Source organism: Streptomyces sp. NBC_01454 (assembly GCF_036227565.1).
Taxonomy (GTDB): Bacteria; Actinomycetota; Actinomycetes; order Streptomycetales; family Streptomycetaceae; genus Streptomyces.
Genome location: NZ_CP109460.1, coordinates 3984250 through 4099592, shown reverse-complemented (window position 1 = coordinate 4099592; position 115343 = coordinate 3984250). Strand labels below are relative to the sequence as shown.

Sequence of the window (115343 nt, the reverse complement as noted above, 5' to 3'; positions counted from 1 at the left end):
TGAACTCCGGGGTGCAGGTCGTCAGGGTGATGTAACGGCCGGGGCCGGTGAACCCCGAGCCGGGAGGTACGGGGCCGATCACGCTGGTGTTGCTCGGCGAGGTCTGCGGGAGGATGCTCTCCATCTCGTAGGTGTAGTACGAGCTCTGCGTCTCGACGACGATTTTGTCGCCCTTGGTCAGCTTGTTGATGTAGCGGAACGGCTCGCCGTGGGTGTTGCGGTGCGCGGCCACCGCGAAGTTGCCCTTCTTGTCCCAGGGCATCGCCGTCTTGGTCCCGCTGCTCTTGTCGTAGTGACCGACCATGCCGTGGTCGAGCACATTGTGCTTGTCGATGCCCTCGGCTATCGGGGCCTTCACATCGAGCTTGGGGATATACATGATCCCGAAGCGCTCGCCGTCCGCGAGGTTCTTCTTCTCGCCGCCGCCCTTGTCCCACTCGTGCTGAAGGTTGGTGGTGGCGCCGCCCGCCTCCTCCTCGGCGCGGACATTCGTCCACCAGAGCTGATAGGTGACGAAGAGCAGCATCAACACGCCGAGGGTGATGAACACTTCGCCCAGTGCGCGGCTGGCGATCAGGCTGGGGCTGTCCTTGGCGGCGCGAGCGGCCCGCCGGGCCTCCACCCGGGACGTGGGGGCAGCGGCGGCGGGGTCGGCGGCCGCCGTGGTGTCGGCCGGCCCGCCGTGACGCCCTCGTCGGCCGCCTCGCTTGGCGGCCTCCTGGGCGGCCTTGCGCCGGGCCGCTCTGCCGCCGGTGGCCGAAGACTCCGCCGCGGTTTCACGTGAAACCGCGGCACCCCCGACATCAGCAGCGTCGGTTTCACGTGAAACGGCGTCGCCGTCGGGCTTCTCGGCCTGCCGCAGCGCCATGGTCTCGTCGTCGTTCCGCCACGGCGTGGGGGCGGCCACTGCGGGGGGAGCGGGGGCGGGGGGTGGCGGCGTCTCCCGCGCGGCATAGGGCCGGGCTATCGGCTCGGCCGAGGCGGGGCGCGGGGCGGGGGCGGGGGCGGGGCCGGCGCCGTACCCCTGGCCGTGGCCGGCAGACTGTGGCGCGGGAGGCTGCCGGTCCGGCCGGGAGGTGTCCGGCTCCAGATGCGGGCGGAACCACGGCGAGCCCTGCCGCACGCCCTCCTGGGCCGGCTTGCCCCGGCGTCGTCCCCGGCCCGGCTGGCCGTACGAAGCGGCCGGGGGTGCCGGGGGTGCCTGGCCCGGCAGCGGATCGTTCAGGGGGTCGTTGAGCGCTTCCACCGCGGCCTCGAACGCGTCGGGCTGCCTGTGGGGCTCCTGCGGTCCGTACGGGTCTTGTGGCGCATACGACCGGTCCGGTTCGTAGGGCTCGTGGGAACTGCCTTCACGCTCGGGGCGCAAGGCGGTCACGCGCCGGCCTTGCCGACCACCGGGGCCAGCCCCGTCGAGCGCGCCACCGCCCCCTCATCGCCGCATTCGACGAGCCAGTTGGCCAGCATCCGGTGCCCCCACTCGGTCAGGACCGACTCGGGGTGGAACTGCACACCCTCCACCGGTAGTTCGCGGTGCCGCAGGCCCATGATGATCCGTCCGCCGGGGACGTCGTCGGCCTCCGTCCAGGAGGTGACGAGCAGGTCGTCGGGGACGGTGTCCGGCTCGACGGCCAGGGAGTGGTAGCGGGTGGCGGTGAACGGCGTGGGCAGCCCGGAGAAGACGCCGGCGCCCTCGTGGACGACCAGCGAGGTCTTGCCGTGGAGCAGCTCGGGCGCGCGGTCCACCACGCCGCCGTAGGCGACGGCCATCGACTGCATGCCCAGGCAGACGCCGAAGACCGGGACTCCGGTGTCCGCGCAGTGCCGGACCATGTCGACGCAGACTCCGGCCTGCTCGGGAGTACCGGGACCGGGCGACAGCAGCACCCCGTCGAAGCCGTCCTGGGCGTGCCGCGGGGCGACCTCGTCGTTGCGCAGCACCTCGCACTCGGCACCGAGTTGGTAGAGGTACTGGACGAGGTTGAAGACGAAGCTGTCGTAGTTGTCGACGACGAGAATCCGTGCGGTCATCGGACGGCTGCCATCCCTTGATCGACAGTGACGTCATTGAAGGGGAGCAGCGGCTCCGCCCACGGGAAGACGTACTGGAAGAGTATGAAGACGACCGCCAGGGCGAGCACCAGGGAAATCAGCGCCTTCACCCACGTGTTGCCCGGCAGATGCCGCCAGATCCAGCCGTACATGCTGTCGCTGTCCCCTTGCCGATGCCGATGACGATGTCCGTTGCGACACCAGAGTAAGGGGCGAGGGCGGGCGCAGGTGGGTCAGCCGGTCAAAGCCGATGGCCTTCCCCGTGCCGCGGGTTGGGTGGAATCCAGGTGTGCCCAGGCGATCAGCCGGTGGCTGTGGCCCCATTCCGGCTCGCAGGTCGTCAGCGTGAGATACCGCCCGGGGCCGTGGAAACCGGACTTCCGCGGCACGGGGTCGATCACGCCGATATCGCCGGGCAGCGTCGTGTAGGGCCGGTTGTCGATGCGGTAGGTGAACCAGGTCCGGCCGTCGGTGAGCACCACGGCGTCGCCGGGATGCAGCCGTGGGAAGTCCTTGAACGGGTCGCCGTAGGTGCGGCGGTGTCCGGCGACGGAGAAGTTGCCGAGCGCGCCGAGGTGCGCGGTGCGGTCGTAGTGGCCCAGGCCGCGCTTGAGGACGTCGGCCGCGGTGCCTTCCAGCACGGGCTTGGCCCAGTCGGCACCGAAGCGCGGGATGTACATCACGGCGAAGGAGGCACCCGATGGGTAGCCGTGGGGGCGCGCGGCCGGCGCGGTGCCGGCGCCGGCGCCGGGGGCCGGCGGGCGGGCGGGAGCGGTGACCGGGCCCGCGGACCAGCGGTCCTGGAGTCTGCCGATCTCGCCGTCCATGGCGCTGTCGGCCCGTACGCCGGTCCAGAAGAGGAGATAGACCACGAAGAGCACGATGAGCGCGCCCACGGTGACGCAGATTTCGCTGAGCGTCCGCACGATCCACCGCACCGTCGTCCCGCCCCGCAGCGTCATCCGGCCCCGCCCCTCCCCGCTGCCCCGGGGGACGCGGCTACGGCTTCACAGGCTGTGCGTAGTGGAGATCCACTGTGCCGGAGTAGCCGGGAAGAGTCATCGCCTCGTGCTGGTCGACTTTCCAGCCGAGGCCGTAGGCGTTCACGTACTGGAGGTAGTTCTGGATGGCGGGGGAGGCGGTCAGGGCGTTGGTGAGGGCCTCGCGGTCACCGACGGCGGTGATCTTGTACGGCGGGGAGTAGACCCGGCCCTGGAGGATCAGGGTGTTGCCGACGCAGCGCACCGCGCTGGTGGAGATCAGCCGCTGGTCCATGACCTTGATGCCCTTGGCGCCGCCGTGCCACAGGGCGTTCACGACGGCCTGCAGATCCTGCTGGTGGATGACCAGGTCGTTGGGCTGCGGCTCGGGGATGCCGGGGATCTTGGCGGTGGCGTTCGGCGGGGCATCGGTGAGCGTGACCGTCACGCCCTGGCCCTTGACCGGCTTGGTGCCGGCGTTCTTCTCCAGCGCCTTGAGCTTGGCCTCCTCGGCCTTGGAGCTGCCGTTGTCACGCTGGGCGAGGGAGTCGACCTCGGCGCGCAGCGCGGCATTGCTCTCGTCCTGGGTGCCGTTCTTGTGGCTGCGTTCCTGGATGAGGTCGGACAGCCGCAGCATCGAGTCGTCCGAGCGCAGATTCGTGCCGCGCGCGGTGTCGAAGCTGAGCCAGAACAGCAGCCCGGCGAGCGCGAAGACGACGAGAGTGAGGAGGCGCACGGGCCGCAGGCGTGACCGGGTGGGGCGGTCGGGGGAGTCAGCGGAATTGCTCAACGTACCCTTACTCCTTACGGCGCCGCGGAAGCACTACGCTAACGGACGCCCGGGAAACGAATCCGCTCCCCACCGCATCCGCGCCCCGGCGCACACTCCGTACCTCCCCGCGGATGGGGGCACCGCCCGCTCGAGCACGGACGAGAGCGGGGGAGCAGCGCATCGACAGGAGAGTTCCTCGTGCCGAAGTCACGGATCCGCAAGAAGGACGACTTCACGCCGCCGCCGGCGAAGACCACCAGCCTGAAGATGAACTCAGGCCGTGGCTGGGTGGCGCCGTTGATGCTGGCCATGTTCCTGATCGGGCTGGTGTGGATCGTGACGTTCTATGTGTCCGAAGGCGATCTGCCGATCGGGGCCATGGGCAACTGGAACATCGTCTGTGGCTTCGGCTTCATCGCGGTGGGCTTCGGCGTATCCACCCAGTGGAAGTAGGGCAAGCCCTGCCCAAGGCCATCCACACGGTTATCCACAGTCGGGGAAAACTTCAGAAGATCTGTGGATAACCCTCGGGAGGTTGACGCCGGTGTGATCGGCGGCACCCACCCCGGGCCGCCCTCTCCCCCTGCCCCGGCTGGGGAAACGCAGGTCAGGGCGGTGCGGAACGAGAGTTCCGCACCGCATGCACAAGATCGGCCACGCACTGTGGACAACGTGGCGGTACGGGCCCCTCAGCCGGTGAGCTGAAGGGTCCGTACCCCCACCACGGCGACGATCGCGAGCAGCATCACCGCGCAGGTCGCGAAATGCACCAGGGTCCGCCGGTCGCGCGGCGCATGCACCATCCCGAACGCCACCGCGGCGCCCACCACGAGGCCGCCCACATGCGCCTGCCAGGCGATATTCGGCCACAGGAACGTGAAGACGAGGTTCAGGCCGAGCAGGATCAGCACCGGCTTCATGTCGTACCGCAGCCGCCGCATCAGGACCGCGGTCGCGCCGAGCAGCCCGAAGATCGCGCCGGAGGCGCCCAGCGAGGGCTGGTTCTGCGCGGCGAGGAGATACGACAGCGCGCTGCCGCCCAGGCCGGCGAGCAGATAGAGCGCGAGGAACCGCGCCCGGCCGAGCGCCGCCTCCAGGGGCGGCCCCAGCCACCACAGCGAGAGCATGTTGAACGCGATGTGCGCGATCTGCTGGTGCAGGAACATCGCGGTCAGCAGGCGGTACCACTCGCCCTCGGCGACGCCGACGAGCTGGTAGCGGCCCGGTTCGGCGGCGAGACCGATCATGTCGAGGTGGTTGACCAGCGGGCTCAGCGCGCCGCCGGTCACCGACACGGCGATGAAGACCGCGACGTTGAGGCCCAGCAGAACCTTGGTGACCAGCCGGGGATCGGCCGTGATCGTGCCGCCCGCGATCGTGCGCGGCGCCGTCGCCTGCGGCGCGCGGCCGGTGCCGCTGCCGCCGCGTACGCAGTCCGGGCACTGGAAGCCGACCGAGGCGCTGATCATGCACTCGGGGCATATCGGCTTGTCACAGCGGGTGCAGCGGATGCCGGTCGGGCGGTCCGGGTGACGGAAACAGCCCGGCAGGCCGTCGTCGCCCCGCGCGTCCCGCGGCTCCTGTGGGCTGCCTGGCACCTGGTCCATCGGTCCCCTCGTCCTCTTCTCCGTCCGGGCGCCCGTCACTCGCCCTCCCGCCCGGCTCCGGACGAGCGTCGCGCCCCGCCTGATGTACGACCGGGCGGGGCGCAATGGTTCCCCGGCTCACGCCGGGGCACAAGACACGGCTCAGCGGGTCTCGATGACCACCGACTCGATGACGACGTCCTGGACCGGACGGTCCGTGCGCGGGTTCGTCTGGGTGCCGGCGATCGCGTCGACGACCTTCTTGCTGGCGTCGTTGCTGACCTCACCGAAGATGGTGTGCTTGCCGGTCAGCCAGGCGGTCGCGCCGACGGTCACGAAGAACTGCGAGCCGTTCGTGCCGGGGCCGGCGTTGGCCATGGCCAGCAGGTACGGCTTGTTGAAGGCCAGGTCGGGGTGGAACTCGTCCCCGAACTCGTAGCCGGGGCCGCCGGTGCCGTTGCCCAGCGGGTCGCCGCCCTGGATCATGAAGCCACTGATCACCCGGTGGAAGACGGTGCCGTCGTAGAGGCGGTCCGTGGACTTCTTGCCCGTCGCCGGGTGGGTCCACTCCCGCTCGCCGTTGGCGAGCTCGACGAAGTTCTTGACCGTCTTGGGTGCATGGTTCGGCAGAAGCCGAATCTCGATGTCGCCCTGGTTCGTCTTCAGGGTGGCGTAGAGCTGCTCAGCCACGATCTACCTTCCATAAGTCTGCACTGACGGTTCACGATCCTCGCATGGACCGGCCCGCCCGTCGCCCGACCTCACCCCTGTCGGGCCACGCGCCACTCTTTCCCGCTGCCGGGCTCTTGACGGACTTCGTGCCGATTTCATGCGCCGGGAGCGGCAAACCGTGGCATTGTCGTCAACAAGGCTCCGGAAGGTCCGCAATGACCCGGATGCCCGCTCGCACATGCCGTGTGACGTCCGAGCGGGCATGATCTCCAAACGGGTGGACAGGCGATACAGCAGACACGGGGGACCAGGCCCCCTAGCCCCGGACAACGCCACCGAGGAGGAGGATCCCGTGACCCGCAAGGACAGCGTGCGCGCCGCGACCGGTACGGCCAGGGACAGCGTGCGACACGCCGCGGAGGTGGTGGCTCCGTATGCCGGTACGGCCAAGGACGCCGCCGTGCACTTCGCTCACGAAGCGCGTACGCGAGCGGCTCCCAAGGTGGCCGAGGCCGCCCACCAGGCACGCACGCAGTACGACGCCCATCTGCAGCCGCGGTTCGAGCACGCCCGTGGCACGCTGCCGCCCAAGGTGGACGCCGCGGCGACCCGCGCGGCCCGCCGGACCCGCAAGGCCGCCCGTCAGGCTGCCGACTACACCGCACCGCGGCTGGAGAACGCCGTGACCAGCGCGCGGGCCGCGGCCGAGCCGGTGCGTGACGAAGCCGTCGCCCGCGGTGCCGCCGCGCTCGCCGCGCTCCGCGGCCAGGTGACGGCCAAGGAGATCGCCAAGCTTCAGAAGAAGCACAGCCGGCGGGCCAAGTGCGGCAAGCTCGCCAAGCGCCTCACCGTGCTGGGCATCCTGGCCGGCGGTGCGATCGCCGCCTGGAAGTGGTGGGACAAGCAGGCCAACCCGGACTGGCTGGTCGAGCCGCCGGCTCCCACCGAGGTCAGCGACCGCGGCCGGCTGAGCGCGGTCGACGGCAGCCAGGGCGCCTCGCTCGACCCCGAGGTCCAGGCCAAGCAGGCCGACGCCGAGGCCGATGAACGCGGCGGCGGCAACACCTGACCCGACCGCCACCGGCTCACCGGGCCGTGTCCGCCCTCCCGTCCCGGGGGCCGGCGGGCACGGCCCGCTCGCATGCGGCCGTGGGGGACGTCCTCAGCCGAGCGCGGCGCGCAGGCGGGCGAAGGCCGTCCGCAGGACCGCCGGGTGGCTTGCCGCGTTGATGCGGAAGCAGCGGTCGAACGCCGCGCCGCCGAAGCTCTCGCCGGCGAGGACGTGTATGCCGCTGCTCTCCAGCGCCCCGGCGAACCGGCGCGCGTCCTGCTCCCCCGCGGCCTCGGCCCACACCAGGTACGTGGCGTCGGGGGCACTCGCACCGACGCGCACCGGCAGGCTCGCCAGCTCGTCGAGGACGAGCCGTACCCGCTCGGCGAGCTCCTCGCGCAGGGTGTGCAGCCAGGCGATGCCCTCCGGCCCGTAGCAGGCGACGGTGGCGAGGGCGCCGAGGCTGCCCGGGCGTCCCAGGAGGCTCTGCGGCAGCTCCGTGAGGGCTTGTGCCGAGCGCTCGGAGCCGTAGACGCTGGCGCTCTTCAGCCCGGGGATGTTGAACGCCTTCGACGCGGAGGTGAGGCCGAAGGCCCGTATCCCGTGGACGGCGGGGTCCGCGAACGCCGAGGGCATCGCGCGGCCGGGCATCCCCAGCGGAATGTGCACCTCATTGGAGAGCAGCAGAAGGTCGTGCTCCCGGCACACCTCGATCGCCCGGGACATCTCCTGGAGGGTCCAGGCCCGTCCGACCGGGTTGTGCGGCTGGCACACGATCCAGCCCCGGGCGCCCTCCCGGGCCGCGGTGGCCAGGGCGGCCCAGTCGTGCTGCCAGTGCCCCCCGGTGCGGCTCAGCGGGACGGCCACCGGTGCGAGGCCCGCCTCGCGGACCACCGTGAACAGATCGCCGTACACGGGTGTCTCGACGATGACGGGGCTGCCCGGCGCCAGACCGGACCGCATCAGGGAGCGCAGCCCGGTCAGCACGTCCGTGGTGCAGCGCAGCCCGGCGACGTCGGCGTCATGGTGCTCGGCCAGATAGCGCCCGCACGCCGCCTCCTGCGCCTCGGGCAGGCCGTAACCGATCTCGCCGAGGCCGACGGCCTCGACCAGGGCGGAGCGCAGGAACTCCGGTGGGTACAGGTCCATTTCGGCGACGCCGAGGCAGATGCGGTCGGGGGTGTCCGGGCCGATCTGCCACTTCAGGGTGCGGCGGGCGCGCAGCGCGTCGAGGTCGGTCAGGAAGCGCGGCCGCTCCGGCAGCCGGCCCGGGGAGGCGGGACGAACGGGGCGGGCCGGCGGCTGGTGGGCCGTCGCCGCCCGGAGGTCATTCGGCATTCCGGTCCAGTTCGATGTAGAGCCGGGTGCCGCCCTTGCCCTTGGTGCGGCGGCGCACGGACACCGTGCCCTGGATCTCCTTCGGGTGGCGGACGTGCGTCCCGCCGCACGGGATCTCCAGGTCTCCCGAGCGCCACACGAAGACGTCCTGGGTGCCGGGCAGCGGGTCGACGGTCGCCTCCGGGGAGCCGGCCAGCAACTCCGTGACGCGCTCCTGGATGCCGGGGACGGCGTCCGTCGCGATCGCGCAGTTGAAGTCGAAGCGGGCGGAGCTGTCGCTGATGTGGCAGCCGCGTGTCGACCGCGTCAGCCCCTGGGACGCGAGGTATTCGCCGGTCGCATGGAAGAGGAAGTGCGCCAGGGTGTGCATCTGCATGTGGTGCAGCCGGCGTTCCCAGTCGATCTCCATCGTGACCTGCTCGCCCACGGTGAGGGCACAGGGCTCCTCGAACTCGTGGTAGAACACCGCCTCGATGGTGGCGACTTCACCGTTGGGCAGCTGGAACGGGCGGCCACCGGCCTTCTGGACGTCGATGACGCGCTGCCCGTTGACCGTTCCCTGGTCGGCGACCTGACCGCCGGACTCCGCGTAGAAAACGGACTGGTCGAAGATCGCGTAGCGGTCACTGACCTGCAGAACCGTCGCCGTGCCCGTGGTGGCGTAAGGGTCGTGGTGGAAAAGCTGCTTGGTGGGCGGGCAAGAGCTCCACAGGGCGGCTTCAATCACTGCTGTCTCCCCAGTTCAGTAGCGTGGTGCCATACAGTTCGCCGCGGTCGGCGAAGAAGGTGAGGATCTCACCGTCGGCGTCCGGCCCCAGGGCGGCGGCGAGCTGGCGCGCCCCCATGTAGCAGACGCCGGAGGAGCCGCCCACGCTGATCCCGTGGGCCGCCAACTCCTGGACTCCGGCACAGGCTTGGGCATCGGACACCTGGAACACCCCGGCCACGCGGTCCCGGGCGGAGTCGATGACGGCCGGGATCCGGTTCTGGTTGCCGGTGCCGCGCAGGATGCTGGGGGCGGGGTCGCCGCCGAAGGTGATGGAGCCGTGCCGGTCGCCGACATAGGAGCGGATGCCCTCGGCGTGCAGCATGGCGGACAGCGCGGAGAAGTGACCGCCGCTGCCCACGCAGAAGATGCCGGCGGTGATGCGGGCGAAGTCCAGCGTGCGTCTCAGGTGGGGGACCACCCAGCGGGTGTAGACCTCGGGGTTGAGCGGGCTGTCGTTCTGGTTGGTCCAGTAGTAGTCGGGGTGTTCCGCCCGCAGCTGCTGGAGCAGGTCGTCCCGGGCCTGCTGGAAACCGAGGACGGGGTGCGGCGCGGGGGCGAGGTGCAGCACGGCCCCCGCCAGCTCGATCTTGCGCCGGGTCACGGCCGGGATGCCGGGGTCGGACACCAGGTGGATCTCATGGCCGAGCAGGCGGCCCGCGGCCGCCAGGCCCAGGCCCAGCGACCCGGAGGTGGACTCGATCACCGGCTGGCCCTCGGCGAGCAGGCCGTGCTCCCTGGCCAGGAGCAGCAGTCCGAGGCCGAGGATGGACTTGAAGCTGGTCTCGGTGGCGGGGCTGCCGTGTATCGCGCGCAGGACGAGGCGGGTGTCGCCGACGCGGCCGGCGTGGAGGGTGGTCAGCCGGCTGAGCCCGTCGAGGACGGCGTAGGGATCGACGCGGTCCGGGGGCGCGGCGGTGACGGTCATGAACGGCCCTCCAGAAGGTTCTTGGCCCAGAAGATCGAGATGAGGAGGATGGCGATGCCCGCCAGCTGGATCAGGCTGAGTTCCTGGCCGAACAGGACGAAGCCGTACGCGGCCGCGGCGACCGGCTGGAGCAGCACGTAGACGGCGGCCAGCTGCAGCCGCAGGAACTTCACCGCGTGCGCCATGAGGGTCTGCCCGAGCACCTGGGAGGTCACGGCGAGCGCGATCAGCACCAGCCAGCCCTTGGCCGTCGTCGGCCACAGGCTCTCGCCGAGGACGGCGGCGACGACGAAGCAGGCCACGGCGCAGGCCAGGCTCAGGGTGGCCATGATGCGGGTCGCCTCGTAGCGCTCGCGCAGGCCCTTGGTCACGACGAGGAACAGGGCGTAGAACACGGCGGTCAGCAGGGCGAGTACGTCACCGCGCAGGTGCTGCGGGTCGAGGCCGGTGCCCAGGATGACGAGGATGTACAGGCCGCCGAGGGCCAGCAGCGCCGGGAAGAGGAGCTTCCACGGGATGCGGTCCCCGAAGAGGAAGAACAGCAGCGGGGCGATGAGGAACGGCACCAGGTTGGCCAGGAGGTTGGCCTCGGCCAGCGAGGTGTAGAGGAACGAGATGTTCCACAGGCACAGGTCGGCCGCGAGGAACAGCCCGCCGAGCACGATCAGGAAGCGGTCGCGCGGCGTCACCTTGGCCTGCTTGGCCGGGACTTCGCCCTCCCCCGGGGCCTGGCCGCCCTTGGCTGTCCTGCCCGCGCGCCGCGACAGGGCGACGGACATCCCGAGCAGCAGCGGGACGGCGAAGAGGGAACGGTAGGCGCCGGTGGCGACCGGGCCGATCTCGCTGATCCGTACGAACACCCCGCCCAGGGCCAGGCAGCACACGGCGAGCAGCACCATGCCCTGGTAGTGGGCCTGGGACCGGGTACGGGGCGGCGGGCTCGGGTCCGGCGCGGCCGGCTCGGGAGCGGCCCCCGGGTCGGGGGCCGTGCTGGTGGTGCTGGTCGTCAACGCTGGGCCTCTTTCAGGGTGAATGTCTCGCTGGTGTATCCGCAGGTCTCCAGCTGCGAGCGGCATTCCCGGACCCGCAGGTCGTGATCCGGCTGGTGGCGGGAGAAGATGAGCCCCGCGAGAGTGCCGCTGTGCGCGATGCAGACGCCCAGGGCGCCCAGGTCGTGCTGGATCCGCCGCAGGTCCTCCAGGGACTTCTTGGGCAGCCGGTCGTTGTGCAACTCGGCGCTCCGGGTGGCGACTTCGGCCGCGGCCGCGTAGTCGTCGGCCCGCAAGGCGGTGTCGAGCTGCGCGAAGAGCTGTTCGTAGACCCGCGCCTTGCCCAGGTCCTCGGGGCTCTCCTGATGGAACTCCTCGGTGCGCACCCAGCCGCCCTCGTCGATGCCGACGATGGTCCAGCGCAGGTCCGTGCGGTACGCGTGCAGGAGCCGGTGGGTGCGCTGTGCGCAGGCCGCGACTCCGGGGTGCAGGAGGTAGTCGCCGTACTCCAGCTTCCGGGCCACGGAGAGCGCCAGTGCGTGCACGACCGGCTCCGGGGTCTCCGGGTGCAGGCTGCGTATGCACAGCTGAGCGGTCGCCAGAATGTCCGCGGTGGAGCTGGCGTAGCCCTTCGCCACCGGGATGTTGGACTCGATCTCGATAGTGCAGTCGGGTGCGCCGTGTCCTAACTCGGCGCTCAGCAATTCAAAAGCAGAAAGGGCCTTGACCCGGTCACCAGGAGTGATGCCGAGTCGCTTCTTACCCGTGCCCTCATACGGGCACAACCGAGCCTGGCTTTTCAACTCCTCGATCGGGGCAGTGAAAAGAAAATGCTCGAACCCATGCGCACCAAAGGTATACCCCTGGAGAATTTCTCCGAAAGTGCCATGGATCGCTGTGACGATCTCGGCAGGCATGGGCGCAGTTCTATACGGCCATGATCGGAACCGCAATCCAAGTTGTCCTTTAGGTATCCATAAAAGTCATTTTGGAGACCGGAAAGGAGTGCCCACTTCACACCATTTAACCCTTTTGAGGCGGCAAGCGGACGGAATCTTCGCCCCATTTACCCCACTTACGACGGGCACAACTGGAATCCGGATTTCCGTACTCCATTTCTCGCACCCCCATCTCTTTACCTCTGCTTGGGGTTAACTTTGCTGTCGACGCTGCCCGGCAGGCGACTTCGACGACTTCCCCGTCTTTTCCATGTCTGCTCAATGGGGTTGAACGGAAACATGGCAATTCCGTATGCTCGCCGAGTGATCGAGCCCCGCCACCTTCGTGTACTGCATGCCGTGATGAAGGCCGGTTCATTCACCGCCGCCGCACGTGAGCTGAACTGCACGCAACCGGCAGTCAGTCAGCAGATAAAAGCTCTTGAGAAGTCTGTGGGAATGCCGATCCTGGCCCGCTCGGGGCGGGACGCACGTCTCACGGAAGCCGGCGAGATCCTCGCGCGGCACGCCACCTCCATCCTCGCCCGGCTGACCGCGGCCGAGGAGGAGATAGCCGCCATCGTGGGCCTGCACGCGGGCTGCGTGCGGCTGGTCTCCTTCCTCAGCGGCACCGCCACGGTGATCCCGCCCGCCCTGGCCACCATGCGCGCGGCGCAGCCGGACATCGAGGTCACGCTCAGCGAGGCCACGCCGCCGCGCGCCATCGCCATGCTGCGCGACGGCGACTGCGACATCGCACTGGCCTTCCGCTATCCGGAGCTCCCCGGCACGCCCCCGCGCGCAACTGCCGCATATCCGGACGAACTCGGCGCGAAGGAGACGGAAGACTCCGACTGGGACGGCCTGGTCGCGCATCCCCTGCTGACCGACCGCCTCATCGGCCTGCTCCCCGAGGGCCATCACCTCGCCGGCGCGGACACACTGGAACTCGCCGATCTGGCCGACGACACCTGGATCCTCGGCTGTGCGAGCTGCCGCCGCCATGTGGTGAAGGTCTGCGAGAGCAGCGGGTTCACCCCCCGGATGGACCTGACCACCGATGACTACCCCACGGTGATCGGCCTGGTCGGCGCGGGCATGGGGGTGGCCGTCCTGCCGGAGCTGGCGCTGAGTTCCGTGCCGTCCGAGGCGATCCGCCTGGTCCCCGTCGTCCCCACCATCCCGCGGGAGGTCGTCGCCCTGACCTTGCCCGCCCACGAATCCGTACCGGCGGTCCGGCTCATGCTCCAGCACCTGGGAAGCGCCGCCCGCCTTGCCGTGCAGGAGCCGTCGACGGCACCGGGCTGAGCGCGGCGCGACGGACGGGGCGTTCCTCGGCGCACCGGCCTCCGCCGCCGCGGCACCGGCCCGCGAAGCCGGCACAAAAAAGACCCCTCCGACCGCGTTTTCGCAGGTCGGAGGGGTCTTTATGGTGGAGCCTAGGGGAGTCGAACCCCTGACATCTGCCATGCAAAGACAGCGCTCTACCAACTGAGCTAAGGCCCCTTCGCGCACCAGGGTACCCGGTGTCCGGCCGCTTTCCCGACCGGGTATCGCCGCGCACCGTCGCTCTCCGTAGGATGCTTCGCGAGATTCGCGGCAGCGAAGCCACCGGGGAGACAGGGGAGACGGTATGGACGCAGCACAGCAGGAAGCCACCGCGCGGGCCCGGGAGCTGCAGCGCAGTTGGTACGGGGAGCCGCTGGGTGCGTTGTTCCGCCGTCTCATCGACGATCTCGGCCTCAACCAGGCCCGGCTCGCCTCCGTGCTCGGGCTGTCCGCCCCGATGCTGTCCCAGCTGATGAGCGGGCAGCGCGCAAAGATAGGCAACCCGGCCGTGGTGCAGCGCGTGCAGGCGCTGCAGGATCTGGCCGGCCAGGTCGCCGACGGCAGCGTCAGCGCCGCCGAGGCGACCGACCGCATGGAAGAGATCAAGAAGACGGCGGGGGGCTCGGTGCTCAACAACACCGCACAGCAGACATCTTCGACCGGAGCGACCACGGTGCGGCGCGTGGTGCGCGAGATCCAGTCGCTGCTGCGGTCCGTCTCCGACGCCGGGGACATCATCGATGCGGCGAACACCCTCGCCCCCGCTCACCCCGAACTGGCAGAGTTCCTCCGGGTTTACGGTGCCGGTCGCACCGCGGACGCGGTCGCCCACTACGAGGCGCACCAGAGTTAGCCACAGGGGACCTTGCGAGTTCAGACAGCGGACGGGGCGCCATGGGTGAGATCTTCGCCGGCCGGTACGAGCTGATCGACCCGATCGGGCGGGGCGGGGTGGGCGCGGTCTGGCGCGCCTGGGACGCCCGGCGCCGCCGCTACGTCGCGGCCAAGGTGCTGCAGCAGAGCGATGCGCACACGCTGCTGCGCTTCGTCCGCGAGCAGGCACTGCGGATCGACCACCCGCATGTGCTGGCCCCGGCGAGCTGGGCCGCGGATGACGACAAGGTGCTGTTCACCATGGATCTGGTGAACGGCGGCTCCCTGGCGCATCTGATCGGGGATTACGGCCCGCTGCCGCCGCGGTTCGTGTGCGTCCTGCTGGACCAGCTGCTGGCCGGGCTGACCGCGGTGCATGCGGAGGGCGTGGTGCACCGTGACATCAAGCCGGCGAACATCCTGCTGGAGGCCACCGGTACCGGCCGTCCGCATCTGCGGCTGTCGGACTTCGGCATCGCGATGCGCAAGGGGGAGCCACGACTCACCGAGGCCAACTATGTGGTGGGCACGCCCGGTTACTTCGCGCCGGAGCAGATGCTGGGCGCCGAACCGGACTTCCCCGCCGACCTGTTCGCGGTCGGCCTGGTCGCGCTCTATCTGATCACCGGGGTCAAGCCGGACGCCGAGGGCCTGACCGACCACTTCGAGCAGCGCGGCATCCCGGACGCGCCCGAGGGTGTGCCGGAGCCGCTGTGGCAGGTGCTGGCGTCCCTGGTGCACCCCGACCCGGACGCGCGCTTCAAGACGGCCACCGGGGCGCGCAAGGCCATCCTCTCGGCGGTCGAACTGCTGCCGGAGATGACGATCGAGGACGAGATAGTCGAGGTCTTCGACCACATAGGCCCGCTGCCGGCCGGCTTCGGGCCGGCCGGGCCGCTGAGAGCCGCCGGGGGCGCCACGGGGCCCGCGACCGCCGGCGCCACCGCGGGCACCGCCTCCACCGGGCACCTCTCCATGTCGGACACCGGCAGCTTCCAGCTGGCCCCACCGGAGCCGAGCACCTCGCCCACGCCCACTCCCGCGCCCGCGCGGACGCCCACGCCCAGGCCGGGAACGCTGCCACCGCCGGGCCCTGCGCCCACGGGCCATGGCGGTCCGCCGACGGGGTACGGCAGTGCGCCCATGGGTCGAATGGGCACGGCCACCGGCCAGGTGGGGACACCGACAGGCCAGGTGGGCACGCCGACGGGTCAGACAGGTCCGTCCACGGGCCAGGTGGGGCCGTCCACCGGCCATGGCGCCCCGGCCGCCCCGGTGGGCCCCGCCGGGCCGGGCACCTCGTCCGGCATGCCCCTGCCGACGTCCCCGCCCCCGCCCCCGGCACCCGCGTACGAGCCGACGGCCGCCGTCCACCCGGAGCACTCCGCGACCCGCCCCTACACGGCGGGCCCGCAGCCGCTGCCCGTCCGGCACCCGGCCGGTGCACCCGTCGCCGCGCCGGCCGCGCCGGCCGCGGCACCGCCCGCCCCGTACCGGAGACCGGGCCCCCCGGCGAAGGTCGCGATCCCGGTGCTGATCGTGGCCCTGCTGTGCATCGCGGTCGGCGTCTGGGCGCTGCTGACGGCCTGACACCACGCCACGGGCGCAGCGGCCGCCGACCCTGCTACCAGCCCCGTGGCGGCCCGAACTGTGCGTCCCGCTGCCCCTGTTGGGTGGTTTGGGTCGACTGCCCGGGCACGGCGGGCGGTGCGGCCGGCTCACCGGAGGCGTGCGCCGCGACGGCCAAAACCGGCGCCGAGCGCCGGGCCACCAGCGTCCACGTCCCGAGCCCCGCCAGCAGCACCACCCCGGTGCCGATACCGGCGTAGGCCACCGTCATCAGGACGCCGCTCTTCTCCGTCTCCCGCGCCTCCTGCGCGGTCTGCCCCTTGCGCGCCGTCTCCCGGTCCTCGGGCGTGACGGAGAAGATGCCGGCCGGCTGGGTGTAGCCGGGACCGGCCTTGGCGTGGAGCCGGACGTCCACCCGGAGCGTGAGGTCCGTGCCCTTGGGGAAGTACCGTGCGGCATCGGGGTGCAGGGAGACCGCGAGGTAGTACCAGCCCGCGAACCGCATCGCGCTGACCGCGTCGACGGGGTTGAAGCGGTTGCCGTAGTCGACCGGCGCGGTGAACTGCTTGGCGGCGGCGGGCTCGCCCCGGTACGGGACGAAGGTGGCACCGCCGACCGCGCCGCGGGCCGGGTTGTAGACGCCCAGCCCCAGGGCGCTGGCGATGAATCCGGAGGTTCTGCCGATGGCTTTGCCGGTGGTGGTGCCGGTGGTGCTGCCGGTGGTGGTGCCGGTCGCGTTCGGCAGCTCCGCGCTGAGGTTGAGGCGCTGTCCCCAGTCCACCGGGACGCGGTAGAAGCGGGTTTCGCCGGGCCGGATCCGGTCCGTCCAGACGCCCGAGGTCACCGAGCCCGCGTCGTTGAAGCCGGTGCCGCCCCGGGCGGTGCGTTGGGTGGGGTCCGTGCGCGGTGCGGGCGTCGCGGTGCTCCAGGTGCCCTGGCCGGGCCGGGCGGGGGTGTTGCCCTTGAGCGGAGGCTCTTCGAGGTAGTCCAGTTCGATCGGCCAGCTGTCGGGGCCGGAGGCCGCCGAGCCCTGCCGGGTGAGCACCAGGTAGTACGGGCCGGCCTTCTGGCAGGCCGTGCGGTCGGGGCCGATGCGGCGGGTGGCGTAGTCGGCGATCGGATACGCCATGCCACCGCCGTGGAAGAACGGGCTGGCTCCCGTGTCGCAGGTAGTGCCGCTGCTGTCCTGGACATTGATGGTCAGCTTGTCGCCGTAGTCCCGGACCTTGGTGCCGGGCCGGGGAGCCGCCACCGCCGAGAAGTACGCGTTCGTCCGGTCGTCCAGGATGACCGAGTAGTACTTCTTCTCGCCGCGCTTGATGCTGTCGGTGTGCAGTCCGGGACTCAGTCGCGGTGCGTCGGAGTTGCTGGGCGTGCCCCCGACCCGTGTGGCACCGTTCGCGGTGCGGTAGCCGGGGATCGTGTCGGCCGAAGCCACACCCACCGCCCCCGGCAGCACCGCCACCGCGCCGAGCGTCGCCAGTACGGCGATGCCCCTGTGCGTCCTGCGCGCCGTCACCACGAGCCACCCCTCCTCGGATCCGCGTTCCCGTCGGCAGCGGCCGGCCGACGACGGGGACGTACGTAGGCCGGCGCCAGTCCGGCCAGCAGCAGGACGCCCACCCCGCCGACGGCGACCGCCGCCACACGTCCTGTGGACCATCCTCCACCGCTGTCCTGCGCGGTGTCCGCCGAGGGCCCGGAATCCCTCCGGGAGGCCGCGGCCATCGAACCCCCGGCCTGCGGGCCGGGCTTCTCCTTGCCCAGCACCGCGACCCGCAGCACCACGCCGACCTGCGGGCTCTCCGCGATCTGGGAGGCCCTGGCGCCCAGCGTCACCGAAAGGTAGAAGTCGCCCTTGTCGTGCACGGGAACGACGTCGGGGTGCGACTCGTAGCGGTTGGTCCAGGCGACCGGGACCGTCCCCATGCTGAGCGACGCCGGCCGGCCGTTGTAGCGCACCTGCGGGCTGAATTCACCGGTGCCGCTGCCGACCGGTGTACGAAACGGTGTGTAGACCTGGGTGCGGCCGTAGGACGCCGAGGCACTGGAACCCTGAATCCTCGGCTCGTTGCCGAACTCCACGTCATAGCGCAGCTGCTGGCCCCAGCCGACCGGCACCTTGTACCAAAGGGTCTGCGCCGGCAGGACCTTGTCCCGCCAGACGCCCTGGTGCAGCGTGGGAGCGTCATTGAAGCCGGTGCCGCCGGTGACGTCCTCGGGGGCCGTGGCGGGCAGCGTGGCGCCCTTGCCGCCCGCGCCGTACTCCGGTGCGGACCGTGCCGGCGTGACGCCCTTCTCCAGCGGATGTTCCACGTGAAACGTCAGCTCCAGCGGCCACCGGGCGGCGTCCGAGCCCTTGGCGGCCCTGCGCTCGACGACCAGCCAATACCGCCCGGCCTTGTCACAGCCGCCGGTGCCGCGCTGTGTGGGGATCCGGCTGACGCCCACGGTCAGCGGTGTCGCGCCCTCCCGCTGCCCGAACAGCGCGGTGGTGGAGTCGCAGACGCCGACGCCGCCGTGGGCGACCCGGGTGCGCAGCGCGTCGAGGGAGCCGACGGCCGCACCGGGCGGGGGCACGGCGGTCGCCGAGAAATCTGCCGCCGAGGCGGCATCCAGATCGGTGGCGTAGTACCGCTCCTCGTGGGGCCCGAGGGAGTCCAGATACTGCCCGGGGACGAGGACCGGTGCCCCGTTGCGGGTCGCCGTGCCGTGGACCTGCTGCCCCTTGAAGCGGTAGCCGGCCGCGGAGAGTTGGCCGGCCCGCTGGAGCCGGCGGGCGAGCGTCTTGGCGTCCGGGGCGTCGTAGTACCGCCCGTTGCCGGCCTTGGCGACGCACTCCAGCTGTGCACGGGCCCGGCCCGCCACCCGGAAGCCGACGGTGTCGATGTGCAGATCGACACCGTCGGCGGCGAGTTGGGCGGCGACCTTGCAGGGCTGCGGCGTCCGGCAGGTGTCCGCGCCATCGGATATCAGCAGGATCGTGCGCCGGCCGAGCGCGCCGGCCGCGGGCCGGGGAAGGTCCGCCGCCGCCTTGCGCAGGGAGAGCCCGAGGGGGGCGTCACCCTTCGGACGGACGCCCGCCACGGCCTTCTTGAGGCCCGCCCGGTCAAGGGCGGCGACCGGCTGGACGAGCCGGGTGTCATCGCACCCCTCGGTCCTGTCGGCGCCGTAGACCCGCAGGCCGGTGGGGTAGCCGTCGGGCATCGCGTCGACGGCCGTGCCGACGGCCTTACGGGCGGCGCCGATCCGGGTGCCGCCGGAGCCGTCCTTCCCCGCCGTCGAGCCGGAGGCGTCGAGCACCATCACCAATCCGGTGCCCGCGGCGACCGGCCCCCTGTCCGGCACGGCCGCGGCGGCCTGAAGCGGCCCGGCGGCCAGGGCCACCAGCAGCCACCCGAGCAACGCCGGCACCCCCCTGCGTGATCGTCGCGCCATGCGCCGCCCCCCTTGTGCCCTGCTGGTCACGTCACCGACAGAATGTTTGCCTATGCAAGCAAATGGTGTGCTATAGCAAATTCAAGAGGACCGCCGTCACGCTCCAGCGACGGCCATCAGCCACCCCGGCGCAGCCGCCGGCCCCCGCCCCGCAGAGCGCCCCGCCCGCCCCGGGATGCACGAAACCCCGACCACCCAGGGGCAGTCGGGGTCCGTACGAATGTGCTGTGCGTGTGGGGTCTCAGACACCCGAACCTGCGGGCACGGAGTCGGTCGCCTCCGTCCACAGATCCTGCTCGGCGCGATCCGCCTGGATCTGGCGGTACACGAGGAGCCCGCCGATGGCGGCCAGTGCGACCAGGAGAAGCTTCTTCACCGCGCGACCTCGTCTTTCGTTGACGTAGGGGACCTATGTCGGCCGATGATACACACCGGTTGATACCGATCGGTTACCTAGCCCACAGTCGGCAACACCTCGTGCGCGGCGCCTGCCACGAGCCAACTTGCGCCCGCACAGAACGAATCGGCCCGGCCGGAGAAATCTCCGGCCGGGCCGACTGTGCGGTGCGGCTACCAGGACTTGAACCTGGGGCCTCTTCCTTATCAGGGAAGCGCTCTAACCGTCTGAGCTATAGCCGCGCGTTCGCTGCACCGAAAGATTAGCGCACTTCAGAGGCGTTCCCAAAATCGGATCAGGGAGCCCTGCGCACACCCGTCCGTGCGGGCTCACTCATCCTCGGCGAGGGTGAGCTCGACACCGCCGACGAAGCCCGCCGACAGGTTGTAGATGAACGCCCCGAGCGTGGCCAGCGCGGTCGCCAGCACCACATCGATCACCGCGATGATCGAGGTGAACAGCAGCACCCGCGGCAGCGACAGCAACGACTGCACATCGAAGCCGGAACCGTCGCCGGAGCCGGTGGCGTCGCTGATCGTCCCGCCGACCGTGGAGAAGACGCCCATGGCGTTCATGACCATCCACAGCACCGCGACGGCCACCACCGTGCAGATGCCCAGCGCGATGGAGAGCAGGAAGCTGACCTTCATCACCGACCACGGATCGGCGCGGGCCACCCGCAGCCGCGCCTTGCGGGTCCGCGGGGCCGTGCGGGCGCCCGTACGCGGCAGGCGCACCGCGGCCCCGCCCTGCTGTCCGCCGCCGGTGGGATACGCCTGAGGCGGCTCGTAGGGCTGCGAGGAGCCGCCCTCGGGCTTGCCTTGCGGCTGCGGTTGCGGCTGACGGGTATCGGTCACGGGTCCCCCCTGGTGCGAGCCCTCGTCCCGGGGGCCGGTGTCAGAAACGGCGGAGCCACGGGCGCCGGCATCCGTCACGGTGGCGGATTTCGACGAGGAGCCCTTGCCGGCTCCCGGTCCCTCCGCTGCAGCGCCCGTGGCTCCACTCACGACCTACTCCTCGTACTACTCCGCCGTGGGCTGCTCGCCCTCGGCCACGGTGGGCTCGGTTCCCTCGGCCGCGTCGGTCTCGTCGGGTCCCTCGACCCCGTCGACCTCCTCGGCCTCACGGCCGGCCTCGGCGTTCCGTGCGATGCCCACGACGGCATCACGCTTGCCCAGGTTGATCAGTTGGACGCCCATGGTGTCACGGCCGGTCTCGCGCACTCCGTTGACCCGCGTACGGATCACGCCACCGCCGAGCGTGATCGCGAGGATCTCATCGGTCGCCTCGACGACCAGCGCGCCGACCAGCGAACCCCGGTCCTCCACGATCTTGGCGGCCTTGATGCCCAGACCGCCACGGCCCTGGACACGGTACTCGTCGACCGGAGTGCGCTTGGCGTAGCCGCCGTCCGTCGCGGTGAAGACGTACGTACCGGCGCGGACCACGTTCATCGAGAGCAGTTCATCGCCCTCGCGGAAGCTCATGCCCTTCACACCGGAGGTGGCGCGGCCCATCGGGCGCAGCGCGTCGTCGGTCGCGGTGAACCGGATCGACTGCGCCTTCTTGCTGATCAGCAGCAGATCGTCGGTCTCCGACACCAGCTCGGCGCCGATCAGCTCGTCGTCCGTGCCGTCCTCCTGCTCGCGCAGGTTGATCGCGATCACACCGCCGGAGCGGGGCGAGTCGTAGTCCTTGAGCGGCGTCTTCTTCACCAGGCCGGCCTTGGTGGCGAGCACCAGATACGGCACTGCCTCGTAGTCGCGGATCGCCAGGATCTGCGCGATCTGCTCGTCCGGCTGGAAGGCGAGGAGATTGGCCACATGCTGACCCCGCGCGTCACGCCCCGCGTCGGGGAGCTCGTACGCCTTGGCGCGGTAGACCCGGCCCTTGTTCGTGAAGAACAGCAGCCAGTGGTGGGTCGTGGAGACGAAGAAGTGGTCGACGATGTCGTCTTCCTTGAGCTTCGTGCCCCGCACGCCCTTGCCGCCGCGCTTCTGCGAGCGGTAGTCGTCGGTCTTGGTGCGCTTCACATAGCCGCCACGGGTGATCGTGACGACGATGTCCTCCTCGGCGATCAGGTCCTCGATGGACATGTCGCCCTCGAAGGGCACCAGCTTGGAGCGCCGGTCGTCGCCGAACTTCTCGACGATCGCGGCGAGTTCCTCGCTGATGATCTGGCGCTGGCGCTCCGGGGAGGCCAGGATCGCGTTGTACTCGCTGATCTTGCGCTGCAGCTCGTCGTGCTCGGCGGTGATCTTCTGGCGCTCCAGGGCGGCCAGCCGGCGCAGCTGCATCTCCAGGATCGCGTTCGCCTGGATCTCGTCGATGGTCAGCAGGCCCATCAGGCCCTCGCGCGCCACCTCGACCGTGTCACTGCGCCGGATCAGCGCGATGACCTCGTCGATGGCGTCCAGCGCCTTGAGCAGACCGCGCAGGATGTGCGCCCGCTCCTCGGCCTTGCGCAGCCGGAACTGCGTCCGGCGGACGATGACCTCGACCTGGTGCGTGACCCAGTTGCGGATGAACGCGTCCAGCGAGAGCGTGCGCGGCACCCCGTCGACCAGGGCGAGCATGTTGGCGCCGAAGTTGGTCTGCAGATCGGTGTGCTTGTAGAGGTTGTTGAGGACGACCTTGGCGACCGCGTCGCGCTTGAGGACGATGACCAGGCGCTGGCCGGTGCGCGAGGAGGTCTCGTCGCGGACGTCCGCGATACCGCCGACCTTGCCGTCCTTGACCAGGTCGGCGATCTTCTGCGCGAGGTTGTCCGGGTTGACCTGGTAGGGCAGCTCGGTGACCACCAGGCACTGGCGGTTCTGGATCTCCTCGACCTCGACCACCGCGCGCATCGTGATCGAGCCGCGGCCGGTGCGGTAGGCCTCCTCGATGCCCTTGCGGCCGACCACCAGGGCGCCGGTGGGGAAGTCGGGGCCCTTGATCCGCTCGATCAGCGCCTCGAGCAGCTCCTCGTGGGAGGCTTCCGGGTTCTCCAGCGCCCACTGGGCACCGGCGGCGACCTCACGGAGGTTGTGCGGCGGGATGTTGGTGGCCATACCGACCGCGATGCCCGCCGAGCCGTTGATCAGCAGGTTCGGGAAGCGGGCCGGCAGGACCGTCGGCTCCTGGTTACGGCCGTCGTAGTTGTCCTGGAAGTCGACGGTGTCCTCGTCGATGTCCCGGAGCATCTCCATCGACAGCGGCGCCATCTTGCACTCGGTGTACCGCATGGCCGCGGCCGGGTCGTTGCCCGGAGAGCCGAAGTTGCCGTTGGAGTCCACCAGCGGCATCCGCATCGACCAGGTCTGCGCCAGGCGGACCAGGGCGTCGTAGATCGAGGAGTCACCGTGCGGGTGGTACGTACCCATGACGTCGCCGACGACGCGGGCGCACTTGTAGAAGCCCTTCTCGGGGCGGTAGCCGCCGTCGTACATCGCATAGAGCACCCGGCGGTGGACGGGCTTGAGGCCGTCCCGGACGTCGGGCAGCGCACGCGAGACGATGACGGACATCGCGTAGTCGAGGTAGGAGCGCTGCATCTCCGTTTCGAGCCCGACGGGCTCGACGCGCATGCCCACGCCTTCGATGGCGGCGGGCGTGCCCTCGGCGGTCACGCCATCCGGGGTCACAGGGGTGTTCTCGTCGGCCATGCTGGTTCAAAGTCCTTTCGAGCTGCGGCTGTTGTACGGGCCGACACGGCTCAGATGTCGAGGAAGCGGACGTCCTTGGCGTTGCGCTGGATGAACGAGCGGCGTGCCTCGACGTCCTCACCCATCAGCACCGAGAACAGGTCGTCCGCGCGGGCCGCGTCGTCCAGCGAGACCTGACCGAGGACACGGTGGTCGGTGTCCATGGTCGTGATGCGCAGCTCCTCGGCGTTCATCTCACCGAGACCCTTGAAGCGCTGGACCGAGTCGTCCTTGATGCGCTTGCCGCTCCGCTTGCCGAGACCGATCAGCGCGTCCCGCTCCGGGTCGGAGTAGGCGTACTCGAAGTCGTCCCGGCCCCACTTGATCTTGTAGAGCGGCGGACGGGAGAGGTAGACGTGTCCGGCCTCGACCAGCGGCCGCATGAAGCGGAAGAGGAAGGTGAGCAGCAGGGTGTTGATGTGCTGGCCGTCGACGTCGGCGTCCGCCATCAGGATGATCTTGTGATAGCGGAGCTTCGCGATGTCGAAGTCCTCGTGGACCCCGGTGCCGAAGGCCGAGATCAGCGCCTGGACCTCGTTGTTCTGCAGGATCTTGTCGACCCTGGCCTTCTCGACGTTGAGGATCTTGCCTCGGATCGGCAGGATCGCCTGGTACTCCGGGTTACGGCCGGACTTGGCCGAGCCGCCGGCGGAGTCACCCTCGACGATGAAGATCTCGCACTTGGTCGGGTCGTTGGACTGGCAGTCGCTCAGCTTGCCCGGCAGCGACGCCGTCTCCAGCAGTCCCTTGCGGCGGGTCAGATCGCGTGCCTTACGGGCCGCCACGCGGGCGGTCGCCGCCTGGATGCCCTTGCGGATGATGTCCGCGGCCTCGTTGGGGTTACGGTCCAGCCAGTCCGTGAGGTGCTCGTGCACGACCTTCTGCACGAAGGTCTTCGCCTCGGTGTTGCCCAGCTTCGTCTTGGTCTGGCCCTCGAACTGCGGCTCGCCGAGCTTGACCGAGATGATCGCCGTCAGACCCTCGCGGATGTCCTCACCCGTGAGGTTGTCGTCCTTCTCGCGCAGCAGCTTCTTGTCGCGCGCGTAACGGTTGATCAGACCCGTCAGCGCCGCACGGAAGCCCTCTTCGTGGGTACCGCCCTCATGCGTGTGGATGGTGTTCGCGAAGCTGTAGACACCCTCGCTGTACTGGGTGTTCCACTGCATCGCGATCTCGACCGAGAGCATCCGCTCCTTGTCCTCGGCCTCCACGTCGATGACCGTGGGGTGTACCAGCTCGCCCTTGCGGGAGTTCAGGTACGTCACGAAGTCGACGATGCCGCCCTCGTAGTAGTAGCGGACCGAGAGGGGCTTGCCCTCCTCGTCCACGTGGTCCGGGCGCTCGTCCGTCAGCGCGATCGTCAGACCCTTGTTGAGGAACGCCATCTCCTGGAAGCGCCGGGACAGCGTCTCGAAGCTGTACTCGGTGGTCTCGAAGATGTCGCCGTCGGCCCAGAACGTGACCGAGGTGCCGGACTCCTGCGTGGCCTCCTGCTGGGCCAGCGGCGCGGTCGGCACACCGAGCTTGTACTCCTGCGTCCAGCGGTAGCCGTCCGTGCGGACCTCGACCGCCACCCGCTGCGACAGCGCGTTCACGACGGAGACACCCACGCCGTGCAGACCACCGGAGACCGCGTAGCCGCCGCCGCCGAACTTGCCGCCGGCGTGCAGCACCGTCATCACGACCTCGACGGCGGGCTTGTTCTCCGACGGCACGATGCCGACCGGGATACCGCGGCCGTTGTCGATGACACGGACGCCGCCGTCGGCCAGGATCGTGACGTCGATGGTGTCCGCGTGGCCGGCCATCGCCTCGTCGACGGAGTTGTCGACCACCTCTTGCACGAGGTGGTGCAACCCGCGCTCGCCCGTCGAGCCGATGTACATGCCGGGGCGCTTGCGGACCGCGTCCAGGCCTTCGAGGACGGTGATCGCACTGGCGTCGTACGACTTCTCCACCGAGGAGTCGCCCATGACGCCGGCAGGAACCCCCTCTTCTGTGGAAGCCGTGTTGTTCTCGTTGAGGTCGCCGGAGTCGGCCACGAAGCGCCCTTTCTGGCACAGCACGAGCCCTTCCGCGCCTGTGGGGATCACCCCAGGGAAGACAGGCGGGAGCGGCTGCGTCGTTCGACATGTTCCGCGAGTGGGCGGGATTGGCATCAGTCTACCGGTAGCGCCGACACTCATGGGGGTTTGCAGCCACCTGAGTCGTCATGTGCCGCCCTGAACTGGCGTCCGCCGACTCCCCATATCCGAGAAGGGGCCTCAGGGCGCTCACACGGGCACTCAGCGCTTCCGGCTGTCAACCGGCGGCTACCGTGAGCGGAGTCTCACCCGCCTCGTTGGTGAACGGGGGTCCTACGCGCGTCACCCTTGGGCCCCGCGGCTCAGCCGTAGGTGTCGCCGGGGCCCTTGCTTCCCGGTGCGCGCAGCGCTCCGTACCGCCGGGCGGGACCGCCCGGGCCCAGCACCTTGATCACCTTCACGGTGCCGTGGCCCAGGTCCTCGTTGAGGCGTGCCACCAGCGTCGGGGCCAGCAGCCGCAGCTGCGTCGCCCACGCCGTCGAATCGCACTGCACCGTCAGCACCCGGGCGTCCTCGTCGTACTTCTGCGGCTCGCAGTGCTGCGCCACCTCGGGCCCGACCAGCTGCGGCCAGCGCCCCATCACCCCGCCGACCGCGGCCGGGGTCTCCCAGCCGCGCTCCGTGATCAGCCGGTTGATCGCCGCACCGAGCGGCAGCGGGTCGCGGCCGTCCGCCCGCGCGCCCGACCGCAACCCCCCGCGCCGGGCCTGCTTCTTCTGCTGGGCGGCCGCGCCCCGCGCCCGTGCCTGCTCCTTGGCGGCCACCAGCGCCTGGCGGGCCAGATCCACACCGGAGAGCTCCGGGTCCTTGGGACGCTCGGGCTGCGGGTCGCTCACGGTGTCACCTTCTCCACGGCGCCGCCGGACACCGTGTAGCGCGCCCCGGCCAGCACCGCGGGAACGTCGTCGGCCACCGCCGCCGTCACCAGGACCTGCTCGCCCGGCGCCACCAGCTCCGCCAGCCGCTCGCGGCGTCGCGCGTCCAGCTCGGCGAAGACGTCGTCGAGGACCAGGACCGGCTCGCCCGCCCGTCGCCCGCCCCCGTCCGAGGGCCCACCGGGCACGCTCATCGGGCTCTCCGCGCGCAGCAGGTCGTACGACGCCAGCCGCAGCGCCAGCGCGTACGACCAGGACTCGCCATGGCTGGCGTAGCCCTTCGCCGGGAGCTGGCCCAGCTTGAGCACCAGGTCGTCGCGGTGCGGGCCGACCAGCGTCACCCCGCGCTCGATCTCCTGCTTACGGGCCTCGCCGAGCGCGGCCAGCAGCACACCGTACAGCTCCTCGCGGTTCGCGGCGGCGGCCATCGCCTCGCCCGCGGAGCCGCGGTACTCCAGCGCCAGCGGGCCGCCGCCCGGTGCCAGCTGCTGATAGGCCTTGTCCGTCAGCGGCTGCAGCGCCGCGATCAGATCGAGCCGCTGCGCGAGCAGCTCGGCACCGGCCCGCGCCAGATGCTGGTCCCAGATGTCCAGCGTCGACAGATCCATCTGCCGGCCGCCGTGCCGGCGCGCCAGCGCGGCGGTCTTCAGCAGGGTGTTGCGCTGTTTGAGGACGCGGTCGTAGTCCGCCCGCACCCCGCCCATCCGCGGCGAACGCGCGGTGATCAGCTCGTCCAGGAACCGCCGCCGCTCTCCCGGGTCGCCCTTGACCAGCGCCAGGTCCTCCGGCGCGAACAGCACCGACCGCACGATCCCCAGCACATCCCGCGGCTTGACCTGCGAGGACCGGTTGATCCTGGCGCGGTTCGCCTTGCCCGGATTGAGCTCCAGCTCGATCAGCTGCTGTCGCTCGCCCTGGACGACCGCGGCCCGGACGATCGCCCGCTCGGCGCCCATCCGCACCAGCGGCGCGTCCGAGGAGACCCGGTGGCTGCCGAGCGTGGCGAGATAGCCGACCGCTTCGACCAGATTGGTCTTGCCCTGTCCGTTGGGCCCCACGAACGCCGTGACGCCCGGTTCGAGGGGAACCTCGACCCGGGCGTACGAGCGGAAGTCGGCGAGGGACAGATGCGTGACATGCATGGCGGGCGCCGACCTCCCCCGGCTGTTCCTGCGGTTCCGTACTGCTTCGTACTGCTTCGTACTGCTGCTTGCTACTTCTTGCTCTCGACCGCGTGGCCGCCGAACTGGTTGCGCAGCGCGGCGATCATCTTCATCTGCGGGGAGTCGTCCTGACGGGACGCGAAGCGGGCGAAGAGCGAGGCCGTGATCGCGGGCAGCGGCACGGCGTTGTCGATGGCGGCCTCGACCGTCCAGCGGCCCTCGCCGGAGTCGGCGGCGAAGCCGCGCAGCTTCTCGAGGTGCTCGTCGTCGTCGAGGGCGTTGACGGCCAGGTCGAGCAGCCAGGAGCGGATGACCGTGCCCTCCTGCCACGAGCGGAAGACCTCGCGGACGTCCGTGACGGAGTCGACCTTCTCCAGCAGCTCCCAGCCCTCGGCGAAGGCCTGCATCATCGCGTACTCGATGCCGTTGTGGACCATCTTGGCGAAGTGGCCGGCGCCGACCTTGCCGGCGTGCACCGCGCCGAACTCGCCCTCGGGCTTGAGAGCGTCGAAGATCGGCTGCACCTTGGCGACATCGTCCTTCTCGCCGCCGTACATCAGCGCATAGCCGTTCTCCAGGCCCCAGACGCCGCCGGAGACGCCGCAGTCGACGAAGCCGATGCCCTTGGCCTTCAGCTCCCCGGCGTGCTTCTCGTCGTCGGTCCAGCGGGAGTTGCCGCCGTCGACGACGATGTCGCCCGGCGACAGCAGCTCGGCCAGCTCGTCGACGGTGGACTGGGTGGCGGCACCGGCCGGCACCATGACCCAGACGACCCGCGGGCCCTTGAGCTTGTCCACAAGCCCCTGCAGGCTGTTGACATCCGCCAGGTCCGGGTTGCGGTCGTATCCGATGACGGTGTGGCCGGCGCGGCGAATGCGCTCGCGCATGTTGCCGCCCATCTTGCCGAGACCGACGAGACCGAGCTCCATCAGAGACCCTCTTTGCACGTAGTCGTTGCTGTCGTACCCGAGTCCGAGCCTACGCCCGCAGGTCCGCGCACACCTGTGGGCTCAGCCGCTCATCAGGGGCCCTTCAGCCGGTCGCCGCACAGGGCGGGGCCAGGGCACCGCGACCCACGGCGGATCGCGCCGCGGGTCGCACGTACGGCCGTCAGCCCGACAGCCGCACCGGCATGATCAGGTACTTGTACGCGTCGTCCGCCTCGGCGTCCTTGGCCGGCCGGCCGCTCAGCAGCGCGGGCTTGGTCGAGGTCGTGAAGGACAGCTGCGCCACCGGGGAGTCGATGGCCGACAGGCCCTCCAGCAGGAAGCCGGGGTTGAAGGCGATCGAGATGTCATCGCCGTCCAGATCGGCGTCCACCCTCTCCACAGCCTGTGCGTCGTCGCTGGAGCCGGCCTCCAGGATCAGCACACCCTGCTCGAAGCTCAGCCGGACCGGGGTGTTCCGCTCGGCCACCAGCGCCACACGCTTGACGGCCTCGACGAAGGGCGCGGTCTCGATCACGGCGACGGAGTTGAACTCGGTCGGGAAGAGCGTGCGGTACTTCGGCAGGTCGCCTTCCAGCAGACGCGTCGTCGTCCGGCGTCCGGCGCCCTCGAAACCGATCAGGCCCTCGCCCTGGCCGGAGCCGGAGAGCGCGATGGTGACGGTGTCGCCGCTGCTCAGGGACTTGGCGGTGTCCAGCAGGGTCTTGGCGGGGACCAGCGCGACCGCGGAGGCGTCCGGGCTCTCCGGCTTCCAGAGGAACTCGCGCACCGCGAAGCGGTAGCGGTCGGTGGAGGCCAGGGTGACGGTGTCGCCCTCGATCTCGATCCGTACGCCGGTGAGCACCGGGAGGGTGTCGTCACGGCCGGCGGCGATGGCGACCTGGGCGGCGGCCGCGGCGAAGACCTCACCGGGGACGGTGCCGGTGGCGGTGGGCATGGCCGGCAGGGCCGGGTACTCCTCCACAGGAAGGGTGTGGAGGGTGAACCGCGAGGAGCCGCAGACGACGGTCACCCGTACACCGTCGGTGGAAATCTCCACCGGGCGGTTGGGCAGGGCGCGGCAGATGTCGGCGAGCAGCCGGCCGGAGACGAGGACCGTGCCCTCCTCCTCCACCTCCGCGTCCACCGAGACCCGTGCGGAGACCTCGTAGTCGAAGCCGGAGAGGCTCAGCGCGCCTTCCTCCGCCTTCAGCAGCAGGCCCGCGAGGACGGGCACCGGCGGACGGGCCGGGAGGCTCTTGGCCGCCCAGGCCACTGCCTCCGCGAGTACATCGCGCTCCACCCGGATCTTCACCGGAACCGCCTCCTGCTGTTGCTGGCTCTCGCCCTGCTGGCCTTCGTCGTCGGCTGAGTTGCCGGAGACCAGTCTGACGCACGCCACCGACAGTCGGTGCGGCTCGGGGTCAAGTCGGATCGACCGGTGTCGGACGCCCGGCGGCCAACTTGTGCACAGGCCCCGTTTCCGAACGAGTTCCCCGGTAGATATCCGTGGTCGTAGTAGTAGGGCCTGTGGAAACCGTGGACAACTGCCTTTGCGCAGGTCAGCACGGATTTTTTGTCCACTGCTCCTGTGGGCGGCGGCGGTGGAAAAGCCGGCGACGCTGTGGACCGCGGAAAGTTCTGCACACCCGATGCACAGGAGAGGGCTACTTCTCCCCAGTGCCGTCCCCAGCTTTACCCCGGTTCCCCACAGCCCAACCGATCAACTTGGTGTGACGGCTTTCACTCGGCCCGGTGAGAGCGGGTGTTGCGTTGCCGAACAGTGGACAGGGGTGTGGAGAAGCTGGGGACAACAGCCGCTTGCCTGTGGGCGGCCGGTGGACAAGATCGCACCTCCCCTGTGGACGAAATCTCTGTCCACACCCTGTGGAGGGCGGTTGACCACAAATCCACACGCGGCTGACCTCCTCCGATGCTCCGTCAGCTCATCGTCCTGTGGATCCCACAGGGATAACTTTCCCCTCCCCAGGATGTGGAAGGAAAATTGTTGCCCAATCTGTGGAGGGAGGCCGTGACCCGGCCCGGAATCGAACACGGCGGGCCCGCTCCCCAAGTTTGGGACGGCGGCGGCGCGGATCGATCCGTGGCGGAAGCGCCTCTGAAGCAGCTTTGAGGGGGCTCGGAACGCGCTCGGGACGGGCTCGGGAGAACGTCGGCGCGAGGACAGGAGCGCCAGGGAACGGCCGGAGGCCAAGGCGCCCTCCCTCTCTCCCTCCCTCCCTGTCTCCCTCCCTGTCTCCCTCCCTGTCTCCCCTATTCCCTCCTCTCCCCGTACGACGAAGGGCGCTCCGGGAGCGGATCCCGGAGCGCCCTGGGCGTCCTGTGGCGGCCGGTGCGGCGCCGTGGCGCCGGCCTCAGCCGTTCTTGATGCGGTTGGTCAGCTCGGTGACCTGGTTGTAGATCGAGCGCCGCTCGGCCATCAGCGCGCGGATCTTGCGGTCGGCGTGCATCACGGTCGTGTGGTCCCGGCCGCCGAACTGCGCGCCGATCTTCGGCAGCGAGAGATCGGTCAGCTCGCGGCACAGATACATGGCGATCTGTCGGGCGGTCACCAGCACCCGGCTGCGCGAGGAGCCGCACAGATCGTCGATGGTCAGCCCGAAGTAGTCGGCGGTCGAGGCCATGATCGCCGTCGCGGTGATCTCCGGCGCGGCATCCTCGCCCCCGGGGATCAGATCCTTCAGCACGATCTCGGTCAGCCCCAGGTCCACCGGCTGCCGGTTGAGCGAGGCGAACGCGGTGACCCGGATCAGCGCGCCCTCCAGCTCGCGGATGTTGCGCGAGATCCGGGACGCGATGAACTCCAGCACCTCCGGCGGCGCGTTCAGCTGCTCCTGCACCGCCTTCTTGCGGAGGATCGCGATCCGGGTCTCCAGCTCGGGCGGCTGGACGTCGGTGATCAGGCCCCACTCGAAGCGGTTGCGCAGCCGGTCCTCCAGGGTGACCAGCTGCTTGGGCGGCCGGTCACTGGAGAGCACGATCTGCTTGTTCGCGTTGTGCAGCGTATTGAAGGTGTGGAAGAACTCCTCCTGCGTCGACTCCTTGCTCGCCAGGAACTGGATGTCGTCGACCAGCAGGATGTCCATGTCGCGGTAGCGCTTGCGGAACGCGTCCGCCTTGCCGTCGCGGATGGAGTTGATGAACTCGTTGGTGAACTCCTCCGAGCTCACGTAACGCACCCGGGTGCCCGGATACAGACTCCGTGCGTAGTGCCCGATCGCATGCAGCAGGTGGGTCTTGCCGAGCCCCGATTCCCCATAGATGAACAGGGGGTTGTAGGCCTTGGCCGGCGCCTCGGCGACGGCGACCGCGGCGGCGTGCGCGAAGCGGTTCGAGGCACCGATGACGAAGGTGTCGAAGAGGTACTTCGGGTTCAGCCGCGCGGTCGGCTCACCGGGGCCGGTCGCCGGCGCGGGCTGGGCCGCGAGCGGACTGGGCGCGCCGCTGGATGCCGGAAGCACGGCGCCGGGGCCGGAGCCGGGGATGCCCGGGCGACCGTGCCCGCCGGGCTGGTGCTCGGACAGATCACGGCGCGGCTGGTCGTAACGCGAGCGCGGGCCGTCGGAGTGCTGCGGTGGCCCGCCGCGGTCGGACGTCTGCCCGCGGTAGTCGTTCTGCCGCTGCTGGTGCTGCGAGAGGTGGGACGACGGGGAGGCGTACGGATCACGGTCGGGGAAGCCGCCGAGGTGCTGCTGCTGCCAGCCGTAGTCGTCGCGCGGGCCGGGGCCGCCGGCCATGGGGGAGTGCTGCGGCCAGCCGCCGGGCTCGTGCCGGGGCTGCTGGTAGTCCGGATAGGCGGGCCGGACATCCGGCAGGTCATCGCCCTGGTGCCCGTAGCCCTGCCGGCTGTCGTGCCGGGTCTCGTAGCCGTCGTACTGCTCATGCTGTTGCGGCTGACGCGACTGCTGGTGCGACTGCTGATGGGACTGCTGAGGATGCGGGGCTTGCTGCTGAGGCGGCTGGTGCTGCTGGTGGGCAGGGGGCGCAGGCGGTGTCGCGGGCTCCCCGGAGGAGTCGTCCACGGTGATCGCGATCCGGATCGGGCGGCCGCACTCATGGCTGAGGGCCTCCCCGATCAGTGGCGCCAGTCGGCCCTCGAGCACGCTCTTGGCGAATTCATTGGGCACGGCGAGCAGCGCGGTGTCGGCGACCAGTGCCAGTGGCTGGGTGCGCTTGAGCCAGTCCTGGTCCTTGGGCTTGAGGCCGTCGGCCTCCGCACGAAGGAGGTGATCGAGCACGCGCGGCCACACTGCGGCAAGATCGGCAGGCACATCAGCCACAGGGCACGCTCTCTCACAGTCCCACGAATGTGTGATTCTCAGGACGGGCGGGAAGGAATCGGAGTTCAGCCACGGTAGTCAGGGCGGGCCTGGGGATTCAAGTTGTTGTCCACAGGCTGTGCATAGTGTGTCCTGGCGCGAGGCCGGAAGAGGCTGCCGAGAAGCCGGTTTGACCGGATGGCGTAGCCGCGCGTACCGTGACCAGGTCGAGTTGTCGATGGCTGCTGCCGCCTGCCTCCGATGGGTAAAGATCACGCTCGAGTGATCGTGTAGCGGTGCACTTAGCGTTGCGAGCTACTCGTGGGCGCACGGTGACAGCCAGTCGACGCCCCACATCTGTCTCTCCTTGAGACAACAAGCATTCCTGGAGCCCCCGAGTGAGCAAGCGCACCTTCCAGCCGAACAACCGCCGCCGCGCGAAGACCCACGGCTTCCGTCTGCGCATGCGGACGCGTGCCGGCCGCGCGATTCTCGCGACCCGCCGTGGCAAGGGTCGCGCCCGCCTGTCTGCCTGAGCAGTCGGAAAACCAGGTCCATGACGTGCTGCCTACCGAGCATCGGCTGAGGCGGCGCGAGGACTTTGCGGCCGCGGTACGCCGGGGACGCAGGGCCGGGCGCCCGCTCCTTGTCGTTCATTTTCGTAGCGGTGCAACGGACCCGCACGGGTCGGGGGAAAGTGTTCCCCCGGCACGTGCGGGTTTCGTCGTGAGCAAGGCAGTGGGCATCGCTGTCGTGCGCAGCAAGGTCAAGCGCAGACTCCGTCATCTCGTGCGCGATCGGCTGGACCGGCTGCCCGCCGGTAGCCTGGTTGTCGTACGGGCCCTGCCCGGCGCGGGTGACGCGGATCACGATCAGCTGGCCCGCGACCTGGACGCCGCCTTCGAGCGGCTGCTGGGAGGGGTACCGAGAGGCTGCACACCCTCGGGGGCTGCGACCGACAGCAGCTGCCCCGCGGGCCCCCGGAGCCCCGGACGGGACCCGGGAGGGAGCGCACAGTGAAGTACCCGCTGCTGCTTTTGATCAAGATCTATCAGTGGACCATCAGCCCCCTGCTGGGACCGGTCTGCAAGTACTACCCGTCGTGCTCGCACTATGGCTATACGGCCATCGACCGGCACGGCGCGGTGAAAGGGACTGCGCTGACAGCCTGGCGCATCCTGCGTTGCAATCCGTGGTCGCTCGGGGGCGTCGACCACGTCCCTCCCCGGAAGCGTCCGGTTTGGCATCAGCGGCTGAGGAGCCGCCTGGGCGGGCCCACCGTCCCTGAGCCTGTCGCCCAGCCCGAGACTCAGCCCAACGTCCAAGGAGCCTGATTCGTGGACACGATCCTCAGTCCCCTCTATATCGCTGTTTCCTGGATCATCGTCCAGTTCCACTCGTTCTACAGCCTCATCTTTGACAAGGACAGTGGCGCGGCGTGGGGTCTGTCCATCGTCTCGCTGGTGGTGCTGATCCGTATCTGCCTGATCCCGCTTTTTGTGAAGCAGATCAAGTCGACGCGGAACATGCAGGCGCTTCAGCCGAAGATGAAGGCGATCCAGGAGCGCTACAAGAGCGACAAGCAGCGCCAGTCCGAAGAGATGATGAAGCTCTACAAGGAGACGGGCACCAACCCGCTCTCGAGCTGTCTCCCGATTCTGGCCCAGTCGCCGTTCTTCATCTCGCTGTACCAGGTTCTGAGCCACATCGCGCAGAACAAGACGGTCGGCGTCATCGACCTGCCGCTGCTCGAGAGCGCGCAGCGGGCGCACATCTTCGGTGCGCCGCTGGCGGCGAAGTTCATGGACAGCGCGGCGAAGATCCAGAGCCTCGGCGCTTCGGTGATCGACGTCCGTGTGGTCACGATCATCATGATCGTCCTGATGTCGGCGTCGCAGTTCTACACGCAGCGCCAGCTGATGACCAAGAACGTCGACCTCACGGTGAAGACGCCGTTCATGCAGCAGCAGAAGATGCTGATGTACGTCTTCCCCCTCATGTTCGCCGTCTTCGGTATCAACTTCCCCGTCGGTGTTCTCGTCTACTGGCTGACCACCAACGTGTGGACCATGGGCCAGCAGATGTTCGTCATCCGTCGTAACCCGACTCCGGGCAGCAAGGCCTTCGAGGAGCGCCAGGAGCGGCTGCGGGCCGCGGGCAAGATCGTCGAGGACCCGGCCGTCGTCGAGGCGAAGCACGCCGCCGAGGAAGCGCGCCAGAACCGCCAGCAGCCCAAGCGCCAGACGAAGGCCAAGCGGCAGACCGGCGGCGCCCCGGCCGGCGGTGCGCAGAACCGTACGCGTGCCGGGTCTTCGGCGCATGACACGGACGCCGGCACGGCGGACTCCGGCCAGGGTGCCGGGAAGAAGCAGTCGCTGGACAAGAAGGACGCGCAGGGCGGCAAGGAGAAGGGCGGCGCCTCCGGGTCCCGCACCACCAAGTCCGGGCAGCGCAAGGGCCAGCAGCCCAAGCACCCGTCGAAGAAGTAAGAAGGAGTCCCTTTCGTGACGGACACGACCCCTGCCGCCGAGGGCACCGACACCCTGTCCCGCCTTGAGCAGGAAGGCGAGATCGCGGCCGACTACCTCGAGGGTCTGCTGGACATCGCCGACCTCGACGGCGACATCGACATGGATGTCGAGGCCGACCGTGCCGCCGTGTCGATCATCAGCGACTCGTCCAGCCGCGACCTGCAGAAGCTGGTGGGCCGCGACGGTGAGGTGCTGGAGGCGCTGCAGGAGCTGACCCGGCTGGCCGTCCACCGCGAAACCGGTGACCGCAGCCGTCTGATGCTGGACATCGCCGGCTTCCGGGCGCGTAAGCGCGAGGAGCTCGCGGAGATCGGTGCGAAGGCGGCCGAGGAGGCCAAGGGCACCGGCGAGCCGGTGAAGCTCGACCCGATGACTCCCTTCGAGCGCAAGGTCGTTCATGACGCGGTGGCCGCCGCCGGGCTCCGGAGCGAGTCCGAGGGCGAGGAGCCGCAGCGCCGAGTGGTTGTTCTCCCGGCCTGACCGCTCTGCGCTCCCGTTTCTCTTGGCCCCGTCTGCTCGCAGGCGGGGCCAAAAGTTGTCAGCGTTCTGTGTTATCCCGGGTGCCTGACCCGGGTTCCCGGCAGGAAAAGCAGTCCAAAGGAAGGGCGGTTCCCCGTGACGGAGGCAGCAGCGGAGCTCCCTCCTGCGCCGAAGGCGGCGGAGGAGGTATTCGGCGAACACTTTGCGGAGGCCGTGCGGTACGGCGAACTGCTCGCCGACATCGGCGTGACGCGAGGGCTCATCGGCCCGCGCGAGGTTCCGCGCCTGTGGGAGCGGCATCTGTTGAACTGCGCCGTGCTCTCCGAGGTGGTGCCCGAGGGCGTCTCGGTCTGTGACGTGGGCTCGGGGGCGGGGCTGCCCGGTATCCCGCTCGCCCTGGTGCGCCCGGACCTGAAGATCACGCTCCTGGAGCCGCTGCTGCGGCGTACGAACTTCCTCCAGGAGGTCGTCGAGCTGCTGGGGCTGGACCATGTCACCGTGGTGCGCGGCCGGGCCGAAGAGGTCATGGGCAAGCTTCCGCAGGTGCATGTGGTGACGGCGCGGGCTGTGGCTCCGCTCGACCGGCTGGCCGGCTGGGGCGTTCCCCTGCTGCGTCCTTACGGAGAGATGCTGGCGCTCAAGGGGGACGCCGCGGAGGAGGAGCTCAAGGGTGCCCGGGCGGCGCTGAGCAAGCTCGGCGTGGTGGAGACCTCGGTGGTGCATGTGGGCGAGGGCATCGTGGATCCTCCCTCCACCGTCGTACGGGTCGAGGTGGGCGAGAGCCCGGGCGGAGTGCGTTTTGCGGCCAAGCGGGCGAAGGCGGCCCGAGTGAACCGGGTGTCGAGGGGGCGCCGACGCTGATGCCGCAGTGAGGCAGATCAGTGCTGAGGGAGACGCGGAGTGCGCCGATCCGTGAATGGGCATCGGCAAATTCCGCAAATGCTACCAAAACGACATAAGGCGGAGTGTCGCGGCTCATTCAGACGCGACGCTGGCATCGTGTTTCACGTGAAACGTCGTTCTCTGCTGCAAGGCATCATCGGTCGTGGTCGTGCGGCCGCCGCGCCGCGCGACCACCGGCCCACAAGGGTCAGGGAAGTATCCACAGACGTGGGTTCGTCCACAGGAGAGCGGACCTCACTGGTTCACGACACCGAAAGCATGGCAGGCTCTGAACATTGCGAGCCCTCTGTCGAGGAGAGTGAACCCTTGCGGTCCGACGCCAATATCGCGGGACCGATGACCGATCCGGTCCCCGGTCCCCGTAGTGAGTCGTTCGGGGACGACGTTTCACGTGAAACGCCGCCCCCGATGGACGACACCCCGATCGGTCGTGCAGCTCAGCTGGCGGTGGAGGCACTCGGCCGCGCGGGTGAGGGGCTGCCCCGGCCTGAACAGACTCGGGTCATGGTGGTTGCCAACCAGAAGGGCGGGGTCGGAAAGACCACGACCACGGTGAACCTGGCAGCCTCTTTGGCTCTGCACGGTGCACGGGTTCTGGTGATCGACCTGGACCCCCAGGGCAACGCGTCCACGGCGCTGGGGATCGACCATCACTCCGACGTTCCGTCGATCTATGACGTGCTGGTGGAGAGCAAGCCGCTCTCCGATGTGGTGCAGCCGGTCCTGGATGTCGAGGGCCTTTTCTGCGCGCCCGCCACGATCGACCTGGCCGGCGCGGAGATCGAGCTGGTCTCGCTGGTGGCACGCGAAAGCAGGCTGGACCGGGCCATCAAGGCATATGAACAGCCGCTGGACTACATCTTCATCGACTGTCCGCCCTCCCTCGGCCTGCTGACGGTCAACGCTCTGGTTGCCGGCGCCGAGGTACTGATCCCGATTCAGTGCGAGTACTACGCCCTTGAGGGACTGGGCCAGCTGCTGCGGAATGTCGATCTGGTGCGGGGACATCTGAACCCCACGCTCCATGTCTCGACGATCCTGCTCACCATGTACGACGGGCGGACCCGGCTGGCTTCCCAGGTCGCCGATGAGGTGCGCAGTCACTTCGGCCGCGAGGTGCTCCGTACGAGCATTCCCCGGTCGGTGCGCATCTCCGAGGCACCCAGCTACGGGCAGACGGTGCTCACCTATGACCCGGGATCCAGTGGCTCGCTGTCCTATCTCGAAGCGGCCCGAGAGATCGCACTGCGTGGGGCCCCGCAGACCGGGGGCCAGGGCCTCAGCGTGAACTATGAAGCACAGCACAGCATCTCGGAGGGGACGCAGTGAGCGAACGACGTAGAGGCCTGGGCCGTGGGCTCGGTGCGCTGATCCCCGCAGCACCGCAGAGCACGGACCACGCCAGGACCGCAGGACAGGGCGCGACGTCACCGTCGTCCGTACCCGTCTTGGCCCCGGAGCGAGGAGTGGCGGCGGCCAAGGTGACCTCGCTACCGGCGCACGGTGTTTCACGTGAAACGGAAGCACCTGCCGGCCGGGAGACATCGCAGGCGGGTGTCGCAGAAGTGTCCGGCGCGCACTTCGCCGAGGTGCCGCTGGATGCGATCAAGCCGAACCCGCGTCAGCCGCGCGAGGTCTTCGATGAGGACGCTCTTGCCGAGCTGGTCACCTCCATCAAGGAGGTCGGCCTGCTCCAGCCGGTGGTCGTCCGTCAGACGGGACCGGGGCGGTATGAGCTCATCATGGGCGAGCGCCGCTGGCGTGCGTGCCGTGAGGCCGGCCTGGAGAAGATTCCCGCGATCGTACGGGCCACCGACGACGAGAAGCTGCTGCTCGACGCGCTGCTGGAGAACCTCCACCGGGCACAGCTGAACCCGCTGGAAGAGGCCGCTGCTTATGACCAGTTGCTGAAGGACTTCAAGTGCACGCATGACGAGCTGGCCGACCGGATCGGGCGTTCGCGTCCCCAGGTCTCCAACACACTGCGGCTGCTGAAGCTCTCGCCGTCCGTCCAGAAGCGGCTTGCCGCCGGTGTGCTCTCCGCCGGACATGCCCGCGCGCTGCTCTCGGTGGAGGACTCGGAAGAGCAGGACCACCTCGCGCGCCGCATCGTGGCGGAGGGGCTCTCGGTCCGTTCGGTCGAAGAGATCGTGACGCTGATGGGGACCACCCCCCAGAGCGCGAGCAAGGCCAAGGGGCCGCGGGCGGGTGCCCGGGTGTCCCCCGCGCTCACGGGTCTGGCTTCCCGGCTGTCCGACCGCTTCGAGACCCGAGTGAAGGTCGATCTGGGACAGAAGAAGGGCAAGATCGTCGTCGAGTTCGCCTCGATGGATGACCTTGAGCGCATCCTCGGCACCCTCGCCCCAGGTGAGGGGCGCGTCCTGGGCCAGACCCTGGCCGAGGAGAGCAACGAAGAAGAGTGAGCTGACGCTTCGGCCCTGGGCGGGCCGTGTTCCGGGGCCATACCGGAACACGGCCCGCCCTTTGCTCTCTTGCGGTACCCGTGCCCGTAAAGGGTGGTTACGATGCGTTCGGGTATGGCACGCATCCATGTGGAGACACCTCATACCGAGGAGAGGGCCATGCGATCGGTGAGCCGCACCGGACTGTTGGCCGCGGGGTTCAGCCTCGCAGCCGTCGGAGGATTCGTTGGAGGTCTGCTCAGAGAGCAGGCGGCACTGACGGTGCTGCGCGGTACGGCGGGCGAGGGAAGTGAGGACCTGGATTCATGGGCCGTCGGTTCGTACCGCTCACGCTGGACAACCTTCCGGATCTCCCCAAGCGCTGCCGCTCCTGTGTCTTCTGGGAGCTCGACCCCGTCAGCGGCGAGGCCGCGGTAAAGGCGGGCCGCCCCGAACTGGAGAAGGAAGCCTGGATCTCGGCAGTGCTGCTGGAGTGGGGGTCCTGCGGACGGGTGGTCTATGTCGACGAAGTGCCCGTGGGCTTCGTGATGTACGCCCCGCCGGCTTATGTGCCGCGCTCCACGGCCTTCCCCACCAGCCCAGTGTCACCGGACGCGGTGCAGCTGCTGACGGCCTGGCTGATTCCCGGCTACAAAGGCCAGGGGCTGGGGCGCGTGATGGTCCAGACGGTCGCCAAGGACCTCATCCAGCGCGGGTTCAAGGCCATCGAGGCCTTTGGCGATGCCCGCTGGAGCGAGCCGGCGTGTGTGCTGCCCGCTGATCATCTCCTTGCGGTGGGCTTCAAGACCGTGCGCCCGCACCCACGCTTTCCCCGGCTGCGCCTTGAGTTGCGGACCACGATCTCGTGGAAGGAAGACGTCGAGCTGGCTCTCGACCGCTTGCTGGGAGCCGTACAGAAGGAGCCCGCGCTGCGGCCTCTCTGAGGCGCGCGCGGCCCCGTGAAACGTCCCGTGAAAACAGAGAACGGGCCCACCCCTCGTGGGGGCGGGCCCGTTTCCCGTGAAACGTCACGAGGTGCCTCAGGCGAGGTAGTCCTCCAGGTCGCGCACGATCGCGGCCTTCGGCTTGGCGCCGACGATGGTCTTCACGACCTCGCCGCCCTGGTAGACGTTCATCGTCGGGATCGACATGACGCCGTACTTGGCGGTGGTCGCCGGGTTCTCGTCGGTGTTCAGCTTGGCAATGACGATCTCGTCATGCTCCGCGGCAATGGCCTCCAGGGACGGGGCGACCTGGCGGCACGGGCCGCACCAGGTGGCCCAGAAGTCCACGAGAACGGGCTTGTCGCTCTTGAGGACGACCTCTTCGAAGTTGGCGTCCGTGACGGTCACCGTGGCGCCGGCCATGGCAATCTCCTTACTGGGTGGGTGGTGGGAAAGCTGGGTGCGCGGGTCAGACGGAGGCGGTCTTGTCCGGCTCGGCCGTCGCCTCGCCGTCCGACAGTGCGGCGAGGAACCGCTCGGCGTCGAGGGCGGCGGAGCAGCCGGTGCCGGCCGCGGTGATCGCCTGACGGTAGGTGTGGTCGACGACATCGCCGGCGGCGAAGACACCGGTCTGGTTGGTCCGCGTGCTGGGCGCATCGACCTTGAGGTAGCCGTCGTCGTCGAGCTTCAGCTGACCCTTGAACAGCTCGGTCCGCGGGTCATGGCCGATCGCGATGAACAGGCCGGTGACCGGCAGCTCGGAGGTCTCGCCGGTCTTGAGGTTGCGCAGCGTTAGGCCCGACAGCTTGTTCTCGCCGTGGATCTCGGCGACCTCGCTGTCCCACACAAACTTGATCTTCGGGTCGGCGAAGGCACGCTCCTGCATCGCCTTGCTGGCGCGCAGGGTGTCACGGCGGTGGACGACCGTCACCGACTTGGCGAAGCGGGAGAGGAACGTGGCCTCCTCCATCGCGGTGTCGCCTCCGCCGATCACGGCGATGTCCTGGTCCTTGAAGAAGAAGCCGTCGCAGGTGGCGCACCAGGAGACGCCACGGCCGGACAGCTCGTCCTCACGGGGCAGACCGAGCTTGCGGTGCTGGGAGCCGGTGGTGACGATCACGGTCTTCGCGCGGTGCACCGTTCCGGCGGAGTCGGTGACGGTCTTGATGTCGTCGGAGAGGTCGACCGCGATGACGTCATCCGGCACCAGCTCGGCGCCGAAGCGCTCGGCCTGGGCACGCATGTTGTCCATCAGGTCCGGCCCCATGATGCCGTCGCGGAAGCCGGGAAAGTTCTCCACGTCGGTGGTGTTCATCAGCGCGCCTCCGGCGGTGACAGCACCTTCGAAGACCAGCGGCTTCAGGGACGCGCGGGCGGTGTAGAGCGCTGCGGTGTAGCCCGCGGGCCCGGAGCCGATGATGATCACGTTGCGGACGTCGCTCACGGGTGTCTTCCTTGTCTCTGCCGACTGCTTGCTGGGGCTCTCGGAACCTCTCACCCCACCCAACGGATCCTACGGGGCGAGCATTCCCGGAGTGTCACAGCGCACGTCTCGTCGCTCAGTCTCGCTGGTACGAGTGCGTCAGCAGGACCTTCCCGGGAGCGGGTGGAGTGGCGGAGACACATGAGGACGCGATGACATACGCGGAGACACGCTTAGGGTCACTCGGGTCCGGCAGCACCACGAGGTAGGCGTCCTTGCCCTGATAGCGGGTGTGGTTGGAGGCGAGTGGGGCCTCCGTACGCCCGATGCCCTGGCGTACACACGACGGAACGGTGTCGGCAGTGCCGCGCAGCGGGCTGTCGGGGGAGCTTCGGGCGCCGAGGTCCGGGGTCTTGTGTGAGCCCTTGGACGCGAGCAGATGGTGGACGTGTGAGCCAAGGCTGGCGGCGGTCAGCTCGCCTGCGGCAGCGGTGCTCTTCTCGGTGCTCGCATCCCGGTGAGGGGTGCTTGCCTGCGTGCCGTCGACAGCGGCGTTCTGGAGGAGCAGGCCACCGAAGCTGAGGACCGCCGCGGCTGCGGCGGTACCGAGCAGGATCCGGGGCCAGCGCCGCGCGCGGGACGAGCGGCCGCTCGGCGACTGCCGGCCCGGGCCGGAGGATCCCCGGGGGCGCCCTGCGGGCCGGGTGGGCGTGCCGCGACTGGGCGGCTCGTCCTTGGTTTCACGTGAAACGGTGACCGGTGCGGTGACTGTTTCACGTGAAACAGCCACCCCGCCGGCGGGAGCGATGGCATCCAGCAGCGCCTCGGCCGCGAGGGCGGCATCGATGCGGCCGGCAACGTCGGCCGGCATCCGCACCGGCCCGGGGAGTGTGCCGAGCAGCGCCCGGATCTCCTCCAGGGAGGAATGGACGTCTTCGCACAGCGCACAGGCGGCGAGATGGTGGCGCAGCTCCGCGGTGCGCGTGGGGGACAGCAGTCCGTCCGTGAGCTCGGAGATCTCGCAGACCTCCGGGTGTTCACCCGTGGGGTGCTCCCCCGTGCCGGTAGTCGATGTCACGCTCGCCCACCTCCGCCCTTCACGGCACCTGTGTCCTTCGGCCCTGCCGTCGGTGGGACGGATGTCCCCTGCGCCCGGTTCCTTCCCCCGCTCGCGGGTTTGCTACCCCCGTCGTCGGTGCGCAGATGGGTGACCAAAGGCAGGAGCCGAGCACGGCCCCGTGCACAGCGGCTCTTCACCGTTCCCGTCGGGATGTCGAGGATCGTCGCGGCCTCGGCGACGGGGTATCCCTGCATGTCGACGAGGACCAGAGCGGCACGCTGTTCCTCGGGAAGCGTGCGCAGGGCGCCGAGCAGCTCGCGGTGCAGGTCCTTACGCTCGGCCGGTGCGGCGGCGGATTCCTCCGGTTCGAGAAGCTGCTCCAGCCGCTCGGTCTCGGCGACGGGTGAAGTGCGCCGTGAGGCGGCCTTACGGGCTCGGTCCAGACAGGCATTGACCGTGATGCGGTGCAGCCAGGTGGTGACGGCGGACTGGCCGCGGAAGGTATGGGCGGCGCGGTAAGCGGACACCAGGGCGTCCTGCACGGCGTCGGCGGCCTCTTCGCGGTCGCCGAGGGTGCGCAGTGCCACCGCCCAGAGCCGGTCGCGATGGCGCCGGACGATCTCCCCGAAGGCATCGGGGTCGCCGTCGACATGGCGGCTGAGGAGGTCTTGATCGCTGCGGTCGTCCAGCGAGCTCATGAAAGGACCCCCTCCCTTTGGGACTGACGTGATCTCACCAAGATCGTTCCTCGGTCGCAAGGCCCGCCGCATAGCTTATGGCACTACTTCTGCCCCGTCTGAGGCCATAAAGCATGCCGGCGCCGAACCGCATGGGTTCGGCGCCGGGTCGCTGCGCAGTCAGTGGATCGTTCGCCGGGTCACCGGCGGCTCAGCCGGTGACCTTCACGTCGGAGATTCCGCCTCGGAACCAGTCTGATTCGCCGTCACTGGGCAGCTCGGTGATGTGGATGAGGACGTACTGGGTCTTCACGGACTTGTCCAGCTTCACCGTGAGCTTGTCGCCGGCCTTCGACGACTTCGAGAGCCGCTGGGAGAAGTCACTGAGCGAGGTCGGATTCGACGCGGAGGGGCCGGCGGCCAGAATCTCCGCGGTCTGGCCCGGGCGGTACATGCTGACCTGTACGCCGGAAACATCCTTGGCGCTGCCGAGGTCTATGACGATGCCGCTGCCGTCCTTGCGGTTCGGCAGGTTCCCGAAGTTCGGCCACCCCTTGAACCGCTTGGTGACCCACGCGGTCGACGGGTCGCCGTCCGCCGCGGCGGACGCCTTGTCCTGGGAGAACGCCTCCCCCAGCGGAGAGAACTCGGTGGCACCGGCGATCGACAGCGGTTTCGCGGGCTTCTTCTTGGAGCCTTGCTGCGACTGGGAGTTCTGCGGCTTGTCCTGGTCGTTCTCCCGCTTCAGCAGCGTGTCCGCCAGCTGCCAGCTGCCCAGGCCCAGCGCTGCGATGAGCAGCGCGGAGACGGACCACTTCAGCGCCCGGCCGGTGCGGCTCTGCAGCGGCGGCGGAGGCGTGGCCACAGGCTGCGTCTGCCGGACGGACGGGCCGTTGTGGACCGACGCCTGCCGGTGACTGCCCTGCTGGTATCCCGTGCGCTGGTAGGGCGGGGGCGTGGTGAACGCGGTCTCCGGGGGCCGGATGCGCGGCATGGCGGCGACCGCCGCGGCCAGTTCCTCGGGAGTGGTGCACGCCGGTTCCTGGCGGGAGGCCGTGGCGCCATCGTTGATCAGGGCGCGCATGGCGAGCTCGGACAGCCCGCGGTGCACGCCGGCACGCACCTGGTCCGGCGCGATGAGCCCGACACCCTTCGGCAGGCCGGTGAGGCCGTGGGCGTCGTTCTCGTACGGCCAGCGCTGGGTCAGCGCGGCGTAGAGCAGCGCGCCGATCGCCTCGGTGTCCGTGCGCTGCGGGTGCTCGCAGGTGATGCCGCGCAGCGCCGCCATGACGGCCAGACCACGGATGCGGTACTGCCCGGACTCCGTGCGCAGCACCGAGCCGGGGGTGATCCGCAGATGGGACAGCCCCTCGCGGTGTGCGGCGGCCATGGCCTGGGAGACTTGGCTGACGAGCTGGTAGGCGTCGTGCGGCTCCAGCGGGCCGGTGGCGAGCACCGTGGTGAGCTCGGTGGCATCCGGCAGCCACTCGTGGACGACGTAGACGAGGTCGTTCTCCTCGACGGCGTCCAGGACCTGCACGAACCGGGGATCACCGAGCAGCGCCGAGGAACGGGCGGCGGACAGCACCGGCCGGGCCCGTGGGTGCTCGGCGGGCAGGATGTGTACGCCGACGGCGCGGCGCAGCTTCTCGTCGACCGCGCGCCAGCTGCTGAATCCGTCCAGACGGGTGACGCACTCCTCGAGGCGATAGCGTCTGGCAAGCTTGTGGCCGCTGTGCAGTTCCGGTGGCTGGGCTTCGATCGCCTCGGCACACTCCTCATCGGTGCCTGCGGCGTCGTTTTCCCTGCCGGATACCTTCTCGGCCTTAGCACCGTCGTCCGTGGCCTTACCCGCCTTGGCGGTCAGCGGTTCTTCACCGCTCGTGTCAGCCACGTCGACGGCAGCCGTGCTCCGTTCCGCCACCGTCGTTCCTGCCTCCCCATCCGTTGCAGGCTCAATGAGCCAAGACAATTGTGCCCACAGTCCGCCACTATGCACGACACACGGTGGCAGTCGATGGTTGTGCTCTCTCAGCGCCCCAGCTTCGACCGGACCATCCCGACCAGGGCGTTCAGTTCCTCGATGCGCATTTTGCGTGCGGCGACGTAGAACACGGCCAGAAGCGCGGCAGCGCCGACGATCAGAGCGCTCAGCGACCCGAGGACCCCGCTGCCGAGTGTCTGCATGATGCCGTAGACCGCCGCCCCGGAGATGATCGTGGCCGGAATGCTCGCGCCGGCCAGCCGCGCATAGGTCCGGATGACGTGCGCCGTGTCCAGATCGCCGTCCATGCGCTTGCCCAGACGCCGCCAGGCCACGCCCACGCCGATGATGTACGCCAGGCCGTAGGAGGCCGCCATGCCGACCACGGCCCAGCGGGCCGGCAGGACCAGGAAGCACAGGGCGGAGGCGGCGGCGTTGACGGCGGCGACGATCACCGTGTTGTAGAAGGGGGTGCGGGTGTCCTCGTACGCGTAGAAGGCGCGCAGGACGACGTACTGCACCGAGAACGGGATCAGCCCCACACCGAAGGCCATCAGCATGTAGCCCATCGGGACCCCGGCGCCGGACGAGCCGTAGACCAGCGTGCACAGCGGGATACCGAGGGAGAGGAAGCCGAACGAGATCGGGACGATGGCGACGGCGGAGGTGCGCAGGCCCTGCGACATGTCGTCGCGGACGGCTCCGGTGTCACCGTCGTGCGCGGACCGTGCCAGCCGCGGCAGCAGCGCCGCCATCACGGAGACGGTGATGATCGCCTGCGGCATGTTCCAGATGAGCTGGGCGCTGGCGTAGGAGATGAAGCCGGTGCCCGGGTGTCCCTGCTGGTCAGCGGTCTTTCCGGCCCAGGTGGAGAGCTGGGTGACGACGAGGACGCCCGCCTGGTTGGCGAGCACGAACAGCACCGTCCACTTGGCGAGCTTGGCGGCCTTGCCCAGGCCGTGGCCGCGCCAGTCGAACCGCAGCCGGAGCTTGAAGTCGGCGTCGCGCAGGTACGGGATCATGGCCAGCGCCTGGACCACGAGCCCGAGGAGGGTGCCGATGCCCAGGAGCCGGATGCCCTCGTCGGGGATGGTGGTGACGCCGATGTGCGAGGTCTTCGCCGTGCCGTAGACCCAGATGAACAGGCCGAAGGTGGCGATCATGACGATGTTGTTGAGGACCGGGGTCCACATCATCGCGCCGAAACGGCCACGGGCGTTGAGGATCTGCCCCATCACCACATGCAGACCCATGAAGAAGATCGTGGGCACGCAGTAGCGGGTGAACGCGACCGCGACCTCGTTGGCCGCCGGATCGCGGGAAATGTCGAAGGAGACCAGCTTCACCAGGAGTGGCGCGGCCACCACCGCCAGCACGGTCAGCACGCCGAGGACCACGACGACCAGCGTCAGCAGCCGGTTGGCATACGCCTCGCCGCCGTCGTCGTCCTCCTTCATCGCGCGCACCAGCTGCGGCACGAAGACGGAGTTCAGACCGCCGCCGATGGTCAGGATGAAGATCATGGTCGGGAGCTGGTAGGCGACCTGCCAGGAGTCACCGAGGACCGCGCCACCGAGCGCCGCGACGATCAGCGCCGAGCGGACGAAGCCCGTCAGACGGGACACCATCGTGCCGGCGGCCATCACCGCGCTGGACTTGAACAGGCCGGAGGCACGGCCACCGGACGGCTTGCCGGCCGCCGCCACGGGGGCGGGCTCCGGTTCCGGCACGGGCTGCTGCGGTACGGCCTCCGGGCCCGGAGCCGCGGGGGCGGCGGGGTGCTGGGGCTCGTAGTGCTGCTGGTCCCGGTAGAGATGCGCAAAGGCATCCGGCTCCGGATGGTCCTGGGCGGCCTGGGTCATCAGGTCGTCGACGCCCATGAACTGGGTGGTCGCGGCGGCGTCGCCGTACGGGAGATTGCGGGAGGGCCCGTGCGGCTCGGGCGGCGGAGGGGAGGCCCACAGCTGCGGATCGGGGGTGTGACGGCCGGCGGCAGGCTGCGGGTAGAGCGGCTGCGTGGGCTGGTCCGGAGGCGGGTGCGCGGCGCGGTCGTAGAACGCCTCGGCCACCGGGTCCTGTGCCGTCGGGTCCTGAGCGCGGTGCGGATCGTTGCGGTAGGCGTCCTGGACGTAGGGGTCCTGGTCCGCGGGCAACGGGGGCGTCGGAGGGACCGGCCCGTTGGGGTCGCCATTGGCGCCCCGGCCCCGGTCACCGTCGTACGGCGCATTCATCGCTGCCCCACCTCATCCGTCGCCGGCCATCCGGCCCCGCCATCTATCAACGGTCCACTTTCTCACCTGAGCCGGACGGGTCGGAGCTTTCCGAACCGGTGTCCGGCGTGGGGTCACTCGGCTGCTCGGGCTGGTCACCATCCGTGCCGCCGTTGTCGCCGTCCGTGCCTGAATCGCCGTCGGTTCCGTCGCCGTCGGTTCCGTCCTCGGCTCGCCGGCCGGCTGCCCGCTTGCGCTGGAGGTAGATCCGGACGCCGGCGAGGACGAGCAGCAGCACGCCGCCCGCGATGACGAGCATCACCGTTGCGGTGATCTCCGTGACGTTCACCTGGAACGTCATGGGCTCACCGTAGGGCTTTCCGTCCGCTGTGTAGAGCTGGGCGGTCACCCATGCCCGGCCATTCGCGTTCGCGGTGGTGTCGAACTTGAACGACTGGCTGTGCCCGCCGTCCACCGTGATGGTCTGCGTCTTCCCTGCGTCCAGACGGTTGGGCTGCGAGGAGGTCAGCTTCAGCTTCATGTCCCTGACGCCCTGGACCAGGTTGTTCTGGACCGTCACCGGAATCGTGGCGCTGCGCCCGGAGAGCGTCGCCTCCGACTTCTGGATCAGGTGCACCTTCTTGGTCAGGCCGTCGAGATAGCTGCGTACCGAGTGACGGAATGCCTTGGCACCGGTGGGATTGCCCCGCCACTGCGTCGACATCTCCCGCATTATGGCGTTGCCGAACGGGGTCACCACGCGCTCCGGGTGGGCCAGGATCACCTGGTAGTCGTCCAGCGCGGCCTGGGTGCCCTGGATCTGCCGGAAGGCGTTGGTGGGGAGCTCCTGCCGGCGCAGCGAGGACGGGTAGGCGTTGCCGCTCGGGACGTGACGGGTGGCCGCGCGGTCGGGCTTGGCCTTGGCGGCACCGCTGAGGTTCAGCGGCTGGGTCCAGCGGCCGGACTGCTTGAGGTCCCGGAGTGCGGTGGCCATCGCCTGGGCCTGGCTGACCGTGGGCATGCGCTGTGGCGCGACGACGATGCTGCGCTGCCGGCCGGGGTCCTCAAGGTTGATCATCTCGGTCTGGGCGAGGAACTCCTGGACCGCGTGGGCGGAGTTTCCGGCCTTCGACATATCGCCTTCGAAGGCCCGCGAGAGCTGCGCATCCGCGACGACGGCCGTGTTGCCGCCGCCGATGGGCCGGGCGGCCGTCGGGGTGTAGGACAGCCCGCCGGCCTCGCGGAGGCTGTCGCTGCGGGTGATCACGTTGTGTGCACCGGCCGAGGTCGCGACGTCGACGATGGAGGAGTCGATCGCGCCGTCGACGGGCCAGGCGAAGTCCGTACGCGGCTTGACGCCGAGGATCGTGTCCACGGTCTTGTCGGCGAGGTCGGTGGCCGGACCGAGGTGGCTGAGCGCGCTGGGCACGCCCTTGCCGTGGTGGGCCAGCGATGCCAGGTCGGGGTCGCCGAAGGGCAGCGCGACCACCTCGTGCGTCTTGGCCGCTTCCTCGAGCTCGTGCAGCCACTGCTTGGCGACTGCCTGGTTCTTGCCCATGGGCCCGTCCGGCCCGTTCACCCGGTACGACTTGGTCATCGCGTCGACCGTCGCGAGCAGGTCGGGGTCGACGACGAAGGTCACCGGGAGGTTCTTGCCGAGCGAGACCATCTGCTGCAGCCGGCCACCGGGCGCGAGTTCGGCAGCGAGGTCGTCATCGCGGAAGACCGGCGTCTGCTGGGGGTCGGCGTCGGTCTCCGCGGTGAGGTGCGTGGAGGAGATCAGCGGCCACATGTACGTGAGCTGCGTCTTCTTCGTGCTGTCGGACTCCTGCCAGGGGAGGAACGTCCGGTCGAAACCGAGGATCTGCCCGTACGGCGCGGACGCGGAGCGTCCTGACAGAGAGATACCGAGCTGGTACACCCCGTCCTTGGTGAGATCGAGATCCTTGGCCGGGATGCTGAGGCTGAAGGGCTGGCTGACGCCGGGCTCCAGCTTGTCGATCTTCTCCGTGTGCCCCTCGACCGCTTCGCCGTCCGCGCCCGCCAGATAGCCGGTGCGGCGGGACAGGCTTTCGACGGAACTGCGGCCGCCGATCGGGCTGCCGCGGTGCATGGCGACCTTGGCATCCGTGATCGTGCTGCGGCCGTCGTTGATCAGCGTGCCGGAGACCGTGACCGTGTCGCCCTCGGACGGGGTGGGCGGGGACATGGAGTCGATCGTCACATCGACCGTGCGGGAGCCGGTGGGGGCTGCCTCAGCGGTGGGAGCGTGCGGCATCTGGAGCAGCCCCACGAGAAGGAACACCCCCGTGAGCAGTGTCACAGTCCTTCGCAGCCATCGACCACGCGGCCGTTCAGTCGCCTGGAACCCTGCCGCCTCGGCCACGCGCTCGCCCGTCCCTCGTCGTCGTCTGTGGTCGTTCGGAATGTGCGTCCACGAATGGTAACGAGGTGCGCCGGGCCGGAGTGCCAGGGACTGCTCCACATGATGGCGGCGCAGCGGGTGGTGCGCCCCGCCTGTCCCCTTTATTACGTGACGCCTGGGGGCCGTGCGGCCACGTACTCTGTTTTGTTGTGCCGAACGCCAACAATGACCTCCCCGCCCCGCTCTCCGAGCGGACCCCGCAGTCGACGAACGCGCTGAACCACGTACAGCGTCGTGCCGTGAGCGAGCTGCTGCGGGTGTCCCCCGTCGCGGATGACCTGGCCCGTCGATTCCAGGAGGCCGGGTTCACGCTTGCCCTGGTCGGCGGCTCGGTCCGGGATGCGCTGCTGGGCCGGCTCGGCAACGACCTGGACTTCACCACCGATGCCCGACCCGAGGACGTCCTCAAGATCGTCCGGCCCTGGGCCGACGCGGTCTGGGAGGTCGGTATCGCCTTCGGGACGGTCGGCTGCAAGAAGGACTCGTTCGACATCGAGGTCACGACCTACCGCTCCGAGGCATACGACCGCACCTCCCGCAAGCCGGAGGTGTCGTACGGGGACTCCATCGAGCAGGACCTGGCCCGCCGGGACTTCACGGTGAACGCCATGGCGGTGCTGCTGCCGCAGAAGGAGTTCGTCGACCCGCACGACGGTCTGGAGGACCTGGCGGCGCGCGTACTGCGGACGCCGGGGACGCCACAGGAGTCGTTCTCCGATGATCCGCTGCGGATGATGCGCGCCGCCCGCTTCGCCGCTCAGCTGGACTTCGAGGTCGCTCCCGAGGTCATCGCCGCGATGAAGGCGATGTCGGACCGCATCGAGATCGTCTCCGCGGAGCGTGTGCGGGACGAACTGAACAAGCTGATCCTGGCGCCGCATCCGCGCGAGGGGCTGCGGCTGCTCGTCGATTCGGGCTTGGCGGACCAGGTGCTGCCCGAGCTGCCCGCACTGCGGCTGGAGAGTGACGAGCATCACCGTCACAAGGACGTCTACGAGCATTCGCTGACGGTCCTGGAGCAGGCGATCGACCTCGAGCAGGACGGTCCCGATCTTGTGCTGCGGCTGGCGGCCCTGCTGCATGACATCGGCAAGCCCAGGACGCGGCGCTTCGAGCAGGACGGCCGGGTCTCCTTCCACCACCACGAGGTGGTGGGCGCGAAGATGACCAAGAAGCGGATGGCCGCGCTGAAGTACTCCAACGACATGATCAATGATGTCTCGCGCCTGGTGGAGCTCCACCTGCGCTTCCACGGCTACGGGACGGGCGAGTGGACGGACTCTGCGGTCCGCCGGTACGTGCGGGACGCCGGCCCGCAGCTGGAGCGGCTGCACAAGCTCACGCGCTCGGACTGCACCACCCGTAACAAGCGCAAGGCCGGTGCCCTGTCGCGCGCCTATGACGGGCTGGAGAAGCGCATCGCGCTCCTGCAGGAACAGGAAGAGCTGGAAGCGATCCGCCCGGATCTGGACGGCAACGAGATCATGCAGATCCTGAGCATTCGCCCGGGCCCCGAGGTCGGCAAGGCGTACCAGCAGATGCTGGAGCTCCGGCTGGAGCACGGCCCCATGGACCGTGAGGCGGCCATCGCCGCGTTGAAGGAGTGGTGGGCCACCCAGAGCTGATGTTTCACGTGAAACGCGCGGTCGATCAACCGCCACGTTTCACGTGAAACGAGGAGCGGTGTTTCACGTGAAACACCGCTCCTCGCCTGTCCGGCGCCGTCAGGCCGGCTACTTCGCAGCGGTCAGGCAGAGCACCATGGCGGTGTCGGCACGCCGGCGACGGTGCGTTTCCTTGACGTAGGCCGGCTGACCCGCAGGGCACACCGACGTGTCCGAGGTGCCGTTGTGCACGGCGGTCACCTTGTACTGGGCCTTCGAGGTCCCGCAGTCCACCACCTCGAGGCCGTCATCGAGCGAGCTGCTGGACTTGTGCACACAGTCGCCGACCTCGGCGGATTCCGCGTCGTCCATGCTGCTGATCCAGGCGACTGCGATGACGATCAGTCCGACGACGAGCCCAATGCCCCTCAGGACGGTCCTGGCGGAACGGCTCTTGGCAGGCCGCGGCGGCGGTACGGGAGGCCCGCCCTGCATGAACGGCTGCTGCGGAGCCATGGGGTAAGCGGGCTGCGGCTGCTGTCCGTACGGAGCCTGCGGCTGCGGGGGGTGGCCGTAGCCACCCTGGGGCGGACCGTAAGGAGGCTGCGGCGCCGGTGGTGCCTGCGGATAGGGGTTCTGCGCATAGGGCGGCTGTCCATAGGGCTGCTGCCCGTACGGCGCCTGGCCGTACGGATGCGCGCCCTGAGGCGGCGTGGTCATGGGATTCCCCCGGTTTTGATGCGTACAGGCTTGTGTAGGACGCCCGTAAGGTATCCGGTCCGCGGGCCCAGCCGCCGAGGCCGAGGTGCTCACCGCACGGGCGATGGCCTCTCTCCCCGGCCGAAGCGGACAACCGTCACAGCCACCAGCGCGTACAGCACGGTCACCACGCCCAGCAGTGCGATGGACCGTCCGTCCGGCGGCAGCATCAGCGCGGCGACGGCGGCGGCGCCGACGAAGGCGACGTTGAACAGGACGTCGTACAGGGCGAAGACCCGTCCGCGGAAGGCGTCATCGACGGAAGACTGGACGATGGTGTCCGTCGAGATCTTGGTCCCTTGTGTGCTGAGGCCGAGCACGAATGCGGCCGCCAGCATCGGGCCCGGCGTGAAGAACAGCCCCAGGGCCGGCACCAGTACGGCGCCCAGGGCGGCACAGCAGACGATCCAGCCGAACGCGGTGAGCCGTGTGACGGCCCAGGGCGTGACGACAGCGGCGGTGAAGAACCCTCCACCGGACACCGCGAGGGTGATCCCGAGCAGTGCCAGGCCCTCGGATGCGGTGGCGGACCAGGAGTACCGGCACAGCATCAGCACCATGACCGTCAGAGCTCCGTAGCAGAACCGGATCAAGGTCATCGCGGTCAGCGCGCGCGCCGCGGTGCGCCGCTCGGCGAGATGGCGAAGACCCTCCGCAAGGCCGCGCACCGTGCTCAACAGGGCTTCCCACAGATGGGGTTGGAGGCGTGCGGCATCCGGTCCGAGCAGCTGTGGTGTCATGCGCAGTGAGGTGAGGGCCGAACAGAAGTAGAGGGCCGCGGCGAGGAGTACGACGAACGCGTCCACATCCGAGCCGACCAGCCGGAGGGCGAAGGCGAGCCCGCCGCCGGCCGTCGCGGCGAGCGTTCCGGCAGTGGGGGCAAGGGAGTTGGCCATGACCAGCTGCTGTTCACCGTTGACCACTCTGGGAAGCGCGGCCGAGAGGCCGGCCAGGACGAAGCGGTTCACGGCCGTCACGGAGAGGGCCGAGGCGTAGAAGAGCCAGTCCGGGACCTCCGACGCGACCAGCCCCGCGGTCACCATGGCCAGCACGGTCCGCAGCAGGTTGCCGTACAGCAGGACCTGACGACGCCGCCAGCGGTCGAGCAGGACACCGGTGAACGGCCCGAGGAGCGAGTACGGCAGCAGCAGGATCGCCATGGCGGAGGCGATGGCCGCGGGCGAGGCCTGTTTCTCGGGCGAGAAGACGACGAATGTCGCGAGGGCGACCTGGAACACTCCGTCGGCCGCTTGCGACAGGAGCCGTGCCGCGAGGAGCGAACGGAAGTCGCGTAGCCGGAGTAAGACGGACAGGGCGCGCACCGCATGCATGAGGCACAGCCTCACACAGCCCGCAGGCCCCCGGGTGGAACACCCGGGGGCCTGCGGGGGAGAGGCGTCGGGCGTCTCAGCGCTCGACCTCGCCGTTGATGAACTTCTCGACGTTCTCCCGTGCCTCGTCGTCGAAGTACTGCACCGGCGGCGACTTCATGAAGTACGAGGACGCGGAGAGGATGGGGCCACCGACGCCCCGGTCCTTGGCGATCTTCGCGGCGCGCACGGCGTCGATGATGACACCCGCGGAGTTCGGGGAGTCCCACACCTCGAGCTTGTACTCCAGGTTCAGCGGAACGTCACCGAAGGCGCGGCCCTCGAGCCGGACGTAGGCCCACTTGCGGTCGTCCAGCCAGGCCACGTAGTCCGAGGGGCCGATGTGGACGTTGTCCTCGCCCAGTTCACGGTCCCGGATCTGCGAGGTGACGGCCTGCGTCTTGGAGATCTTCTTGGACTCCAGGCGCTCGCGCTCGAGCATGTTCTTGAAGTCCATGTTGCCGCCGACGTTCAGCTGCATCGTGCGGTCCAGGATGACGCCCCGGTCCTCGAAGAGCTTGGCCATCACCCGGTGCGTGATCGTGGCACCGACCTGCGACTTGATGTCGTCACCGACGATCGGGACACCGGCCTCGGTGAACTTGTCCGCCCACTCCTTGGTGCCGGCGATGAAGACCGGGAGGGCGTTGACGAAGGCGACCTTGGCGTCGATGGCGCACTGCGCGTAGAACTTCGCCGCGTCCTCGGAGCCGACGGGGAGGTAGCAGACCAGGACGTCGACCTGCTTGTCCTTGAGGACCTGGACGACGTCGACGGGGGCCTCGGCGGACTCCTCGATGGTCTGGCGGTAGTACTTGCCCAGGCCGTCGTGGGTGTGGCCGCGCTGGACCTTCACGCCGGCGTTCGGCACGTCGCAGATCTTGATGGTGTTGTTCTCGCTGGCGCCGATGGCATCCGCGAGGTCGAGCCCGACCTTCTTGGCGTCGACGTCGAAGGCGGCCACGAACTCGACGTCACGCACGTGGTACTCGCCGAACTGCACGTGCATGAGGCCGGGCACGCGGCTCTTCGGGTCGGCGTCCTTGTAGTACTCGACGCCCTGTACCAGCGAGGCGGCGCAGTTGCCCACGCCGACGATGGCTACGCGAACCGAACCCATTCCGGTTGCTCCCTGTGATCTCGATGAGGCTCCGTACGACGGAACCTCATGTGGTGGTGTCATCGGACGGATCCGGCCGGGTACCACCCCGGTGCCGGGGCAGGCCGCCCGTATCTCCTGACTGGTGGTTGCTGTCCTGTGCTGCGGAACCCGGTGCGCGCTGATCGCGCCCGGCACGCTCACTTTCGATGAGCTCGTTCAGCCAGCGGACTTCGCGCTCCACGGACTCCATGCCGTGCCGCTGCAGCTCGAGGGTGTAGTCGTCCAGCCGCTCGCGGGATCTGGCCAGGGAGGTACGCATTCGCTCGAGGCGCTCCTCCAGCCGGCTGCGGCGGCCTTCCAGCACCCGCATCCGCACGTCCCGCGACGTCTGGCCGAAGAATGCGAAGCGGACCCCGAAGTGCTCGTCCTCCCACGCATCCGGTCCGGAGTGCGCGAGCAGCTCCTCGAAGTGCTCTTTGCCCGCTGCGGTCAATCGGTAGACGATCTTGGCTCGGCGCCCCGTCAGAGCCGCGGCCGGTACGCCCTCCGCAGCACCCTCCGTCTCCTCGATGAGCCAGCCGTTGGCGACCAGCGCCTTGAGGCAGGGGTAGAGGGTGCCATAGCTGAACGCACGGAAGACCCCGAGCGAGGTGTTGAGCCGTTTCCGCAGCTCATAGCCATGCATCGGGGATTCGCGGAGCAGGCCGAGGACGGCGAACTCAAGGATGCCGGAACGTCTGCTCATCCTCCGCCTCCCTGGTCTGTGCGTTCTTTATGTCGCGCTGATGTATCGACTCGATACATCCAGACGATAGAACGGTCACCGGGGCGGAACAAGAGGGGGGATGGTGAACGGCGTCACATCACTGATTCGTGCTACCCAACCTGACTGATTTGGAGTGAATTTCAACACTGGGCAGGTTTTGGTCGTGCGTAGTCTGTGCGGCATGCAGACTGCCGGGAACCGTGGGCCTATATCTGACGTCCCCGTCCTCGGTGTAGTGCGGCTCGCGCCTAGGAGCGAGCCGTGCATCCGGGGGGACCTGAAGACAACTGCCGCCTTCAGGCGACGAGATAGCGCGCCTGCCCGAGGAGTATTCGTTCCATGAGCGAGCACCGTCGCAAACCGCCACAACCGCAGAGTGGCGGACGTGCCGCGGCCCGACGCGCCGCACCGCAGCCACCGGGGCGTCGAGGCGCCCCTTCGCGTGGCTCGGCTGCCGGTCCTGCCCCCTCCGAGCCGTACGGTCATGAGCCGCGGCAGGGCGGGCGCGCCGAGGCCCGCAGAGCCGCCCAGCGCGGGCGTCGAAGGGTGTCCGAGGACTCCGGCACGGCCTCCGGTGACGGTGGTGCCGGCGGTCGTGGTCGCGGTGGCGGAGGCCGGCGCGGTGGTGGCGGCCCCGAGGGCCGCGGTCGCGGCGGCGGGAAGCCCGCCAAGAAGCGTCTGATCGATTACCCGCGTGCCCACCGCACCGGCTGGCGGCGCTTCGTGCCGTCCTGGAAACAGGTCGCCAGCCTGTGCGTCGGTTTCATAGGGCTGATCGTCGGCGTTTCCGGAGTCGCGCTGGCCGTGGTGCACGTTCCCGACGAGAGCCTGGCCGCCAGGTCGCAGAACAACGTTTATCTCTGGGCCAATGGCAAGGTCATGGCGCGCGACGGTGAGACAAACCGGCAGAACGTCACGATCAATGAAATTCCGCGTTCGATGCAGAATGCGGCGATCTCCGCGGAGAATGCCTCGTTCCGTACGGACTCGGGTGTGGACCCGATGGGTATCGCGCGCGCCGTGCTCAACATGGCCAAGGGTGGCGAGACCCAGGGCGGATCGACGATCACGCAGCAGTATGTGAAGAACGCGATGCTGAGCCAGCAGCAGACCCTTGACCGCAAGTTCAAGGAACTGTTCATCGCGATCAAGGTCGGCTGGTCGAAGAACAAGGACCAGATCCTTCAGGGGTACCTCAACACCAGCTACTACGGCCGCGGGGCCTACGGCATCCAGGCGGCGGCTCAGGCGTACTACGGCGTGGACGCCGACAAGCTGAAGCCGGACCAGAGCGCCTTCCTGGCCACCGTGCTCAAGGGTGCGGATCTGTACGACCCCGCGGGCGGTACCAGCCCGGGAGCCACCCGGGCGGCGAACACCAAGCGTGCCGAGGCGCGCTGGTCCTGGATCCTCGACCGCGAGGTCGACAACCACCTCATGTCGAAGGCACAGCGGGACTCCTACCGTGGGAAGTTCCCCAAGCCGAAGCTGCCGAAGCCGGTCGCCAGCAAGAGCGGTCAGATCGGCTACATGATGGACACCGCGAAGAAGTACGTGCTCAAGCACGCCGGGCTCAGTGAGGCGCAGTTCGACAAGGGCGGCTACACGATCCGGACGACCTTTGACGCGAAGCGGACCAATCAGCTCGAGACCGCGGTCAAGAAGGTCGACAAGCGGTACATCGACCCCAAGAAGCGCGCGAAGGACAAATACGTCCAGTTCGGTGGGGCCTCGGTGGTACCGGGAGACGGCAAGATCGTCGCCCTGTACGGCGGTGAGGGCTACGACAAGGGCCACTTCAGCAACAACGCGGATACCTTCGGTGTGCCGGTCGGCTCGACCTGGAAGCCGTTCGTGCTCGCGGCGGCGATGAAGTACGGAACGGTCAAGAGCGGCGGGCAGCCGGTCTCGCCGGACAGCCGCTACAACGGCGATGACCACCTCAAGGTGAAGGACGCTCAGGGCAACTTCGTCCGGAAGCGGGACAACTCGGTCTTCTATCAGGAGAATGAGAGCAACCATCGCTGGGGCTACATCCCCTTGACCAAGGCGATGGAGCAGTCCGTCAACACTCCGTTCGTGCAGCTCGGCATGGATGTCGGGATGAGCAAGGTCCGGGACATGGCACAGGCGGCGGGCATTGCGCCGGCCAGCTTCGACAAGAACCTGAACCCTTCATTCGCCCTGGGCACCTCCACGCCGAGCGCGATCCGGATGGCCGATGCCTATGCCACGTTCGCCGATTCGGGGACGAAGGTCGAGCCGTATTCGGTGACCAAGGTGACGTTCGAGGGCGAGGATCTGAAGGGCTTCGACAAGCCCAAGCCCGAGACCGGGATGGATTCCAACATCGCCAACAACGTGACCAAGGTACTGAAGAACGTCATCCAGAACGGCACCGCGAAGGAAGCCAAGCGGCTGGGTATGCCGGCCGCGGGCAAGACCGGTACCACCGACGAGAACAAGTCGGCCTGGTTCGTGGGCTACACCAAGCAGCTGTCGACGTCCGTCACGATGTTCCGTGAGGACGCACAGAACCCGCGTCAGCTGTCCATGAACGGTGTCGGTGGCTTCGACTCGATCCACGGTGGCGCGCTGCCCACCGAGGTGTGGACCGAGTACATGCTGCAGGCGATGAAGGGCGTGACGCCGGAGGACTTCCAGTCCGCCACGCCCATCGGGGACCGGGTGGACGAGCCCGGCATGCCGACTCCGACGCCGACCCCCACGCCGTCGGACACGCCGTCGAACACCCCGTCGGGGACTCCCAGCCAGTCCGCTCCCCCGACGAACTCTCCCAGCCCCAGCCCCTCGGACTCCTGCTCTCCCTGGGACATCAACTGCAAGAACAGTGGTGGAGCCGGTAACGGCGGCGGAGGCAACGGAGGCGGAACGGGCGGACCTGGTGGACCGGGCGGTGGCAACGGTGGCACCAGTCCGACGCCTGCTCCGACGGACGCGACCGGTGGCGGCTGGTTCGGCGGCCCGACCGGTTGATGAGCACCGACCGTTTCACGTGAAACGCTGAATGTTTCACGTGAAACAGGGAGCCACGAAGCCCCCGCCCGGCTTGTCCGGGCGGGGGCTTCGCCGTCTTCCGCGCAGGGTCGTACGGCAGGATGGGGCCATGACGAGCGTGCGACGGGACGAGTCGGTGCGGCCGACGGAGCGGGATGAGGTGGCGGCGGCCGGCAGCGAGCTGATCGGAGGACCGATCGGCCGGCACGCACTGCTCGGAACGAGCTGGCTGACACCGGTACGGGTCATCGCGCTGGTCGCCATCGGCATGTTCGCGCTCGGCATGGTGCAGAAGCTTCCGTGCTACAACGGCGGCTGGTTCTTCGGTGCCACGAGCCAGTACATCCACGCCTGCTACTCCGACATCCCCCACCTCTATGCGGGGCGGGGCTTCGCCGATGGGCTGATCCCGTACTTCGATCGGCTGCCGGGCGATATGGAGTATCTCGAGTACCCGGTGCTCACCGGTGTCTTCATGGAGGTCGCCTCCTGGATGACGCCGCACTCGGGCGGCATCCAGCAGCGCGAACAGATCTACTGGCTGGTCAACGCCGGCATGCTGATGATCTGTGCCGTCGTGGTCGCCGTATGCGTGACCCGCACTCACCGGCGGCGCCCCTGGGACGGCCTCCTTGTCGCCCTGGCGCCCGCCGCCGCCCTCACCGCCACCATCAACTGGGATCTCCTGGCGATCGCCCTGACCGCCGCGGGGATGCTGATGTGGTCACGCAGCCGCCCGCTGGCGGCCGGTGTCCTCATCGGACTGGCCACCGCGGCGAAGCTGTATCCGGTGCTGCTGCTGGGCCCCCTGCTGGTCCTGTGCTGGCGCGCGGGGGCCTGGCGTGCGTACCGGAAGGCAGTGACCGGCGCCGTGGTGTCCTGGCTGGTGGTGAATCTCCCGGTGATGATCACGCATGATGCCGCGGGATTCCATATCAGGGAGGGCTGGGCGAAGTTCTATACGTTCAGCCAGGAACGGCCCATCGACTTCGGCTCGGTCTGGCTGCTGATCTCGCAGCGCACCGGGAACCCTCTGGAGAACGCCAATACCTACGCCACACTGCTGATGATCCTCGGCTGCGCCGGTATCGGCCTGCTGACCTTCTACGCGCCGCGCCGGCCGCGCTTCGCTCAGCTGGCGTTCCTGGTCGTCGCGCTGTTCATCCTCACCAACAAGGTCTACTCGCCGCAGTACGTCCTGTGGCTGATCCCGCTCGCCGCGCTGGCCCGGCCGCGCTGGCGGGACTTCCTGATCTGGCAGGCCTGCGAGGTCATGTACTTCCTGGGGATCTGGATGTACCTCGCCTACACGGGAAACGGCGACAAGCACCAGGGGCTCCCCACGGAGGGCTACCAACTGGCCATCGCCCTGCACCTCTTGGGCACCCTGTACCTGTGTGCCGTCGTGGTGCGGGACATTTGGCTGCCGGAGCGCGATGTGGTCCGCAGGGACGGGGACGACGATCCCTCGGGCGGTGTCCTGGACCGCAGCGCCGATGTGTTCGTGCTCGGGAGGACCCACCACCAGCCCCGGCACGCGGTGCACTTCGAGACGGCGCCACGGGTGCGCTGGGGCACCGTACGGGAGTGAGCCGGCACCCGGCCGGATGGTGCGCCAAGGGCCCGGCGCCGCAGGAGATGTCTGCGGCACCGGGCCCTTGGTCCGTCCGGAGCGAGCCCCGTCCGGCTCAGCGGTCCATGAGGCGGTCGTACTGCGTGGTGGTGTGCCGCAGATGGGCCACCAGCTCCTCGCCGACCTGCGGCTGCGGGGCATCACCCGGCACGAACAGGATCGACACCTGCATGTGCGGGGGCTCCGCGAACCAGCGCTGCTTCCCGGCCCACACGTAGGGCGCGAGATTGCGGTTGACGGTGGCCAGGCCGGCCCGCGCCACGCCCTTGGCACGCGGCATCACGCCGTGCAGCGCCTTGGGAGACTCCAGGCCGACGCCGTGCGAGGTGCCACCGGCGACCACGACCAGGTAGCCGTCGGAGGCCGCCTTCTGCTGGCGGTAGCCGAAGCGCTCGCCCTTGGCGATCCGCGTGACGTCGAGCACCGCACCGCGGTACTCGGTGGCCTCGTGGTCGCCCAGCCACAGCCGGGTACCGATCCGCGCGCGGAACCGCGTCTGCGGGAACTGCTGCTGGAGACGGGCGAGTTCATCGGCCTTGAGGTGGCTGACGAACATGGTGTGCAGGGGGAGGCGGGCGGCACGGAGCCGGTCCATCCAGCCGATGACCTCCTCGACCGCGTCCGACCCGTCGGTGCGGTCCAGGGGAAGGTGGATCGCGAAGCCCTCGAGCCGGACGTCCTCGATGGCCGTGGCCAGCTTCGGAAGGTCCTCCGGCTTGACGCCATGGCGCTTCATGCTGCTCATGACCTCGATGACCACGCGGGCGCCGACCAGGCCACCGACGCCCTCGACGGAGGAGACCGAGCGGATCGCCCGGTCGGGCAGCGGCACCGGCTCCTCGCCGTGGCGGAACGGCGTCAGGACGAGCAGGTCGCCGCTGAAGAAGTCCTTGATACGGGCCGCCTCGTAGGTGGTCCCGACCGCGAGGATGTCGGCACCCAGGCGGGTCGCCTCGTCGGCGAGGCGCTCATGGCCGAAGCCGTAGCCGTTGCCCTTGCAGACCGGGACGAGCCCGGGGAACTGCTGGAGAACGCTCTGCTGATGCGCCCGCCAGCGCGCGGTGTCGACGTAGAGGGTGAGCGCCATGGCCGGGCCCGGAACCTTTCTCGTAGCTGCGGTGTGTCAGAGGTACGAACGGTGCGGTGAAGCGGATCAGCGGCGTGCCATGTACATATCGAACGCCTTGTGCAGAAGCTTGTTGAGCGGGAAGTCCCACTCGCCGAGGTACTCCGCTGCCTGCCCGCCTGTGCCGACCTTGAACTGGATCAGGCCGAAGAGGTGGTCGTTTTCGTCCAGCGAGTCGCTGATGCCGCGGAGGTCGTAGACCGAGGCGCCGAGCGCATACGAGTCCTGCAGCATCCGCCACTGCATGGCGTTCGAGGGGCGGACCTCACGGCCGATGTTGTCGGAGGCGCCGTAGGAATACCAGACGTGCCCGCCGACCACGAGCATCGTCGCCGCAGAAAGGTTCACGCCGTCGTGGCGCGCGAAGTAGAGCCGCATGCGATTGGGGTCCTCGGAGTTGAGGGCCGTCCACATGCGCTGGAAGTAGCTGAGCGGCCGCGGCCGGAACTGGTCACGCACCGCGGTGATCTCGTAGAGGCGCTGCCATTCGGCCAGGTCGTCGTAGCCGCCCTGGACGACCTCGACGCCGGCCTTCTCGGCCTTCTTGATGTTGCGGCGCCACAGCTGGTTGAAGCCCTTGTGGACCTCCTCCAGCGAGCGGTCGGCCAGCGGCACCTGGAAGACGTAGCGGGGCTGGACGTCGGCGAAGCCGGCGCCGCCGTCCTCACCCTGCTGCCAGCCCATGCGGCGCAGCTTGTCGGCCACCTCGAAGGCGCGCGGCTCGATGTGCGTCGCCTCGACGTCCCGCAGCCGCTTCACATCCGGGTTCTGGATGCCGGCCTTGATCGCCTGGGCGTCCCAGCGGCGGATGATGACCGGCGGGCCCATCTTCACGGTGAAGGCACCCTGCTGCTTGAGATGCCTCAGCATCGGCTGCAGCCAGTCCTCCAGATTCGGCGAGTGCCAGTTGATGACCGGCCCCTCGGGGAGGTACGCCAGGTAGAGCTTGACCTTGGGGACCTGGCGGTAGAGCACCAGACCCGCGCCGACCATCTCGCCGCTCGCGTCGAACCAGCCCAGGCTCTCCGACCGCCATTCGGCCTTGACGTCCGCCCAGGCCGGAACCTGCATGTGGCTTGCCGCGGGCAGGCTCTGGATATACGCCAGATGCTGCTCACGGCTGATGGTCCTCAGGGTCAAGCTCATGCGGGGCGCTCCTCGGCAGGTGTGTCCCCATGGTCGGGGCTCCGGCTCTCGCGCCGAAGCCTACTGTGACCGCGGAGCGCCCCGACTGGGCCGTACGGCCACGGACCCCATATGCCGCATGGCGCAGGGGCCCGTACGGCGGCGCTAGCCGATCACGCCGCCGAAAAGGCCACCGTGTGCCAGGCCGAGATAGAAGCCCACGGCCGAGGCGCCGAGGCCGATGATCAACAGGAAGCGTTCGCCCGTCGTCGAGGAGATGAACTGGCCCCACAGGCCGGTGCCGATACCGATCAGACCGACCCAGGAACTGATGAGGTGCAGGCTGGGAGACAGCGAGGTGAAGACGGCGATCGCGCCGAACACCACGGTCACGATCGCGAGCGTGTTCTCGACGGGATGGTCCTTGCCGTCGCTGTTGAGAATCGAGAGCAGATTGCGCTGGGTCCTTGCCTGTGCCATGCGGCACCTCCGATGACAGGGCGGCGCACTGTAACGCCGCTCACACCCGTTGTGTTCCAGATTGGGGGGTGTACCGGCCGGATTTCAACCGGAAGGCTCGAGGCAGGTACTCTGTACGGTCTGCGCCTATGTCTGTCCGGATGACCGGCCGGACACGGCGCGGAAACGCATTTGACCCTCCTGCCACGGAACGACCGTGGCCGCTGAGTCCAAAGGAGGTGGGTTCCACATGCGTCACTACGAGGTGATGGTCATCCTCGACCCCGATCTCGAGGAGCGCGCTGTCTCCCCGCTGATCGAGAACTTCCTCTCCGTCGTCCGTGAGGGCAACGGAAAGGTCGAGAAGGTCGACACCTGGGGCCGTCGTCGTCTCTCGTACGAGATCAAGAAGAAGCCCGAGGGCATCTACTCGGTCATCGACCTGCAGGCCGAGCCTGCGGTCGTCAAGGAGCTCGACCGTCAGATGAACCTGAACGAGTCGGTCCTCCGGACCAAGGTTCTCCGTCCCGAGACCCACTGAGCGCGACAGCGCCAGCGGTAACCGGGTCCGAGTAGCAGCAACACCAGCAGCCAGCAGCACACCCGCCGAGAGGTTCCCCTAATGGCAGGCGAGACCGTCATCACGGTCGTCGGCAATCTTGTCGACGACCCCGAGCTGCGCTTCACCCCGTCCGGTGCGGCGGTCGCGAAGTTCCGCGTCGCGTCCACTCCCCGCACTTTCGACCGTCAGACCAATGAGTGGAAGGACGGCGAGAGCCTGTTCCTCACCTGCTCGGTGTGGCGTCAGGCGGCCGAGAACGTCGCCGAGTCCCTGACGCGGGGTACCCGCGTGGTCGTCCAGGGCCGTCTCAAGCAGCGGTCGTACGAGGACCGCGAGGGCGTGAAGCGCACGGTCTACGAGCTCGACGTCGAGGAAGTGGGCGCGAGCCTGAAGAACGCCACGGCCAAGATCACCAAGACCAGCGGTCGCGGTGGCCAGGGCGGCGGCGGCTTCGGCGGCGGTCAGCAGGGCGGTGGCCAGGGTGGCAGCGGTTGGGGCGGCGGCCCCGGCGGCGGCCAGCAGGGCGGCGGCGCTCCCGCCGACGACCCGTGGGCGACCAATGGCCCGGCCGGCGGCGGTCAGCAGGGTGGCGGAGGCGGTGGCTGGGGCGGCAGCTCCGGCAGTGGCTCCGGTGGTGGCTACTCGGACGAGCCGCCCTTCTAGGTCCATACAGCCGGTCCGACCCCGCGCTGTTTCACGTGAAACAGCGCTGCGGAACGGCCGGGGGCCTGAGGGCGTCAGCACAAACTTCTTGAACTCATTGGAGAGAGACAATGGCGAAGCCGCCTGCTCGCAAGCCTAAGAAGAAGGTTTGCGTGTTCTGCAAGGAGAAGATCTCCTACGTGGACTACAAGGACACGAACCTGCTGCGGAAGTTCATTTCCGACCGCGGCAAGATCCGTGCCCGCCGGGTCACCGGCAACTGCACTCAGCACCAGCGTGACGTCGCCACGGCCGTGAAGAACAGCCGTGAGATGGCGCTGCTGCCCTACACGTCCACCGCGCGATAAGGGAAGGGTGACCGAATCATGAAGATCATCCTCACCCACGAGGTCTCCGGCCTCGGCACCGCCGGCGACGTCGTTGACGTCAAGGACGGGTACGCCCGCAACTACCTGGTTCCGCGTGGTTTCGCGATCCGCTGGACCAAGGGTGGCGAGAAGGACGTCGAGCAGATCCGTCGCGGTCGCAAGATCCGCGAGATCGCCACGATCGAGCAGGCCAACGAGGTCAAGGGCCGGCTCGAGGGCGTCAACGTGAAGCTGGCCGTGCGTGCCGGCGAAGCGGGTCGCCTGTTCGGCTCCATCACCCCGGCCGACGTCGCCTCGGCGATCAAGGCTGCCGGTGGTCCGGACGTCGACAAGCGCCGTGTCGAGATCGGTTCGCCGATCAAGACCCTGGGCGCGCACCAGATCTCCGTGCGTCTGCACGCCGAGGTCGTTGCGAAGCTCGGTGTCGAGGTCGTCGCCGCGTAATCGCAGTATCGCGCCGAAGGGCCGCATCCCGTCACCGGGGTGCGGCCCTTCGCCGTGTCCGGGGCCGCTCCCCGGCTCGGCCCCCGTCGGGCGGTCGGCCCGGGGAGTCCGCTCTCAGTCCTGGTCCTGGGCGTGCTTGTAGAGCTTGGCGATGCCCTCGTCGAAGTACGCGGCGTAGGAGACATCGTCTTCGTCGCCGCCGCCTTCGTGGCCGCCCAGGACGCCGATGACCGTGCCGGTGTGGCTCTTGGGGTCGTAGTCGGCCAGCCAGGGGCTGCCGCTCGTGCCGCCCTCGAAGTCGGTGCACTGGATACGCAACTGGGTGTCGCTGTACTTCGTGGTGCGGTTCTGGCAGGAGATCGGCGTATTGCGGCTGGTGGGGTAGCCGGTGATCTTGACTTCGTTGTCGAAGCCACGGTCTATGCCGAGGGTGTTGCCGCCCAGGACGTCCTGGATCTGCTTGCCGTTCTTCTTGTCGAGCACGAGGAAGGCGACGTCGTAATCCTCGTCCTGCGACTTTGCCCAGTGATCGTCGACGATCACCTTCTTGACCTTCCACAGGCCCGTGGGCTCGTCACCGTCGCGATAGTCCGGGGCGAAGACGAGATCGTCGACCGTGCTGCCGGCGTCGCTGTCGAAGGCACAGTGCGCCGCGGTGATGAGCATGTTCCGGGCCGGACTCTGCACCACGCTCGCGGTGCAGAAGTGATCGCCGGAGTCGTCCTTCTCGAAGACCGCGCCGACCCGCGCGTTCTGCTCGGTTCTGCGGGGGGTGTACGCACTGCCGTCATCGGCCGGGGCGGTCGCCTTGGGGTCCTGGTCCTGCGGGTCCTGGCTGGACTCGCCGGACTTGCCGAAGCTGCTGCGGCCGCCGCTGCTGATGCTGCTGATGCTGCTGATGCCGGATTCTTCCGTGGCGTAGCCCACCACGGCAGCGGCCACCATGACGACGAACGTCAGGGGCAGCAGGGATTTCCTGGCAAGCGAGCGCACAGGGTCATTATTGACACGCGGTGCGTGTAGTGGGAGGTGGTTCAGCGGGAGGCCCCGGTCACAATCCACCGACCGGAACGCGTGCGCAGCCAGAGGGTCAGCAAACGCACGGTCATCATCAGGGTCATTGCCCACCACAGTGTGACAAGTCCGCCGCCGAGGGCCGGTACGGCCAGCGCGACCGGTGCGAACAGGGCCAGTGTCACGACCATGGCCCAGGCGAGATACGGGCCGTCCCCCGCGCCCATCAGCACGCCGTCGAGGATGAAGACGATGCCGGAGACCGGCTGGGTCACGGCCACGACCAGGAGCGTGGCCAGCAGCGGCCCCTCCACGGCGGGGTCGGAGGTGAACAGGGGGATGAACAGCGGGCGGGCGAGCGCGACCAGCACGCCGAGCACCAGGCCGGCGGCGATGCCCCACTGGACCATCCGGCGGCAGGCGGCCCGGGCGCCGTCGCGGTCCCCCGCCCCGAGGTAGCGGCCTATGATGGCCTGCCCGGCGATGGCGATCGCGTCCAGCGCGAAGGCCAGCAGGGACCACAGCGTGAGCACGATCTGGTGGGCGGCGACCTCGGCGTCGCCGAGCCGGGCGGCGACGGCGGTGGCGATCATCAGCACGGCACGCAGCGAGAGCGTACGCACCAGCAGCGGGACCCCGGCCTGAGCCGAGGCACGGATCCCCGCGGCATCGGGGCGCAGCGAGGCACCGTGCCGTCGCGCACCACGGACGACGACGGCGAGGTAGACCGCGGCCATGCCGCACTGGGCGATGACCGTGCCCCAGGCCGAGCCCGCGATGCCGAGGCCGGCGCCGTAGACCAGGCCGATGTTGAGCGCGGCGTTGACGGAGAAGCCGCCGATGGCGACATAGAGCGGGGTCCGGGTGTCCTGGAGGCCGCGGAGCACTCCGGTGGCGGCCAGCACGACGAGCATCGCGGGGATGCCCAGCGCGCTGATGCGCAGATAGGTCGTGGCGTACGGGGCGGCGGTGCCGGAGGCGCCGAAGGCCTCGACGAGCCAGGGGGCGCCGGGCAGCACGGTCGCGATCACGGCGGCGCCGAGCAGCAGCGCGAGCCAGATGCCGTCCATGCCCTGGCGGATGGCGGCGGGGAGGTCACCGGCGCCGACCCTGCGGGCGACCGCCGCGGTGGTGGCGTAGGCGAGGAAGACGAAGACGGAGACGGCGGTGGTCAGCAGGGCGGCGGCGATGCCGAGGCCGGCGAGCTGGGGGGTGCCGAGGTGGCCGATGACGGCGCTGTCGGCCATGACGAAGAGCGGTTCCGCGACCAGTGAGCCGAAGGCCGGCAGGGCGAGGGCGATGATCTCGCGGTCATGGCGGCGGTCGGTGCGCCGCGGTGTCGCGGGAGCCTGTGTCATGCGGTCAATCTAATCTTCCACAGGTAAGAGATGCAAACCCCTTGCAGTCCTTACTTACCGCTCTGCGGAGTCGTCATCCGTGTGCCGTTTGTCGCGATCTTGAACACCTGGGGAAAGTTTTTCTCCCCCACAGGCTATGGATGAGAAAGATGCAGGTCAGAAGGGTGAGGGTGAGGTGATTGTGTGCTTGTCCACAGAAGTTTCCCCCGTGCCGTGCACAGGATCCGGGGACTTCTCCACAGCTGAGGGCCAGTCATCCACATGGCCTGTGGATAACCAGATTGGCGGACGGTGCCCACGGGCCTACCGTGGTCCGGCACCCGCCGCCTGTTCTGGCTTGAGACCACGTCCGAACTCGACGCGCCGTAACCGGAGTCGGGCGTCTCGATTGTCAGAGCTGTGCCGTAAGAAAGAACCGCACAGCAAGGTCCGCGCCGCGGACGGGAGGAGGTGCCGGGGTGAGCATTCCCGAGCCCATGGAAGACCCTTGGGCGGACTCCGGTCCCAGCGACCTGCTGCCGGCCGCCCGCTCCCGGCGCGGCGAGGGCAAGGGCCGCGGCCGTGGCGACCGGCAGGAGCGCGACGACGACGGCTCCTGGGCCGGCGGCTTCGAGCGGGTCCCCCCGCAGGACCTGGACGCCGAGCAGTCCGTGCTCGGCGGCATGCTGCTGTCCAAGGACGCCATCGCGGATGTCGTCGAGGTCCTCAAGGGCGAGGACTTCTACCGTCCCGCCCATGAGCTGGTCTTCCAGGCGATCCTCGACCTCTACGCCAAGGGTGAGCCGGCCGACCCGATCACCATCGCGGCGGAGCTGACCAAGCGGGGCGAGATCGCCCGGGTCGGCGGCGCTTCGTATCTGCACACCCTCGTGCAGTCCGTACCGACCGCCGCGAACGCCGAGTACTACGCCGAGATCGTCCATGAGCGGGCGGTGCTGCGCCGGCTGGTCGAGGCCGGCACCCGTATCACGCAGATGGGATACGCCGCGGACGGTGATGTCGACGAGATCGTCAACAGCGCCCAGGCGGAGATCTACGCCGTCACCGAGCAGCGGACCAGCGAGGACTACCTCCCGCTCGGCGACATCATGGAGGGCGCGCTCGACGAGATCGAGGCGATCGGTTCACGCCAGGGCCAGATGACGGGCGTGCCGACGGGCTTCACCGATCTGGACTCCCTCACCAACGGCCTGCACCCGGGCCAGATGATCGTCATCGCGGCCCGTCCCGCCATGGGTAAGTCGACCCTGGCGCTGGACTTCGCGCGGGCCTGCTCGATCAAGAGCAATCTGCCGAGCGTGATCTTCTCGCTGGAAATGGGGCGCAACGAAATCGCGATGCGTCTGCTGTCCGCCGAGGCGCGGGTGGCGCTGCACCACATGCGCTCCGGCAGCATGACGGACGAGGACTGGACGCGGCTGGCGCGCCGGATGCCGGATGTCTCCGCCGCGCCGCTCTACATCGACGATTCGCCGAACCTCTCGATGATGGAGATCCGCGCCAAGTGCCGCCGGCTCAAGCAGCGCAACGAGCTGAAGCTGGTGGTCATCGACTATCTGCAGCTGATGCAGTCCGGCGGCTCGAAGCGTGCCGAGAGCCGCCAGCAGGAGGTCTCGGACATGTCCCGAAACCTCAAGCTGCTGGCGAAGGAGCTGGAGCTCCCGGTCATCGCGCTCTCCCAGCTGAACCGTGGTCCGGAGCAGCGCACGGACAAGAAGCCGATGGTCTCCGACCTGCGTGAATCCGGTTCGATCGAGCAGGACGCCGACATGGTCATCCTGCTGCACCGCGAAGACGCCTATGAGAAGGAATCCCCGCGGGCCGGCGAGGCCGACCTGATCGTGGCCAAGCACCGTAACGGCCCCACCGCCACGATCACGGTGGCCTTCCAGGGCCACTACTCGCGGTTCGTCGACATGGCGCAGACCTGAGGCGGCTGCCGGGGGAGCGCCAGTCGGCGGCTCAGCTCTTGCCCGGCCGGGTCAGGGCGCGACCGACAGGACGATCTTGCCGGTGGTGCGGCCGGTCTCGCCGAGGGCATGGGCCTTCGCGGCGTCCTCCAGCGGCACCACGGTGTCGATGAGGACCCGCAGCTTTCCGCTGTTCACCAGGTCGGCCACGGCCTGCAGCCCGGACCGGTCGGGCTCGACGAGCATGAATCCCGCGCGAATCCGCGCCTCGCGCGCCTGCTCGGCCGGGAACGTGTCGTGCAGCGGCAGGATCGAGACCAGCCGGCCGCCGGGCCGCAGGGTGCGCAGCGAGCGGGCCCCGTACGCGCCCGCGATGGTGTCGAAGACGACGTCGACATCGCGCACCGTCTCGGCGAAGTCCTGCTGGGTGTAGTCGATGAGTTCATCGGCGCCCAGCCCGCGCAGAACGTCGTGCTTGGCCTGCCGGGCGGTGCCGATCACGTACGCGCCGCGGGCCTTGGCGATCTGGACGGCGAGATGACCGACTCCGCCGGCCGCGGCGTGGATCAGCACCCGCTCACCGGCCTGGAGCTGCGCGGTGTCGACCAGCGCCTGCCAGGCGGTCAGCGCCGCCAGCGGAAGGGCGGCGCCCTGCACATGGTCCAGGCCCTCCGGGAGGTGGGCGAAGTGACGGGCCGGCGCGGTGACGTACTCGGCGTACGCCCCGGCCGGGTGCGGGAAGCGGGGCATCCCGAAGACCTTGTCGCCCGGCTCGAAGAGGGTCACGCCGAGCCCGACCTCCTCGACCACACCGGAGACGTCGAAGCCCAGGGTCAACGGCGCCTTGCTGCCGGTCATGAACGCGCCCGCGGACCGTGTCTTCCAGTCCGTCGGGTTGACGCCCGCGGCGTGCACCCGGACCAGGATCTCCGTCGGGCCCGGTACCGGGCGGCCGGTCGTGATCACCTTGAGGACGTCGGGGCCTCCGGCGGTGTCCTGGCTGACGGCGCGCATCTGCGGGGCCTGGGACTCGGACATGGTGTCTCCTTCGCATGCTGAGGGCTGTGACCGGGGCGTATGTGCCGTGGGTGAGGCCGCGTTCCCCGGGTTGCAGCCAGCTTTGCGTGGCGGGCAGGTCTCTGGCGGTGTCCTAATGGCCAACGTTTGAAAGAATCGGGACATGAACCGGGACATGCATCGCGTGGGAGTACTCGCTCTGGACGGAGTCGTCCCCTTCGAGCTGGGGATTCCGGCACGGATCTTCGGTGCGGCGGTCGGCGCCGGCGGGGAGCCGCTCTACTCCGTCGTCACCTGCAGTCTGGACGGAGGCACCGTGCGGACCGACGCCGACTACGACATCACGGTCCGCCAGGACGCCTCCGTCCTGGCGGACGTGGACACCCTCGTCATCCCGCCGTCCCACGCACTGGGCGCGATCTGCGCGGACGGCCGGCTGCCCGACGACCTGCGCACCGCGCTGGAGCGGGTGCGCCCCGGCACCAGGATGGTGGCCATCTGCACCGGCGCCTTCGTCCTGGCCGCGGCGGGGCTGCTCGATCACCGGCCGGCCACCACGCACTGGCGGGAGGCCGCACAGCTGCAGCGCCTCTTCACCACCGTGCGCGTCGATCCCAATGTGCTGTTCGTCGACGACGGTGATGTCCTCACCTCTGCCGGAGTGGCTGCGGGCGTGGATGTGTGTGTGCACCTCGTGCGCCGCGACCACGGCAGCGCCGTCGCCAACGACGTGGCCCGCGTGTGTGTGGTGCCGCCCTGGCGGGACGGCGGACAGGCGCAGTTCATCCGGCAGCCCGTTCCCGGGCCCGCGTCGGGCGGCACCGCGGCCACGCGGGCCTGGGCCCTGGACCGGCTCGATGAGCCCCTCGCCCTGACCGACCTCGCCGCGCACGCCCAGGTCAGCGTGCGCACCCTGACCCGGCGGTTCCGCGACGAGGTGGGCATGAGCCCCGGTCAGTGGCTCGCCGGCCAGCGCATCGAACGCGCCCGGCATCTGCTGGAAACCACGGACTGGCCCGTCGACCTCGTCGCCCGTCACGCGGGCTTCGGCACCGGGACCTCACTGCGCCAGCATCTGCACAGCGCGGTGGGCGTGGCACCGCAGACCTACCGGCGCACGTTCCGGAACACCGCTGTGCTGACGGCCTGATGGCCTGACGGCCTGATGGCCTGACGCGTCGCACGGGCGGGCCGGCCGGGCCGTCGCGGACCCCTCGGGTTGCCCCGCGGCTTTGCTCCCTCTCAGGTTGGTCGAAGCTCCACCTCGCGCGCATGGATGACACCGAAGACCTGCTGGCCATCGGTGCCTTCGCCCGGCGTGTGGGGTTCGCGCCGAGCGCGCTGCGGTTCTACGACGGCTGGCGGAGCTGGGCGCGGTGAGCGGAGCGGCGGCGCTGCGGTGATACGGCGAGGATGGGCTCCACCGAGTCGGATCCGCTGTGGAGGAAACGCATGACCATTGCACAGTCCAGGCAGCCCCAAGAGCCCGGGACAGGCGAGCCGGGGGCGGCCGCCGCATCTGAGGAGTGCGTGGAGCTGTTGCCGCAGACGCGGCGGGCGTTGCTGCACCGGCTGGCGGTGGGGCAGTCGGAGGGGCGGGCGCCCTCGATGGTGGGTGCGGTGGTCCGCGACGGTCGAACGGTGTGGACATCGGCCCGCGGTGCGGTGGACGGGGAGGCATCGCACGGCGCGGTGCAGTACCGGATCGGGTCGCTCACCAAGACCTTTGTCGCCGTGCTGGTGCTGAGGCTCCGGGACGAGGGGCTGCTGCGGCTGGAGGACCCGCTCGGCCGGCATCTGGACGGGACTCCGGTGCCGGACGCGACGATTGCGCAGCTGCTCGCGCACAGTTCGGGGCTGACCGCCGAGCCGCGGGGCCCGTGGTGGGAGCGGACCGCGGGCGAGCTGCGGCCCGCGCCCGCCGACCTCTTCGGCGAGCGGCCGCAGCGGCTGCCCGCCGGCCGCCGGCACCATTACTCCAATCCTGGCTATGCGCTGCTCGGTGCGCTGGTCGAGCGGCTGCGGGGCGATACACCCTGGTACGAGGTCCTGCGCCGCGAGGTGCTGGCACCACTCGGCATGAGCCGTACGACACCGCATCCGCACCCGCCGTCCGCCGACGGCTGGGCGGTGCATCCGTGGGCCGACGTGCTGCTGCCGGAGCCGGCCGAGGACACCGGACTGATGGGCCCGGCAGGGCAGTTGTGGTCGACGACGGCGGATCTGTGCCGATGGGCTGCGTTCCTGCTGCGGGGCGACGACGGGGTGCTCAGCGCGGCGAGTCTGGCCAAGATGCGGATGCCGGCCGTGCCGCCGGAGGGGGCCTGGGACGCGGCGTACGGGCTGGGCCTTCAACTCGTGCGGCGGGACGGACGGCTGCTGGCCGGGCACCTCGGCTCGATGCCCGGATATCTGGCGGCGCTGTGGACCGATGCCGATGAGGATGTTGCCGCAGTCGTGCTCACCAACTGCACTTCGGGCCCGCTGGTCGCGGCCGTCGCCGCCGATCTCATCGCGCTGGTGGCCGAGCACGAGCCGCGGATTCCTGAGGACTGGCACCCGCTGCCCGAGCCGCCGGACCGGGAGCTGCTGGCGCTGACCGGGCCCTGGTACTGGGGCGCGAACCCACACGTCCTGCGCCTGCGGGCCGAGCGCGGGCTGGAGCTCGCGCCGCTGTCCGGAGCGGGGCGGTCCTCGCGATTCCGGCCGGAGGAGGACGGCACATGGACGGGGCTGGACGGCTACTACGCGGGCGAGACGCTGCGGGTGGTGCGGGACGAGGGCGGAGCGGTCAGTCATCTGGATCTCGGCACCTTCGTGTTCACCCGCGGGCCGTACGAGCCGTCAGGGCCGGTGCCCGGCGGGGTGGATCCGGCGGGCTGGCGGGTGTGAGGCCCGTACGCGAGGGGGCGCGGGCCGGACGTACAGTCGAGCCAGATGTCAGGAGCCGCGCCGTGTCGGCTCGCCACCGCTGGAAGGCCCTGTGACTGCCGTGTCTGACCCGACCGCGAACTCCGTCGTCCCGGACCTGCTCGACCTGCCGCCGCTCACCGCGGCCCACTTCGCGCGGATCGAGGACAAGGTCGCCGCGCTGCTGCACACCCGCTGCGATGTCGTGGCGATGCAGGGCGAGGCGCTGCTTCCGCTGGAGGCCTGTATCCGCTCGGCCGTCCGCCCCGGAAGCACCGCGCTCAACATCATCACCGGGCCGTACGGCGAGACCTTCGGCGGCTGGCTGCGCTCCTGCGGCGCCGAGGTCGTGACCCTCACCGCGCCGTTCACAGGTGCGGTCGGCCCGCAGCAGGTGGCCGATGCCCTGCGGAAGCACCCGGAGATCGACTTTGTGAGCTTGGTACATGCCGAGGCGGCCACCGGCAACACCAATCCCGTCGCCGAGATCGGCGCGGTGGTGCGGGAGCACGGTGCACTGCTGATGCTGGACGCGGTCGCCTCGGTGGGCGCCGAGTCGCTGCTCACCGACGAGTGGGGAGTGGATCTCTGCGTGATCGGCGGCCAGAAGGCGGTGGCCGGGCCCGCCGGGGTCTCGGCGGTTTCGGTCAGCGCCCGGGCGTGGGAGCGGATCGCCGCCAACGAGCAGGCCCCACAGCGCTCGTACCTCTCGCTGCTGGACTGGAAGGAGCGCTGGATCGACGGCGGACGCACCGCACTGCCGCACGCTCCGGCGCAGCTGGAGATGCTGGCGCTGGAGCAGGCCGTGGACCGTGTCGAAGCCGAGGGCCTGGCCGCGGTCATCACGCGGCACCGGGCGGCGTCCGCGGCAACCAGGGCCGGTGTGCAGGCCCTGGGAGGGCTCGCTCCGTACGTCGTGCGTGAGGAGGACGCGGCGCCGGCCGCCACGACGCTCCGTGCGTCCGAGGGAGTGGACGCCCGGGAGGTTGTGGCCGCTGCGCTCGCGGTGGATGCCGCAGTGCCGGTGCAGGCCGCGGCGGGCGCTCTGGCCAAGGAGATGATCCGGGTGAACCACTATGGCCGCGCCGCCGACCGGGCCGTGGTCACGGCCTCGCTGAGGGCGCTGGCAGGTGGGCTGCGCGCGCTGGGCGTGCCGGTGGATGCCGAGGCAGCGGCCCTGGCCGCGGGCGCGGCATGGGACGCGGCGGTCGCCGGCTGAGCAGGGTCGGCGCCCAGGCGTAGGGCGAACCGTCGATGTGGGGTCGTGTTTCACGTGAAACGCGACCCCACATCTATGTCTGGACGCGGAGTTGTTTCACGTGAAACGGCAGGACGCTGCGGGAGGCCCGATGGTGGGCATTCCGCGACGGGAGATGTCCTGAGCGGCAGCCCTGATGTTCCTCAAGTCCCGTGCATGCAACTGGAGTTGGGTGGCGAGGGTGCAGGGTTCTGGACGCCCCGGGAGAGCCGGACATGCCGGTGGGAACGCGGTCGTCGTCCGTCCGGAGTCGTCCGGTGGCGCACCCCGGGCGCCGGAGACAGGCTGGACGCTGAAGGCGTCGCATGCACTGTCAAAGCCGTAGGCGCAGGCGCGCGGCCCCACGGGTCGGCGTTTTGCCGGCGCTCAACACCCGACCGTCCGACCGTCCGACCGTCCGACCGCACAGCTCCGCACGACCCGACACCGCGGCGGTCAGCTCGTCAGCGAGGGCGCTCGGGTCGTTAACGATCTTGCTTGAATCCTCCTCTAGAATCGGAATGAGCGACCCGTTTGTATGGGTGGATCTCTGGACCCCGAGGTCGACGATTCTCAGGAGGCCGGGCGAAGATGGACGGTGGTGTCGCGCCCTCGCGTGCGGATGCGCGGCGTAACAGGGCGCTGGTGCTCCAGGCGGCCCGATTCGCCTTCGAGGAGCAGGGGTTGGGGGTTCCGCTCGGCGAGATCGCACGTCGTGCGGGGGTCGGTGCGGGTACCGTCTACCGGCATTTCTCGTCCAAGGAAGCCCTGTTCAGGGCGACCATCGTGGACCGGATCGAACTCTTCACCGGCACCGCGAGGGACTTGGCCGATGTCACGGATCCCGGGCCGGTCTTCTTTCGCTTTCTGGCGTCGGTCGTGCGGCTCGCGTCACAGAACAAGGCGTTGTGCGATGCGCTGGAGGCGGCCGGTTCGGGCCGCTTCGAGCCGTCGCCCGGGGTCGGCAAGGACTTCGACGAGGCGCTGGAGGTCTTGCTCTGCAGGGCTCAAGAGGCAGGCGCGGTACGGCAGGACATCGGGATAGCGGATGTCCGGGCGCTGCTGGTGGGCTGTCTTTCGATGGAGCGTGCCCGGGCGGGTGCCGGCGTGGCGGACGGGGTGCAAGGCCGGATGACGGAGCTGATGTGCGAGGCGCTGCGGCCGGAGCGAGTCGTAACGAAACTTGCTCACGACCTGGTGAAACGTAACGAAACGCGGTGTGAGGTGTGCGGAGCGGTGTTCGCGATGGCGCCCACGGGCCGGCCCGCGCGGTACTGCGGAGGTGCCTGCCGGCAGAAGGCGCACCGGGCGCGGAGGCGTACCCGGCAGAGGTGAGCAGCCGCGGCCGCGGGCCGACTGGACGGCCCGCCGCTCAGAGCGGGAGCTTGAAGCCCAGGTGGGAGGCCTCGAACCCGAGGCGCTCGTAGAAGCGGTGCGCGTCGATCCGGGTCGCGTCCGAGGTGAGCTGCACCATCTGGCAGCCGAGCGTGCGGGACTCCGCGACCGCCCACTCGATCAGCTCGGTACCGAGGCCGGTGCCACGCTCATCGCGGTGGATCCGTACGCCCTCGATGATCGAGCGGGTGGCGCCGCGCCGGGACAGACCGGGAACGACCGTGAGCTGGAGCGTGCCGATCGTCCGTCCCTCGCGGGCCGCCACGACCAGGTGCTGCTGCGGATCGGCGGCCAGCACCTCGAACGCGGCACGGTACGGCGTCAGGTCGTCCGGTGCCTCGCGGGCGGCGCCCAGCGGGTCGTCGGCGAGCATGGCGACGATGGCGGGCAGGTCGGCTTCGGTCGCGCGGCGTATCTCGATATCGCTCATGGGCGCGACCCTATGCCGAGGATCCTCGGGGGCGGCAGGCGGTCGGCGGCACCGTCCGGCCTGCCGCCGGGTCCCGCCCGCGGGCCTCACTCGGACGGAGCGAGTGTTTCGACAGCGGTGACGAGCGGTGCCAGCTCGGGGCGCTGTGCGGCGTCCTGAAGAGCCTCGCGCAGGGCGCCGTCATGGGTGGGCCGGGCCTCCACGAGGAGCGTGCGGCCCTCGGACGTGACATCGGTGTAGATGCCGCGCCGGTCGTCGGTGCACAGGTGGCGCGAGAGCAGGCCACGCTCCTCGAGCCGGGTCACCAGGCGGGTGGTGGCGCTCTGGCTCAGGACGACGGAGTCCGCGACCTGGTGCATCCGCAGATGGCCGCCCGGCCCGTCGTGCTGCTCGCTGAGCACATTGAGGACCGAGAACTCGCGGACGCTGAGGTCGTGCCGGGCCTGCAGCGCGCGCTCGATGTGCGTCTCGATGCGGCTGTGCAGCGCGGAGAGTGCGCACCAGCCCTGTGCCAGTGCCGGAGCGGCTGCCGGCGGGCACTCGGGCGCGGCGGCAGCCGTCTCCTGCGTCGCCTGCTTCTCGCGCGTCTGCTGCGTCATCGAAGACCTCCTCATAGGTCGCACGAGCCAGGATAGGCCACCAGCGAAATATCCCGCGCTTGCCATTAACCCGCGTCTGCAATTATTGTGGACGCTTGTAAGAGACGGACGCAATCATTCGAAGGGATCCGTCATGCCTCTCGCACTCCTGGCTCTCGCCATCGGTGCCTTTGGGATCGGAACGACCGAGTTCGCGGTCATGGGCCTGCTGCCCGACATGGCGGCCGGCTTCGGCATCTCCATCCCGCTCGCCGGATACGCGACCACGCTCTACGCCCTCGGCGTGGTCGTCGGGGCGCCTCTGATGACGGCTCTCGGCACGCGCTTCACCCGCAAGCAGATGCTGATGCTGCTGATGGGCCTGTTCATCGCGGGCAATCTGCTCACCGCCGTCGCACCCACCTTCGGGATCCTGCTCGCCGGGCGGATCGTCGCCGCCTTCACGCACGGCGCGTTCTTCGGCATCGGTGCGCTCGTCGCGGCCGACCTCGTCGCGCCCCAGAAGCGCGCGACCGCCATCTCCCTGATGTTCAGCGGTCTGACCGTCGCCAACGTCGTGGGAGTGCCGGTCGGCACCCTGCTCAGCCAGCACTTCGACTGGCGCACCACCTTCTACGCGATCACCGCGCTCGGCGTGATCGGCCTGCTGGGCATCGTCAAGCTGATCCCGGCGCAGCGGGCGAAGGCGGCCTCTCCGATGGGCAGCGAACTTGCCGTGTTCCGCAACCCCCAGGTCGGCCTGGCGATGCTGATGACGGTCCTGGGCTTCGGCGGCGTCTTCGCGGCCGTCACCTACCTCGCCTCGATGATGACCGAGGTCACCGGCTTTGCCCCGTCCTCCGTGATCTGGCTGACGGCCGTCTTCGGCCTCGGCATGGTCGGCGGAAACCTGGTCTCCGGCCGTTTCACCGACCGCGCCATGATGCCGATGCTCTTTGTGTCGATGACGGGTCTGGCGCTCTCGCTTGCCGCATTCACCTTCACCGCGCACAGCAAGACCGCCGCCATCGTCACCATCGCGCTGATCGGCATCTTCGGCTTCGCCACCGTGCCGCCGCTCCAGAAGCGGGTGATGGACCAGGCGGCCTCGGCTCCCACCCTCGCCTCGGCAGGCAATATCGCGGCCTTCAACTTCGGCAATGCCCTGGCCGCCTGGCTCGGCGGGATCGTCATCTCGGCCGGCCTCGGCTACACCGCGCCCAACTGGGTCGGTGCGCTGATGACCGTCGCGGCCCTCGGGGTGGCGATATTCGCCTCCGCCCTGGAGCGACGCCAGAAGAGCCGCGGTCAGGTGGTGGCCGCCGGCGGACCCGCCGCGGTCGCCGACGCACCCGCGCACGCGGCGCACGGCTGACCTGGCCGCCCGTACCGCACCGGCCAACTGCCCGTTCGTCAGTGCCTTGGAGGCGCTGACGAACGCCGGCTGCACGCACGGCACGACCAGCACCAGCACCACTACCTCCCCAAGGAGCACCTCTCATGAGCACCACCACCCGACGGGCTCTTCCACACGCTGCCGACGGCGCTGGACCGGCCGCTGCTCTTCCTCGCCGGCGGGGCCGCTCCGCCGTGACGGCCGGCTGATCGGCGCGCTCGGCTTCGGCGGCGGCTCCCCCGAGCAGGACCACCGGATCGCCCTCGCGGCGATAGCGGAGCGCGGTCTCGCCTGAGGACACCCGCTGTCCCCCGCTAGCGGACCCCCGCGCCCTCGGTACCGCTCCTTCGCGCCCGGTCGGCGCGGGACCCGGCCGACTGCGCGGCGCGCAGTCGGCGGCCGCGCTTGGTCGGGCCCCAGGGCTTGAGGACGGAGAGCGCGGTGAGGAAGAAGTAGGTGGCGGTGGCGACCGCCGGCGCGACGACGAGCGGGAAGCCGGGGGCCGGGGTGCACGCCACGGCCTCGGCGGCGAGGTGGTTGATGCCGGGCCGGAGTGCGAACACCGACAGCAGCAGGGTGAGGAGCGTCAGCCAGAACTTGATGACCACCCAGCGGTACCTCGCCAGCCCCCACGGTGTGCCCAGCGACAGCACCAGCCCGCTGACCAGCGACAGCAGGGCGACGGGGAGGACCAGCCAGTCACCGAAGATCTTCATCGCCCGGTAGGCGGCCGCCGCCATGTCGGGTGAATCGGAGGCGTAGCCGGTGATGCCGAGCGCGAGCAGCCCCAGCGTGAGGCCGAGCCAGCTGACGGATACGGCGACATGGAGGACGAGAACGGACCGGCGGGCGGGGCGGCTGAGCTGCTTCATGCGGTCCACGGTGGTGTTCCGCGCCCCGCGGTACATCTGCCGGCGGGAGTATCCGCGCCTACGCGGGCTTGAGTAGGTCCCCTGTGTACGCCGCGGGCCGCCGCCCGTTCCAGGACCGTACGCCGCCGGTCGCCGCCCATCCCGGGACCGTACAGCCGCCGACCGCCGACCGCCGACCGCCGACCGCCGACCGCCGACCGCCGACCGCCGACCGTTCCGGGACGTACGCAGCCGGTCGTAGCCATCCCCGGTTCCGTCCGGGTCTCCCGTCGGACGGGCCCCTAGGCTCGGGGGGCATGGGCAAGCTGCATCTGTTCGACATGGACGGGACCCTGCTTCACGGGTCCGCGGCCGCTGTCGAGATCTCCCGCCGGCTCGGGCTGGAGCGGGAGATCGCCGAGCTGGAACGGGGATTCGCCGCGGGCGAGCTGACGCCCGTACGGTTCGCACAACTGGCATGTGACATGTGGGCCGCCGAGCTGACCGAACTTCAAGTGGCCGCGGCCTTCGAGGGCGCACCTTGGCTGACCGGGATCCGGGAGGTCTGGGCGGACATCCGGGCGCGAGGCGAACGGTGCGCGGTGATCTCCCTGTCGCCGGCCTTCTTCGTCGAACGGCTGCTGGGCTGGGGCGCCGACACGGCGCACGGCTCGCGCTGGCCCGCGGTGCCGATCCGGCAGCCGGTGGACCCGGCGGGCATCCTCTCCTCAGCGGCGAAGGTGCGGATCGCGGATGAACTCTGCGCGCAGTACGGGTTGACCCGGGCCAACTGTGTGGCATATGGCGACTCGATGTCGGACACCGAACTGTTCGCGGCAGTTCCGCGGTCCATTGCCGTGAATGCGGATCACCATGTCAACGACCTGGCCACATATGCGTACGCGGGGCGTGATCTGCGTGAGGCATACGAACTGGTCCGTACTGGCGGGTAATTCCGAGTTCCCCGGCGGAATCGCCCCCTGTATCCACTGAAATTGCACTCTGTGGGGAGGATCACTGCTATCGGAGGGCCCGTGCGGTGTGTTCCAAGATCAGGTCTTGTGGTTTCAACCGCTGCCGGTATGGTCGACTCCGGCTTGGCGGAGGCGAGTGCTTCCGCGGGGGCGCGGAGGTCGGGCAAATCTCGCCAGCCTAGCGGCGAAGCGGCCCTCGGCGCCCGGACTTCCGGCATTTTGTCCGGTGGGTGAGCAAGGGTGGCATGCTGCTGACGCGGCATCTGCTCCGCATTGTTGCGAGGACGTGAGATTTGTCTGCTTTGGAGGGCGTTGCCGGGATCGCTTGAGTCGATTAACAATTCCGGGGCAGGGCGGGGGAATTCCGGGCAGTTCCGATCACGGAAGTGCGTAGACAACCGAAAGACGTTCGAGGCGAGGCAGACCATGGACGCTCCGACCACCACGTCGGCCGATAACGGCTCTTCCGGCGGGAACAGTGGCGATTGGGGTTGGTTCACTCCGTCGGCGAAGAAGTCCTCCGGAGATCCACAGGAGCGGCAAAACAGCCAGGACCGGCACCAGAACGAGGACGGCCGGACCGAACCCGACGAGCGGAGTGCACACCACGACCGCGGCGAGTACAGAGATCGCCATGAGCGGCAGGAAAGAACGGACCGGAACGACCGGGAGGGCATACCCAGTCGTCCGGTCAATCCGATCCGGCCGGTAGGCACCGCGGCCGAGCGCGAGTGCGACACGGAGCTGCCGCAGGCTGCGCAGACGCGGCCCGCCGAGGCGGCCCGTCAGTATGCCGCCCCCTCCTCCACCGACGCCCCCGCCGCAGCCGCCCATACGGGCCAGTCGCCAGCTGCCTCCGGGTACGCCCCCTCCGCATACACGGCTCCGCCTCACGAGGCGGAGCCCGCGCCCACCCCGGACCCTGATCCGTTCCGGGGCAGCTGGCCGGTCTGGGAGCGGGTGTCCGGCCCGGGCCCGGAGCCCGAGCCCGTACATGAACCGGCGCAGGCCACGCAGCCGCCCGCGGCACACGGCCCCACCGGAGCCGCCCCGGTCCAGGAGCCAACGGTTCCGGAACCGTCCGTTCAGCAGCCGGTGGCCCAGCAGCCGCCCGTCCAGCAGCCGCCCGCTCAGGAGCCGGCTGTTCAACAACGGCCCGTCCAGCAGCCGCCCGCTCAGGAACCGGCTGTCCAGCAGCCGCGCGTCCATCACCAGGCCCCCGCTGCCTCTGCCTTCACCCCCAGGGCGCGTCCCGCCGCGCCCGCCCCGGAGCCCTCGCTCGGCGCGGTGCGGGCCTCGGCCTCCTCGGCCACCCCTGCCTCTCCCGACGCGATACTCATCCGTCGCACCATGACGGAGATCGAGCCCGTGGCCGACAAGGTCACCTCGTACTTCTATGCGCTGCTCTTCGTCCAGTACCCCGACCTGCGGGCGCTGTTCCCCGCGTCGATGGACACCCAGCGCGACCGGCTCTTCAAGGCGCTGCTCACCGCCGCCCAGCACGTCGACGACGCCGATGTGCTCACCGCCTACCTGGCGAACCTCGGCCGCGGTCACCGCAAGTACGGCACCCTGCCCGACCACTACCCGGCGGTCGGCGAGTGCCTGCTCGCCGCGCTCGGGCGCTATGCGACGTCCAACTGGGGGCCGGAGACCGAGGCCGCGTGGGTGCGCGCCTACACCGCAATCTCGCAGATCATGATCGACGCGGCGTCCGCGGATGAGGCCGTGGCTCCCGCGTGGTGGCACGCCGAGGTGGTCTCGCACGAGCTGCGCACCCCCGACATCGCGGTGGTGACGGTCCGCCCGGACCAGCCCTACCCGTTCCTCGCGGGGCAGTACACCAGCGTGGAAACCCCCTGGTGGCCGCGGGTCTGGCGGCACTACTCCTTTGCCTCCGCACCCCGCTCCGACGGTCTGCTCTCGTTCCACGTCAAGGCGGTCCCGGCCGGCTGGGTCTCCAACGCCATGGTGCACCGCGCCCGTCCCGGCGATGTCATCCGGCTCGGGGCACCCGGCGGCTCGATGACCGTCGACCACACCACACGCAGCGGTCTGCTGTGCGTCGGCGGCGGCACCGGTATCGCGCCCCTCAAGGCCTTGGTCGAGGATGTCGCGGAACACGGCATCCACCGCCCCGTGGAGGTCTTCTACGGCGCCCGCAGCGACCACGACCTCTACGACCTCGACACCATGCTGCATTTGGAAAAGGCGCACCCCTGGCTCTCCGTCCGCCCGGTCGTCGCCACCGGGCCGGCGGCCCGTGGCGGAACGAGCAGCGAAACCGGGCAACTTCCGGATGCAGTGCGGCAATACGGTCCGTTCCAGGAATATGACGCATACCTGTCCGGGCCGCCGGGGTTGATCCGCAGCGGTGTGGACGCTTTGGTCGGGGCCGGCGTCCCGGCCGACCGCATACGGCACGACTCCGTGGAAGAGCTGGTCGCGGCAGGAGACTGAGGTTTTCGCGGCACAGGGCGGTCTTTGCGGCACAGGGCGAATATTCGGTCCGACAGGGGAGTGATGGGGCATGGCGCAGCAGGAACGCCCCGGGAGCGACGGCGAGCACTTGGTGCAGCAGAGGCTCGGTACCACCGAGCGCGCCGACCGCTTCTACGGGGACCAGGTCCTGGACCATCTCAACGTCCGTATGCAGGAGTTCGTGGCCCGGCAGGAGATGTTCTTCCTGGCCACGGCCGATCGCCACGGCGAGTGCGATTCGACGTTCCGGGCCGGTCCGTCCGGGTTCGTCCAGGTGCTGGACGACCGGACGCTGGCGTACCCGGAATACCGTGGCAACGGTGTCATGGCGTCCATCGGCAACATCTCGGAGAACCCGCGCCTGGGCATCTTGATGATCGATTTCACCCGTGACCGCATCGGGCTGCACATCAACGGGCGTGCTCGGGTCGTCATGGACGAGGAGATGCGGGCGCGCTGCTCCGATCTCCCGGTCGATCCGATTCCCGGCCGGCGCGCCCAGCTGTGGGTCACGGTCGAGGTCGAAGAGGCGTACATCCACTGCGCCAAGCACATCCCGCATCTGCAGAAGGTCCCGGCGCAGGGCCGCGGGGCGCGAGCCTGGGGCACCGATGACGTCAAGCGCAAGGGCGGAGACTTCTTCGGTGCGGCGGCCGAGGCGGGTGAGCGGCAGCCCTTCCGGCGTGCGGCGCACGGCAACGAACATCTGCGGGGCGGACTGCACGAGGACATCGAGGACGCCGCCCACCGGGAGGCGGCCCACCAGGGAGCGGCTCACCAGGACGAGACGCATGCGGAGAAGGCTCCGGTGCACGGCAGCGGCCCGGTGACGGCCACGTCCCGGGACGCGCAGGCCGGTCCGGCGTCCGGTGCCGGGCCCCGGGCGGCCGGCCGGGAGGATTTCGTCGAGGAGCTGAACGCAGAGTTCCTCGACCGGGTCGAGCGGGTGCTCGCCCGGGCCCGGCCCCGCCGGCCCGTGGAGGACGAGCCCGGCTTCCGCGGATGGTTCGACCGCCGCGACGCCTGAGCCGCGGGCAGCATCGCGGCATTGTCAGCCCAGGTCGGGGGCGTGCATCGCCCGTACGCCCTCGATATTGCCGTCGAGGTAGTGTCGCAGTGACAGCGGTACGACCTCGACGGAGGCGATGCCGACGCGGGTGAAGGGCACCCGCACGATCTCGTAGTCCCCGCAGGGCTCGTCGACCTCGGGGCCGTGCCGGCGGGAGAGATCCATGGTGTCGAGCCGGCAGACGAAGAAGTGCTGTACTTTCACGCCGTCCACCCCGCCGTCGCTGAAGTGCTCGACGGTGTCGACGAAGACCGGCACCACGTCCTTGATCTTCGCGCCCAGCTCTTCGTCCAGTTCCCGGTGGAGGGCGTCGACGACGGTGGCGTCCTCGGGCTCGACTCCGCCGCCCGGAGTGATCCAATACGGTGCCCGGCCCGGCTTGGTGCGTTTGATCAGAACGAGGTCCGCGCCGTCGAGCAGAATCGCGCGGGCGGTGCGTTTGACGACTGGCCGTACGTTCATAGGGGACAGATGCCGCAGTCGAGGCCCGGTGAAACCCAGGCCTCTCGTTCACCAGGCGACGGCGGCCCGCAGCAGCCACTCATGCGCCCGCGCGATATGCGGCAGACCGAGCGTCCCGGTCCGTACCGCCAGGAAATAGGTCCGTAGCGGAGGTACCGGCGGGTCGAGCAGGGCGACGACCTCACCGCGGTCCAGTGCGTCGGCGCACAGATAGCGGGGAAGCACGGCGATCCCCACGCCGGCCGCCACGCAGGACAGCACCGCCCGGAGGTCGGCAGCGATCACGGCGGCGGAGGCGGCGGGCTTGGCGTCGAAGACCGCGGACCAGTAGCGGGCGATCAGCGGCAGGCTTTCGTGGACCTCGACGAGCGGTACGGGATCCAGCACCCGCACGCCCCTGGCCTCCAGCACCGCAGGTCCTCCCAGCTGGTCCGCCCAGAGCGGTGCGGCGATCAGTACGTGCTCCTCGTCGCACAGCGGGGTGGCGGTGAGCAGCCCGCCGCGGGGCCGGGCGGTGGTGACCGTCAGGTCGTGATGGCCGCAGGACAGGCCGGTCAGCAGCTCCTCCGCGGAGCCGAAGGCGGTGCGTAGGGACAGACCCTGCGCGATCAGAGGGGTCAGCGCGGGGAGCGCCCGCTCGGCGAGGAACTCCGGGGGCCCGGCGAGATGCAGGGTGCGGGTGACGGAGTCCCGGTCCAGGCCGGCCTCGGTGATCTCGGTGAGCGCGTCGAGATGCGGCGCCACTTTGTGCGCGAGTTCGTCGCCGATGGTGGTGGGGGTGACGCCACGGGCATAACGGAGGAAGAGCGGGCGGCCCAACTGACGTTCCAGCGCCCGGATCTGGCTGGTCACCGCGGGCTGGGACAGGCCGAGCAACGCCGCGGCGCGGGTGAAGGATCCGGCTCGGTGCACCGTCACGAAGGTGCGCAGCAGAGCCAGATCCATCGCGTACCTCCCGCGCCCCTCGGAAGCCTGGTCGCAGGCCAACTATAAATTTGTCGATAGGACGGTGTCGCTGGCGTGATTGGACACTGACGCACAGTCAACTAGCCTTGTTCGAGCGGTCGTTTCACGTGGAACCTTTGGTTTCACGTGAAACGCGTGGGCTCGAGCCACGTGGAACCGCAGGCCGGCAGGGCGACGAGGGGGGATGCCCTGCCGGCCTTCTTCTGTCGCTTCCGGCGTACCGGGCGTCGGGCTCACTCGTGTTGTTCGAGCCGTTCCCCCGTGTGGAGTTCGTGCCTTTGCGTAACCCGTGGCGGTGTGGCCGGGGTCAGCTCTGCACGGCCGAGTCCAGTGCGCGGGCGACATCCGCGATCAGATCCTCCGCCTCTTCGACGCCGACGGAGAAGCGGATGAAGCCTTCCGGCACCGCGTCACCGCCCCAACGAGCCCGGCGCTCGGCGCTGGACCGCACGCCTCCGAAACTTGTTGCGTCGTCCACCAGGGTCAGCGCCGCCAGGAACCGCTCCGCGTAAGCCTTGTCGGGCAGCACAAAGGACACCACGGAGCCGAAGCGGCCCGGGCGCATCTGCCGGACGGCGAGCGAGTGGGACGGGTCGGACGGCAGTCCGGGGTGGCGCAGGCCGGTGACCTCGGGGCGGTCGGTCAGCGCGGCGGCCAGTGCCAGCGCGCTCTGTGACTGCTGGCGGACGCGCAGCGCGAGAGTGGCGAGCGAGCGATGCGCGAGCCAGCTCTCCATCGGGCCGGGGATCGCGCCCACGGTCTTGCGCCACAGCCGCACGGCATCGGCCAGCGCGGCATCACGGGTGCTGGCGTACCCCAGAAGGACATCGCCGTGGCCGGTCAGCGCCTTGGTGCCGCTGGCCACCGAGAAGTCCGCGCCGAGGTCCAGCGGTCGTTGGCCGAGCGGGGTGGCGAGGGTGTTGTCGACGGCGACCAGCGCGCCGCGACGGTGGGCCTCGTCGGACAGCCGCTGGATGTCGCAGACATCGAGGCCGGGGTTGGAAGGTGTCTCGATCCACAACAGCCCGGCGCCGTCCAGGGCATCGAGTTGTGCGTCGTGTGCGGTCGGCGCCGTACGGACCTCGATGCCGTAGCTCTCCAGGCGGGTCCGGACGGCCGGCAGCAGCTGGTAGCCGTCGCTGGGGAACACCACGGCGTCGCCGGTGCGCAGTTGCGAGAAGAGGACGGCGGTGATCGCCGCCATCCCGGAGGCAAAGGCGACGGTATGGGCGGTTTCCTCCGGTGATTCGAGCTCACCGATGGCCTGTTCCAGACGGGTCCAGGTCGGGTTGGCGTCGCGGCCGTACGTATACGGACCGACGGCATCGCCGGGGAGGTGGTAGTGCGCCGCGAACACCGGCCCGGGGAGGGTCGGCTCGTACGCCTCGGGCTCCGGAAGCCCGGCCCGTACGACGCGGGTGCCGTCGCCCGTCATGCGCGCTCCTTGTTCCGTGGCCGGTGCGGGTCCCGCAGACCGGGCGGGCCGTCGTGCCCGGGTGTGCGGGCCGTGACCACGGTCCGTGCCGCAAGCGCGGTACGGACCGCTGCCAGCAGGCCCTCGCTCGCGGACTCGATCATCTCCAGGCACTCCTCGAAGCCGGCGGATCCGCCGTAGTACGGATCGGGAACGTCCAGGTCATCCGTGAGGCCGGAGTCGGACAGGGGGCCGGGGAGCTGCCCCGGGTCGGCGTCCGCCGCCGCGCCCTTCTCGTACGAGCGCAGCAGGCGGACCTTGGCGGCGTCCTGCTCGGTGGGGGCCAGGCCGCGCAGCTCGCGCAGATGGCTGGAGTCGAGTGCGATGACCAGGTCGAGGTGGTCGAACCAGGAGGCGTGGAACTGCCGGGCGGTGTGGGCATGCGGATAGCCGCCCGCACGCAGTACGGCGACCGTGCGCGGGTCGGCTCCGTCGCCCTCGTGCCAGCCGCCGGTGCCCGCGCTGTCGACCTCGACCAGGCCGTCGAGTCCGTCCTCCGCGAGGTGGGTGCGGAAGACGGACTCCGCCATCGGCGACCGGCAGATGTTGCCGGTGCAGACGAAGCAGATGCGGAAGGGGGCCTTCAAAGGTCAGTCCTCGTCGGGAAGGACCACGTGCATCGCCCAGGCCACGATGGAGATGATCACGCCGCCGAGCAGTGCCGCCCAGAACCCGCCCACATGGAAGGCGAGGTCGGCCTTTCCGGCGAGCCAGGAGGTGAGCAACAGCATCAGGGCATTCACGACCAGCGTGATCAAGCCGAGGGTGAGGATGAACAGGGGGAAGGAGAGCAACTTCACCACGGGCTTGACGATGAAATTGACCAGCCCGAAGATCAGCGCGACCAGGATCAGGGTGAGTATTTTGCGGCCGGTGTTCTCACCGGTGAGCGTGATGTCCTTGAGCAGCCAGATGGCCACGGCAAGCGCCGCGGCGTTGGCGATCGTCTTGACCAGAAAATGCTTCATGGTGAGATCGTCGCAGACGAGTCTGAACTATTGAGGGGTGCGAACGGCATGAAGGCTTTCCGACTGGATGAGCTGGAAGCGGAGCGGGCCGCGAACGACGGTGCATATCTGCAGTTTGTCCGGGAACGCACCATGTCGGTCGGGCTGTACGCACTGGACGCGGGCGGTACTGATCCGCAGCAGCCGCATGCCCAGGACGAGGTGTATCTCGTGGTCAGCGGCCGTGCGGCGATCACCGTCGGGACGGAGACGGAGTCGGTGGCCCGCGGCAGCGTGGTTTTTGTCCCGGCCGGGGTGCCTCACAAGTTCCACCACATCAGCGAGGACCTCCGGGTGATGGTGGTCTTCTCTCCTCCTGAGAGCTAAGGGACGGGCCCCAGGACCCGTAGGGGAAGGGTCAGGGGAGGGTGGGGGCTGCGCGGCCCCCACGGCCGCGGCCGGCGTCCTAGCATCGTGAGGGAAGGGAAACGCAAGTGTGCGGCGGACACGCAGCACACGGAACGTGCCCTCCGGTGCGACAGACGGCGCAGCAGGCAGACAACGCAGCGGACAGATAGCGCGGTGCACACAGCGACAGCGCGACAGACAGAAAGCAGGGCAGAGCAGTGGCTGGTAAGGGGATATTCGCAGGGCTTCCGTGGTGGGTCACCTGGGTCGTGGTGCCCGTCATCCTGATCGTTGTCTTCGGCGGTCTGATCACTGCCGCGCTCGGGTTCCTGATCGGCCTGCTGTTCAAGGTCCTCATCGCGGCAGCCCTGATCGCCGGGGCCATCTACCTGGTCCGCAGGTTCACCGGCTCGTCCTCGTCCTCGTCGAAGAGCGACTGGTAGGCAGACGGATCGGGGCGGCCTGGCGCTGTCGGCCGCCCCGTCGCCCGTCCTGCGGAACGGCCCGCGCGCAGCCCCGGCCTCACAGGGCCGACTCCGGACGCCCGCGCGGGCCGTTGCTCTGCTCACCAGTGCAGTGATCGTGCGTGTGCGTCGCCCGGGGCGCTCGCGTACGTCTGGCGCCCGAGGACGGTTATGGCGGGCCCGGCCGCCGGGTGATGGTCGGCAAGCGCCGCACCCGGGCACCCGGGCACCGAGCTCCCGAGCCCCGAGTGTTGGGCACCGCACGGCTGACACGTCGCGGCTCACACGGCCGGCCGACTGCCGTCGGTTCAACCGGCTGACTCGACCCGCCGACCCGCCGACTCGACGGCCATCGGCTCAACCGCCGCCGGTCCTCGGGATGGCTCGCTGCCGTCCTCGGGATGGCCCACCGCCGTCCTTGGGAGGGGCGCGGCCGGTCGTCGGCACCGCCCGCTCGGTAGCGGCTCGGGTCACCACTCGCCACCGGTCACCGGCGACCGGCCGGCGCCGCCTCACGGACACCGCCTCACCGACACCAGCTCACGGACAGTGCCTCACGCGCACCGGCATCAAAGGCGTCGCCTCACGGGCACCGCCCTACGGCACCAACTCACCGACACGGGTTCACCGGCATCGGCTCAAGGTCACCGCCTCCCGGACTGCCTCCCGGACCGGCTTATGGGCTCAACTCGCCGCCACCAACTCACTGCCACCAACTCACTGCCACCAACTCACCGCCACCACCCCACCACCCCACCGCCACCACCCCACCGCCACCGAGCCCGGCCGATCGGCACCGCCTCAAATCGCCCAAGGGTGGTGCAATCGATTTCGATATCGAATCAATCCCGCCCGCTCACGTCCACACGTGCACCAGGCGGGGTAACTCCCTCGAATTTCCGCTTACGGCCTGGATCGGCCGAGTTAGAGTGCGGCTCGCAGGCGTCTTCCGGATGGTGACATTCCGGGAAATTCCGGGTGAAGCGAGAGCGGTCCGGACGGCATCGCGCGGGCCCGGGAGACGCGCGCGGTGGCGGGCACGGGTCCCGCGACCGGGGTTCCGTGCCCCACCGCGAGCGGATCTGGGGGTTGGCGTTGTCAATCGTGAATGGCGAATCCGCCTCTCATCCCACCTTGATCGGATCGGTGCAGCGGGCGCTCCGGCTGCTGGAGGCGGTGGGCACCCATCCCGGCGGCGCGCCCGCCAAGCAGCTCGCCAGGGAGACCGGTCTGCCGCTGCCGACGACCTACCACCTGCTGCGGACCCTGACGCACGAGGGCTACCTGCACCGCGAACATGGCGTGTTCGTCCTCGGTGCGGCTGTCGAGGCCATCGGCCGGGCCGGGGCGGGGTGCCGGCAGCGGGCGCAGATCTCCGATGCGCTGGCGGTGGCCGGACAGGAACTGGGCGCCGCCGTCTACTTCGCTGTCTACCGTGAGGGTGAAGTTGAGGTGGTTGCGGTCACCGACGATCCGGAGCGGCCGCCAGTGGAGGAGTGGGTCGATTTCCGTAGCACCGCCCATGCCCATGCGATGGGGCAGTGTCTGCTCGCGCAGCTTGACGAGGCATCAAGGAAGGAGCATCTTGCGCGCTATCCCGTCCAGGCGATAACGCCCTTTTCCGTGCGAACTGAGGACGATTTGCTGCACCGTTTGGATACCGTGCGTCGCGGTCAAGTCGCTTATGAGCGCCAGGAATATGCCCTTGGCACGGTGTGCGCCGCCATCCCCATTCAGGTCGGGGCGGCTTCCGCGGCGCTGGCGATTTCTCTGCCCGCGGACGAACTGCATCGATTGCGGTCCGTTACGGACCGACTACGAAAAATGGCGGAGGCGACACTAACGACACTCGCCTTCTCTATCAGTATCTGAAAACTCACTCCTTGTGATCTGCTGGCACGTGGCAGACGATGGCGCCAATAGGGCTACGGGGGATGTTTCCCGGCCATCTCCGATCAAGTGCGGGGCAGTGGTTGATGACCGACACAGTTCAGGCAGAAGTGATCATGAGCTTCGTCGTCTCGGATGAGCTTGCGTTCCGGATTCCGGTGGAGCTGGACTTCGCCAGCGCCGATCCCTACGCCGTCCGCCTCACCTTCGATCTGCCCGGCGATGCACCTGTGACCTGGGCGTTCGGCCGGGAGTTGCTGCTGGACGGACTGAGTCGGCCGTCCGGTGAGGGCGATGTGCGCATCGAGCCGGCCTCCCCCGAGCACCTCAGCGATGTCTTCATCAGCCTTCAGGTCGGCTCCGAGCGTGCGCTGTTCCGGGTGAGTGCGGCGCCGCTGGTGGCCTTCCTGGACCGTACGGACCGGCTCGTGCCGCTCGGCAAGGAAGAGGTCTGCGACACCCTGGAGGCCGTGCTGGACCGGATCCTCACCGAGGCACCGGCCGGCTGACCCCGTCCCCACGCACCCCCGGAAGTCCCGTCCCGCACCGACCGTCCATGCCGGGCACCCCAGCGGGTACGCAGGCCATCCCGCGTACCCGCCTGCTCGCCCCGCTTTGCCCGCGCCCGGCGCCACGCCCGTCGCCCGGCCCCATCCGTCGCCCGTCCCGCACAGCGCCCTCGCCCCCAGCTCCTGTGTCCCGCCCCACCCCTCACCGCTTGCGGCGCCTGCCATGCCCCCCGTGCCGCCGCTGCCGCCCGACCGTGGCAAGCGCCGGCTCACCGGCAGCAGTCGGCCCCCCGGTGCCCGTACCGGCTCCCGAGCCGTCGCCCTCTCCCGGCCCGCCGGCGCTCGCGGGAACTCCTCGCTCCGTGCGGTCCGCGGAGACCACCAGCGCGGCCAGCAGCGTCGTCAGCGGTACCGCGGCGACCAGTCCGATGCTGCCCACCAGCGTGCGGACGACCTCCTCCGCGACCACTTCGCTCGTGGCGACCGTGCCGACGCTGCTCTGTGCGATCGAGAACAGCAAAAGCAACGGCAAGGCCGCGCCCGCGTAGGCCAGCACGAGCGTGTTGACGACGGACGCGATGTGATCCCGGCCGATCCGCATCGCGGCGCCGTACAGCTTGCGCCAGCCGGCCGACGGGTCCGCCTCCTTGAGCTCCCAGACCGCGGCGGTCTGCGTCACGGTCACATCGTCGAGCACCCCGAGCGACCCGATGATGATCCCCGCGAGCAGCAGACCGCGGATCTCGATGTCCGGGTACAGACCGTGCACCAGCCCGGTGGTCTCGTCCGTATTGCCGGTCAGCAGTGCCCAGTTGATGAACACCGACCCCAGCAGCCCGATCAGCAGCAGTGACGCCAGGGTGCCGAGCACGGCCACCGACGTACGTGCCGTCAGCCCGTGGCACAGATACAGCGCGATCAGCATGATCGCGCTGCCCCCGACCACCGCCACCACCAGCGGGTTGGAGCCCTGGAGGATCGCCGGGAGGATGAACAGCGTCAGGACCATGAAGCTCGCCGCGAGGGCCACCAGCGCGAGGACGCCGCGCAGCCGGCCGACGAGCACCACCGCGAGGGCGAAGACCGCCGCCAGCACCCACATCGGGAGCGACCGGTCGACATCGGTGACCGAGTACTGCAGTTCCTTCGGTGCCTTGGGGGAGTACGCCACCACGACGTCCTGGCCGGTGGTGTAGTGGCGCAGGGCGTCCGGCGTCACCACCGTCTGGAAGGTGCGTCCGGCGTTCTCCCCCGTGGCGACCTCGATCGTCGCCTGCTGGCAGGGCTTGCCCCTGGCCGCCGCTCCCCCGGCCGGCGGCTGCCCGCCCGGTGACGGCGGCTGGGGCTGCTGCTCGGCGTGGACGTCCGCGCAGTTCACGTCCGCGACTTTGGTCACTCTGGCCCGCTCGGTGGGCTGGTCGAAGCCGACACCGGACGGCTTGTGGGGTGGTGCACCGCCGGGCCAGAGCACGAGCAGACCCACGGCCACCGCGGCCGCGAAGGGGATCAGCACCGCCGCGATGACCTTGCGCAGATGCCGCGAGACGGGCGTGGCGGGGCCGTGGCCATGGCTGTGGGAGTGCGGGGCGGAGTGGTGGTGGGACTCGATAGGAGGCACGGCCCGATCATTGCAAGAACTCCGGGCCCCCTGTTCACCGCGGCGGAACGGCCGCTACCGTGGTGCCACCTTTGCAATCGCGGGAGCTCGGAGCACCGGGCTGAGAGGGCGCTGACTCCGCGGGACTGCCGGCACACCGCCGGCGCCGAACCCACGGAAGCCGCTGCGTCGACCGCCGAACCTGTTACCGGGTAATGCCGGCGTAGGGAGTTGGGTCTGATGACTCTGCAGGATGCACGCACGCCCGAAAACGGTGCCGGCGACGGCAACGAGCCGCAGATCGGCTGGCACAAGGGCTATGTCTCCGGATCGCGCCCGGACCTTCGGGTTCCGGTCCGGCGGGTGCACCTCACCAACGGCAAGGACGTGACGCTCTACGACACGTCAGGGCCGTACACCGATCCGCATATCGAAACCGACGTCCGCCGCGGCCTGGCACCGCTGCGGGAGAACTGGATCATCGGCCGCGGCGACACCGAGGAGTACACGGGCCGCCCCCTGCGGCCGGAGGACGACGGCCTCAAGCACACCTCGCCGCGCGGCGGCCTCAAGAACCTCGACGCGGTCTTCCCCGGCCGCCCCCGCCAGCCGCGCCGTGGCCGTGACGGCGCCGCGGTCACCCAGCTCGCCTATGCGCGGCGCGGCGAGATCACCGCGGAGATGGAGTACGTCGCCGTCCGCGAGAAGGTCACCCCCGAGTTCGTGCGCGACGAGATCGCGGCCGGGCGCGCGGTGCTGCCGTCGAACATCAACCACCCGGAGATCGAGCCGATGATCATCGGCAAGAACTTCCTGGTCAAGGTGAACGCCAACATCGGCAATTCGGCGGTCACTTCCTCCATCGAGGAGGAGGTGGAGAAGATGACCTGGGCGACCCGCTGGGGCGCCGACACGGTCATGGACCTGTCCACCGGCCGCAACATCCACACCACCCGCGAGTGGGTGCTGCGCAACTCCCCCGTCCCCATCGGCACCGTCCCCCTCTACCAGGCGCTGGAGAAGGTCGACGGCAAGGCCGAGGAGCTGACCTGGGAGATCTACAAGGACACCGTCATCGAGCAGGCCGAACAGGGCGTCGACTACATGACGGTGCACGCCGGCGTGCTGCTCCGTTACGTCCCGCTCACCGCCCGCCGCAAGACCGGCATCGTCTCCCGCGGCGGCTCGATCATGGCGGCCTGGTGCCTGGCGCACCACAAGGAGTCGTTCCTCTACACGCACTTCGAGGAGCTCTGCGAGATCCTCGCCTCCTACGACGTCACCTACTCGCTCGGTGACGGCCTGCGCCCCGGCTCCATCGCGGACGCCAACGACGAGGCGCAGTTCGCCGAGCTGCGGACGCTCGGCGAGCTCAACACCGTCGCCAAGCGGCACGGCGTGCAGACGATGATCGAGGGCCCGGGGCACGTCCCGATGCACAAGATCAAGGAGAACATCGACCTCCAGCAGGAGATCTGCGAAGAGGCCCCGTTCTACACGCTCGGCCCGCTGACCACCGACATCGCGCCCGCCTACGACCACATCACCTCCGGTATCGGCGCGGCGATGATCGCCTGGTGGGGCACCGCGATGCTCTGTTACGTCACGCCCAAGGAGCACCTGGGCCTGCCGGACCGTGACGACGTCAAGACCGGCGTGATCACGTACAAGATCGCGGCCCACGCGGCGGACGTGGCCAAGGGGCACGCGGGCGCCCAGGAATGGGATGACGCACTCTCCGACGCCCGCTTCGAGTTCCGCTGGGAGGACCAGTTCAACCTGGCCCTCGACCCGGACACGGCCCGCGCCTTCCATGACGCGACACTGCCCGCCGAGCCGGCGAAGACGGCGCACTTCTGCTCGATGTGCGGGCCGAAGTTCTGCTCGATGAAGATCAGCCGAAGCATCACCGAGCAGTTCGGCGGGGAGCCGGACGCGACGCCCGAGGAGGTCGAGGCGGGGATGCTGGAGAAGTCCAAGGAGTTCGCCGCCGCGGGGAACCGGGTGTACCTGCCGCTGGCCGACTGACCGGGGCCCGTCCCGCGCGCTGTCTTGGTGGGAAGGTCCTTGCTTCCCACCAAGACAGCGCTTCGTCCTCGTGCGGTCCGTACGCGCGCCCTACTCCGGCGGGTGATCCGGCCCGCCGTAATCCGGGCTGGTGAAGTCCGGGCTGGAGTAGCGCGGACGGGAGCCGGAGGAACCGTTGTCGGGGCTGGAGAACTCGGGGCGGGTGTAGCCGAGGGTCGGGATGCGGCTCTCGGGTGAGGTGGTGCGTCGCGGGACGTAGCGGCCGGGGTCGTCGTCCGGCCGGGCAGCGGGGTCGGCGAGGGCCTCACGGAGAAACGGCAGCAGGCCGCGCTCCAAGAGGGCGCCGCGCCAGGCCTCGTGAGCCAGATGCAGGGCCTCGCCCAGGTCATCGGCTCTGGGGGCCTGGGCGGACGAACCGTTGCGCAGCGCCGTGAGGAGCAGACCGCCCATCGCGACGAGGGTGCCCGCGGCGGTCAGCGCCGCGAAGATCCAGCCGACGTTGATCAGCGGCCGGGCCAGGGACTTGTCGGGGCTGATGGCGCTCAGCACATAGCCGATGAGGAGGAAGAGGACGGCGGCGATGCCGGCGAGGACGGGGGCGAGCACGGCGATCATGGCGGTCAGCCCGGCGCCGGTGGCCTCCGCCTCGTCGAGGGTGGCCGGTCCTGCACCCTCGTCGGCGGCCCCGGCCGGCTCCTCGCCGTCCGCACCGGCCGCGGACGGTGCATGCGCCGGCGCGCGCACCTCGGCGCGCAGCTGCACGTAACGCTGATATTCGGCCGTGGCGCAGGCGGCGATGGCGGTGGTGGCGCTGAGCGCCATCGCGCGCAACTGCTCGCTGCTGAGCTGCTGTCCCGTGCCACTGGTGAGGTCGTCCGGGCGGTATTCGGCGGTACGCAGCGCCTCATCGAGGATGCGCGCGAATTCCGCGCGGTCCTCGTTCAGCAGGTGCGGAGCGCTGTTCATATGGATCCCCCGATGCTCCGTAGGGCCGTACGGCCGGCGTGGGCCGGGTTGTGGGCAGAAACGGAGGAGAGCCTGCTACGGATAGTCCGATGGTAGAGCGACACCGGCGCGGCGTGACAGAGAGTTTGCGGAATTTGAGTAATGCCACGACCGGTTTGTGTCCGTGGCGTCACCCGGTTCCCTCCCGGCCTCCGGCCCCCCGGCACATGTCCGGCCGAACCGATAACGCTCAGCCGGCCAAAGGAAGTTGAACGACCAGGAGCTTCCCGGCCATCGTGATACCGCCGTCCATGGCGATGGCCAGACCATCGGCGTAGACATGCGGACCGTCGACCGCGACGCTCTCGCTCTCGCCGTCCTCCGCGCCGACCTCGCCCAGCAGATACGGGATCGGGCTGTGGCCGTGGACGACGCGGTCGCCGCCGTAGGCGTCGAGGAGTTCCCGCACGGCCTCGGAGCCGGACTCGTCACGGAAGGCGAAGCGCTTGGTGAACTTCCGGAACAGATCCCAGACTTCGTCCGCTTCGCTGCGCGTCAGCACGTCGTGCACGGTGTCGTTGACGGCCTCGATGGAGTCGCCGTAATCGAGGTAGGCGGTGGTGTCGGAGTGCACGAGCAGATGCCCGTCCTCCTCCATCACGGCATCCAGCCGGGCCATCCACTGGAGGTGGTGGTCCTCCAGGCGGTCCATATCGGTCTTCTGGCCGCCGTTGAGGAGCCAGGCGGCCTGGAAGGAGGCGGTGCCGGCGCCTGACTGTACGGGGGTGTCGCCGAACCGCTTGGCGCCCAGCAGCAGCAGTTCGTGGTTGCCCATCAGCGCCTTGCAGTAGCCGCCGGCGGCCGCGGCCTCGGCGGAGAGCTGCATGACGAGGTCGATGACGCCGATGCCGTCCGGACCGCGGTCGGTGAAGTCGCCGAGGAACCAGAGCCGGGCGTTGCCGGCCGCCCAGCTGCCGTCGGCGTCGATCAGGCCCTCGGCGGCCAGCGCCTCGCGTAGCTCGTCGTAGTAGCCGTGCACATCGCCGACGACGTACAACGGGCCCATGCCGTCGGGCGCGTCGGGGTCCGGGGCCGGCTCCGGGATGACCGCCGGCCGGTCGATCAGGGTGTCCGTACGGCCGGGCTCGATGACCGGCAGGTCACGCGCGGTCGGCGTGTACTCCTCGGGCAGGTCGGCCGGCGGGGCGGCGGGCGGCACCACGGGGGGCGCGGCAGGCGGTGCGGCCGGGGCGCCGGCGGGCAGCGGGAGCGAGGGGCCGGCAGGCGGCACGGGGGACCCGGCGGTCATGCCGGAGGGCACTCCGGGCGGCGGTACGGACGCCGGAGCTGCTCCCGCCATGGTCCACACCATGGGTCCCTGACTGGCCCCCTGAGTCATCGACCCCTCCACCGTCGCGCCGCCGTGCACCTCTCGGACCTTTGCCTGGTCGACGGCGGTCCGCGGTGTCGTGCGCCCATCATAGGAATGCCGGTAGCGGGTTGTGACGCACCCGGGGGTGGTCAATCCGCCGGAGCCCGGCATTCGCGGATGATTTTTCCCGGGATCACCCGGTTTTTTCCGTGCTGAAGTGAGCGTTCGGTCCTCCGTATGTGCGAGCAAGATCAGTCGCCGGTGGGTCCCCGTGGTGGACTGACGGTCGTTCTGGGCGAGCGCCGCTGGGACGAGGCCCGGACGATCAGGTCGGTCGGTATGACCTGTTCGATGGGCCGGCCGGTGTCGAGCCCCTCGATGGCGTCGATGAGGATCTGGACGACGGCGGTGCCGATGCGGCGCGGCTTGAGGGACAGCGTGGTGACGGGCGGCTCGGTGGCGGCGTAGAGGGTGGACTCGCTGCAGCACACCAGCAGCAGGTCCTCCGGTACCCGCAGCCCGTAGCGGCGGGCGGCGGCGAGCAGATCCGTGCCGTTGGGGTCGAAGAGCCCGTAGACCGCGTCCGGGCGGTCCGGGCGGGCCAGCAGCCGGTCGGCGGCGACCGCCCCCGCGCACGGGTCGTGCGCCGGGTAGGACTCGTACACCGGGTCCTGGCCGACCCGCTCGCACCAGTGCAGATAGGCGGTGGTCGACAGTCGTGTGTAGGTGTCGGTGGTGTTGCCCGTGAGCAGCCCGATACGGCGGGCGCCGGCGTCGGCGAGATGGTCGAGCAAGCCGAGGACGGCCGCCTCGTGATCGTTGTCGACCCAGCCGGTGACCGGCAGGGCACCGCCGGGCCGGCCGTCGGAGACGACGGGGATGCCGTGCCGGACGAGCTCGGTGACGACGGGATCGCCGTCGGCGGGATCGATGACGACGGTGCCGTCCAGGGCGACGTTGGACCACACGTCGTGGCGGGAGGTCGCGGGGAGGATGACCAGCGCATAGCCGCGGGCCAGGGCCGCGGAGGTGGCGGCTCTGGCCATCTCGGCGAAGTAGGCGAATTCGGTGAAGGTGAAAGGTTCATCCCCGTACGTGGTCACGGTCAGGCCGAGGAGGCCCGACTTGCCGGTACGGAGGGTGCGGGCGGCTGCGGACGGGCGGTAGCCCAGCCGGTCGGCCACCTCACGGACATGGCTACGGGTGGCATCCGGAAGCCGGCCCTTGCCGTTGAGCGCGTCGGAGACAGTCGTGATCGACACACCGGCTGCGGCGGCCACGTCCCGGATGCCCGCCCGCCCCAGCCGGCGACCGGTTGACCGGCTCACCTGGTGCTTCCCTGCTGCTGTCATGGCGAGCCGATAGTAGGGCTCGTGAGACCCCTTCACGGGGCTTGGGTGACGGCTTCGGCAAGGCACGTTTCTGCATGGCGAGTAGCCGCCAAGTCACCTTGATTCCCAGGTAGTTAGGGAGGGGAGGGATGATTCCGGGGGAGATTCGACAGCTTTACCTGCCCGTCGGTTCCGGTCCCGAAGTGGCCGCAAGTCACCTTGACGGGGGATGCGCGCCACGGCGCGAGCCACCGGCGCGCACCGGACCGGGCAGCGCCCTTCGGTGAGGTTGCGCGGGGTCGTCCAGGCGAGGGTGCCGGGGTGCGCGAGACGGTCCGGCGGCGGGCCGGGGCTGCCGCCGAACGGGCTAATCCTCATAAGGTGTGCAGTATTGGAGTCGAGCGGGACGGTCGAGGAGGACCTGCGGTGAGCGAGAAGACCCCGAAGCTGCGTACGGCGCTGGACGGCATCCCCACCTACAAGCCGGGCCGGCCGGCGGCGGCCGGTGGCCCCGTCACTTACAAGCTGTCCTCCAATGAGAACCCCTATCCGCCGCTCCCCGGCGTCCTGGAGCGCGCGGTGACCGCCGCCGGGTCCTTCAACCGCTACCCGGACATGGCCTGCACGGGCCTGATGGCGGAGCTCTCCGAGCGCTTCTCCGTGCCGGTGGAGCACCTGGCGACCGGCACCGGTTCGGTCGGCGTGGCCCAGCAGCTGATCCAGTCGACTGCCGGGCCCGGCGATGAAGTGATCTACGCCTGGCGGTCATTCGAGGCGTACCCGATCGTCACTCAGGTCTCCGGCGCCACTCCGGTGCAGGTCCCGCTGGACTCCGATGAGGTGCACGACCTGGAGGCCATGCTTGCGGCGATCACCGAGCGGACCCGGCTGATCTTTGTCTGCAACCCCAACAACCCCACCGGCACCGTCGTGCGCCGCGCGGAGCTGGAGTCCTTCCTGGACCGGGTGCCGAGCGAGGTGCTGGTGGTGCTGGACGAGGCCTACTGCGAATTCGTGCGCGATGCCGAGGTGCCGGATGGCCTCGACCTCTACCGGGACCGCCCCAATGTGTGTGTGCTGCGCACCTTCTCCAAGGCGTACGGCCTGGCCGGGCTGCGGGTCGGCTTCGCGGTGGCGCACGAGCCGGTGGCCGCCGCGCTGCGCAAGACGGCGGTGCCGTTCGGTGTGAGCCAGCTCGCGCAGGAGGCGGCGGTGGCCTCGCTGCGCAGCGAGGCGGCGCTGCTGGAGCGGGTCGACGCGCTGGTGGCCGAACGGTCGCGGGTCGTGGAGGGGCTGCTCGGGCAGGGCTGGACGGTCCCCGAGACGCAGGCCAATTTCGTCTGGCTGCGGCTGGGCGACCGGACCGTCGACTTCGCGGCGGCCTGTGAGCGGGCCGGCGTGGTGGTCCGGCCGTTCCCCGGCGAGGGCGTGCGGGTGACGATCGGCGAGAGCCCGGCGATGGACCTGTTCCTGCAGGCCGCGGAGGAGTTCCGCAAGGCGCTGTAGGCCGTCGTACGACCGCCGCCGAGGCCGTGGGTCCCCTGACCCGCGGCCTCGGCTTTTTTGCGCGCGCGCACCATGGATTCGAGCGTGACCGCGGTCACGCACCCCCCAGAGGAATGGCGGAAAGGCGGTGGGGGATAATCATTTGTGAATGTGAACGCGTTCACAAGCGCGCCCTGGTATGCACCGCTTTATGTGGCGCAAAAGGGGCATCGGCGCAGTGCAACGGTGACGTAAGGAGGAAGCGACGTGGAGCTGGCGTTGGCGCCAGAGACACTGGCGCGATGGCAATTCGGCATCACGACCGTCTACCACTTCTTGTTCGTCCCCTTGACGATCTCCCTCGCCGCCCTGGTGGCCGGACTCGAGACCGCATGGGTGCGCACGGGGAAGCAGAAGTACCTCAAGGCCACCAAGTTCTGGGGCAAGCTGTTTCTGATCAACATCGCGATGGGCGTCGTCACCGGCATCGTCCAGGAGTTCCAGTTCGGGATGAACTGGTCCGACTACTCGCGGTTCGTCGGTGACGTCTTCGGTGCCCCGCTGGCCTTCGAGGCGCTGATCGCTTTCTTCTTCGAGTCCACCTTCATCGGTCTGTGGATCTTCGGCTGGGACAAGCTGCCCAAGAAGATCCACTGCTTCTGCATGTGGATGGTCTCGATCGGCACGATCCTGTCGGCGTACTTCATCCTGGCGGCGAACTCCTGGATGCAGCACCCGGTCGGCTACAAGTACAACGCCGCCACCGGACGCGCCGAGCTGACCGACTTCTGGAAGGTGCTGACCCAGGACACCACCCTGGTCGTGGCCTTCCACACGCTGACCGCGGCCTTCCTGACCGGCGGCGCCTTCATGGTCGGCATCGCGGCCTTCCATCTGATGCGCAAGAAGCACATCAAGGTCATGCGCACCTCGCTGCGGCTGGGGCTGGTCACCCTCGTGATCGCCGGCGTGCTGACCGCGATCAGCGGTGACTCGCTCGGCAAGGTCATGTTCCAGCAGCAGCCGATGAAGATGGCCGCCGCCGAGGCGCTGTGGGACAAGGAGGAGCCGGCGCCGTTCTCGGTCTTCGCCTACGGCGATGTCGAAAAGGGCCACAACGACGTGGCCATCGAGATCCCCGGTCTGCTCTCCTTCCTCGCGCACAGCGACTTCACCTCGCCGGTCCCCGGCATCAACGACGTCAACAAGTCCGAGCAGCAGAAGTTCGGGCCCGGTGACTACCGGCCCAACATCCCGGTCGCCTACTGGGGCTTCCGCTGGATGATCGGCTTCGGGATGTCGTCGTTCGCCATCGGGCTCGCCGGACTCTGGCTCACCCGGAAGAAGTTCTGGCTCTCGCCGGGGCTGCGGACGGGGGACGAGGAACCACCCCGTCTCGCGCTCACCAAGAACAAGGTGCTCGGCGCCCGGCTGACCAAGGCGTACTGGTCGCTCGCCTTCGTCACCCTCGGCTTCCCGCTGATCGCCAACTCGTGGGGCTGGATATTCACCGAGATGGGCCGCCAGCCCTGGGTCGTCTACGGCGTGCTGCGCACCTCCGACGCGGTGTCCCCCGGCGTCTCGCAGGGTGAGGTGCTCACCTCGATGATCGTCTTCACCACGCTGTACGCGATCCTCGCCGTGGTCGAGGTCAAGCTGCTGGTGAAGTACATCAAGGCCGGCCCGCAGGAGCTCTCCGACTCCGACCTCAATCCGCCCACCAGGATCGGCGGCGACAGCACGGACGCCGACCGGCCGATGGCCTTCTCGTACTAGGAGGCGACCGTGCAACTCCACGACGTCTGGTTCGTCCTCATCGCCTTCCTCTGGGTCGGGTACTTCTTCCTCGAAGGGTTCGACTTCGGGATCGGCGTCCTCACCAAGCTCCTCGCCCGGGACCGGCGCGAGCGGCGCGTACTGATCAACACCATCGGGCCGGTCTGGGACGGCAACGAGGTCTGGCTGCTCAGCGCGGCCGGGGGTACCTTCGCGGCCTTCCCCGACTGGTACGCCACCCTGTTCTCCGGGTTCTACCTGCCGGTGCTGCTGATCCTCGTCTGCCTGATCCTGCGCGGTGTCGCCTTCGAGTACCGCGTCAAGCGGCCCGAGGAGCGCTGGCAGCGCAACTGGGAGCACGCGATCTTCTGGACCTCGCTGCTGCCCGCGGTGCTGTGGGGCGTCATCTTCGGCAACATCGTGCGCGGCGTGAAGATCAATGCCCACAAGGAGTACGTCGGCAGCCTGCTCGACCTCTTCCACCCCTACGCGCTCCTCGGCGGGCTGGTCACGCTGACGCTGTTCACCTTCCACGGTGCGGTGTTCGCCTCGCTCAAGACCGTCGGTGACATCCGGGAGCGGGCGCGCCGGACGGCCACCGCCGTCGGGCTGATCGCCGCGGTGCTGGTGACCGGGTTCCTCGGCTGGACGCAGGCCGACAAGGGCGACGGCACCAGCCTGATCGTCCTGGTGGTCGCGGTGACCGCGCTGGTCGCGGCGCTGGGAGCCACCAGGCTGGGGCGCGAGGGCTGGGCCTTCGTGTTCTCCGGCGTCACGATCGTGGCCGCCGTCGCGATGCTGTTCCTGACGCTCTTCCCGAACGTCATGCCGTCCACGCTGAACGAGAGCTGGAGCCTGACGGTCGGCAATGCCTCGTCCAGCCCGTACACCCTGAAGATCATGACCTGGGGCACCGGGTTCGCCGCGCCCCTCGTGATGCTCTACCAGGGGTGGACGTACTGGGTCTTCCGCAAGCGCATCGGCACCCAGCACCTCGCCGCCGATGCCCACTAGCCGAGCGGCCGCCCCTCGGGGCGGCCTCGGCAGGAGGGAATGTTTCACGTGAAACCCGTCGACCCGCGCCTGCTCCGTTACGCCCGCGCCACCCGCGGTTTCCTTGTCGCGGTGGTGGTGCTCGGGCTCGCCGGAGCGGGCCTGGTCGTCGGCCAGGCGATGCTGATTGCCGAGATCGTGGTCGGCGCCTTCCAGCACGGTCTCGGTCCCGGCGGCCTGACCACACCGCTGGTCCTGCTCGCCGCGGTCTCCGTCGGACGCGGGCTGGTCTCCTGGCTCACCGAACTGGCCGCCCACCGCGCCGGTGCGGCGGTCAAGTCCGAGCTGCGGATGCGGCTGATCGAGCGGGCGGCGAAGCTCGGGCCCGCCCGGCGCCCGGCCACCACGTCCGAAGGGGCATCACGCGAAGCCGAGTGGCGCACCGGTGAACTCACCAACCTCGCCACCCGCGGTATCGACGCCCTGGACGACTACTTCGCGCGCTATCTGCCGCAGCTGGGGCTGGCGGTCGTGGTCCCGGTCGCGGTGCTCGCCCGGATCGTCACCGGCGACTGGATCTCGGCCGTCACCATCGTGCTCACCCTGCCGCTGATCCCGCTGTTCATGGTCCTGATCGGCTGGGCCACCCAGTCGCGGATGGACCGTCAGTGGCGGCTGCTCGCCCGGCTGTCGGGCCACTTCCTGGATGTCGTGGAGGGGCTGCCCACCCTCAAGGTCTTCGGCCGGGCCAAGGCCCAGGCCGCCTCCATCCGGGAGATCACCGGCACCTACCGCCGGGCGACGCTGCGCACCCTGCGGATCGCCTTTCTCTCCTCCTTCGCCCTGGAACTCCTCGCCACCATCTCCGTCGCGCTGGTCGCGGTCGGCATCGGGATGCGCCTGGTGAAGGGCGAACTCGACCTCTACACCGGCCTGATGGTGCTGGTGCTGGCGCCCGAGGCCTATCTGCCGCTGCGGCAGGTCGGTGCGCAGTACCACGCCGCGGCCGAGGGACTGGCGGCCGCGGAGGAGGTCTTCGCGGTGCTGGAGACACCGCTGCCGGTACCCGGCACCGCACCCGCGCCCGCGGGCACCGCGCTGGCCGTCGAGAACCTGGTCGTCCGCCACCCCGGGCGCACCGCCGACTCGCTCCCCGCCACCTCGTTCGAGGTCCGGCCCGGGGAGACCGTCGCGCTGGTGGGGCCCTCCGGCGCCGGCAAGTCCACGCTGCTGAGCGTGCTGCTGGGCTTCACCGGACCGGCCGGGGGCCGGGCCCTCGTCGACGGGCGGGACATCGCGTCCCTGGACCCCGCGAGCTGGCGGCAGCGGATCGCCTGGGTGCCGCAGCAGCCGCATCTGTTCGCGGGCAGCATCGCCGAGAACGTACGGCTGGCGCGGCCGGACGCGGACGAGGCCGCGGTGCGCGCCGCCCTGGCCGACGCGGGTGCGCTGGACTTCGTCGACGCCCTTCCGGACGGGATGGCGAGCAGGCTCGGCGAGTCCGGTGCCGGGCTCTCCGCCGGGCAGCGCCAGCGCCTCGCGCTCGCCCGCGCCTTCCTCGCCGACCGCCCGATCCTGCTGCTGGACGAGCCCACCGCGAACCTGGACGGCGCCACCGAGGAAGCGGTCGTGGCCGCGGTCCGCCGGCTCGCGGCCGGCCGTACGGTCCTGCTCGTCGTCCACCGGCCGGCGCTGCTGGCGGTGGCGGACCGGGTGGTGCGCCTCCCGGACCCGGCGGCACCGGCAGCAGGGACGGAGCCGGCCGGCGCGGGGGAGGCGCGGCCGCACACCGGTGCCGGAGCGCGCCCGGAAGCCGTGGTGGTCCCCGCTCCCCGGGATCCGGATGCCACCGGGACCGCGGCGCAGGAGACGGCGGGCCCCGCCCGCGGTGCGGCGCTCGCCCGGCTGCGCGGGACGGCCCGCGCCCGTCGGGCCCGGCTGGGTCTGGCGCTGCTGCTGGGGAGCCTCGCGCTGGGCTGCGCGGTGGGCCTGATGGCGACCTCCGGCTGGCTGATCTCGCGTGCGGCACAGCAGCCGCCGGTGCTGTATCTGCTGGTGGCGGTGACCGCGACCCGGGCGTTCGGCATCGGGCGGGCGGTCTTCCGGTACGCCGAGCGGCTGGTCGCCCATGACGCGGTCTTCCGGATGCTCGCCGATGTACGCGTGGCTGTCTTCACGCGGCTGGAGCGGCTGGCGCCGGCCGGGCTCGCGGGGCGCCGGCGCGGCGATCTGCTGTCGCGGCTGGTGGCCGATGTCGACGCGGTGCAGGACTACTTCCTGCGCTGGCTGCTGCCGGTCGGCGCGGCGGTGCTGGTCGGTGCGGGCACGGTCGGCTTCACCGGATGGCTGCTGCCGCAGGCCGGTGCGATCCTCGCCGCCGGGCTGCTGCTCGCGGGCGTCGGGGTGCCGCTGCTCTCGGGCGCCCTGGCCCGGCGGGCGGAGCGTCAGCTGGCGCCGGCGCGCGGACGGCTCGCCACCCGGGTCGTCGAGGTGCTCACCGGAACCGCCGAGTTGACGGTGGCCGGCGCCCTCACGGCCCGTACCGAGGCGGTGCGGCGCGCGGACCGGGACCTGACCGCGCTCGCCGCCCGCTCGGCCGCCGTGGCCGGGACCGGTGCCGGGCTGTCGGCGCTGCTGTGCGGGCTGACGACGGCCGCGGCGGCGGTCGCCGGCGTCCAGGCGGTGCATGCCGGCCGGCTGGCGGGGGTGGCGCTGGCGGTCGTCGTGCTCACCCCGCTCGCCGCGTTCGAGGCGGTTTCGGGGCTGCCGCTCGCGGTGCAGTACCGCCGGCGCACCCGGCACGCCGCCGAGCGGGTCTTCGAGGTGCTGGACGCCCCGGAGCCGGTGCGCGAGCCGGCCGTACCGGCCGACGCTCCCGCGACGCCGTTCCCGCTGGTGGTGCGGGAGCTGACCGCGCGCCACCCGGGGCAGGACCGGCCGGCGCTGGACGGGGTCGGCTTCACCCTGCGGGCCGGACACCGGCTCGCCGTCGTCGGCGCCTCCGGCTCCGGCAAGACCACGCTGGCGCAGGTGCTGCTGCGCTTCCTGGACCAGGAGTCGGGAACGTACACGCTGGCCGACACGGCGGCCCGGGAGATCGACGGCGATGCGGTCCGCCGGCTGGTGGGACTGTGTGCGCAGGACGCGCACCTCTTCGACAGCTCGCTGCGGGAGAACCTCCGGCTCGCCCGCCGGGACCGGTCGGTTCCGGACGGCGCCGACCAGGACCTGTGGGACGTGCTCGGCCGGGTGCGGCTCGCGGACTGGGTGCGCGGGCTGCCCGACGGCCTGGACACCATGGTCGGTGAGCACGGCGCCCGGCTGTCCGGCGGCCAGCGGCAGCGGCTGGCCCTGGCCCGTGCGCTGCTCGCGGACTTCCCGGTGCTCGTCCTGGACGAGCCCGCCGAGCACCTCGATCTGGCCACCGCCGACGCGCTGACCGCCGATCTGCTGGCCGCGACCGAGGGCCGTACGACGGTTTTGATCACCCACCGGCTCACCGGCCTCGACGCGGTCGACGAGGTGCTGGTGCTGGACCGCGGGCGGATCGTGCAGAGCGGAAGCCCGGCCGCGCTGGCCGGGGCCGACGGCCCGTACCGCCGCATGTGGGAGCGCGAACAGGCGGTGGAGGCGGCCTACGGCGCGGCCCAGCCGGTGGCATAGGCGCACGGTCCAGGGAGTTCCCTCCCATACGTGGACTTTCCTCGGAAAAGAGCCGTTATTAGGCTCATGGCATGGCAGCCACTGCGGAACCACCGCTCCCGGACCCGGGGGACCCCGGGAGCGGTGGCGCGGGTACGGTCCCCGACCCCATGGACGCCGCCACCGAGGCCACGCGCAGCCTGCGGGGCCTCTCGCCCGAGCTGACCGCCCGGGTGCCCCAGCTGCTGGAGGCGATGCGGACGGTCGGTGCGGGGCTCGATCTGCACGTCACCCTCGACCGGATCGTGGAGACGGCCGCCGAGATCGCCGACGCCCGCTATGCCGCGATCGGGATCATCGACGAGACCGGCGCCGGGCTCTCGGACTTCGTGACGTACGGCGTGACCACCCGGCAGCACGAGCAGATCGGCGCGCTGCCCGACGGCCACAAGGGCCTGCTCGGCGCGCTCATCCACGATCCCAAGCCGCTGCGCCTCGGAGACCTCACCGAGGACTCCCGCTCGGCCGGGTTCCCGCCCGGGCACCCGCCGATGCGGACGTTCCTGGGGGTGCCGATCCGCGTGCAGGGCGAGATCTTCGGCAACCTCTATCTGACGGAGAAGCGCGGCGGCGCGGACTTCAGCGAGGAAGATCTGCACATGGTGCGGGTGCTGGCCACCGAGGCGGGCATCGCGATCGGCAACACCCGGCTGCATTCGGCGACCCGGCAGCGGGAGCGGTGGATCGACGGTTCCGTGGCCGTGACCACCGAACTCCTGGCCGGCAGCGATGTCGACGACGCGCTCGCGGTGGTCGCCGAGCAGGCCCGGAAACTGGCGGACTCGGCGGCCGGCATCGTGCTGCTGCCCGATGACGAGGGCGGTCTGGAGATCGTCGCGGTGTCGGCGGACGACCCCGCCGGGATCATCGGCACGCAGATCCCCAACGACAGTCCGGTGGTCGAGCAACTCCTCGCCGGGGAGCCGGTGTTCGTGGAGGACTCGGCCAGCGACCCGCGCATGGTCACGGACATCGCGCAGCGCTTCGGCCCCAGCATGATGCTGCCGCTCAAGAGCGGCGGACGGGTCCTCGGCACCCTCGCCACCCCGCGCAGCCGCGGTGCCCGCCCGTTCACCGACGCCGAGCGGACGCTGGCCACCCAGTTCGCGGCGCAGGCCGCGCTGGCGCTGGTGCTGGCCGATGCCCAGCGCGACCGGGAGCGGCTGGCCGTCTACGAGGACCGCGACCGCATCGCCCGTGACCTGCACGACCTCGTCATCCAACGGCTGTTCGCGACGGGCATGATCCTGGAGAGCGCCCAGCGCCGGACGATCGTGCCGGAGGTGGCCCAGGGCGTCGGCAAGGCCGTCGACGAGCTGGACGTCACCATCCAGGAGATCCGCACCGCGATCTTCGCCCTCCAGCAGGGCCCGGCCGAGGCACCGTCCGGGCTGCGGACCCGGGTGCTGCGGGAGATCGGCACCGCCGCCGTACCGCTCGGCTTCCAGCCCTCCGCCTCCTTCGTCGGCGCGGTCGACTCCCGGGTCGGCGAGCTGACCGGCAAGAACCTGATCGCCGCGCTGCGCGAGGCGCTGTCGAACGCCTTCCGGCACGCCCAGGCGTCCCGGATCGAGGTCGTCGTCGACGCCACGATCAGCCTGTCCGACGGCACCGACGGCGTCCGGCTGACCGTCGCCGACGACGGCATCGGCATCCCGGACGGTGGCCGCCGCAGCGGCCTGCGGAACCTCGCCAAGCGCGCGGAGTCGCTGGGCGGCCGCAGTACCTACGGCCCGGGGCTGGGCGAGGACGGGACGGGGACGACGGTGTGGTGGGAGGCGCCGCTGTGAGGGTGCGCGGGGGCGCGCTCCGCGCTGCCGGCGGCCTTCCTTCAGGATCCGCTCGAGGACGACCGCGCCAGGATCCGCTCGATGACGACCGCGACGCCGTCGTCGTTGTTGGACGCGGTGCGGCGCGTCGTGGCGGCCAGCACATCCGGGTGGGCGTTGGCCATGGCGTACGAGGTGCCGGCCCAGGTCAGCATCTCTATGTCGTTCGGCATGTCCCCGAAGGCGACGACCTCCTCCGGGGCGATGCCGCGCTCCGCGCAGCAGTGAGCGAGGGTGCCCGCCTTGCTGACTCCGGGGCCGCTGATCTCCAGGAGGGCGGTGGGGCTGGACCGGGTGAAGGAGGCGAGCCCGCCCGCGACCGTACGGGCCAGCGTGAGGAAGGCGTCGGGATCCAGCTCGGGGTGGTGCGCGAGCAGCTTGATCACCGGCTGGTCGGGGAAGGCGGGGCCCTCGGCGTCACCGGCCGGGCCGTCCTTCCAGGACGCATCCGGGCCCAGCGGGGTGACGAAGTCCTCGGCGAGCAGCTTCTCCGCCGGTGCGACGACCGCGGCCGGATCCAGGAGCAGGGGCGGGTACTGCGGCTCGTAGTGGATCCCGCCGGTGCGTTCCACCGCGAACGAGGTGCCGGGGGCGGCGCCGCGCAGCGCGTCCACGACGGCCAGCGCGACGGTCCGCTCCAGGGGGCTGACCTCGACGATCCGGCCGCCGCGGTGCAGATCGACGACGGCCGCGCCGTTCGCGCAGATCGCCAGGCCGTGGCCGTGCACATGGTCGCTGACCACGCCCATCCAGCGGGCCGGGCGGCCGGTGACGAAGAACACCTCGATGCCGGCCCGCTCGGCGGCGGCGAGCGCGGCGATCGTCCGGTCGGAGACCGTCTTGTCGTCGTGCAGCAAGGTGCCGTCGAGGTCGGTGGCGATCAGCCGGGGCGCAACGGCCGTATCGGGGCACCGGGATGGCGTGGCGGAGGCATCAGTCACGGGGCCATCTTCCCGTACCGCCGTGCACAGGCGGGCGGTGGGTTGCGCGCATGAGCCCCGCGGTGGCCGGGCGGGGCCGCCGAGGCGGATCGTGCGGCACCTCCGGGCGGCCGTACGCTCGGGGGTATGCGACTGAGCACCGTGATACTCCCTGTCCGCCGTTGGTCCCAAGGCGGACAGGAGGTGTGGCAGCGCGCCGAGGAACTGGGCTTCCACGCCGCGTACACCTATGACCACCTCTCGTGGCGCAGCTTCCGCGACCAGGCCTGGTTCGGCGCCCTGCCGACGCTGACCGCGGCCGCGGCGGCGACCTCCCGGCTGCGCCTGGGCACCCTCGTCACCTCGCCGAACTTCCGGCACCCGGTCACGCTCGCCAAGGAACTGATCTCCCTCGACGACATCAGCGACGGCCGGATCACCCTGGGCATCGGCGCCGGCGGCAACGGCTTCGACGCCACCGCGCTGGGCCAGGAGCCCTGGGAGCCGCGGGAACGGGCCGACCGCTTCGCCGAGTTCGTCGGGCTGCTGGACCGGATGCTGAGCCAGGACGTCGTCTCCTACCGGGGCGAGCACTACTCCGCGCACGAGGTGCGCAACATCCCCGGCTGTGTGCAGCGGCCGCGGCTGCCGTTCGCGGTGGCGGCCACCGGGCCGCGCGGGCTGAAGCTGGCGGCCCGGTACGGCCAGGCCTGGGTGACGACCGGCGATCCGAAGGTCTCCAACGGGGGCGGTACGCCCGACGAGTCGCGCGAGGCGATCCGCGGGCAGCTCGAACGGCTCGGGAAGGCCTGCGCCGACCAGGGCCGGGACGGCGCCGAGCTGCAGAAGATCATGCTGACGGGTTTCACCCCGGACCGCCCGCTGGACTCCGTGGACGCCTTTGTCGACTTCGCCGGGCGCCATGCCGAGCTGGGCATCGACGAGCTGGTCCTCCACTGGCCGATCGCCGATTCGGTCTTCGAGGCCGATCCCGCGGTCTTCGAGCGCATCGTCACGGAGGCGCCGGCGCAGCTGGGCGCGGCCCGGTAGACAGGGTTTTTCCGGGACGGCCGGCCCTACGGGGCGGGCCGTCCGACGCGCCCGGTGTTCTCCTGGCCCGACCTTTACTCCGCATATAGCTGCGAAGAGGGAGAATCGGGACAGCGGCGCAGTGTGAGGTACGCGGCGCGCGGTGCGAAGACAGCGCGCGAGCGGGTCGGCACACTGCGCGAAATGCGGCGTGTGGAGGAGCCATGGCACAGACCCGATTCGCCCCGGACCGCGGGCTGACCTCGCGCATGGTCACGACGATGTTCTTCATCGGACTGCTGTACGTGGTCATCGTCGGCGTGCTGGTGGTGCTGCTCAAGGGCGCCTGGGTGGTGGTCCTGCTGATCGCGGGCGGCCTGTTCGTCGCGCAGTTCTGGTTCAGTGACCGGATCGCGGCATTCAGCATGGGGGCACGCGAGGTCACACCGGAGCAGGCGCCCGAGCTGCACGGCGCCGTCGACCGGCTGTGTGCGCTGGCCGATATGCCCAAGCCCCGGGTCGCGATCGCCGAGTCGGATGTGCCGAACGCGTTCGCCACCGGCCGCAACCAGAAGAATTCGATGGTCTGCGCCACGACCGGGCTGCTCAGGCGGCTGGAGCCGGAGGAGCTGGAGGGCGTACTGGCCCATGAGCTCTCGCATGTCGCCCACCGCGATGTCGCGGTGATGACCATCGCCTCGTTCCTCGGCGTGCTGGCCGGGATCATCACCCGCGCCGCCCTGTGGAGCGGTGTCGGCCGCAACAATCGTGACCAGAACGCGGCCATCGCCGTACTCATCGTCACCGCCGTCAGCGTGGCGGTCTACGCGATCAGCTTCCTGCTGACCCGGCTGCTGTCCCGTTACCGCGAGCTGTCCGCCGACCGGGCCGCCGCGCTGCTGACCGGCCGTCCGTCGGCGCTGGCCGCCGCGCTCACCAAGGTCACCGGCCAGATCGCGCGGATCCCGACCGAGGATCTGCGCAAGGACCAGGCGTTCAACGCCTTCTACTTCGCCCCGGCGTTCAACAAGGAGAGCTTCAACCGGCTGCTGTCCTCGCACCCGACGCTGGAACAGCGGCTGGACCAGCTGGGCCGGATCGCGGCGGAGCTGGGACGGCCGTGACGCACGGTGCCGCCCGTAACGAGCAAGGAGTACCCCGCGCATGGGATTTCTGGACGCCATCCTCGGCCGCAGCAAGCCGGTACGCCCCGATCTCGACCAGCTCTTCGCGCTGCCGTCCGCCGCGGTGACGCTCCAGGCCGCGGCCGGATTTGAGCCCACCGGCCTGGGGTCGGTGTGTTTCGCGAGCGTCGAGGGCGGGGCGTTCTCGCGCATCCAGGAGGAAGCGCAGGCCCTGCTGGACGGCTCGGTGGAGTTCTCCCAGGACGCGTACGGCTACTCATGGCTGCTCGCACGGCACCCGGCGGAGGATGTGGCGGGCCTGGTCAATGACCTGCACGCGGTCAACACCTCGCTGGAGGAGGCGGGTTTCGGCCCGCAGCTGCTGTGTTCGCTGCTCGGCTTCCGCGATGAACGGCAGCGGCCGCTGGCGCTGGTCTACCTCTACAAGCGCGGCACGTTCTACCCCTTCGCCCCCAAGCCGGGCGCCGGCGAGAAGCGCGACAACCCGCTCGAACTCCAGATGCGGGCGATGCTCGGGGACGATCTGACGATCGAGCAGGACCTGTCGCGGTGGTTTCCGGTGTGGGGCGCGCCGGGGCTCTGAGCCGGCCGCGGGCACGGGGCGGTGGCGTGTGCCCCCGGGGCGGCGGGCCCGCCCCGGCTCCACCGGGTCAGCCGGGGAAACCGAGGTATGCGGCCGGTACCCGGTCGGTGAGCCAGACGCCGTTGGCGCTGATCTGGAAGACATGGCCCGCCCGGTGCATCGCGGCCGCGTCGACGGTCAGCACCACGGGCGTGCCGCGCCGCGCGCCCACTCGGCTCGCGGTCTCCGGGTCGGGCGAGAGATGCACGGCGTGCCGCGCCATCGGCCGCAGTCCCTCGGCGCGGATCGCGGCCAGATGGCGGTCCACCGTGCCGTGGAAGAGCCGGCCGGGTGGTACGGCCGGCGGCAGATCGAGCTCGACGCGCACGGAGTGGCCCTGCTGGGCGCGGATCCGGTCGCCCTCGATGACGTACCGCTGCTTGTCGTTGTCGGCGACCACCTGCTCCAACTCCGCCCGGGAGAAGCGGAATCCATGCCGCGCGGCCGCCGTCATCAGCGTGTCCACGGGCACCCAGCCCTGGGCGTCGAGGCTGATACCGATCCGTTCCGGCGCATGGCGCAGATGCTTCGCCAGGTACTTCGAGAGGCGCACGGAGCGCTGGTTGTCCATGCCTCCAGGGTGGCGCGGCGCGCGCCCGGCGGCACCTGAATTCCGGGCCGGCGGCCTAGCGGTGCGGAGATCTTGAGGCGTGGTGGCCCTGCGGCGCGGAGATCTTGAGGCCCGGCGGGGACGGCCGACGGGCGTCAGTCCCCCGCGGTCCGGCCTGCCCCGTCCTGCCGACTTTCCTCCTGCGGCCCGCTCGGCTCATGCTTCCGCCTCGCGAGGTCGCTCGCCTTTCTCGCCTTTGCGCTGTCGACCTCTTCGGCCGCCCACCGCGCCCACTCCTCCTGGGTCGCCGACATCCGCAGGCCGTACTCCAGCGCGATCCGCCCGTAGACCGAAATCATTTCCTCGTCCCACTGGGCCGTCTCGTCGAGATGCTCGAGCTCGGCGCGAAGGCGCGCGGCGCGCTCGGCCTGATGCAGGAGGTAGGTCTGCGCCTCGAGCGGCGTGACGATGCCGAGGAAGAAGATGCGCAGCAGGCCGTCATGGCGCTGCTGGCCCGTGGGTTCGACATCGACGAGCCAGCGGCGCAGCTCCGCCAGGCCGTCATCGGTGATCGCGTACTCCTTGCGGCCGCGGGGGCCGTGGGCCGCGACCTCGGCGAGACCGGCCGTCGTGAGCTTGGTGAGCTCGCCGTAGACCTGACTCTGTGTGGCGGGCCAGACATTCGACAGTGACGCGTTGAACAGCTTCATCAGGTCGTATCCGCTGGCCGGGGATTCGGCCAGCAGGCCCAGCACGGCATGTTTCAGGCTCATGGTCCGCACTTTACCTTCCACTGTTGACATGTCAAAGGTGGACCTTCTACCTTCGACATGTCGAGAATGGAATGTGCCGCGCGGGGCGGCGGCTCGTCGGCGCGTGGAGCGCCGGCGGGTGACGGTGACGAGGGGGAACCATGAACTATCTGCGGGGCTTCATTCCTTGGCTGGTCTTCGCGGGCGTGTCCTCGGCCGGCTGGCAGTGGGGTGCGCTCGCCGGTCTGGTGACGGCCGTGGTGCTGCTCCTCGCCGACCGTGCGGCCGGCCTCGCGCTCGAACACCGACTGCTGGAGTACGGCACGATCGTGTTCTTCGCAGCCCTCGGGATACTGGCCTTCACCCAGCCCGACAGCGGTCTGAAGAGCTACGGCAGCGCCCTCTCGATGGGCTGGCTGGCGCTGATCGCCTGGGTGTCGATCGCCGTGCGGCGGCCCTTCACCCTGGGGTTCGCGCGGCGGATGGCCCCGCCGGAGGTCTGGGACTCTCCGCTGTTCCGCCGCATCAATGTCGTGCTCACCACCGCCTGGGCGTCGTCCTTCACTCTCACCGCGATCGCCCAGGCCGCCATCTCCGCCCTCGGGTGGAGCGTGGTCGTCTCGATCCTCATCCAGCTCGCCGGATTCATTCTTCCCGTCCGCTTCACCGCCGCCTATCCGGAGCGGGCCCGAGCCCGCTTCCTTCAGGAGTCCGGTACGCGGACCGACATCCAGGGAGGCCTGGCCTCATGACCACCACATCCCCGACCACCGCATCCGCATCCGACGCTCCGGCACCGCACATGGCGGGCAACTTCGCCCCGGTGACGGAGGAGCTGACCGCCTACGACCTCCCGGTCACGGGCACGATCCCGCCCGAACTCACCGGCTGGTTCCTGCGCAACGGCCCCAACCCGCGGGACGCCGCCACTCCGCACTGGTTCTTCGGCGACGGCATGGTCCACGGCCTGCGCCTGGAGGGCGGCCGGGCCGTCTCCTACCGCAACCGCTGGGTACGCACCGCCACCTTCACCGAGGGCGCGCGGTCGGTGGACGCACAGGGCCGCCGGAATCTGGCGGCGGGCGTGGCCAACACCCATGTCGTCCGCCATGCCGGACGCACCCTCGCCCTGGTCGAGTCGTCGTTCCCCTACGAGATCGACTGCCGCCCCGGCCATGAGCTGGAGACCATCGGCGTCCATGACTTCGGAGGCCGGCTCACCACCGCCGTGACCGCCCACCCCAAGACCTGTCCGGTCACCGGTGAGCTGCACTTCTTCGGCTACGGCGGCCCCACCCCGCCCTATCTCACCTACCACCGTGCGGATGCCTCGGGAGAGTTGGTGCTCAGCCGGCCCATCGATGTCCCGGGGCCGACGATGATGCACGACTTCCATCTCACCGCGCGCCATGTCGTCTTCATGGACCTCCCGGTCGTCTTCGACCGCAGTCGCCCCGGCATGCCGTATCGCTGGGACCCCGAGTACGGCGCACGGCTCGGTGTGCTGCGCCGCGACGATCCCCGGGGTGAGGTCCGCTGGCTGCCCATCGACCCCTGCTATGTCTTCCACGCCCTGAACGCCCACGACGAGGGCGACCGGCGCATCGTGCTCCATGTGGCCCGCTATGCGGAATTCGACGAGGGGACCCCGGCCCATCTCTGGCGCTGGACGATCGATCTCGTCACCGGCACCGTCAGCGAGGAACAACTCGACGACCGCTTCTGCGAGTTCCCCAGGGTGGACGACCGACTCGCCGGGCAACCGGCCCGCTTCGGTCATGCCACCACCGCAGAGCTGCCGGGCAGCGGTCCGATACCCGGTGCCCTGCTCCGCTACGACCTGCAGACGGGCGCGGTCGTCCGGCATGACTTCGGTCCCGGGCGCACTCCGGGCGAGGCGGTCTTCGCCCCGGCCGATGGCCGTCCGGGAGGGCCCGGCTGGCTGATCACCTATGTCTACGACGCGTCCACCGATACCAGCGATCTCGTCGTACTCGACACGGAGGACATATCCGCCGACCCGGTTGCCACGGTCCATCTCCCCCAGCGGGTGCCCTATGGATTCCATGGCAACTGGCTCCCGGATCCTGCCAGTTGACGCTACTGACGGGCGCGGAGGGGCCCGCGCCCGGCTGAACCTTGACAACTCCAAAGGGGTACGACGGGCGGGTCAGGGGCCTCGGGCTGGGGGCTGCGGGCTGCGGGCTGCGGACGGTGTGGGCCGGCGGACGGAGGTTCTGACGAGTGCGGGGTCAGGGCCCGCCCGGGCGACCCCGGTCGTCCTCCTCGGCGGTCGGGCGGTCCGTCCGGTGGGAGGCGGCGGTGCCGGCCGGTGTGCCCGCCGGTGCGGGTCCGCTTCCGCCTGCCGCCAGGGCGTCCATCGTGCGGGCATGGACCTCCCGCTGTGCGGCGGAGGCGATGAAGGCCGCCGTGTTCTCCGGGCCCACCAGCGCCCGTACGGCCCGCACGGCGTCGGCGGGGAGCGGCACCGCCTCGGAGGCTGCCGTCGGGTCGGTCGCAGGACGGGGGTCCGAGACCGGCCCGACGGTTGCCGGCGGTGCGGTGGCGGCCCGTGGCCGGGGGACACCCACGGGGCCCTCGGCCGACCCGGCTACCGTTTTGGCTGGCCCGGCCCCCGCCCCGGCCGCTGTTCCGGCCTCCGCTCCGGCCGTTCCCGCTGCCACCCCGTGCGGTCCGTGTGCCTCCGCGGGGCGGGCGTCGCTGAGGTGGTGACGCAGGTACTGGGTGGCCAGGGTGCGCATGGCGCGGGCGAGTTCGGCGTCGACGGTCTGCTGGGCCA

At 69.8% G+C, this 115343-nt stretch carries 100 protein-coding genes, 2 tRNA genes and 2 pseudogenes (2 of these 104 only partly in view); 46 read left to right on the top strand and 58 right to left on the bottom strand.

Annotated features, from left to right (window positions below; all coding sequences use genetic code 11):
- The 5 genes from OIU81_RS18115 to OIU81_RS18095 all read right to left on the bottom strand — a co-directional run.
- Window positions 1-1375 carry the 5' portion of a class E sortase gene (locus tag OIU81_RS18115; protein ID WP_329149132.1) on the bottom strand. 86 nt of this gene lie to the left of the window's left edge, so only the first 1375 of its 1461 coding nucleotides appear in the window; the start codon lies at window positions 1373-1375; its stop codon lies beyond the left edge, outside the window.
- Complete coding sequence (locus tag OIU81_RS18110) at window positions 1372-2028, bottom strand: aminodeoxychorismate/anthranilate synthase component II (protein WP_329149130.1); 657 nt, start codon at window positions 2026-2028, stop codon at window positions 1372-1374. The genes OIU81_RS18115 and OIU81_RS18110 overlap by 4 nt, the downstream gene beginning before the upstream one ends.
- A complete protein-coding gene (locus OIU81_RS18105; RefSeq protein WP_329149128.1) occupies window positions 2025-2201 on the bottom strand; it encodes a hypothetical protein in 177 nt (58 codons plus the stop codon). The genes OIU81_RS18110 and OIU81_RS18105 overlap by 4 nt, the downstream gene beginning before the upstream one ends.
- 81 nt (window positions 2202-2282) lie before the next feature.
- The gene (locus tag OIU81_RS18100; RefSeq protein ID WP_329149127.1) at window positions 2283-3011 is read right to left on the bottom strand and encodes a class E sortase; all 729 of its coding nucleotides are present in this window, start codon (window positions 3009-3011) and stop codon (window positions 2283-2285) included.
- 37 nt (window positions 3012-3048) lie between these two features.
- Window positions 3049-3819, bottom strand: a complete 771-nt coding sequence (locus OIU81_RS18095) for a DUF881 domain-containing protein (RefSeq protein ID WP_329149125.1) — start codon at window positions 3817-3819, stop codon at window positions 3049-3051.
- 180 nt (window positions 3820-3999) lie between these two features.
- Between OIU81_RS18095 and crgA the strand changes: the two genes are divergently transcribed.
- Window positions 4000-4254 carry a cell division protein CrgA gene (crgA, locus tag OIU81_RS18090; protein ID WP_329149122.1) on the top strand — a complete coding sequence of 85 codons (255 nt, stop codon included), beginning with the start codon at window positions 4000-4002 and terminating at the stop codon, window positions 4252-4254.
- Window positions 4255-4490: 236 nt separating this feature from the next.
- On the opposite strand, the gene OIU81_RS18085 is transcribed toward crgA, so the two are convergent.
- Together OIU81_RS18085 and OIU81_RS18080 are read right to left on the bottom strand one after the other, a co-directional pair.
- Complete coding sequence (locus tag OIU81_RS18085) at window positions 4491-5408, bottom strand: rhomboid family intramembrane serine protease (RefSeq protein WP_329149118.1); 918 nt, start codon at window positions 5406-5408, stop codon at window positions 4491-4493.
- A 141-nt stretch (window positions 5409-5549) separates the two neighbouring features.
- The gene (locus OIU81_RS18080) at window positions 5550-6077 is read right to left on the bottom strand and encodes a peptidylprolyl isomerase (protein WP_235446176.1); all 528 of its coding nucleotides are present in this window, start codon (window positions 6075-6077) and stop codon (window positions 5550-5552) included.
- A gap of 334 nt (window positions 6078-6411) precedes the next feature.
- Here OIU81_RS18080 and OIU81_RS18075 point away from each other — a divergent pair, with 334 nt between their 5' ends.
- Window positions 6412-7128, top strand: coding sequence for a DUF5324 family protein (locus tag OIU81_RS18075; protein ID WP_329149114.1), 717 nt, complete (start codon window positions 6412-6414; stop codon window positions 7126-7128).
- A gap of 93 nt (window positions 7129-7221) precedes the next feature.
- Here the strand turns inward: OIU81_RS18075 and OIU81_RS18070 are convergent, their stop codons facing one another.
- Genes OIU81_RS18070 through OIU81_RS18050 form a run of 5 tightly spaced genes read right to left on the bottom strand, consistent with a single transcriptional unit; the run spans window position 7222 to window position 12048 of the window.
- Window positions 7222-8448 carry an aminotransferase class I/II-fold pyridoxal phosphate-dependent enzyme gene (locus tag OIU81_RS18070; RefSeq protein WP_329149112.1) on the bottom strand — a complete coding sequence of 409 codons (1227 nt, stop codon included), beginning with the start codon at window positions 8446-8448 and terminating at the stop codon, window positions 7222-7224.
- Window positions 8438-9175 carry an alanyl-tRNA editing protein gene (locus tag OIU81_RS18065; RefSeq protein ID WP_329149111.1) on the bottom strand — a complete coding sequence of 246 codons (738 nt, stop codon included), beginning with the start codon at window positions 9173-9175 and terminating at the stop codon, window positions 8438-8440. Before OIU81_RS18065 ends, OIU81_RS18070 begins: the two co-directional genes overlap by 11 nt.
- Window positions 9168-10142: a pyridoxal-phosphate dependent enzyme gene (locus OIU81_RS18060; protein ID WP_329149109.1), complete on the bottom strand. Its 975-nt coding sequence runs from the start codon at window positions 10140-10142 to the stop codon at window positions 9168-9170. Before OIU81_RS18060 ends, OIU81_RS18065 begins: the two co-directional genes overlap by 8 nt.
- On the bottom strand, window positions 10139-11152 hold the full coding sequence (locus OIU81_RS18055) for a DMT family transporter (protein ID WP_329149106.1): 1014 nt from the start codon (window positions 11150-11152) through the stop codon (window positions 10139-10141). Before OIU81_RS18055 ends, OIU81_RS18060 begins: the two co-directional genes overlap by 4 nt.
- Window positions 11149-12048 (bottom strand): GHMP family kinase ATP-binding protein, encoded by a 900-nt coding sequence (locus OIU81_RS18050; protein ID WP_443074006.1) that lies wholly within the window; start codon window positions 12046-12048, stop codon window positions 11149-11151. Before OIU81_RS18050 ends, OIU81_RS18055 begins: the two co-directional genes overlap by 4 nt.
- A 345-nt stretch (window positions 12049-12393) precedes the next feature.
- On the opposite strand from OIU81_RS18050, the gene OIU81_RS18045 reads away from it, so the two are divergent.
- Window positions 12394-13377, top strand: a complete 984-nt coding sequence (locus OIU81_RS18045; RefSeq protein ID WP_329149101.1) for a LysR family transcriptional regulator — start codon at window positions 12394-12396, stop codon at window positions 13375-13377.
- Window positions 13378-13499: 122 nt separating this feature from the next.
- On the opposite strand, the gene OIU81_RS18040 is transcribed toward OIU81_RS18045, so the two are convergent.
- A tRNA-Ala gene (locus tag OIU81_RS18040) sits at window positions 13500-13575 on the bottom strand.
- Between the two features lie 127 nt (window positions 13576-13702).
- On the opposite strand from OIU81_RS18040, the gene OIU81_RS18035 reads away from it, so the two are divergent.
- Both OIU81_RS18035 and OIU81_RS18030 read left to right on the top strand, forming a co-directional pair.
- On the top strand, window positions 13703-14251 hold the full coding sequence (locus tag OIU81_RS18035; protein ID WP_006604436.1) for a helix-turn-helix domain-containing protein: 549 nt from the start codon (window positions 13703-13705) through the stop codon (window positions 14249-14251).
- A gap of 41 nt (window positions 14252-14292) precedes the next feature.
- Window positions 14293-15861 (top strand): serine/threonine-protein kinase, encoded by a 1569-nt coding sequence (locus tag OIU81_RS18030; protein ID WP_329149097.1) that lies wholly within the window; start codon window positions 14293-14295, stop codon window positions 15859-15861.
- Between the two features lie 34 nt (window positions 15862-15895).
- On the opposite strand, the gene OIU81_RS18025 is transcribed toward OIU81_RS18030, so the two are convergent.
- From OIU81_RS18025 to dnaA, 12 genes are all read right to left on the bottom strand, one after another.
- Entirely contained in the window at window positions 15896-17359 is a 1464-nt protein-coding gene (locus OIU81_RS18025; RefSeq protein WP_329331145.1) for a hypothetical protein, read from the bottom strand.
- Entirely contained in the window at window positions 17356-19278 is a 1923-nt protein-coding gene (locus OIU81_RS18020; protein ID WP_329149092.1) for a vWA domain-containing protein, read from the bottom strand. The genes OIU81_RS18025 and OIU81_RS18020 overlap by 4 nt, the downstream gene beginning before the upstream one ends.
- A gap of 241 nt (window positions 19279-19519) precedes the next feature.
- On the bottom strand, window positions 19520-19654 hold the full coding sequence (locus OIU81_RS18015; RefSeq protein ID WP_003958712.1) for a DLW-39 family protein: 135 nt from the start codon (window positions 19652-19654) through the stop codon (window positions 19520-19522).
- Window positions 19655-19843: 189 nt separating this feature from the next.
- Window positions 19844-19917, bottom strand: a tRNA-Ile gene (locus OIU81_RS18010).
- Window positions 19918-20004: 87 nt separating this feature from the next.
- Complete coding sequence (locus OIU81_RS18005) at window positions 20005-20682, bottom strand: DUF3566 domain-containing protein (RefSeq protein ID WP_329149090.1); 678 nt, start codon at window positions 20680-20682, stop codon at window positions 20005-20007.
- 15 nt (window positions 20683-20697) lie between these two features.
- Complete coding sequence (gene gyrA / locus OIU81_RS18000; RefSeq protein WP_329149088.1) at window positions 20698-23322, bottom strand: DNA gyrase subunit A; 2625 nt, start codon at window positions 23320-23322, stop codon at window positions 20698-20700.
- A gap of 50 nt (window positions 23323-23372) precedes the next feature.
- A complete protein-coding gene (gene gyrB / locus OIU81_RS17995; protein WP_443074151.1) occupies window positions 23373-25403 on the bottom strand; it encodes a DNA topoisomerase (ATP-hydrolyzing) subunit B in 2031 nt (676 codons plus the stop codon).
- Window positions 25404-25747: 344 nt separating this feature from the next.
- Complete coding sequence (locus OIU81_RS17990) at window positions 25748-26281, bottom strand: DUF721 domain-containing protein (RefSeq protein WP_329149084.1); 534 nt, start codon at window positions 26279-26281, stop codon at window positions 25748-25750.
- Window positions 26278-27462: a DNA replication/repair protein RecF gene (recF, locus tag OIU81_RS17985; RefSeq protein WP_329149082.1), complete on the bottom strand. Its 1185-nt coding sequence runs from the start codon at window positions 27460-27462 to the stop codon at window positions 26278-26280. Before recF ends, OIU81_RS17990 begins: the two co-directional genes overlap by 4 nt.
- 71 nt (window positions 27463-27533) lie before the next feature.
- Entirely contained in the window at window positions 27534-28412 is an 879-nt protein-coding gene (gnd, locus tag OIU81_RS17980; RefSeq protein WP_329149081.1) for a phosphogluconate dehydrogenase (NAD(+)-dependent, decarboxylating), read from the bottom strand.
- A gap of 181 nt (window positions 28413-28593) precedes the next feature.
- Entirely contained in the window at window positions 28594-29724 is a 1131-nt protein-coding gene (gene dnaN / locus OIU81_RS17975) for a DNA polymerase III subunit beta (RefSeq protein WP_329155208.1), read from the bottom strand.
- A gap of 1060 nt (window positions 29725-30784) precedes the next feature.
- Window positions 30785-32710, bottom strand: coding sequence for a chromosomal replication initiator protein DnaA (gene dnaA, locus OIU81_RS17970; protein WP_329149079.1), 1926 nt, complete (start codon window positions 32708-32710; stop codon window positions 30785-30787).
- Window positions 32711-33087: 377 nt separating this feature from the next.
- Here dnaA and rpmH point away from each other — a divergent pair, with 377 nt between their 5' ends.
- The 9 genes and pseudogenes from rpmH (at window position 33088) to OIU81_RS17925 (ending at window position 39949) form a co-directional block, all read left to right on the top strand.
- Window positions 33088-33225, top strand: coding sequence for a 50S ribosomal protein L34 (gene rpmH / locus OIU81_RS17965; protein ID WP_030354375.1), 138 nt, complete (start codon window positions 33088-33090; stop codon window positions 33223-33225).
- Between the two features lie 25 nt (window positions 33226-33250).
- Window positions 33251-33619 (top strand): annotated as a pseudogene (gene rnpA / locus OIU81_RS17960) (ribonuclease P protein component); the annotation flags it as partial.
- 86 nt (window positions 33620-33705) lie between these two features.
- Window positions 33706-34023, top strand: a complete 318-nt coding sequence (yidD, locus tag OIU81_RS17955) for a membrane protein insertion efficiency factor YidD (RefSeq protein ID WP_042150996.1) — start codon at window positions 33706-33708, stop codon at window positions 34021-34023.
- 3 nt (window positions 34024-34026) lie between these two features.
- The gene (yidC, locus tag OIU81_RS17950; protein WP_329149073.1) at window positions 34027-35178 is read left to right on the top strand and encodes a membrane protein insertase YidC; all 1152 of its coding nucleotides are present in this window, start codon (window positions 34027-34029) and stop codon (window positions 35176-35178) included.
- 15 nt (window positions 35179-35193) lie between these two features.
- Entirely contained in the window at window positions 35194-35700 is a 507-nt protein-coding gene (locus tag OIU81_RS17945; RefSeq protein ID WP_329149071.1) for a Jag family protein, read from the top strand.
- Window positions 35701-35835: 135 nt separating this feature from the next.
- Complete coding sequence (gene rsmG, locus OIU81_RS17940; protein WP_329149069.1) at window positions 35836-36561, top strand: 16S rRNA (guanine(527)-N(7))-methyltransferase RsmG; 726 nt, start codon at window positions 35836-35838, stop codon at window positions 36559-36561.
- A 300-nt stretch (window positions 36562-36861) separates the two neighbouring features.
- Window positions 36862-37932, top strand: a complete 1071-nt coding sequence (locus tag OIU81_RS17935) for an AAA family ATPase (RefSeq protein WP_329155206.1) — start codon at window positions 36862-36864, stop codon at window positions 37930-37932.
- Window positions 37929-39026 carry a ParB/RepB/Spo0J family partition protein gene (locus tag OIU81_RS17930; protein WP_329149067.1) on the top strand — a complete coding sequence of 366 codons (1098 nt, stop codon included), beginning with the start codon at window positions 37929-37931 and terminating at the stop codon, window positions 39024-39026. The genes OIU81_RS17935 and OIU81_RS17930 overlap by 4 nt, the downstream gene beginning before the upstream one ends.
- A 305-nt stretch (window positions 39027-39331) precedes the next feature.
- Complete coding sequence (locus tag OIU81_RS17925) at window positions 39332-39949, top strand: GNAT family N-acetyltransferase (RefSeq protein ID WP_329149066.1); 618 nt, start codon at window positions 39332-39334, stop codon at window positions 39947-39949.
- Between the two features lie 96 nt (window positions 39950-40045).
- Here the strand turns inward: OIU81_RS17925 and trxA are convergent, their stop codons facing one another.
- The 7 genes from trxA to OIU81_RS17890 form a co-directional block, all read right to left on the bottom strand.
- Entirely contained in the window at window positions 40046-40372 is a 327-nt protein-coding gene (gene trxA / locus OIU81_RS17920; RefSeq protein WP_329149064.1) for a thioredoxin, read from the bottom strand.
- Window positions 40373-40418: 46 nt separating this feature from the next.
- On the bottom strand, window positions 40419-41393 hold the full coding sequence (gene trxB, locus OIU81_RS17915; RefSeq protein ID WP_329149062.1) for a thioredoxin-disulfide reductase: 975 nt from the start codon (window positions 41391-41393) through the stop codon (window positions 40419-40421).
- A 115-nt stretch (window positions 41394-41508) separates the two neighbouring features.
- Window positions 41509-42450: a zf-HC2 domain-containing protein gene (locus OIU81_RS17910; protein ID WP_329149061.1), complete on the bottom strand. Its 942-nt coding sequence runs from the start codon at window positions 42448-42450 to the stop codon at window positions 41509-41511.
- Window positions 42447-43130 (bottom strand): RNA polymerase sigma factor SigM, encoded by a 684-nt coding sequence (gene sigM, locus OIU81_RS17905; protein ID WP_329149059.1) that lies wholly within the window; start codon window positions 43128-43130, stop codon window positions 42447-42449. The genes OIU81_RS17910 and sigM overlap by 4 nt, the downstream gene beginning before the upstream one ends.
- A gap of 190 nt (window positions 43131-43320) precedes the next feature.
- Complete coding sequence (locus OIU81_RS17900; protein WP_329149057.1) at window positions 43321-45033, bottom strand: protein kinase family protein; 1713 nt, start codon at window positions 45031-45033, stop codon at window positions 43321-43323.
- 107 nt (window positions 45034-45140) lie between these two features.
- Window positions 45141-47324 (bottom strand): murein biosynthesis integral membrane protein MurJ, encoded by a 2184-nt coding sequence (gene murJ, locus OIU81_RS17895; protein ID WP_329149055.1) that lies wholly within the window; start codon window positions 47322-47324, stop codon window positions 45141-45143.
- Window positions 47325-47370: 46 nt separating this feature from the next.
- Window positions 47371-49626: a DUF6049 family protein gene (locus OIU81_RS17890; protein WP_329149054.1), complete on the bottom strand. Its 2256-nt coding sequence runs from the start codon at window positions 49624-49626 to the stop codon at window positions 47371-47373.
- 251 nt (window positions 49627-49877) lie between these two features.
- Between OIU81_RS17890 and OIU81_RS17885 the strand changes: the two genes are divergently transcribed.
- Window positions 49878-51353 (top strand): CCA tRNA nucleotidyltransferase, encoded by a 1476-nt coding sequence (locus OIU81_RS17885; protein ID WP_329149052.1) that lies wholly within the window; start codon window positions 49878-49880, stop codon window positions 51351-51353.
- A gap of 108 nt (window positions 51354-51461) precedes the next feature.
- Here the strand turns inward: OIU81_RS17885 and OIU81_RS17880 are convergent, their stop codons facing one another.
- From OIU81_RS17880 to OIU81_RS17865, 4 genes are all read right to left on the bottom strand, one after another.
- Window positions 51462-52052 (bottom strand): LppU/SCO3897 family protein, encoded by a 591-nt coding sequence (locus OIU81_RS17880; protein ID WP_329149050.1) that lies wholly within the window; start codon window positions 52050-52052, stop codon window positions 51462-51464.
- An 89-nt stretch (window positions 52053-52141) separates the two neighbouring features.
- Window positions 52142-53422 carry an MFS transporter gene (locus OIU81_RS17875; RefSeq protein ID WP_329149048.1) on the bottom strand — a complete coding sequence of 427 codons (1281 nt, stop codon included), beginning with the start codon at window positions 53420-53422 and terminating at the stop codon, window positions 52142-52144.
- A gap of 76 nt (window positions 53423-53498) precedes the next feature.
- Complete coding sequence (locus OIU81_RS17870; RefSeq protein WP_329149047.1) at window positions 53499-54581, bottom strand: inositol-3-phosphate synthase; 1083 nt, start codon at window positions 54579-54581, stop codon at window positions 53499-53501.
- 46 nt (window positions 54582-54627) lie between these two features.
- The gene (locus OIU81_RS17865) at window positions 54628-55308 is read right to left on the bottom strand and encodes a PadR family transcriptional regulator (protein WP_329149045.1); all 681 of its coding nucleotides are present in this window, start codon (window positions 55306-55308) and stop codon (window positions 54628-54630) included.
- 360 nt (window positions 55309-55668) lie between these two features.
- Here OIU81_RS17865 and OIU81_RS17860 point away from each other — a divergent pair, with 360 nt between their 5' ends.
- Together OIU81_RS17860 and OIU81_RS17855 are read left to right on the top strand one after the other, a co-directional pair.
- Window positions 55669-58326, top strand: coding sequence for a transglycosylase domain-containing protein (locus tag OIU81_RS17860; protein WP_443074005.1), 2658 nt, complete (start codon window positions 55669-55671; stop codon window positions 58324-58326).
- Window positions 58327-58456: 130 nt separating this feature from the next.
- The gene (locus OIU81_RS17855; protein ID WP_329149043.1) at window positions 58457-59938 is read left to right on the top strand and encodes a glycosyltransferase family 87 protein; all 1482 of its coding nucleotides are present in this window, start codon (window positions 58457-58459) and stop codon (window positions 59936-59938) included.
- 97 nt (window positions 59939-60035) lie between these two features.
- Here the strand turns inward: OIU81_RS17855 and OIU81_RS17850 are convergent, their stop codons facing one another.
- The 3 genes from OIU81_RS17850 to OIU81_RS17840 all read right to left on the bottom strand — a co-directional run bounded on the left by OIU81_RS17850 (window position 60036) and on the right by OIU81_RS17840 (window position 62711).
- A complete protein-coding gene (locus OIU81_RS17850; RefSeq protein ID WP_329149041.1) occupies window positions 60036-61067 on the bottom strand; it encodes an alanine racemase in 1032 nt (343 codons plus the stop codon).
- A 66-nt stretch (window positions 61068-61133) separates the two neighbouring features.
- Window positions 61134-62252, bottom strand: a complete 1119-nt coding sequence (locus OIU81_RS17845; protein WP_329149039.1) for a lipid II:glycine glycyltransferase FemX — start codon at window positions 62250-62252, stop codon at window positions 61134-61136.
- A gap of 144 nt (window positions 62253-62396) precedes the next feature.
- The gene (locus OIU81_RS17840; RefSeq protein WP_329149037.1) at window positions 62397-62711 is read right to left on the bottom strand and encodes a hypothetical protein; all 315 of its coding nucleotides are present in this window, start codon (window positions 62709-62711) and stop codon (window positions 62397-62399) included.
- Between the two features lie 229 nt (window positions 62712-62940).
- Between OIU81_RS17840 and rpsF the strand changes: the two genes are divergently transcribed.
- The 4 genes from rpsF to rplI all read left to right on the top strand — a co-directional run bounded on the left by rpsF (window position 62941) and on the right by rplI (window position 64727).
- On the top strand, window positions 62941-63231 hold the full coding sequence (rpsF, locus tag OIU81_RS17835) for a 30S ribosomal protein S6 (RefSeq protein WP_006604399.1): 291 nt from the start codon (window positions 62941-62943) through the stop codon (window positions 63229-63231).
- Window positions 63232-63312: 81 nt separating this feature from the next.
- Window positions 63313-63915, top strand: coding sequence for a single-stranded DNA-binding protein (locus OIU81_RS17830; protein WP_329149035.1), 603 nt, complete (start codon window positions 63313-63315; stop codon window positions 63913-63915).
- 110 nt (window positions 63916-64025) lie between these two features.
- Window positions 64026-64262: a 30S ribosomal protein S18 gene (gene rpsR, locus OIU81_RS17825; RefSeq protein WP_003978893.1), complete on the top strand. Its 237-nt coding sequence runs from the start codon at window positions 64026-64028 to the stop codon at window positions 64260-64262.
- A gap of 18 nt (window positions 64263-64280) precedes the next feature.
- Window positions 64281-64727 carry a 50S ribosomal protein L9 gene (gene rplI, locus OIU81_RS17820; protein ID WP_329149033.1) on the top strand — a complete coding sequence of 149 codons (447 nt, stop codon included), beginning with the start codon at window positions 64281-64283 and terminating at the stop codon, window positions 64725-64727.
- Between the two features lie 114 nt (window positions 64728-64841).
- Here the strand turns inward: rplI and OIU81_RS17815 are convergent, their stop codons facing one another.
- Entirely contained in the window at window positions 64842-65720 is an 879-nt protein-coding gene (locus OIU81_RS17815; protein WP_329149031.1) for a trypsin-like serine peptidase, read from the bottom strand.
- A gap of 41 nt (window positions 65721-65761) precedes the next feature.
- Window positions 65762-67099: an MATE family efflux transporter gene (locus OIU81_RS17810; RefSeq protein ID WP_329149029.1), complete on the bottom strand. Its 1338-nt coding sequence runs from the start codon at window positions 67097-67099 to the stop codon at window positions 65762-65764.
- Between the two features lie 458 nt (window positions 67100-67557).
- On the opposite strand from OIU81_RS17810, the gene dnaB reads away from it, so the two are divergent.
- Window positions 67558-69030: a replicative DNA helicase gene (dnaB, locus tag OIU81_RS17805; protein ID WP_329149027.1), complete on the top strand. Its 1473-nt coding sequence runs from the start codon at window positions 67558-67560 to the stop codon at window positions 69028-69030.
- A gap of 51 nt (window positions 69031-69081) precedes the next feature.
- Here dnaB and OIU81_RS17800 read toward each other — a convergent pair whose 3' ends face one another.
- Window positions 69082-70047 carry an NADP-dependent oxidoreductase gene (locus OIU81_RS17800; RefSeq protein ID WP_329149025.1) on the bottom strand — a complete coding sequence of 322 codons (966 nt, stop codon included), beginning with the start codon at window positions 70045-70047 and terminating at the stop codon, window positions 69082-69084.
- A gap of 154 nt (window positions 70048-70201) precedes the next feature.
- Between OIU81_RS17800 and OIU81_RS17795 the strand changes: the two genes are divergently transcribed.
- From OIU81_RS17795 to OIU81_RS17780, 4 genes are all read left to right on the top strand, one after another.
- Window positions 70202-71176 (top strand): GlxA family transcriptional regulator, encoded by a 975-nt coding sequence (locus tag OIU81_RS17795; protein ID WP_329155203.1) that lies wholly within the window; start codon window positions 70202-70204, stop codon window positions 71174-71176.
- A 302-nt stretch (window positions 71177-71478) separates the two neighbouring features.
- Window positions 71479-72918: a serine hydrolase domain-containing protein gene (locus OIU81_RS17790; RefSeq protein ID WP_329149023.1), complete on the top strand. Its 1440-nt coding sequence runs from the start codon at window positions 71479-71481 to the stop codon at window positions 72916-72918.
- A gap of 100 nt (window positions 72919-73018) precedes the next feature.
- Window positions 73019-74155 carry a pyridoxal-phosphate-dependent aminotransferase family protein gene (locus OIU81_RS17785; protein WP_443074004.1) on the top strand — a complete coding sequence of 379 codons (1137 nt, stop codon included), beginning with the start codon at window positions 73019-73021 and terminating at the stop codon, window positions 74153-74155.
- A gap of 663 nt (window positions 74156-74818) precedes the next feature.
- Window positions 74819-75508: a TetR/AcrR family transcriptional regulator gene (locus OIU81_RS17780; protein ID WP_329331143.1), complete on the top strand. Its 690-nt coding sequence runs from the start codon at window positions 74819-74821 to the stop codon at window positions 75506-75508.
- Between the two features lie 37 nt (window positions 75509-75545).
- On the opposite strand, the gene OIU81_RS17775 is transcribed toward OIU81_RS17780, so the two are convergent.
- Window positions 75546-75998, bottom strand: a complete 453-nt coding sequence (locus tag OIU81_RS17775; protein WP_329149018.1) for a GNAT family N-acetyltransferase — start codon at window positions 75996-75998, stop codon at window positions 75546-75548.
- An 86-nt stretch (window positions 75999-76084) separates the two neighbouring features.
- The gene (locus OIU81_RS17770; protein WP_329149016.1) at window positions 76085-76597 is read right to left on the bottom strand and encodes a MarR family winged helix-turn-helix transcriptional regulator; all 513 of its coding nucleotides are present in this window, start codon (window positions 76595-76597) and stop codon (window positions 76085-76087) included.
- Window positions 76598-76730: 133 nt separating this feature from the next.
- Here OIU81_RS17770 and OIU81_RS17765 point away from each other — a divergent pair, with 133 nt between their 5' ends.
- Both OIU81_RS17765 and OIU81_RS17760 read left to right on the top strand, forming a co-directional pair.
- Window positions 76731-77951, top strand: a complete 1221-nt coding sequence (locus OIU81_RS17765; RefSeq protein ID WP_329149014.1) for an MFS transporter — start codon at window positions 76731-76733, stop codon at window positions 77949-77951.
- Between the two features lie 129 nt (window positions 77952-78080).
- Window positions 78081-78267, top strand: a pseudogene (locus OIU81_RS17760) (heme-binding protein); the annotation flags it as partial.
- 19 nt (window positions 78268-78286) lie between these two features.
- Here the strand turns inward: OIU81_RS17760 and OIU81_RS17755 are convergent.
- Window positions 78287-78844 carry a DUF2269 domain-containing protein gene (locus OIU81_RS17755; RefSeq protein WP_329149012.1) on the bottom strand — a complete coding sequence of 186 codons (558 nt, stop codon included), beginning with the start codon at window positions 78842-78844 and terminating at the stop codon, window positions 78287-78289.
- Between the two features lie 296 nt (window positions 78845-79140).
- Between OIU81_RS17755 and OIU81_RS17750 the strand changes: the two genes are divergently transcribed.
- The 3 genes from OIU81_RS17750 (at window position 79141) to OIU81_RS17740 (ending at window position 83305) form a co-directional block, all read left to right on the top strand.
- A complete protein-coding gene (locus OIU81_RS17750) occupies window positions 79141-79776 on the top strand; it encodes an HAD family hydrolase (RefSeq protein WP_329149010.1) in 636 nt (211 codons plus the stop codon).
- A gap of 447 nt (window positions 79777-80223) precedes the next feature.
- A complete protein-coding gene (locus OIU81_RS17745; protein ID WP_329149008.1) occupies window positions 80224-82257 on the top strand; it encodes a globin domain-containing protein in 2034 nt (677 codons plus the stop codon).
- 70 nt (window positions 82258-82327) lie between these two features.
- Window positions 82328-83305 (top strand): pyridoxamine 5'-phosphate oxidase family protein, encoded by a 978-nt coding sequence (locus tag OIU81_RS17740; RefSeq protein WP_329149006.1) that lies wholly within the window; start codon window positions 82328-82330, stop codon window positions 83303-83305.
- A 24-nt stretch (window positions 83306-83329) separates the two neighbouring features.
- On the opposite strand, the gene OIU81_RS17735 is transcribed toward OIU81_RS17740, so the two are convergent.
- From OIU81_RS17735 to OIU81_RS17715, 5 genes are all read right to left on the bottom strand, one after another.
- Entirely contained in the window at window positions 83330-83809 is a 480-nt protein-coding gene (locus tag OIU81_RS17735) for an NUDIX hydrolase (protein WP_329149005.1), read from the bottom strand.
- 48 nt (window positions 83810-83857) lie between these two features.
- Window positions 83858-84754, bottom strand: a complete 897-nt coding sequence (locus tag OIU81_RS17730; protein WP_329149002.1) for a LysR family transcriptional regulator — start codon at window positions 84752-84754, stop codon at window positions 83858-83860.
- 328 nt (window positions 84755-85082) lie between these two features.
- On the bottom strand, window positions 85083-86210 hold the full coding sequence (locus OIU81_RS17725) for a cystathionine gamma-lyase (RefSeq protein WP_329149000.1): 1128 nt from the start codon (window positions 86208-86210) through the stop codon (window positions 85083-85085).
- Entirely contained in the window at window positions 86207-86836 is a 630-nt protein-coding gene (locus OIU81_RS17720; protein ID WP_329148998.1) for a low molecular weight protein-tyrosine-phosphatase, read from the bottom strand. The genes OIU81_RS17725 and OIU81_RS17720 overlap by 4 nt, the downstream gene beginning before the upstream one ends.
- Before the next feature lie 3 nt (window positions 86837-86839).
- Window positions 86840-87217 carry a phage holin family protein gene (locus OIU81_RS17715; RefSeq protein WP_329148996.1) on the bottom strand — a complete coding sequence of 126 codons (378 nt, stop codon included), beginning with the start codon at window positions 87215-87217 and terminating at the stop codon, window positions 86840-86842.
- Window positions 87218-87265: 48 nt separating this feature from the next.
- Here OIU81_RS17715 and OIU81_RS17710 point away from each other — a divergent pair, with 48 nt between their 5' ends.
- From OIU81_RS17710 to OIU81_RS17695, 4 genes are all read left to right on the top strand, one after another.
- A complete protein-coding gene (locus OIU81_RS17710) occupies window positions 87266-87583 on the top strand; it encodes a cupin domain-containing protein (protein WP_189096777.1) in 318 nt (105 codons plus the stop codon).
- Window positions 87584-87822: 239 nt separating this feature from the next.
- Window positions 87823-88047, top strand: a complete 225-nt coding sequence (locus tag OIU81_RS17705; RefSeq protein WP_189096778.1) for a DUF5326 family protein — start codon at window positions 87823-87825, stop codon at window positions 88045-88047.
- Window positions 88048-89169: 1122 nt separating this feature from the next.
- Window positions 89170-89940 carry an IclR family transcriptional regulator gene (locus OIU81_RS17700; RefSeq protein WP_329155202.1) on the top strand — a complete coding sequence of 257 codons (771 nt, stop codon included), beginning with the start codon at window positions 89170-89172 and terminating at the stop codon, window positions 89938-89940.
- 104 nt (window positions 89941-90044) lie between these two features.
- On the top strand, window positions 90045-90467 hold the full coding sequence (locus OIU81_RS17695) for an SsgA family sporulation/cell division regulator (protein ID WP_329148991.1): 423 nt from the start codon (window positions 90045-90047) through the stop codon (window positions 90465-90467).
- Window positions 90468-90669: 202 nt separating this feature from the next.
- Here OIU81_RS17695 and OIU81_RS17690 read toward each other — a convergent pair whose 3' ends face one another.
- Window positions 90670-92085 carry a YibE/F family protein gene (locus OIU81_RS17690; protein WP_329148989.1) on the bottom strand — a complete coding sequence of 472 codons (1416 nt, stop codon included), beginning with the start codon at window positions 92083-92085 and terminating at the stop codon, window positions 90670-90672.
- A 219-nt stretch (window positions 92086-92304) separates the two neighbouring features.
- Between OIU81_RS17690 and thiC the strand changes: the two genes are divergently transcribed.
- Window positions 92305-94092, top strand: a complete 1788-nt coding sequence (thiC, locus tag OIU81_RS17685) for a phosphomethylpyrimidine synthase ThiC (RefSeq protein ID WP_329148987.1) — start codon at window positions 92305-92307, stop codon at window positions 94090-94092.
- 90 nt (window positions 94093-94182) lie between these two features.
- On the opposite strand, the gene OIU81_RS17680 is transcribed toward thiC, so the two are convergent.
- The 3 genes from OIU81_RS17680 to OIU81_RS17670 form a co-directional block, all read right to left on the bottom strand.
- Window positions 94183-95058, bottom strand: coding sequence for a hypothetical protein (locus tag OIU81_RS17680; protein ID WP_329148985.1), 876 nt, complete (start codon window positions 95056-95058; stop codon window positions 94183-94185).
- 229 nt (window positions 95059-95287) lie between these two features.
- Window positions 95288-96397, bottom strand: coding sequence for a metallophosphoesterase (locus OIU81_RS17675; protein ID WP_329148983.1), 1110 nt, complete (start codon window positions 96395-96397; stop codon window positions 95288-95290).
- 263 nt (window positions 96398-96660) lie between these two features.
- Entirely contained in the window at window positions 96661-97761 is a 1101-nt protein-coding gene (locus OIU81_RS17670) for a LacI family DNA-binding transcriptional regulator (protein ID WP_189096783.1), read from the bottom strand.
- 405 nt (window positions 97762-98166) lie between these two features.
- Here OIU81_RS17670 and hisC point away from each other — a divergent pair, with 405 nt between their 5' ends.
- The 5 genes from hisC (at window position 98167) to OIU81_RS17645 (ending at window position 107486) form a co-directional block, all read left to right on the top strand.
- Entirely contained in the window at window positions 98167-99246 is a 1080-nt protein-coding gene (gene hisC / locus OIU81_RS17665; RefSeq protein WP_329148980.1) for a histidinol-phosphate transaminase, read from the top strand.
- A 246-nt stretch (window positions 99247-99492) separates the two neighbouring features.
- On the top strand, window positions 99493-101001 hold the full coding sequence (locus tag OIU81_RS17660; RefSeq protein WP_329148977.1) for a cytochrome ubiquinol oxidase subunit I: 1509 nt from the start codon (window positions 99493-99495) through the stop codon (window positions 100999-101001).
- 9 nt (window positions 101002-101010) lie between these two features.
- Window positions 101011-102015 (top strand): cytochrome d ubiquinol oxidase subunit II, encoded by a 1005-nt coding sequence (gene cydB, locus OIU81_RS17655; RefSeq protein WP_329148975.1) that lies wholly within the window; start codon window positions 101011-101013, stop codon window positions 102013-102015.
- A 39-nt stretch (window positions 102016-102054) separates the two neighbouring features.
- A complete protein-coding gene (cydD, locus tag OIU81_RS17650) occupies window positions 102055-105657 on the top strand; it encodes a thiol reductant ABC exporter subunit CydD (protein ID WP_329148973.1) in 3603 nt (1200 codons plus the stop codon).
- A 149-nt stretch (window positions 105658-105806) separates the two neighbouring features.
- On the top strand, window positions 105807-107486 hold the full coding sequence (locus OIU81_RS17645) for a GAF domain-containing sensor histidine kinase (RefSeq protein ID WP_329155201.1): 1680 nt from the start codon (window positions 105807-105809) through the stop codon (window positions 107484-107486).
- Between the two features lie 41 nt (window positions 107487-107527).
- On the opposite strand, the gene OIU81_RS17640 is transcribed toward OIU81_RS17645, so the two are convergent.
- Complete coding sequence (locus tag OIU81_RS17640) at window positions 107528-108466, bottom strand: HAD hydrolase family protein (RefSeq protein WP_329148971.1); 939 nt, start codon at window positions 108464-108466, stop codon at window positions 107528-107530.
- Window positions 108467-108592: 126 nt separating this feature from the next.
- Between OIU81_RS17640 and OIU81_RS17635 the strand changes: the two genes are divergently transcribed.
- The 3 genes from OIU81_RS17635 to pspAB all read left to right on the top strand — a co-directional run bounded on the left by OIU81_RS17635 (window position 108593) and on the right by pspAB (window position 111202).
- On the top strand, window positions 108593-109495 hold the full coding sequence (locus OIU81_RS17635; RefSeq protein WP_329148969.1) for an LLM class flavin-dependent oxidoreductase: 903 nt from the start codon (window positions 108593-108595) through the stop codon (window positions 109493-109495).
- A gap of 203 nt (window positions 109496-109698) precedes the next feature.
- A complete protein-coding gene (gene htpX / locus OIU81_RS17630; protein ID WP_329148968.1) occupies window positions 109699-110598 on the top strand; it encodes a zinc metalloprotease HtpX in 900 nt (299 codons plus the stop codon).
- Window positions 110599-110638: 40 nt separating this feature from the next.
- Window positions 110639-111202 (top strand): PspA-associated protein PspAB, encoded by a 564-nt coding sequence (pspAB, locus tag OIU81_RS17625; RefSeq protein WP_329148966.1) that lies wholly within the window; start codon window positions 110639-110641, stop codon window positions 111200-111202.
- A 67-nt stretch (window positions 111203-111269) separates the two neighbouring features.
- On the opposite strand, the gene OIU81_RS17620 is transcribed toward pspAB, so the two are convergent.
- Together OIU81_RS17620 and OIU81_RS17615 are read right to left on the bottom strand one after the other, a co-directional pair.
- On the bottom strand, window positions 111270-111812 hold the full coding sequence (locus OIU81_RS17620) for an RNA 2'-phosphotransferase (protein ID WP_329148964.1): 543 nt from the start codon (window positions 111810-111812) through the stop codon (window positions 111270-111272).
- A gap of 134 nt (window positions 111813-111946) precedes the next feature.
- Entirely contained in the window at window positions 111947-112564 is a 618-nt protein-coding gene (locus OIU81_RS17615; protein WP_329148961.1) for a PadR family transcriptional regulator, read from the bottom strand.
- A 140-nt stretch (window positions 112565-112704) separates the two neighbouring features.
- Here OIU81_RS17615 and OIU81_RS17610 point away from each other — a divergent pair, with 140 nt between their 5' ends.
- Both OIU81_RS17610 and OIU81_RS17605 read left to right on the top strand, forming a co-directional pair.
- Complete coding sequence (locus OIU81_RS17610; RefSeq protein ID WP_329148959.1) at window positions 112705-113295, top strand: hypothetical protein; 591 nt, start codon at window positions 112705-112707, stop codon at window positions 113293-113295.
- Window positions 113292-114641: a carotenoid oxygenase family protein gene (locus OIU81_RS17605; protein WP_329148957.1), complete on the top strand. Its 1350-nt coding sequence runs from the start codon at window positions 113292-113294 to the stop codon at window positions 114639-114641. Before OIU81_RS17610 ends, OIU81_RS17605 begins: the two co-directional genes overlap by 4 nt.
- 154 nt (window positions 114642-114795) lie before the next feature.
- Here OIU81_RS17605 and OIU81_RS17600 read toward each other — a convergent pair whose 3' ends face one another.
- Window positions 114796-115343: the final stretch of a MerR family transcriptional regulator gene (locus OIU81_RS17600; RefSeq protein WP_329148955.1), read on the bottom strand. 658 nt of this gene lie beyond the right edge of the window; only the last 548 of its 1206 coding nucleotides appear in the window; its start codon lies off the right edge, out of view; it ends in the stop codon at window positions 114796-114798.

Coding starts and splice junctions, on each gene's coding strand:
- OIU81_RS18110 (WP_329149130.1), bottom strand. CDS start 2,028: ATGACCGCACGGATTCTCGTCGTCGACAACTACGACAGCTTCGTCTTC.
- OIU81_RS18105 (WP_329149128.1), bottom strand. CDS start 2,201: ATGTACGGCTGGATCTGGCGGCATCTGCCGGGCAACACGTGGGTGAAG.
- OIU81_RS18100 (WP_329149127.1), bottom strand. CDS start 3,011: ATGACGCTGCGGGGCGGGACGACGGTGCGGTGGATCGTGCGGACGCTC.
- OIU81_RS18085 (WP_329149118.1), bottom strand. CDS start 5,408: ATGGACCAGGTGCCAGGCAGCCCACAGGAGCCGCGGGACGCGCGGGGC.
- OIU81_RS18070 (WP_329149112.1), bottom strand. CDS start 8,448: ATGCCGAATGACCTCCGGGCGGCGACGGCCCACCAGCCGCCGGCCCGC.
- OIU81_RS18060 (WP_329149109.1), bottom strand. CDS start 10,142: ATGACCGTCACCGCCGCGCCCCCGGACCGCGTCGATCCCTACGCCGTC.
- OIU81_RS18050 (WP_443074006.1), bottom strand. CDS start 12,048: ATGCCTGCCGAGATCGTCACAGCGATCCATGGCACTTTCGGAGAAATT.
- OIU81_RS18035 (WP_006604436.1), top strand. CDS start 13,703: ATGGACGCAGCACAGCAGGAAGCCACCGCGCGGGCCCGGGAGCTGCAG.
- OIU81_RS18030 (WP_329149097.1), top strand. CDS start 14,293: ATGGGTGAGATCTTCGCCGGCCGGTACGAGCTGATCGACCCGATCGGG.
- OIU81_RS18020 (WP_329149092.1), bottom strand. CDS start 19,278: ATGGCGCGACGATCACGCAGGGGGGTGCCGGCGTTGCTCGGGTGGCTG.
- gyrA (WP_329149088.1), bottom strand. CDS start 23,322: ATGGCCGACGAGAACACCCCTGTGACCCCGGATGGCGTGACCGCCGAG.
- recF (WP_329149082.1), bottom strand. CDS start 27,462: ATGCATGTCACGCATCTGTCCCTCGCCGACTTCCGCTCGTACGCCCGG.
- gnd (WP_329149081.1), bottom strand. CDS start 28,412: ATGGAGCTCGGTCTCGTCGGTCTCGGCAAGATGGGCGGCAACATGCGC.
- OIU81_RS17935 (WP_329155206.1), top strand. CDS start 36,862: ATGGCAGGCTCTGAACATTGCGAGCCCTCTGTCGAGGAGAGTGAACCC.
- OIU81_RS17925 (WP_329149066.1), top strand. CDS start 39,332: ATGGGCCGTCGGTTCGTACCGCTCACGCTGGACAACCTTCCGGATCTC.
- trxA (WP_329149064.1), bottom strand. CDS start 40,372: ATGGCCGGCGCCACGGTGACCGTCACGGACGCCAACTTCGAAGAGGTC.
- sigM (WP_329149059.1), bottom strand. CDS start 43,130: ATGAGCTCGCTGGACGACCGCAGCGATCAAGACCTCCTCAGCCGCCAT.
- murJ (WP_329149055.1), bottom strand. CDS start 47,324: ATGAATGCGCCGTACGACGGTGACCGGGGCCGGGGCGCCAATGGCGAC.
- OIU81_RS17880 (WP_329149050.1), bottom strand. CDS start 52,052: ATGACCACGCCGCCTCAGGGCGCGCATCCGTACGGCCAGGCGCCGTAC.
- OIU81_RS17875 (WP_329149048.1), bottom strand. CDS start 53,422: ATGCATGCGGTGCGCGCCCTGTCCGTCTTACTCCGGCTACGCGACTTC.
- OIU81_RS17870 (WP_329149047.1), bottom strand. CDS start 54,581: ATGGGTTCGGTTCGCGTAGCCATCGTCGGCGTGGGCAACTGCGCCGCC.
- OIU81_RS17865 (WP_329149045.1), bottom strand. CDS start 55,308: ATGAGCAGACGTTCCGGCATCCTTGAGTTCGCCGTCCTCGGCCTGCTC.
- OIU81_RS17860 (WP_443074005.1), top strand. CDS start 55,669: ATGAGCGAGCACCGTCGCAAACCGCCACAACCGCAGAGTGGCGGACGT.
- OIU81_RS17855 (WP_329149043.1), top strand. CDS start 58,457: ATGACGAGCGTGCGACGGGACGAGTCGGTGCGGCCGACGGAGCGGGAT.
- OIU81_RS17850 (WP_329149041.1), bottom strand. CDS start 61,067: ATGGCGCTCACCCTCTACGTCGACACCGCGCGCTGGCGGGCGCATCAG.
- OIU81_RS17845 (WP_329149039.1), bottom strand. CDS start 62,252: ATGAGCTTGACCCTGAGGACCATCAGCCGTGAGCAGCATCTGGCGTAT.
- OIU81_RS17840 (WP_329149037.1), bottom strand. CDS start 62,711: ATGGCACAGGCAAGGACCCAGCGCAATCTGCTCTCGATTCTCAACAGC.
- rpsF (WP_006604399.1), top strand. CDS start 62,941: ATGCGTCACTACGAGGTGATGGTCATCCTCGACCCCGATCTCGAGGAG.
- OIU81_RS17830 (WP_329149035.1), top strand. CDS start 63,313: ATGGCAGGCGAGACCGTCATCACGGTCGTCGGCAATCTTGTCGACGAC.
- rpsR (WP_003978893.1), top strand. CDS start 64,026: ATGGCGAAGCCGCCTGCTCGCAAGCCTAAGAAGAAGGTTTGCGTGTTC.
- rplI (WP_329149033.1), top strand. CDS start 64,281: ATGAAGATCATCCTCACCCACGAGGTCTCCGGCCTCGGCACCGCCGGC.
- OIU81_RS17810 (WP_329149029.1), bottom strand. CDS start 67,099: ATGACACAGGCTCCCGCGACACCGCGGCGCACCGACCGCCGCCATGAC.
- OIU81_RS17800 (WP_329149025.1), bottom strand. CDS start 70,047: ATGTCCGAGTCCCAGGCCCCGCAGATGCGCGCCGTCAGCCAGGACACC.
- OIU81_RS17795 (WP_329155203.1), top strand. CDS start 70,202: ATGCATCGCGTGGGAGTACTCGCTCTGGACGGAGTCGTCCCCTTCGAG.
- OIU81_RS17790 (WP_329149023.1), top strand. CDS start 71,479: ATGACCATTGCACAGTCCAGGCAGCCCCAAGAGCCCGGGACAGGCGAG.
- OIU81_RS17775 (WP_329149018.1), bottom strand. CDS start 75,998: ATGAGCGATATCGAGATACGCCGCGCGACCGAAGCCGACCTGCCCGCC.
- OIU81_RS17770 (WP_329149016.1), bottom strand. CDS start 76,597: ATGACGCAGCAGACGCGCGAGAAGCAGGCGACGCAGGAGACGGCTGCC.
- OIU81_RS17765 (WP_329149014.1), top strand. CDS start 76,731: ATGCCTCTCGCACTCCTGGCTCTCGCCATCGGTGCCTTTGGGATCGGA.
- OIU81_RS17755 (WP_329149012.1), bottom strand. CDS start 78,844: ATGAAGCAGCTCAGCCGCCCCGCCCGCCGGTCCGTTCTCGTCCTCCAT.
- OIU81_RS17750 (WP_329149010.1), top strand. CDS start 79,141: ATGGGCAAGCTGCATCTGTTCGACATGGACGGGACCCTGCTTCACGGG.
- OIU81_RS17745 (WP_329149008.1), top strand. CDS start 80,224: ATGGACGCTCCGACCACCACGTCGGCCGATAACGGCTCTTCCGGCGGG.
- OIU81_RS17740 (WP_329149006.1), top strand. CDS start 82,328: ATGGCGCAGCAGGAACGCCCCGGGAGCGACGGCGAGCACTTGGTGCAG.
- OIU81_RS17735 (WP_329149005.1), bottom strand. CDS start 83,809: ATGAACGTACGGCCAGTCGTCAAACGCACCGCCCGCGCGATTCTGCTC.
- OIU81_RS17730 (WP_329149002.1), bottom strand. CDS start 84,754: ATGGATCTGGCTCTGCTGCGCACCTTCGTGACGGTGCACCGAGCCGGA.
- OIU81_RS17725 (WP_329149000.1), bottom strand. CDS start 86,210: ATGACGGGCGACGGCACCCGCGTCGTACGGGCCGGGCTTCCGGAGCCC.
- OIU81_RS17715 (WP_329148996.1), bottom strand. CDS start 87,217: ATGAAGCATTTTCTGGTCAAGACGATCGCCAACGCCGCGGCGCTTGCC.
- OIU81_RS17710 (WP_189096777.1), top strand. CDS start 87,266: ATGAAGGCTTTCCGACTGGATGAGCTGGAAGCGGAGCGGGCCGCGAAC.
- OIU81_RS17695 (WP_329148991.1), top strand. CDS start 90,045: ATGACCGACACAGTTCAGGCAGAAGTGATCATGAGCTTCGTCGTCTCG.
- thiC (WP_329148987.1), top strand. CDS start 92,305: ATGACTCTGCAGGATGCACGCACGCCCGAAAACGGTGCCGGCGACGGC.
- OIU81_RS17680 (WP_329148985.1), bottom strand. CDS start 95,058: ATGAACAGCGCTCCGCACCTGCTGAACGAGGACCGCGCGGAATTCGCG.
- OIU81_RS17675 (WP_329148983.1), bottom strand. CDS start 96,397: ATGGCGGGAGCAGCTCCGGCGTCCGTACCGCCGCCCGGAGTGCCCTCC.
- OIU81_RS17670 (WP_189096783.1), bottom strand. CDS start 97,761: ATGACAGCAGCAGGGAAGCACCAGGTGAGCCGGTCAACCGGTCGCCGG.
- cydD (WP_329148973.1), top strand. CDS start 102,055: ATGTTTCACGTGAAACCCGTCGACCCGCGCCTGCTCCGTTACGCCCGC.
- OIU81_RS17645 (WP_329155201.1), top strand. CDS start 105,807: ATGGACGCCGCCACCGAGGCCACGCGCAGCCTGCGGGGCCTCTCGCCC.
- OIU81_RS17635 (WP_329148969.1), top strand. CDS start 108,593: ATGCGACTGAGCACCGTGATACTCCCTGTCCGCCGTTGGTCCCAAGGC.
- htpX (WP_329148968.1), top strand. CDS start 109,699: ATGGCACAGACCCGATTCGCCCCGGACCGCGGGCTGACCTCGCGCATG.
- pspAB (WP_329148966.1), top strand. CDS start 110,639: ATGGGATTTCTGGACGCCATCCTCGGCCGCAGCAAGCCGGTACGCCCC.
- OIU81_RS17620 (WP_329148964.1), bottom strand. CDS start 111,812: ATGGACAACCAGCGCTCCGTGCGCCTCTCGAAGTACCTGGCGAAGCAT.
- OIU81_RS17615 (WP_329148961.1), bottom strand. CDS start 112,564: ATGAGCCTGAAACATGCCGTGCTGGGCCTGCTGGCCGAATCCCCGGCC.
- OIU81_RS17610 (WP_329148959.1), top strand. CDS start 112,705: ATGAACTATCTGCGGGGCTTCATTCCTTGGCTGGTCTTCGCGGGCGTG.
- OIU81_RS17605 (WP_329148957.1), top strand. CDS start 113,292: ATGACCACCACATCCCCGACCACCGCATCCGCATCCGACGCTCCGGCA.